The following is a 95763-nucleotide window of genomic DNA, read 5'->3' as shown; positions in this document are numbered from 1 at the left end:
CATGTGTTAAGCCTGCCGCCAGCGTTCGTTCTGAGCCAGGATCAAACTCTCATGTTGAGAATTCAATCATTGGCAATTACGTCACGTTCTGAATCGACGAGAACTCACACCCATCATTCAGCGCATCACTGCGCTCATAATGAGGTGTATTCTCTTGATAAACGTGACCGCCAAAGTCTCTTTCAAAGAACCGAAATCTCTCCCGGTCCCGCGAAGCTCCGCCGCCCACGTTTCTCTTTCTTCCAATCTTCAATTGTCAAAGAACCGACGACCCTAAGCCGTCACCAAAACCCGTTCCAAACTCGCGCCCAGAACACAAACCAGCAATCCGCCAATCCGCTTGAGTTTCTTTAGAACGAGAGACTTCGTCGCCAGCAGCGCCGCCGCCCTCGTCAGTGAGTGGGCTTATAGAACCAACCCCTTTTCCAAGTCAACAGCCATACCAAAAGTTTTTTGACATTTTTGTAACGGGTTGAAAATGAAGGGCTTTTATCGCTTGCTTCCGAACGAGCAAATCCTCCGCCCGATGGGGCGGTTTTGAGATTCGTTTTTGCCGAATCCTCAAGGAAGGAACTTCGGCAAGGGAGACAAGATCATATATGGGGAGCCTGACGCGAGATTCCAGAGCTCTTGCCTATAGCGCGGCACGCTCGCTAATTTGGCGGCGAAGACGATCCAGCGGAGAGAAGAATGCTTGTCCTCGATGAACAACAGACGCGCGCGGCCTTGCCCTGGCCGGAACTGATCGCGGCGATCGCCGACATGTTCGGCAGCGACTGCGTCATGCCGGTGCGCCATCACCATGAGATGGAAGTGCCGAACGAGGAGGTTGCCACGTTGCTTCTGATGCCGGCCTGGGTCCCCGGCCGCTATGCCGGGGTGAAGACGGTCTCCGTCTTTCCCGGCAATATGCGACGCGGTCTGCCGGCCATCTCAGGAACCTATCTTCTTTCCTCCGGCACCACCGGCGAGATGCTGGCCGCGATCGACGGCGGTGAGCTGACGGCACGACGAACGGCGGCGGCATCGGCGCTGGCAGCACGTTATCTTGCCCGCGCCGACGCCGAGGAGATACTTGTCTGCGGAACCGGCCGGCTGTCGCTTAATCTGATGCTCGCGCATGGCACGATCCGGCCGATCAAGAGATACCGGGTCTGGGGTCGCAACGCACAGGCTGCGGATAAGATCGCCGCCGAGGCCCGCGCCCTCGGACTGAATGCCGAGGCGGTGGCCAATGCGGAAGCCGCGGCGCGAAAGGCCGATATCATCTGCTGCGCCACGCTTTCCAGCGAGCCGTTGATCTCAGGCGAATGGCTGAAACCCGGCGCCCATCTCGATCTTGTCGGCGCCTTCAAGCCAAGCATGCGCGAGAGCGATGACGAGGCGATCCGCCGCGCCAGCGTCTATGTCGATACCCGTGCCGGCGCCATCAGCGAGGCTGGCGATATCGTCCAGCCGCTGAAAAGCGGCGTGCTGAGGGAAAGCGACATCAGAGCAGAGCTTGCCGAACTCGTCAGCGGCGCCGATGGCGGGCGAGGCAATGAGACCGAAATCACGCTGTTCAAATCCGTTGGCGCGGCACTGGAAGATCTCGCCGGAGCGATTCTTGCCTATGAAACGGTGACGGCCCGAAAGTGACCATCAGTCCTTCATTGCCGGAACTTCCGGTTTCCCATGTCCTGCCGGCTATCGGCGTGGCGTTGGCCGAGCAGAAGCGCGCGGTTCTTTCGGCACCGCCCGGCGCCGGCAAAACGACGTTGGTGCCGCTTTACCTGCTCGAAGAAGCCTGGCGCGGCGATGGCAGGATCATCCTGCTGGAGCCGCGGCGGCTGGCGGCCCGGGCGGCGGCAAGCCGGATGGCGTCGCTGATCGGTCAACAGGTCGGCGGCACGGTCGGCTACCGCATGCGCCTCGACAACAGGGTCTCGGCGGCAACACGGATCGAGGTGGTGACGGAAGGGGTTTTTGCCCGGATGGTCCTCGATGATCCCGAACTCTCCGGCGTCTCGACCGTGATCTTCGACGAATTCCACGAGCGTTCGCTCGATGCCGATTTCGGGCTGGCGCTGGCGCTCGATGTCCAGTCGGCCCTGCGCGAGGATCTGCGCATCCTTGTGATGTCGGCGACGCTCGACATCGAACGTGTGGCTGCCCTGCTGGACTATCCGCCTGTCATCGAAAGCCTGGGACGCAGCTTTCCCATCGATATCCGTTACCAGGATCGGCCGGGCGGCGAACGCATCGAAGATGCCGTGACGGGGGCGATTGTGGCCGCGCATACCAGCGAAACCGGCTCAATCCTTGCGTTCCTGCCCGGCCAGGCAGAAATCACGCGGACCGCGGAGCGGCTGCAGGGACGATTCGGGCCCGAAACGCTGATTGCGCCGCTTTACGGCAACCTCAGCCAGAAGGAGCAGGACGCCGCGATCCGGCCCGCAGCCGCCGGTATGCGCAAGATCGTGCTCGCGACATCGATTGCCGAAACCTCGATCACCATCGACGGCGTGAGGATCGTCATCGACAGCGGGTTGCAGCGTCTGCCGGTGTTCGAGGCATCGACCGGGATCACCCGTCTCGAGACGGTGCGCGTATCGAGGGCTTCGGCCGATCAACGCGCGGGCCGCGCCGGGCGAACGGAACCCGGCATCGCCGTCAGGCTGTGGCACCCGGGACAGACGGCGGCGCTGCCGGCCTTCACGCCGCCGCAGATCCTGTCCAGCGACCTTTCCGGACTGGTGCTCGATCTCGCGCACTGGGGCGTTCAGGACCCGGCATCGCTCGCCTTTGTCGATCAGCCGCCGGAAACCACGCTTAAGGAAGCGCGGATGCTGCTTGGCCAGCTCGGCGCGCTCGACAAGGATGGAATGCTGACCGCGCGCGGCAGGGTGATGCGCGACCTTGCTCTGCCGCCACGGCTTGCCGCGATGGTCGTGTCGGCGGGCGAATCGGGGCATGCCCGGGATGCGGCATCGATCGCCGTGCTGCTGACCGAACAGGGGCTCGGCGGCACGAGCGTCGATATCGAGGAGCGGCTGCGGCGCTTCAAGGCCGAGCGCGGCGAAAGGGCGGAGGCCTCGCGGCGGCTGGCCGGACGGCTGGCGAGTGGCCTCGACAGGGTCGAGGCAGCGGCGCCGGCTCTGGCGGGGCAGCTGCTGTTGCATGCCTTCCCCGACAGAATAGCGCTTCAGCGCGGCGGGCGCGGGCGGTATGTGATGGCCAACGGGCGGGGAGCGGAGCTGCCGGAAACCGAACGGCTGGCCGGCAGCCGGATGCTTGTCATCGCCGATCTCACCGGCCGGGCGGCGCAGGCACGTGTTTTGGCGGCCGCCGAGGTGACGCGTGGCGATATCGAAGCCGAGCTGCCCGGTGAAATCAGAACCGACGACCAGATATTCTTCGATCGGCAGAGCCGGCAGGTCAGGGCGCGGCGCGCCACCCGGCTCGGCGCGATCATCTTCGACGAGACGCCCCTGCCGCGCCCTTCCGGGGCAGCCGTGACCCAGGCGCTGGTGGAAGGCGTGCGCGAGCTCGGGCTCGACCAGCTTGCTTTCTCGAAGGAAGCCATTCAGCTTCGCGAGCGGATCGGTTTCCTCCACAGGACGATCGGCGATCCCTGGCCTGATGTCGGCGACGCCGCGCTGCTTTCCCGACTGGACGAATGGTTCGCGCCGTTTCAGAGCGAGGCCCGCGGCCTCTCGGACATATCGGCGGGCGGGCTCTCCGCTGGGCTGATGTCGCTGGTTCCGCACGAATTGCAGCGTGATCTTAGCCGGCTTGCCCCGACGCATTTCGAGGCGCCGACCGGCCAACGGCATCCGATACAATACGAGGGTGAGGAGCCCGTGCTGACGATCCGCGTGCAGGAGCTGTTCGGGCTCAAGCAGCACCCGGCGATTGCCGGAGGCCGCCTGCCGCTGCTGCTCGAACTGACGTCGCCGGCGCACCGGCCGATCCAGACCACACGCGACCTGCCGGGCTTCTGGGCCGGCTCATGGAGGGACGTGCGCGCCGAGATGCGCGGACGCTACCCACGCCATCCGTGGCCGGAGCGGCCGGAAGAGGCATTGCCGACGACACGGGCAAAGCCGCGTGGTACATGAGGGCGACGACGCAAGGAGCCGCTCGGAATGATCGACAAGGCAGAGAGCCATACGATGGAGGACCGGCATAGCAGCCGCAGACTGCGCCTGCAGACGCTGGTGCGGCTGCGCTGGCTTGCCGTCGGCGGGCAGGCGCTGACGGTTTTCATCGTGGCCTTCTGGCTGAAATTTCCCCTGCCGCTGATTGCCAGCTCTTCGCTGATTGCCGCTCTTGCCTGGGTGAATTTCTATCTGACGATTCGCTATCCGCCGACGCATCGTCTGGAACCGCCGGCCGCCTTTGCGCTGCTCGGTTTCGATCTTTTGCAGCTCTGCGCGCTGCTCTTCATCACCGGCGGTCTTGCCAATCCCTTCGCTGCCCTTGTCTGCGTGCCTGTTATCATTTCCTTTGCCTCGCAGCCGATCCGCTACAGCACCGCGCTGATCGGCATTGCGATGGTCTGCATCACGGTGCTTGCCTTTTCGCCCTTTCCGCTGCCCTGGTTCGACGGCGTCGAGATCAACGTCCACAATGTCATGCAGTTCGGCGTCTGGTGCTCGATCGCCTCGACAATGGCCTTTGCCGCTTTCTATGCCTATCGCGTTTCGATGGAAGCGAGCCAGCTTGCCGATGCGCTGGCCGCGACCGAACTGGTGCTGCAGCGGGAAAAACACCTTTCGCAGCTCGACGGATTGGCGGCCGCCGCCGCCCACGAACTCGGCACGCCGCTTGCGACGATCAGCGTCGTCGCCAAGGAAATGGAGCGGGAACTGAAGGACGACGATCGTTTCCGCGAGGACGTCATGCTGCTGCGCAGCCAGAGCGAACGCTGCCGTGACATTCTGCGGCGGCTGACGACGCTGTCTTCCGAAGACGAGGCGCATATGCGCCGGCTGCCGCTTTCCTCGATGATCGAGGAGATCGTTGCGCCGCACCGGGAATTCGGCATCACGCTCGAGCTGATCGAAAAGAGCCCGCGTAAGGGCGAGCCGGTCACCGATCGCAATGCCGGGATCATGTACGGGCTCGGCAACCTCATCGAAAATGCCGTCGATTACGCCAGGGAGAAAGTAACGATCACCGTCGAGCACGATCACGACAAAGTGCTGATCGTCATCGAGGACGACGGCAACGGTTATTCGCCTGAAATCCTGACGCGGATCGGCGAGCCCTATGTGACCAAAAGGCAGAAGGAAGATACGGCCGGTGGTCTCGGACTCGGGCTATTCATCGCCAAGACGCTGCTCGAGCGCTCGGGTGCATCTCTGGTTTTCGAAAATCGCGAACCTGAAAGAGCTGGTGCGCGCATCCGCATCGAATGGCCGCGGATGCTGATCGACGCAAATTCGACAAAATGACTTTGTCGGCATAAGTAGAATGAAAGACGGTTGACCAAGATCGGGCGTTCAAGCGCCGGGACCCGAGACGATGACAGAACAGAATCAAGATAATTTCACCGCGTCGGATGAAGACCACATCGGGCCCGACGCCAGCTTGCTGATCGTCGACGATGACGGACCGTTCCTGCGCCGTCTTGCCCGAGCCATGGAGACGCGCGGCTTTCAGGTGGAAACGGCTGAGTCCGTGGCCGAAGGCGTTGCGAAATCGAAAGGCAGGCCGCCGAAATATGCGGTGGTCGACCTGCGCCTCGGCGATGGCAATGGGCTCGACGTCATCGAGGCGATTCGCCAGCGGCGCGACGACACGCGAATCATCGTGCTCACCGGCTATGGCAATATCGCAACGGCGGTGACGGCCGTAAAACTCGGAGCGGTCGACTATCTGGCAAAGCCTGCGGACGCCGACGACATTTTTTCGGCGCTGACGCAGCGGCCGGGCGAAAAGGCCGAACTCCCCGAAAATCCGATGTCGGCCGACCGCGTGCGCTGGGAACACATTCAGCGGGTCTATGAAATGTGCGAACGCAATGTTTCGGAAACGGCGCGCCGGCTCAACATGCACCGGCGGACGCTGCAGCGCATTCTCGCCAAACGCGCGCCGAAATAGGACGGCATCCCTCAGACATCGTCGACGGTGAAGGGTTTTCCGTTCGCCCATTCGGCCATCATCAGCCTTTGCGCGGCGGCACGCGAGAAATTGAGCGTGACGGATTTGCGCGTGGCGGGTGCCATACGATGTTCCGGCGCCTCGCGAATCATATGGGCGCCATAACCATCCGAGAGGAAAAGCCCGCATTCCTCGGGAAAGATGTCGAGCGGCACGTCCTGGTGGGTGGCAAAGAACAGGCGGTCGCAATGCAGCCTGTATTCCGGCCATTTGCGATCGACCCGGAAATCTTCGATCGAGGTCTTGATCTCGATGATCCAGACCTCGCCCTTTTCCGAAAGCGTGATCAGATCGGCGCGGCGCCCGCTCGCCAGCGGCAGTTCGGGCAGCACGGCGTGGCGCATTTCGTGCAGCAATATCTGCGTGCCCCTCCGCACCATCATGGCCCTGTCCGATTGCCGGCCATCGATTAACGGATTGTTATTGTAAACACTCAAAATCGTCATGGATAACCATCGCGGGGCTAGGCGGGTTGTTGCAAAAAAACCATGCGCTTTTAATTTGCGCGGCAGACCAATTCACTGCGCCGCAGCAGTCTTGCAAAGCGCAAGTTAATCGAAAATAAACCATAATCAACGATGGTCGAAAGACCATTCTCCCTGCCGCAAAACTTCAAGAGTCATCTATGCGCTTCCGCAATGCATTCCCTGTACTTGGCCTGCTGACGACGCTCGCTCTGGCCGGTTGCTCCACGAGCTCCGACAGCGCCTCTGTCGACGACAAGGGCGCTGGCCCGACGGTCCAGACGGCCCAGATCTTCAATGACGCCTACGGCGTGACGAAGGATGCCGGATACTCCCTGCCCGCGATCCCGATCGACAGGGTCAAGCCGCAGTTCCGCCGCCAGGTCGTCAGCTACCAGACCACCGAGCGTCCCGGCACGATCATCGTCAACACGCGCGAGCGCTTCCTCTATTACATCCTCGCCAACGGCAAGGCGATGCGTTACGGCATCGGCGTCGGCAAGCAGGGCTTTGCATGGGCCGGTACCGCCTACGTCGCCTGGAAGCAGGAATGGCCGACCTGGCACCCGCCGAAGGAAATGGCCGAGCGCCGCCCCGACGTCGCCAAATATGTCGAAGACGGCATGGGGCCTGGCCTCACCAATCCGCTCGGCGCGCGCGCCATGTATCTCTTCAACGAGGACGGCAAGGATACGCTGTTCCGCCTGCACGGCACGCCGGAATGGGCTTCGATCGGCACTGCCGCTTCCTCGGGCTGCATTCGCCTGATGAACCAGGACGTCATCGACCTCTACAGCCGCGTCCGCCCCGGCAAGGACACGTCCAAGGTCATCGTCATCCAGTAAGGTAGAGACCGAATTCGGTATAAAAAAGGCCGCCGGACTGTCGTTCCGGCGGCCTTTCTTATTCTCAGCCATGAGCTCAACCGGCCTGCTTCGCCTTCAGCTCGAGGCGGCGGCGGTGAAGCACCGGCTCGGTATAGCCGTTCGGCTGCTCCCTGCCCTTCAGGACGAGATCGAGGGCGGCCTGGAAGGCGATCGACCCATCGAAATTACCTGATATCGGCTGATAGGCCGGGTCCTGCTCGTTCTGCCGGTCGACGACGGCAGCCATGCGCTTCATCGTTTCGACGATCTGAGCTTCGCTGACCACCTTGTGATGCAGCCAGTTCGCCATGTGCTGGGCCGAAATGCGCAACGTGGCGCGATCCTCCATCAGGCCGACATTGTTGATATCAGGCACCTTCGAGCAGCCGACGCCCTGATCGACCCAGCGCACGACGTAGCCGAGGATGCCCTGGGCATTGTTGTCGAGTTCGCGCTGGATTTCCTCCTGAGACCAGTTCGGCCGCACCGCGACCGGCACCGAGAGAATGTCGGACAGTTTGGCGCGGGCGCGGTCCTTCAGTCCCTGCTGAACCTTGGCGACATTGATGCGGTGATAATGGGTGGCATGCAGGGTCGCGGCCGTCGGCGACGGGACCCAGGCGGTGTTGGCGCCGGCTTTGGGATGGGCAATCTTCTGCTCCAGCATCGCCGCCATCAGATCTGGCATCGCCCACATGCCCTTGCCGATCTGGGCATGACCGGCGAGGCCGCATTCGAGGCCGATGTCCACATTCCAGTTCTCATAGGCCGATATCCAGGCGGCCTGGCGCATGTCGCCCTTGCGAATCATCGGCCCGGCTTCCATCGAGGTATGAATCTCATCACCGGTGCGATCGAGGAAGCCGGTATTGATGAAGACGACACGTTCGCGGGCGGCGCGGATGCATTCCTTGAGATTGACCGTGGTACGGCGCTCCTCGTCCATGATGCCCATCTTGATGGTATTGCGCGCCAGCCCAAGCGCATCTTCGACCCGCGAGAAGACCTCAACGGCGAAGGCGACTTCTTCCGGTCCGTGCATTTTCGGCTTGACCACATACATGGAGCCGGTGCGGGAATTCTTCCTTCTGCCGGCCGGGCCGATATCGTAAAGCGCGATCAGGCCGGTGATGACGGCATCCATGATGCCCTCCCGCACTTCGTTGCCATCGCGGTCGAGAATGGCAGGATTGGTCATGAGATGGCCGACATTGCGCACCAGCATCAGCGAGCGGCGATGCAGCTCGAAGGCGGTCCCATCGGGACCGGTATAGTCCAGATCCGGGTTGAGCTTTCGGATGAAGCTCGCGCCGCCCTTTGCCACCTCTTCCTGCAGGTCGCCCTTCATCAGGCCGAGCCAGTTGCGGTAGACGACGACCTTGTCCTCGGCGTCGACGGCGGCAATCGAATCCTCGCAATCCATGATCGTGGTGATCGCCGATTCCAGCCAGACATCGGAGATATGGGCCGGATCGGTCTTGCCGATCGCCGTTGCCGCATCGATAACGATCTCGATGTGGATGCCGTTGTTCTTCAGGAGAATATGCGTCGGAGTGGCGGCATCGCCGCGATAGCCGGCAAAATGGCCGCCATCCCGCAGCATTGCCTGCTCGCCATCGGTCGATCGGATGATGAGCGCCCCATCCCTGACCGCGAAGCTTCCCACATCCTTCCAACGGCTGTCCTGCAGCGGCACCGATGTATCGAGGAAATCGCGCACCCAGGCGATGACCTTCTCGCCGCGCTTCGGGTTGTATCCCCTGCCCTTTTCGGCGCCGTCGCTCTCGGGAATGGCGTCCGTGCCGTAGAGCGCATCATAGAGCGAACCCCAGCGGGCATTGGCGGCGTTGAGGGCATAACGCGCGTTCATGACGGGAACGACGAGCTGCGGACCGGCGATCGAGGCGATCTCGGGATCGACATTCTGGGTCGAAACCTGGAAGTCCGACCCCTCCGGCAGGAGATAGCCGATTGCGCGCAGGAACGACTGGTAGTCATCCATATCGGTCGGAGCGCCGTGCTGGCGATACCAGTCATCGATCTTGAGCTGCAACTCGTCGCGCTTCTTCAACAACGCCCGATTGATGGGGGCGAGATCATGGACGATCGCCGAAAAATCGGCGAAGAACTTGTCCGCATCGATCGCCAGACCCGGCAGAACTTCCTGGATGAGGAAATCATGAAGGACGGTTTCGACGGCAAGACCGTTCTTATCAATGCGGCTCATGCGACATTCTCCCTGGCAACGACTTTGAATGCTGCCACTTTGCCCGGCTTTCATTCACAGTCAATTCCGCAATAATTCGAAAGATTTATGCCGCACGGGAAACTGTGCGCGGCGTCACGCGCATCGGCAGCCCGTTCTGCGGCTGCGTTGTCAGCTTTTGCACCGGCCAGGGGTTGGTCTCGTCGGTGGAATCGAAGCGATAGCGATGCATCAGGACGGCAAGGGCAATCACCGCCTCCTGAAGCGCAAAGGTTGCGCCGATGCAGACACGCGGGCCGGCGCCGAAAGGCAGGAACTGGAAGCGGCCGATAGAGCCGCGATTTTCGGGCAGGAAGCGCTCGGGCATGTAGGCACGCGGCTTCTCCCAATAGAATTCGTGGCGATGCAGCGTCCAGGGCATGATGAGCACCGTGACCCCAGCCTCGATCTCGATCCGCTCGCCTTTGGGATTTGTCCAGGAATCATCCGATATCGCCGCGCGATTGATGGACGGCGCCGGCGGATAGAGACGCAAGGTCTCCTCGAAGGCAGCGCGCGTCTGCGGCATCAAATCCAGCCATTCCACGGGTTCGGCCCCGGTGGCGAGCACCGCGTCGATTTCCGTTTCCATCGCCTCGCGGATATGCGGGCTGTTCGAGACGCAATACAACGTCCAGGCCAGTGCCCGTGCCGTGGTCTCATGGCCGGCGCCGATAAAGGTCAGGATATTGTCTTCGATCTCCTCCTTCGTCAGCCCGTCGGGGCCGGCCTGCTCCAGAAGCAGGGTCAGGAAATCATCGGGCGCGGCGGCGCGATCAGCCTTCATCTTGGCCAGGCGCATATCCATCGTGTCACGCACGATGGCGCGGAATTTCTCCAGCACTTTCTGACCGCCGATGCGTGTCACACGTGGAACCCAGGACGGAGCGCGCATCAGATCCATCGGATCGATGCGACCCATGCGATGCAGGAGAGCATTGACGTCATCGGCGAAACTGCCGCTCGAAGTGACGATTTCGCCTGAAAATAACGTGTCGGCGAGGATCGCAAAGGTCAGCTCGGTCATGTCGATGCTGATATCAAAAATTGCCCCCGCCGGCTCCGCGCGCTCATATTTGCGGGCATAATCTTCCGACTGGCGCAACATCTGCCCGGCGAAACCCTGGGCATGGCGAGGCGTGAAAACAGGTGCCACTGCCTTTCGCGACCGCTTCCAGACCTGGCCTTCCGCCGTCAACAAGCCGTCCCGCAGGATCGGCCGTAGCACCAGCTGGCGTATATCGGACATGCGGTAATTATTGGCATTGTCGACCAGCACATGCTTGATCAGGCCGGGATCGTTGACGATCAGTGTGTGCTGACCGAAGAAGCTCGTTTTGATCCAGGGCAGCGTATAAGACGGCTCGCCCCAGAGTTCGAGCGGATTGCGCAGGATGATGCGGATGATATCAAGCCGGCTCGGCGGCACGGTGCGCGGCAGCGGTGCCGGCGGAACGAAGGGATCAGGACGCATGTCCATCGCAAAAAGCCTTTCGGGGAAGATCAACGCTTCCCGTCAGGCCTGAAGCTAGAGCAGGCCCTTGAGTTCGTCCAGCTTGTCGTTGATCAGCCAGCCGTAATAATTCTCTTCTGGCCAAACGGTCGCACCGGAAGAGCGGTTTTTCGCAGCGAGTGCGGCGGCGCGCTGGCGCGAATTGCCGACATTATAAAGCGTCGCCGTCAGTCCGGGATTGCCCGATATATCCATCCCCGCAATCTCCTTGTAATCGTCGATCGACCGGCGGATCGAAGCGGCGACGAAGGCCAGCGAGATATCGGGGTCCATGATCGCCTTGTAGACGGCGCCTGCATCCTTCTCGTTGAGCTTCGGATAGCCCGACACGCGGCTCACGAGATCGGAAAGCATCAGCGCCGTCAGCGGATTGACCTGGCCAAGGCCGAAGGTCTGGCCGGCATAAAAGGGCTGGAAGAAGACCGCGCTGAAGCGGTTGTTGGGGAAGCCCTCGCCGCCGACCGTCTTGCCGCGGAAATCGCTTTCCCAGACATCTTCCCGGCAGGACCAGAGCGTGTAGGAATCGCTCTTGCCCTTGCACTGAGCAAATTGCGGCCGCGCCACGAAATCATCGACGCTTTCGCCGTCATAGGCGAAGCGGAAGCTTTGTCCGGCATAGGAAGCGGCCTTGACGTAATAGGCCTGCAGCCGGTCGTAGGCGTCGACATTATAGGTATGCTCGCCAACGATGGCGCCGACGACATGGATGGGATTGATGCCATAAGCGCCGGAGACCTTGCGGATCTTGGCCATCAGCTCGCGGTCGGTCGCCAGCAGCTCATGGACCTTCTCGTATTTCAGATCGAAGCTGCTCTTGGTGCCCTTGGTGCGGCGGACGGACGCGCCCGGAATATCGGGCTGCTCGGCATGGCGGTTGCCCGCCGGCACCGTCTGCATTGCGAAGGCCGGCGCCGAATTTACCAGGGCAGCGGCAATCAAAAGGCTTGTCAAAAGGCGTCGCACGATCCGCTATCCCGTCCGTTCATCGTCCTGTTCGCGATGCGGCTGACTGGACCAGAATCTTGGCCGAATAAAGCCGGAGCGGAAAACAAAACGGGCCTTCACTAGAAAGTAAAAGGCCCGCTGTCGAGAGTGGAGTTCGTCACAAAGCGGCATTCACGCCGGTAAAGACACGAAACGGTGCGCCGACATCACAGAATGAAGCGCGAGAGATCGGTATTCTGCGCGAGATCGCCGACATGTTCGCGCACATAGGCGGCATCGATGGTGATGGCCGTGCCGCCGCGATCCGGGGCGTTGTAGGAAATATCGTCCAGGACCCGCTCCATCACCGTCTGCAGGCGGCGTGCGCCGATATTCTCGACCGAGGAATTCAAATGCACCGCGACATCGGCCAGCGCGTCGATCGCGTCTTCGGTAAAGTCGAGGCTCAGGCTTTCGGTTTCCATCAGCGCGCGATACTGGCGGATGAGGCTCGCTTCCGTCTCGGTCAGGATCCGGCGGAAATCCTCCTTGTTCAGCGGCCGCAGTTCGACACGGATCGGCAGGCGACCCTGCAGCTCGGGGAGAAGATCCGAAGGCTTGGAGACATGGAAGGCGCCGGAGGCGATGAACAGTATATGGTCGGTCTTCACAGGCCCGTATTTGGTCGAGACAGTCGTGCCTTCGACGAGCGGCAGCAGGTCGCGCTGCACGCCTTCGCGCGAAACACCGGCGCCCATGCCGCCGTCGCGGGCGGCGATCTTGTCGATTTCGTCGAGGAAGACGATGCCGTCATTCTCGGTGGAACGAACTGCCTCGCGCTGGATCACCTCATTGTCGATCAGCTTGTCGGACTCATCGCGGATCAGGTCGGTATAGGAGGCCTTGACCGTGGTGCGGACCTTCCTGGTGCGCCCGCCCATCGCCTTGCCGAACATTTCCGACAGGTTGAGCACGCCGATATTGGCGCCCGGCATGCCGGGGATCTCGAAGCCGCCCATGCCGGAGCCGGTATCGGCCACTTCGATGTCGATTTCCTTGTCGTCGAGTTCGCCGTCCCTCAGCTTCTTGCGGAAGTTTTCGCGGGTGGCGGGCGAAGCGGTGGTGCCGACCAGCGCATCGAGGACGCGCTCTTCGGCGCTCACATGCGCCTTGGCCTGGACCTCGGCCCGCTTCTTTTCGCGCACCAGGCCGATGCCGACTTCGACCAGGTCGCGGATGATCTGCTCGACATCGCGGCCGACATAGCCGACCTCGGTGAATTTGGTCGCCTCCACCTTGATGAAGGGCGCGCCGGCGAGTTTTGCCAGGCGGCGGGAAATCTCCGTCTTGCCGACGCCGGTCGGGCCGATCATCAGGATGTTCTTCGGCATGACTTCGTCGCGCAGGCTCGGGTCGAGCTGCTGGCGGCGCCAGCGGTTGCGCAGCGCAATCGCGACGGCGCGCTTGGCCTCATGCTGGCCGATAATATAGCGGTCGAGCTCGGAAACGATCTCGCGGGGGGAAAAAGTCGTCATTGCGTATCATTCTCCTGGCAGCACGGGGCCTTCAGCGGCGCCCGGCCGGAATTCGTCGTTGTTTCGCCAAGTCCCTGAAGTCTGTCTTGTCCAGGCGTAGCGGCCGAAAAGCATAAGGTTCAGCCTTCGACATCCAGCGATTCCACCACGATATTGTGGTTCGTATAAACGCAGATATCGGCGGCGATATCGAGGGCGCGGCGGGCGATCTCTTCGGCCGATTTGTCGGTGTCCATCAGCGCGCGGGCGGCGGCGAAAGCAAAATTGCCACCCGAACCGATCGCCGTCGTACCATGCTCCGGTTCCAGGACGTCGCCATTCCCGGTGATTGCCAGCGTCGTCGACTTGTCGGCAACAAGCATCATGGCTTCGAGATTACGCAGGTATTTGTCGGTGCGCCAGTCCTTGGCGAGCTCGACGGCGGCGCGCATCAGCTGGCCGGGATATTGTTCCAGCTTCTTTTCAAGCCTCTCGAGCAGCGTGAAGGCATCGGCGGTGGCGCCGGCAAAACCGGCGATCACTTCGCCCTTGCCGATCCGGCGCACCTTGCGGGCATTGCCCTTCATGACGGTCTGGCCGAGGCTCACCTGGCCGTCGCCCGCCATCACCACCTTGCCGCCTTTTCGAACAGTAATGATCGTTGTCATAAAACACCTGTCTGCCCATCACGCGGGCTTTTACCTCGACCGCACATCGGCCTTGTTGAGCCCTATGTAAGCAGGCCGGAGCCGATTGCAAATGGGCCGGCTTTTCTCTTCCTCGGCTTCTGGATATTTGCCGATGCGCCTGATAAGGAACGGCCTTATTCCGATGGAGGGCCAAATGGCCGAGACCGCAGCAAGCCGCGCGGGGAGCGTTTCCCGCAAGACCAACGAGACCTCGATTTCGGTTTCCGTCAATCTCGACGGCACCGGCAAATCGAAGATTTCGACCGGCGTCGGCTTCTTCGATCATATGCTCGACCAGCTTGCGCGGCATTCCCTCATCGACATGGAGATCGAGGCCAAGGGCGACCTGCATATCGACGACCATCACACGGTCGAGGATACCGGCATTGCGATCGGCCAGGCGATCTCCAAGGCGCTCGGCGACCGGCGCGGCATCACCCGCTATGCCTCGATCGACCTTGCCATGGACGAGACGATGACGAAGGCAGCGGTCGATCTTTCCGGCCGGCCGTTCCTCGTCTGGAACGTCGCCTTCAGCGCGCCGAAGATCGGCACCTTCGACACCGAACTCGTCCGCGAATTCTTCCAGGCGCTCGCCCAGAATGCCGGCATCACCTTGCATATCCTCAATCATTATGGCGCCAACAACCACCACATTGCCGAGACATGCTTCAAGGCCGTCGCCCGCGCATTGCGCACGGCGACAGAGATCGATCCGAGACAGGCGGGCCGCGTTCCCTCGACCAAGGGCACGCTCGTCTGAGCCTCTCAAGGGAGCGGCGACAATGACAGCCAGCTATATTTTCCTGACGCCGCCCGGCAGCGCAGGCACTCGCCTTGACGAGACGCGGGTGATCCGCGACGGCTTCACATGGCTCGGTTTGCTGTTTCCATGGGTCTGGCTGCTGGTCCATCGGCTGTGGCTATACGCGGCGGCGGCCTTCCTGATGCAGGCAATCGGCGGCGTGCTGATGGACGAACCGGGTCTCTGGTCGGCGGGAGCGGCAATCACGCTGGGCGTGAATCTGTTGGTCGGTCTCGAGGGCCAGAACCTCCGTATTCGCACCCTCGCCGGCAAGGGCTGGAACGAAGACGCGCTCATTGCGGCCGACACGATCGGCATTGCCGAAGACGTCTACTTCTCCGACAAGGCGGTCCAGCCCGATACCGACACCGCCGCCCCGGGCTGGGAGAACAAGACCCGACCGAACGGCCCGCATGGCCAGGCGACATCGCTTGGTCTCTTTGGTTTTGATGGAGGACGCTGACGATGCGCGTCGCAATTATCGACTATGGTTCCGGCAATCTGCGTTCGGCCACCAAGGCTTTTGAGCGGGCCGCGCGCGAGGCGGGCATCGACGCGCAGATCGATCTCACCGACAAGGCCGAGGATGTTGCTAGCGCCGATCGCATCGTGCTTCCTGGTGTCGGCGCCTATGCCGATTGCCGGCGCGGCCTCGATGCCGTGCCCGGCATGGCCGAGGTGCTGATCGAGGCTGTCGAAAAGAAGGGGCGGCCGTTCCTCGGCATCTGCGTCGGCATGCAGCTCATGTCCTCGCGCGGCCTCGAGAAGACGGTGACGCAGGGCTTCGGCTGGATCCCCGGTGACGTCATTGAGATGACGCCTGACGATCCCGCGCTGAAAATTCCACAGATCGGCTGGAACACGCTGGATCTGAAGCGTGAACACCCGCTCTTCGACGGCATTCCGACGGGGGCGCAAGGGCTGCACGCCTATTTCGTGCACTCCTACCATCTCGCCGCCGAAAATGCCGGCGACGTCATTGCGACGGTCGATTATGGTGGGCCGATGACGGCTCTTGTCGGGCGCGACAACATGGTGGGCGCTCAGTTTCACCCGGAAAAGAGCCAGAAGCTCGGCCTCGCCCTGATCGCCAATTTCCTGCGCTGGAACCCGTAATACCGCCGCCTTATTTTTCCTTTATGGAAACCGTGGAACAGGAGTGCGCTCGATGCCGTCTTCGCGGAAATCAGGCAAGGTGTTCTATAGGCTGAGACCTTCCAGGGAGGGCGTGCCGCCCTTCTCGGACCTCCGGCTTCCCGATGGAACGATCATCCGCCGTGTCGATGAAGCCATTCACCGGAAAGCACTGTCCAAAGCCGCCAGGGCGCTGACAGAAAGGCTGGACCGATGATCCACGAATTCCTTGCCGGCAACGAGAATTCGCAGCTGCGCGCCAACGGCATCAACGCCGCCGACATCACTGAAGCCGTGCTGGAATTTTATATCGACGGCGAGGATGATCTGATCGGCCTGCTTGCCTATGCCCTCTATGAGCGGCAGAAGCGCGACTTCGTGCTCAGCTACCGCAAGCGCAATGCCGGCCGGTCGCCCAACGAGGCCGAGCTTGCCGCCGTCTCCGGCAATTATCTCTCGACCGACCTGCGCAATACGCTGCGCGACCGCGCCTCGCAGATCCTTGCCAGTTATGCCGAGACCTATGTGGAGGCGATGGAGCCGGAAATCCGGCTCGGCGCCGTCAACAGCCAGGCGCTGCGGCAGGTGCGCGACATCGAGAAATCAATGAAGCGGCGCCTCGGCTTCTGGCGCCAGGTTAGCGCCGGTTTCACCGTCACCCTGCTGCTGCTTCTGCTTTTCGGCGCGGCCGCCATTGCCGCTGTCTTTTTCCGCTCGGATATCGTAGATGCGTGGAATGCGCTGATGGTATCGACCACTTTACGGACGTAGACGACATGATCCTTTTTCCCGCGATCGATCTGAAGGGCGGCCAATGCGTCCGCCTGAAGCTCGGCGACATGCAGCAGGCAACGGTCTACAACACCGATCCGGCCGCCCAGGCGAAATCCTTCGAAGAGCAGGGTTTCGAGTGGCTGCATGTGGTCGATCTCGACGGCGCCTTTGCGGGACATTCGGCCAATGGCGACGCCGTCGAGGCAATCCTGAAGGCGACGAAAAATCCGGTACAGCTCGGCGGCGGCATCCGCACGCTCGATCATATCGAGGCGTGGCTCGCGCGCGGGCTGCGGCGCGTCATTCTCGGTACGGTGGCGGTCAGAAATCCTGATCTGGTCATCGAGGCCTGCCGGAAATTTCCTGGTCAGGTCGCCGTCGGCATCGACGCCAAGGGCGGCAAGGTGGCGGTCGAAGGCTGGGCGGAGGCGTCCGAACTCGGCGTCATCGAGCTCGCCCAGAAATTCGAAGGCGCCGGCGTCGCCGCGATCATCTACACCGATATCGACCGTGACGGCATCCTCGCCGGCATCAATTGGGCTTCGACGCTGGAACTTGCCGGTGCCGTCTCCATTCCCGTCATCGCCTCCGGCGGTCTTGCCTCGCTCGACGACGTCAGACGCATGCTGGAACCAGATGCAGGCAAGCTCGAAGGAGCGATTTCGGGCCGGGCACTCTATGACGGCCGTATCGACCCTAAGGAAGCGCTGGCGCTGATCAAGGCCAGCAGGGCCAAGGAGACTGCGTAATGACCCTCAAGGCCCGCGTCATCCCCTGTCTCGACGTCAAGGACGGCCGTGTCGTCAAGGGCGTCAACTTCCTTAATCTCGTCGATGCCGGCGATCCCGTCGAAGCGGCGAAAGCCTATGATGCGGCCGGCGCCGACGAGCTCTGCTTCCTCGACATCACCGCGTCATCGGACAATCGCGAAACGATCTTCGATGTCGTGTCGCGCACGGCCGATCAGTGCTTCATGCCGCTGACGGTCGGCGGCGGGGTACGCGCCATCGCCGATATTCGCAAACTGCTGCTCTGCGGCGCCGACAAGGTGTCGATCAATTCGGCAGCGGTCAGTAATCCAGACTTCGTCACTGAAGCGGCCGACAAGTTCGGCGACCAGTGCATCGTCGTCTCGATCGACGCCAAGCGCAGGCTCACGCAGGCGGTCGACGGCGACAATCTCAGCGCCTGGGAAATCTACACGCATGGCGGCCGCAACGCGACGGGCATCGACGCCATCGAATTCGCCCAGAAGATGGTGGCGCGCGGCGCGGGAGAACTCTTGGTCACGTCGATGGACCGCGACGGCACCAAGGTCGGCTACGACCTGGAACTGACCCGGGCGATTGCCGACGCGGTGCGGGTGCCCGTCATCGCCTCCGGCGGTGTCGGCGACCTCGACGATCTCGTCGCCGGAGTGAAGGAAGGCCATGCCAATGCGGTGCTCGCCGCCTCGATCTTCCACTTCGGCACCTATTCCGTCAGCGAGGCGAAACACTATATGTCGAAGTGCGGCATCGACATGCGTCTCGACTGAGGCTTGAAAGCGGACATATGAGCGGATTTTCCCTTGCCGATCTCGAAAGGATCGTTGACGAGCGATCGAAGGCCTCGCCGGAGCAGTCCTGGACGGCGAAACTCGTGGCCGGCGGCCAGCCCAAAGCGGCAAAGAAGCTTGGCGAGGAGGCGATCGAAGCCGTGATGGCGGCGGTGACCGGCGACCATGACAATCTGACCTATGAAGCCGCCGACGTGCTCTATCACCTATTGGTCGTATTGAAGATTGCTGAAATACCGTTAGAGAATGTCATGGCCGAACTCGAGCGCAGAACCGCGCAGTCCGGTCTCAAGGAAAAGGCCAATCGGCAGAGTTCATGAGTATCGCGACTGAGATCATCGGGGTGCCGGAAACATTGGATCACTTCCAGTCGGAATCCTATTCGCCCTACCACTTCTTCTCTTCCGAACAATGGGCGAAATTCCGCGCCGACACGCCGCTGACGCTGACCAGCGACGAGGTCAAGCGGCTGCGTTCGATGGGCGACCCGATCGATCTCGATGAGGTCCGGCGCATCTATCTGTCGCTGTCGCGGCTGCTGTCGGCGCATGTCGAATCATCGCAGCTACTGTTCGAACAGCGCAACCGCTTCCTCAGCCTCTCCGACGTAACGAAGACACCTTTCGTCATCGGCATCGCCGGCTCGGTCGCGGTGGGAAAATCGACCACCGCCCGTATCCTCAAGGAGCTCCTGGGGCGCTGGCCCTCCAGCCCGAAGGTCGATCTCATCACCACCGACGGCTTCCTGCATCCGAACGCCGTGCTGCAGCGGGAAAAGCTGATGCAGCGCAAGGGTTTTCCTGAGAGTTACGACACGGCCGCCATCCTTCGCTTCCTATCAGCGATCAAGGCCGGCCGGCCGGACGTGCAGGCGCCCTGCTATTCACACCTCGTCTACGACGTGTTGCCGGACGAGTACAAGATCGTCGACCGGCCAGACATCCTGATCTTCGAGGGCATCAATGTGCTGCAATCACGAGACCTGCCGGCCGACGGCAAGATCGTGCCCATGGTGTCCGACTTCTTCGACTTCTCGATCTATATCGATGCGGCGGAAGACCAGATTCATAACTGGTACGTTACGCGCTTCATGCGGCTGCGGGAGACCGCCTTCCGCGATCCGAACTCTTACTTCCATCGCTATGCCTCTATCAGCGATGCGGAAGCTCTCGATATCGCAGCGGATCTGTGGACGAATATCAACCTGAAAAACCTGCGCCAGAACATCCTGCCGACGCGGCCGCGCGCCGATCTCATTCTGAAAAAAGGCAAGGATCATCTGATCGAGCAGGTGGCGCTGCGAAAACTATAGCAGGCTATTATAGTCGGCGGTTCATGGATTGACGCGGCGCAGCGTCAGATTGATGCGGCCGCCATTCTTCAGCAGTGTCGATGTTGCCGGATGGATACGGTCGACGCCGTGGAAACACAGCCTGCCCTCGCCGCCCAGCACGACCAGATCGCCGCTCGACAGTTTGAAAGATAGCGTGCGATCATTGCGGTTCAGACCGCCGACGCGAAAGAGACAGCTGCTGCCGAGCGAGATCGAGACGACGGGGGCCTGCAGGTTGCGCTCGTCCTTATCCTGATGCAGGCCCATGCGGGCCTCGTCGGAATAGAAATTGACGAGACAGGCCTCCGGTGGCGGCTCGTAACCGGCAACGTCGTTCCAGATCTCGAGCAGTTGCTGCGGCATGGCAGGCCAGGGCCTGCCGGTGACAGGATGGGTCGGCTGATAACGATAGCCGCGTTCCTTATCCGTCACCCAGCCGAGCGGCCCGCAATTGGTCATGCGCACCGACATCGGCTTGCCGGTGCCTGGCATAACGGGCACGAAGAGCGGCGCCTCGGCGACCACGGCACGGATCACCTCGACCAGCGCTTCCTGACGCGACCGGTCGAGATATTCAGGCAGATGGCGGACACCGTTCGACAGTTCGGGCATGTCAGTCGCCGCCGCCGGGGCGGCCGCGCATTTTCTTGACTTCCGAGCGGCCGGATTTTTCCTTCAGACGGCGCTCGACCGAGCCTTTGGTCGGCTTGGTCTTCTTGCGCGGCGGCGGCGGCGGCTTGGCGGCCTCCAGAATCAGTTCCTTCAGCCGTTCGCGCGCGTCCTCACGGTTGCGATCCTGGCTGCGAAAGCGGCTTGCCTCGATCATCAGCACGCCATCCTTCGACATACGCCGGCCAGCGAGCTTGATCGCATTGGCCTTGACGCGATCATTAAGCGAAGGCGAATTCGGGATATTGAAGAACAGCTGGACTGCGGTCGAGACCTTGTTGACGTTCTGCCCGCCGGGGCCGCCCGCCAGAACGAACTGTTCCGTCAGCTCCCATCCTGCGATGGTGATCCTGTCGTCGATATAGAGCGCGTCGCTGGCCATGCGGCGTTCTATCTCATATCGGCAGCCCGTTGAAAATATCAGCCGGCATCGGAAAAACCCGGCAATCCTGCGATGCCGGGTTTCACGTGAGTCAAAGACTTTGTCTTCAGACGGGTTGAGCTTATTCGGCTGCGACCTTCACGCCGGGAGCCGCGTCGCGGACGCCGCCGTCGACGTGGTTCTCGAACTTGGCGAAGTTGGCGATGAACATCGAAACCAGCTTTTCGGCCTGGGCGTCATAGGCTGCCTTGTCGGCCCAGGTCGAGCGCGGATCGAGGATGCCGCCGTCGACGCCATCGACGGAAACAGGCACGGCGAAGCCGAAATTCGTATCCGTGCGGAATTCGACCTGGCCGAGTTTGCCGCTGAAGGCGGCGGCGAGGAGCGCCCGCGTCGCCTTGATCGGCATCCGCTTGCCGGTGCCGTAGGCGCCGCCGGTCCAGCCGGTGTTGACAAGCCAGCATTCGACGCCGTGGCGGCCGATCAACTCCTTCAGCAGGTTGCCGTATTCGGCCGGATGCCGCGGCATGAAGGGCGCGCCGAAGCAGGTCGAGAAGGTCGCTTCCGGCTCGACGACACCCTTTTCGGTGCCGGCCACCTTGGCGGTGTAACCGGAGAGGAAGTGATACATGGCCTGATCCGGCGTCAGCTTAGCGATCGGCGGCATGACGCCGAAGGCATCGGCGGTCAGCATGATGATCGTCTTCGGATGCCCGGCCCAGCCGGTTGCCGAGGCGTTCGGGATGAAATGCATCGGATAGGCGCAGCGGGTGTTTTCGGTCAGCGAGCCGTCGTCGAAATTCGGCTCGCGGCGGTCGTTCAGCACCACGTTTTCGAGCACGGTGCCGAAACGCTGCGTCGTCGCATAGATTTCCGGCTCGGCCTCGGCCGAGAGGCGGATGGTCTTGGCGTAGCAGCCGCCCTCGAAATTGAAGATGCCGTTTTCGCTCCAGCCGTGCTCGTCATCGCCGATCAGCGTGCGTGCCGGATCGGCCGAAAGCGTTGTCTTGCCGGTGCCGGAAAGGCCGAAGAAGACCGCGGCGTCGCCGTCGGGACCGACATTGGCCGAGCAGTGCATCGGCATCACGCCCTTGGCCGGCAGCAGGTAATTAAGAACGGTGAAGACCGATTTCTTCATTTCGCCGGCATAGGAGGTGCCGCCGATGAGGACGAGGCCATTGGTGAGATCGCAGGCGATCACCGTTTCCGTGCGGCAGCCGTGGCGGGCCGGATCGGCCTTGAAGCTCGGCAGGTCGATGATCGTCAGCTTCGGCACGAAGGTGGCGAGTGCTGCCGTCTCCGGGCGGATCAGGAGATTGCGGATGAACAGCGAATGCCAGGCGAATTCGGTGACGACGCGGGTCGGCAGAGCATGGCCTTCCTCGGCTCCGCCGATAAGGTCCTGGACAAAAAGGTCCTTGCCGGCGGCATGCGCCAGCATGTCGTCGCGCAGCAGGGCGAAATGCTCCGGCGAGAGCGGCTTGTTGTTGTCCCACCAGATTTCGCCATCGGTATTGGCGTCGCGAACGACGAACTTGTCGCGTGGCGAGCGGCCGGTATGTTGGCCGGTGAGAGCCCTGAGCGCCCCCTGAGCGGTCAGTTCGGCTTCGCCCCGGCGGATCGCTTCCTCATACAGCGCTGCGGCGGAAAAGTTATAGCGAACGCTGGCTGCGCCGCCCAATCCAACCGTTGCCAGCTCCGTTGCCGGGTTACGAACTCCGAACTTTTCCATGGCTACTTCCCTTCGCTCAGGCGCGTTGCCGTTAAAACTGACCGCGAAAATAAGGGCAGAAATTTTAAAACACAAGGGATTAAAATCCAGAAAGATTAGTAATATCAAACAATTAATCGATTTAAATTTTGGCCTTCCGTTTTAAATCGTTTTAAGAAGCCCCGTTGCAACCATTCGACGCGCCACCTCAGATTGTCGGGAAATTTTGCGACAATCCTCCCCTTTATCTTTGCCACAATTTGTTCCACCTTTATCCTCCATAAGCGCATCCGGTCACTGAGACCGCCTGGGGACGACGAAAATCCGGGAGATTGCGCACCGATGATGGAGACCAACACCATGCCGACAATCGCGCTCGTTGACGACGACCGCAACATCCTCACCTCGGTGTCGATCGCACTGGAGGCCGAAGGATATAAGGTCGAGACCTATACGGACGGTGCTTCGGCGCTCGACGGGCTGCTGGCGCGACCGCCGCAACTGGCGATCTTCGATATCAAGATGCCGCGCATGGACGGCATGGAGCTGTTGCGCCGCCTGCGGCAGAAGTCGGATATTCCCGTCATCTTTCTCACCTCCAAGGATGAAGAGATCGATGAGCTGTTCGGCCTGAAGATGGGCGCCGACGATTTCATCACCAAACCGTTTTCGCAGCGCCTGCTGGTGGAGCGGGTGCGCGCCGTGCTGCGTCGCGCTTCGAGCCGCGAAGCCGCGGCCGCCGGCGGCACGAGCCCCAGCGGCGCGCCGAAGGCCGGCGCCGTGCAGCAGGCCCGTTCGCTGGAGCGTGGCCAGCTGGTCATGGACCAGGAGCGCCATACCTGCACCTGGAAGGGTGAGGCCGTGACGCTGACGGTGACCGAGTTCCTGATCCTGCATTCGCTGGCGCAGCGCCCGGGCGTCGTCAAGAGCCGCGATGCGCTGATGGACGCCGCCTATGACGAACAGGTTTATGTTGACGACCGGACGATCGACAGCCACATCAAGCGGCTGCGCAAGAAATTCAAGATGGTCGATACCGATTTTGATATGATTGAAACGCTCTACGGAGTGGGATACCGCTTCCGCGAAGCAGCCTGAGCCCAGCCGGCGCGGCGCGAGACATAGTTGAGGGTTGCGGGCCGGTCATCCGGCCCCGCCCTTTGAAAGGGCCTGTCATTGGCACAGTTGGTGCAGGAAAGGGATCTGGACGATGCGGAGGGCGTGAGCACCCGTCGCGTCCGAGGCCGCCGTTGGTCGCATCCCTTCACGCTGATCCGCCGGATCTTCGGCAATGCCGTGTTTTCGAGCCTGACTCGGCGCATCCTGTTTTTCAATCTGGTCGCGCTGGTGGTGCTCGTCGGCGGCATCCTCTATCTCAACCAGTTTCGCGAAGGCCTGATCGACGCCCGCGCCGAAAGCCTGTTGACGCAGGGCGAGATCATCGCCGGCGCCGTTTCGGCCTCCGCATCGGTCGATACGAATTCGATCACCATCGATCCGCAGAAGCTGCTCGAGCTACAGGCCGGCCAGAGCATCACCCCGGTGCCGAACGACGAGGACCTGGAGTTTCCGATCGATCCCGAGAAGGTCGCCCCCGTGCTGCGCCGGCTGATCTCTCCGACGCGCACGCGCGCGCGCATCTTCGATGCCGATGCCAATCTGCTGCTCGATTCGCGTCACCTTTATTCACGTGGCCAGGTGCTGCGCTTCGACCTGCCGCCGGTCGAGGAGGAGAAGCAGACCTGGAGCGATTGGTTCGCCACCCTGTTCAACAAGGCGCTGCAGCCCGGCAATCTGCCGCTCTATAAGGAAGCGCCGGGCGGCGACGGCTCGATCTATCCCGAAGTGATGAACGCCCTGACCGGTGTCCGCGGCGCAGTCGTGCGCACCACGGAGAAAGGCGAACTCATCGTTTCCGTCGCCGTGCCGATCCAGCGTTTCCGCGCCGTGCTCGGCGTGCTGCTCCTATCGACGCAGGCAGGCGACATCGACAATATCGTGCATGCCGAACGGCTTGCCATCATGCGTGTCTTCGGTGTCGCGACGCTTGTCAACGTGCTGCTTTCGCTGGTGCTGTCGTCGACGATCGCCAATCCGCTGCGCCGCCTTTCGGCCGCCGCCATCCGCGTGCGTCGCGGCGCCAAGGCGCGTGAGGAGATCCCTGATTTTTCCGCTCGCCAGGATGAAATCGGCAATCTTTCCATTGCATTGCGCGAGATGACAACAGCGCTTTACGACCGCATTGATGCAATCGAAAGCTTTGCAGCCGATGTCAGCCACGAGCTCAAGAATCCGCTGACCTCGCTGCGCAGCGCCGTCGAAACCTTGCCGCTGGCGAAGTCCGAGGATTCCAAGAAACGGCTGCTGGATGTCATCCAGCACGACGTGCGCCGTCTCGACCGCCTGATCAGCGATATTTCCGATGCCTCGCGCCTCGACGCCGAGCTCGCGCGCGTCGATGCCGCCTCCATCGACATGGAAGTGCTGCTGCGCGATCTGATCGAGGTGTCGCGCCAGATCCGGGGCAGCAAGAAGCAGGTGGAAATCGCCTATTCGATCGAACGCAAGCCCAACGTCAAGACACGCTTCCTCGTCAACGGTCACGATCTGCGCATCGGCCAGATCGTCACCAATCTGATCGAGAATGCCCGCTCCTTTGTCCCCGAAAAAGACGGCAAGATCACCGTGCGGCTGATGCGGACACGGTCGCGCTGCGTCACCACGATCGAAGACAACGGTCCCGGCATCCAGGCGGAGAATATCGACCGTATCTTCGAGCGCTTCTATACCGACCGGCCGGAATCGGAAGGCTTCGGCCAGAACTCGGGCCTCGGCCTTTCGATCAGCCGCCAGATCGCCGAGGCGCATGGCGGATCGCTCAGAGCAGAGAACATCACCGACGCCGACAGCGGCGAGGTGCTCGGCGCGCGCTTCATCCTCGCCCTGCCGCTGGATCCAGCCGCATGAGCGAGGCCGCGAACATCCATGCCACGGCGATCGTCGTCGGCAGGACCGGTCTCCTGTTCAGCGGTCCCTCGGGCTGGGGGAAATCGATGCTGGCTTTCACCTGCATGACCGAAGCCCGACGCCTCGGTCTGTTCACGGCGCTGGTTGCCGACGACCAAGTGCTGCTGTCAGAAGAGACAGGCACGGTGATCGCCACCTGCCCGCCATCGATCGCGGGGCTGATCGAACTGCGCGGCACCGGCATTGTCCGGCAGGATCATATTTCTCAGGCGGCCATGCATTATGCCGTGCTTCCCGGCAGCGCTTCCGGCGAAAACCGCGTCCCCCCCGACGGCGAATTCGTCAGCTTCGCCACCGGTATTTCGCTTCCCGCGTTGCGGTTGCTCACAGGCGTGCCTTCACCGCTGGCAGTTCTGATGGCGAAAGCGCCTGATATCGGGGATTGAGGGCTTCCGGATTGATCAGTCTGCCTTATATGTTTGCATTTTTATCTTGCACTTCGGCTTTTCATCGCCAAGATGTGCCCCCACCGGTGGACGTAATTGCTGCATTGCGATATCTCAGCCATCGTTTGCGTATATGGGAGCAGTAATATCATGATCGGACTTGTGCTTGTCACTCATGGCAAGCTGGCTGAAGAGTTTCGTCATGCTGTCGAGCACGTCGTCGGTCCTCAGAAATTCATCGAGACGGTCTGTATTGGCCCCGAAGACGACATGGACCAGAGACGGCAAGACATTCTGCAAGCCGTTTCCGGCGCCGATGATGGCCATGGCGTCGTCATCCTGACCGACATGTTCGGCGGCACGCCGTCCAATCTCGCAATATCGGTCATGAGCAGCGGCCACACCGAAGTCATCGCCGGCGTCAACCTGCCGATGCTGATCAAGCTCGCCGGCGTGCGCGGCGAGAACAACATGGAGAAGGCGCTGGTCGAGGCTTCCGAAGCCGGTCGGAAATATATCAATGTCGCGAGCCGTGTGCTCAGCGGAAAATAACGGCGCTTCATGACATCGCTTTCCCGGGAACTCCTCATCATCAACAAGCGCGGCCTTCACGCGCGCGCCTCCGCCAAATTCGTGCAGATGGTCGAGACCTTCGATGCCGCCATCACCGTCTCCAAGGACGGAATGACGGTCGGCGGCACGTCGATCATGGGCCTGATGATGCTGGCCGCAAGCCCAGGCTCCAGCGTCGTCGTCTCGGCGAGCGGCAGCGAGGCCGAGGAAGCCCTCGAGGCCCTGGACCAGCTGATCCAGAACCGGTTCGGCGAAGAGATGTGAGCGACGGCCGAGCTCATATCAACATATAAAGACTTCTTTATATCCTTATTGCCTTCCCATCGGAAGCCTGCTAAACGGCGGACATGCCGTGCGCTGAAGCGTGTCGCATCGAACCTGGTTCATGCAATGCGGTTCGGCTCTTTGGTGTTATGCATCTCGCGTTCCCGGAACCGCTGTCCATAGCCGGGCGACATGCATCGGCACGCGGCCTATCCGTCGCGCGGTCATCTTCGCGCCTGCGCCAATTTTTGAGACGTTTTTCAGCCTGGAGACCTCTATGAGCACTGAAAAAGATTATGTCGTCGCCGATATCGGGCTTGCGGATTTCGGCCGCAAGGAAATTACGATCGCCGAAACCGAAATGCCGGGGCTGATGTCCTGCCGCGCCGAATTCGGCGACGCAAAGCCGCTGAAGGGCGCGCGCATCACCGGTTCGCTGCACATGACCATCCAGACTGCCGTGCTCATCGAAACGCTGGTGGCGCTCGGGGCCGAAGTCCGCTGGGCTTCGTGCAACATCTTCTCGACGCAGGATCATGCCGCTGCCGCAATCGCTGCTGCCGGCGTTCCCGTTTTCGCCATCAAGGGCGAGTCGCTCGAGGACTACTGGGTCTACACCGACAAGATCTTCCAGTGGGCCGACGGCGGCCTTTCCAACATGATCCTCGATGACGGCGGCGACGCCACCATGTATATCCTGCTCGGCGCCCGCGCCGAAGCCGGCGAGGACGTATTGTCCCATCCGCATTCCGAGGAAGAGGAAATCCTCTTCGCACAGATCAAGAAGCGCCTTGCCGCTTCGCCCGGCTGGTTCAACAAGCAGCGCGATGCGATCAAGGGCGTGACCGAAGAAACGACGACGGGCGTCAACCGCCTGTACCAGCTCAGCCAGAAGGGCCTGCTGCCCTTCCCGGCGATCAACGTCAACGATTCGGTCACAAAGTCGAAGTTCGACAACAAGTACGGCTGCAAGGAATCGCTGGTCGACGGCATCCGCCGCGGCACCGACGTGATGATGGCCGGCAAGGTCGCCGTCGTTTGCGGTTATGGTGACGTCGGCAAGGGCTCTGCTGCTTCGCTCTCCGGCGCCGGCGCCCGCGTCAAGGTGACCGAAGCCGATCCGATCTGCGCCCTGCAGGCCGCCATGGACGGTTATGAAGTGGTGCTGCTCGAGGACGTCGTTTCCTCGGCCGATATCTTCATCACCACGACCGGCAACAAGGACGTCATCCGCATCGACCATATGCGGGAGATGAAGGACATGGCGATCGTCGGCAATATCGGCCACTTCGATAACGAAATCGAAGTTGCTGCCCTGCGGAACCTCAAGTGGACCAACGTCAAGCCGCAGGTCGACCTGATCGAGTTCCCCAAGGGCAACCGCATCATCCTGCTTTCCGAAGGCCGCCTGCTCAACCTCGGCAACGCCACCGGTCATCCGTCCTTCGTCATGTCGGCTTCCTTCACCAACCAGACGCTGGCGCAGATCGAGCTCTTTACCAAGCCCGGCCAATACGAGAACAAGGTCTACATCCTGCCGAAGCACCTCGATGAAAAGGTTGCGCGCCTGCATCTCGACAAGCTCGGTGTGAAGCTTACCCAGCTTAGCGAAGAGCAGGCTGCCTATATCGGCGTTACGCCGCAGGGCCCGTTCAAGTCCGACCACTACAGATATTGATCTCATCATCGATATCCACAAGATGTAGAAGCCGCGGCATTGACAAATGCCGCGGCTTATTTTTTGGCCGCTCCCTTTCCGCCGATTCCCTTCCGAAGTATTGTTTTAAGACTTGATTCGTGGCGCCGGACCCCGTCCGACCGCTCCGAAAATGGGATGTCTTGTCGTAATGCGGCACATTGAAGGACGGAGACATACCGCGGATGTCGGAATTGAAAAACAGCCTGCCCGGTCAGGCGGACGACGGCGCTTGCGCCCATCGCCGCTCGCGGACGGCAGGCCAAGGCTATAAATCTGCAGCGGCACACGAGGCCGCAAAGCAGGAGCATGGATCATTGGCGCGCTTCCTGAAAACCTGCGCGGCCGGTACGGCGCTTGCCGCCCTGGCGCGGCCGGTTCTGGCACAGGGCGAGCAGCAGGCGGCGGCCTCGGCTCACCTCTTCACCTCCTCGCAGGTCATCGGCGTTTCCGTCGTCATCGGCGTCATATCGGCAGCCCTGCTTTCGACGCTCTGGCTGGTGCGCCAGCGCGGCAATCTGGAAAACGAGAGCCGGGAAATCCGCTCGGCGCTGTCCGATGCCCAGCAACGCATTTCACAATATCAGGCGCTGATCGCCGACAAGAACCGGCGGATCGTCATCTGGGACGGCAATGCCCGTCCTGAATTGCTCGGCCAGCTTCCGGCGGAGACCGGCGCGCCGCAGGATGGCGAATTCCTGGCCTTTGGCCTCTGGCTGAAATCACGCTCGGCCTCCGACCTGGAAAAGGCGATCGACCGGCTGCGCGACGGGGCGCAGAGCTTCGACATGGTGGTCGAGACCATCCGTGATGAGATTCTCGAGGCGCAGGGCCGAGTTTCCGGCGGACGCGCCTTCGTCCGCTTCGTGGCGCTCAACAATCTGCGCGCCGAGCTTGCCGAACTCCGGATCGAGCGCGACCGGCTGATGACTTCGATCTCGGCCTTCCAGACCATGCTCGACGCGATCGACATGCCGGCCTGGCAGCGCGATCCGGCGGGCCGCCTCACCTGGGTCAACCAGGCCTATGGCGACGCGGTCGAGGCGCGCTCGCCGCAGCAGGCAATCAATGAAGGCCGCGAGATGCTAACGACGGTGGCGCGCGAACGCATTCGCGCGACGACGACGCCGGAATCGCCGTTCCACGACACGATCTCGACGGTCGTGCATGGCAACCGTACATTCTTCGATGTCGTCGATGTCACGCTTCCCGGCGGCTCGGCCGGCATGGCGGTCGACGTGTCCGATATCGAGGCGGTGCGCGCCGAGCTGGACCGAACGCTGAAGAGCCATGCCGAGACGCTCGACCATCTCGCCACACCCGTCGCCATCTTCGACGGCGAGCGCCGGCTGCAATTCTACAACCAGGCCTTCGTTGCCCTCTGGGAACTCGATATCGCCTTCCTCGAAGGCCGGCCGGACAATAGCGAGCTGCTCGAGCGGCTGCGGGCGGCCAAGAAGCTGCCGGACCAGCTCAACTGGAAAAGCTGGAAGGAAGCAGCACTTTCCGTCTATCGCGCCCTCGATACGCAATCGGACCTCTGGCACCTGCCGAACGGTCAGACGCTGCGCGTGTTCGCCACTGCCCATCCGCAGGGCGGCGCCACCTGGGTGTTCGAAAACCTGACCGAACAGGTCGATCTCGAAACGCGCTACAACACGCTGGTCAAGGTGCAGGGCGAAACGATCGACCATCTGTCCGAAGGTGTGGCGGTGTTCGGGCCGGATGGACGCATCCGCCTGTCGAACCCGGCCTTCCGAGCGCTCTGGGGAATCACCGAAGCCGAAGCCAAGCCCGGCACCCATATCCGTGCGCTTGGCGAGGCCTGCGCCCCCTCCTACGACCGGCCGGACGGCTGGAAGACCTTCGCGGAACTGATCACCAGCTTCGACGACGAGCGCCGCTCGGGCCAGGGGACCCTCGAACTGTTCTCCGGCCTCGTGCTCGACTACGCAGTCATCCCGCTGCCGAACGCCCAGACCATGCTGACCTTCGTCAATATGACGGACAGCGTGCGGGCCGAGCGGGCGCTGACCGAAAAGAACGAGGCGCTGCGCAAGGCCGACGAGTTGAAGAACGACTTCGTTCAGCACGTTTCCTATGAATTGCGTTCGCCGCTGACCAATATTATCGGCTTCACCGATCTGCTGCGCACGCAAGGTGTGGGGCCGCTGAACGAGCGGCAGGCGGAATATATCGACCATATCTCGACCTCGTCCTCGGTCCTGCTGACGCTCGTCAACGATATTCTCGACCTTGCGACCGTCGATGCCGGCATCATGCGCCTCAACTATGCGGAAATCGATCTCAACGACCTGCTCGACGACGTCTCGATGCAGATCGCCGATCGGCTGCAGGAAAGCGGCGTGGCGCTCGAAATCACCGCGCCCGCCTATCTCGGCTCGATCGTCGCCGATCCGCAGCGGCTGAAGCAGATTCTTCTGAAGCTTCTTTCCAACGCGGCGAATTTCTCGCCGGAGGGCAGCTCGATTTCGCTGGAATGCCAACGCGAAGGCACCGATTTCGTGTTCTCCGTGAGGGATCGCGGCCCCGGCATTTCGCCCGACATGATCGCGACCGTGTTCGACCGGTTCGCAACCGGCGCTAAAAGCGGAAAGCGCGGCGGTGCCGGCCTCGGCCTGTCGATCGTCGACAGTTTCGTCAGCCTGCATCACGGCGACGTGACGATCGACAGCGAACCGGGCAAGGGCACGACGGTCGTCTGCCGTATCCCCTCGGTCGATATCCCCCATTCCGCCGCTGCCGAATGACGACCACCGATACGATCTCGCTTTTCCTGAAGGACGAGGCGGCCACCATTCGTCTCGGCGAAGACCTGGCGCTCGCATTGAAGGCCGGCGATTGTCTTGCCCTTTCCGGCGATCTCGGCGCCGGCAAATCGTCGCTCGCCCGGGCAATCCTGCGTGCCATTGCCGATGACGAAGGGCTTGAGGTCCCGAGCCCGACCTTCACGCTGGTGCAATCCTACGACCTGCGTATCCCGGTTTCGCACTTCGACCTCTATCGGCTCGGCGACGCCAGCGAATTGACGGAGCTCGGCTTCGACGAAGCCCTGCAGAACGGCATCTGTCTCGTCGAATGGCCGGAAATGGCTGCGAGCGAATTGCCGGCCGAGCGTATCGCCCTGACGCTGGCCCATGAGGGCAGCGGCCGCCGGGCAACGATCGAAGCAGCCGGCCAGCAGGCCCGGCGCATCCGCCGGGTCTTCGCGATCCGCGAATTCCTCGACGCGGCCGGCTATCCCGAGGCCAAACGCCGCTTCCTGACCGGCGATGCATCGCTGCGCGCCTATGAAGCGATTTATCCGGACGCTGCTCCGCGAAAAATCCTGATGGACTGGCGCCCGCATCCGGAGGGGCCGCCGGTCTACGACGGCAGGCCCTATCCCAAGGTCGCGCATCTCGCCCAGGACGCCTATCCCTTCGTTGCGATCGCCGATGCGCTGCGCGAACGTGGGTTTGCAGCGCCGGAGATCTACAAGGTCGATTATGAGCAGGGCATCCTGCTAATTGAGGATCTCGGTACGCAGGGCGTGCTCGACGACGCCGGGCGGCCGATCGCCGAGCGTTACCGCCAAAGCGTCGCCTGCCTTGCCCATCTTCATTCCATGCCGTTTCCGCGGGATATCCCCGTTTCCGACACGCACACGCATCACATTCCGGATTTCGATCGCACGGCGATGAAGATGGAAGTGCAGCTTGTGCTCGATTGGCACATCGGCTGGAAGCGTGGTTCCGCACCCTCGGACGCAGAGCGCAAGGAATATCTGGCGATCTGGGACGCGCTGATCGATGAGCTCGCCGCCGCCGAAAAGAACCTGCTGCTGCGCGATTTCCATTCGCCGAATATCATCTGGCGCCCGCAGGAGGCCGGCGTCGGACGGGTCGGCCTGATCGACTTCCAGGACGCCATGATCGGCCCCACCGCCTATGACCTTGCCTCGATCGTCCAGGACGCACGCGTCACGATCGAGCCGGAACTGTTCCGGCAGCTGATGGATGATTATCTCGCACGTCGCCGTGCGCAGGACGGCTTCGACGAAGCCGGATTCATGAAGGCCTGGGCGATCATGTCGGCACAACGCAACTGCAAACTGGCCGGTCTCTGGGTGCGGCTGCTGCAGCGGGACGGCAAACCCGATTATCTCAGGCATATGCCGCGCACGCTCGCCTATCTCAACGTCGCGCTTGAGCATGAGGCGCTTGCCCCCTTGCGCGATTGGTGCGCAAGGGCTGGAATAGGCCAGAGCGAATCATAAATTCCGGATCAAGATGACCATCAGACAAGCCATGGTACTGGCCGCGGGTCTCGGAACCCGCATGCGCCCGATCACCGACACGATCCCGAAGCCGCTGGTGAAGATCGACGGCAAGCCGATGATCGATTATGCGCTGGACGCGCTGGTGGCGGCCGGCGTCGAACGGGCCGCCGTCAACGTTCACCACCATGCCGACCAGATGCTCGACCATCTCGGCAAGTATCGCGGCCTCGAGATCATCATATCCGACGAGCGGGACGGGCTGATGAATTCCGGCGGCGGGTTGGCGAAAGGACTGAGGCTGCTTGGGCGCGACAGTATCTTCGTCATGAATGCCGACCTCTTCTGGATCGGCGAGCTGCCGGGACGGCCGACGAACCTGCAGCGATTAGCCGGATTCTTCGATGCCGAGCAGATGGACATGGCGCTGCTTTGCGTGCGGATCGAAGATACCACCGGTCACAACGGCAAGAACGACTTCAGCCTCGCGGCCGACGGCCGACTGCGGCGTTACCGCGACAACCCGTCCAATCCCGTCGTCTATGCCGGCGCGATCGTCATGAACCCGTCGCTGCTCGACGACGCGCCGACGGACGCCTTCAATCTGAATATCTATTTCGACAAGGCGATCGCACGCGACCGGCTTTTCGGCCTGGTGCTCGATGGGCACTGGCTGACTGTGGGAACGCCGGAGGCGATCGGCGAGGCGGAGGAAACGATCCGCAGGTTGCGGGCGTTCGCGTGAGCCATGACGGAGCGGCACCAGCCACGCATCCTGACGATCCCGGCGGGCCTTCCCTTTTTGAAAACCCTGGCGACGACGCTGTGCGACGGCCGGTTGACGCCGCTTTTCCGGCATGATGTCGACGACCCGCTGTCGCTCGCCAGAGTAACCATCTACCTGCCGACCCGGCGCGCCGTGCGCGTGCTGCGCTCGGAATTCGTCGATCTGCTTGGCGGCCGGTCGGCGATCCTGCCGGTCATCCGCCCTCTCGGCGAAACCGACGATGACAGCGGCTATTTCGACGAGGCGCTGCCGGCGACGATCGATCTCGCCCAGCCGCTGTCGAATACCGCCCGCCTGCTGGAACTGGCGCGCCTGATCCTTGCCTGGCGAAACAAACTGCCGGAGATCGTCCGCCATATTCATTCGGACTCGCCGCTGGTTGCGCCTGCAAGCCCGGCAGACGCGATCTGGCTTGCCCGCAACCTCGCCGAGCTGATCGATTCCATCGAAACCGAGGATCTCGACTGGTCGGAACTATCGAAGCTCGACACCGGCGACTATGCCGCCTGGTGGCAGCTGACCGCCGAGTTTCTGCAGATCGCCAGCGCCTTCTGGCCGGCGCGGCTTGCCGAACTCGGCAAATCTTCGCCGGCCCGGCACAGAAACGCCATTCTCAGGGCCGAAGCGGCCCGGCTTTCGGCGACAAAGCCCGGCGGGCCGATCATCATCGCCGGGTCGACGGGTTCGGTTCCGGCGACTGCCGATCTGATTGCCGCCGTCGCCAATCTGCGCGAAGGCGTGATCGTCCTTCCGGGCCTCGATCTCGCCATGCCCGAAGAACATTGGCAGATGGTCGCGCCGGAACCGGTGCCGGGCCAGCATGCCAATCCGGCCAGCCGGAGCCATCCGCAATACGGGCTGTCGTCACTGCTGAAAAGGTTGAGGCTGACACGGGCCGATGTCAGCACCCTTGACAGACCGGAGGCCGATCTTGACCGGCGCGCCGAAATCCTGTCCCGGACGCTCGCCCCGTCGGAGGCGACCAGCGACTGGGGTATATGGAAGAGTGAGTTGCCCGGGGGAGCGCTCACTTCGGCCTTCAACGACGTTTCGCTGATCGAAGCCGCCAACGAGCGCGAGGAAGCAACCGCGATTGCCGTCGCGCTCAGACTGGCGCTGGAACGGCCCGGGCAGGACGGCGAGAGTCGGGCAGCGTTGATCACACCGGATCGCAACCTCGCCCGTCGGGTGATGGCGGAGCTTTCCCGATTCGGCATCCTCGCCGACGATTCGGCCGGCACACCGCTTTCGGCCACGCCGCAAGGCAGCTTGCTGCAATTGCTGCTGGAGGCGTCGCTGCGCCCCGGCGATCCGGTGGCGATCGTCTCGCTGCTCAAGCATCCGCTGGCCCGCTTCGGCCTCGAACGCAACACCCTGATTTTCGCCACCGAAGCGCTCGAGCTGCTGGCGCTGCGCGGCGGCGTAGCGGAAGTGGATATCGGCGCGCTGGAGCCGCTGCTCACCCATCAGCTTGCCGAACAGGCCCTGGACCGGCACGCGCCACAATGGCGCAAGGCGCTTCCCACTGAAGCCGCCGATGCCGCATTCGAGCTTGCCCGCCGGGTTAGCCGGGCGACGGAACCCCTTGCCGCCGCGCTGGTCCGGCATCGGCCGGAGGATCGCGGCAAGACGGCGCGTTTCACGCTTTCCGAATGGGCCGCGCGCACCGGCCGTGCGCTTGAAGCGGTCGCCGTCGATCCGCAGGGCAATCTTGCCGATCTCTGGTCGAACGAGGCGGGGGACGCACTTGCCTCCCTTCTCGGCGAAGTGATCGACACGGACGGGCAGATGGAGGCCGACGGGCCGCAATGGATCGACATCATGGCGGCGCTTGCCGCCGGCCATGCGGTAAAGCCTCGGGCGCTAAGCCACCCCAGGCTGTTCATTTTCGGCACGCTGGAAGCCCGGCTGCAAAGCGTCGACACGCTGATCCTCGGCGGGCTGAACGAAGGCTCATGGCCCGGACAGAGCGCCAACAATCCGTTCATTCCGCGAATGATGAAGACGGAGATCGGGCTCGAACCGCCGGAGCGGCGCATCGGCCAGCTGGCGCATGATTTCGAGATGGCGAACGGCACTCGCCACCTGATCTATTCCAGGGCGCTACGCCAGGGCTCGACGCCGACAGTCGCCTCGCGCTGGCTGCAGCGGCTGCTGGCGCTCGGCGGCGAGGCGTTCGAGGCGGAACTCAAGGGGCGCGGCGCCCGCTTCCTGCAATGGGCCGGTCTCGTCGATCGGGGAGAGACCCAGGCGCCGGCGCAGCGGCCCTCGCCGAAACCGCCGCGGGCACTGCAGCCGCAATCCTACTCCTTCAGCGAGGTCGGGCGGCTGCGCCGCGATCCCTATGCCATCTATGCCCGCCGCATCCTGCGGCTCGATCCGGTCGACGCGTTCAATCGCGATCCCGGAGCAGCTGAACGCGGTACGCTCTATCACAAGATCATCGACCGGTTCATCCGCGCGGCCCATGTGGCCGGCACGCCGGAGGCGGCAGCGGCGATGGAGCTTATCCTGACCGAGCTTTTCGACATGGAAAAGCTGCCGCCACATATCGATGCCGTCTGGCGGCCGCGCTTTCGGGAGGTGGCTCGCGCCTTCCTCGAATGGGAGGCTGGACGACGGCCGGCCATCCGCCGGACACTGACGGAAGTCCGCGGCGGCGTGGAGCTGGAGGCAATCAATATCCGGCTGAATGGCGTCGCCGACCGGATCGACATGATCGGGCCGAACGCCGCCGATATCATCGACTACAAGACCGGCTACAACCCCTCGCCGGCGCAGGCACGCGCGCTGCTCGATCCGCAGCTCGCGCTGGAGGCGGCGGCCTTGCGCGCCGGCGCCTTTCGTGATGCCGGCAGCCTCACGCCGCAGGATCTGCTCTATGTCCGCCTGCGTCCCGGAAACCGGTTCCAGGTCGATATGGTCAATAATGAAAACGCCGCCCGTAGCGACAAGGCGAAGTCGGCGATCGACCTTGCCGAGGAATCGGTCGACCAGCTGGTCAAGTTCGTCAGCCTGCTGCAATCCGGCGAAAAGGGTTTTACCTCGCGGCTCATTCCGGCGCAGCAATTTGATTTCGGCGGCGACTACGATCATCTCGCCCGCGTCTCCGAATGGTCGACGGCCGAGAATGAGGAAGGCGGCGGCGATGAGTGACGTGAGCGACCTTCCTGATAGCGACGATCCCGGAGCCTGGATCGGCTGGACGACGATCCAGCAGGCGATCGCCTCCGATCCGGTGCGCTCGGCATGGGTTTCGGCCAATGCCGGTTCCGGCAAGACGCATGTCCTGACTCAGCGCGTCATCCGGCTTCTGCTCGCCGGCGCGCGGCCTTCGGCCATTCTCTGCCTCACCTACACCAAGGCTGCGGCATCGGAAATGTCGAACCGCGTCTTCGAACGGCTGGCCGACTGGGTGGTGCTCGACGATGACGATCTCGGTCGGCGGATCATGCAGATCGAAGGGACGGCGCCCGACCGCATAAAACTGGCCGAGGCCCGGCGGCTGTTTGCCAAGGCGCTGGAGACGCCAGGTGGCTTGAAGATCCAGACGATCCACGCCTTTTGCGAGGCGCTGCTGCATCAGTTCCCGCTGGAGGCCAATGTCGCCGGGCATTTCTCGGTTCTCGACGATCGCGCCGCCGCGGCACTGCTTTCCGATGCGCGCCGGGCGCTGCTGACGGCGACCGCGCCGGAAGAAGGCAGCGCCCTGGCAGAGGCTTTCGCCTACGTGCTCAATCTCGGCGACGAATCCGGCCTGGAAAACCTGCTCGGCGACATTGTCGCCAATCGCAACGCCATCCGCCGCTTTGCCGCGGCCGCCGACCAGCAGGGCGGCGTGGACATGGTTCTGCGCAAAAGGCTCGGTCTCGCCGCCGATGACACGGAGAAAGGCATTGCGGCACAGTTTTGGCCGCTGCCGGAACTGTCGGGCGGCACGCTCGAACTTTATCTGTCGCTGGCCGATCATAAGGGCGGCGCCAAGGCGCAGGAGGTTGCCTATGGCCTCAGGCTCGCCGGCCGAGAGCGGGATGACGCCAAGCGCGCCGCAATGCTCGAGAAAATCTTCCTGACGGCGAAGGGCGAGCAGAAAACGGACTCGCAGTTCCTGGTCAAGGCCATGCTTGCCGAAGCGCCGCAACTGACCGAGGCCATCGCGGCCGCCCGCGCGCATGTCGCGGCAAGCCGCGACCGGCTGAAACTGATGCGGATGCACGGCGCCACGCTGGCCGCGCTCGTGCTCGCCGACCGGCTGAATCACGATTACGAGGAGCTGAAGAAACAGCGCAGCCAACTCGATTTCGAGGATCTGATCACCCGCACCGCCGACCTTTTGACGAAAAGCGGCGTCGGTCCCTGGATCCATTACAAGCTCGACCGGGGTATCGATCACATCCTTGTCGACGAGGCGCAGGATACCAGTCCGATCCAATGGAGCGTCATCCAGTCGCTCGCCGAGGATTTCTTTTCCGGCGAGAGCGCCCGGCCGATCGTGCGCACGCTGTTTGCCGTCGGCGACGAGAAACAGTCGATCTATTCCTTTCAAGGGGCGCGGCCCGAGCGTTTTTCGGAAGAGAGCGACCGGACGCGGCGGCGCGTCTCCGACAGCGGACAGAGCTTTTCTTCCGTGCGGCTGCCGCTCTCCTTCCGCTCGACCGCCGACGTGCTCGAGGCCGTCGACGAGATCTTCAGAACATCCGACAATGCGCGCGGCCTCAGCGCCGTCGGCGAGCCGGTCGTGCATCGTTCCAGCCGCATCGGACATCCCGGCGCCGTCGACCTCTGGGACATGGTCGCGCCGGAGGCGGTGGTGAAGGAAGAGGATTGGACGGCCCCCTTCGATGCGACGCCGGAAAGCGCGCCGGCCGCAATTCTGGCGCGGAGGATCGCTCATTCGATCGGCACGCTGGTCGGCCGAGAAACGATCGTCGACAAGGGCAAGGAGCGGCTGATCGAGGCCGGTGATATTCTGGTGCTGGTGCGCAAGCGCGACGCCTTCGTCAATGCGTTGACGCGCGCCTTGAAGCGTCGCGGCGATATTCCCGTCGCCGGCGCCGACAGGCTGGTGCTGACCAGCCATATCGCCGTGCAGGATCTGCTGGCGCTCGGCCGCTTCCTGCTTCTGCCGGAGGATGACCTGTCGCTCGCGGCCGTGCTGAAGAGCCCGCTTTTCGATCTCTCCGAAGAGGACATCTTTGCCATCGCGGCACTGCGGGGCGACAATGAGAGCGTCTGGAGCCATCTCAGGAAATTCGCCGCCGACGGTAACGAGCGTTTCCGCGCGGCAGTCGAAAAGCTGGAACTGTTCCTCCGACAATCGAAAAACCTATCGGTGCATGATTTCTATGCACGCCTGCTGGGCAGCCACGGCGGGCGGCGGCAGTTTCTTGCCCGCCTCGGCACCGAAGTCAGCGACATTCTCGACGAATTCCTGACCTTCACCCTCGACCATGAGAGCTCCGGCCTTCCCGGGCTGCAATCCTTCATCTCGACGCTCGAGCTCGAAGCGCCCGAAGTGAAGCGCGAGCAGGACAAGGGACGCAATGAGGTCAGGATCATGACCGTGCATGCCTCTAAGGGTCTTGAAGCACCGATCGTGTTCCTGGTCGACGGCGGCTCAAAAGCCTTCACGCATACGCATCTGCCGAAGCTTCGCCTGATCGAAACCGACCCGGACGAACCGCCGATGCCCGCCTGGGTTCCCGTTTCCGATCTCGCCAATTCGCTGACGCAGAACGATGCCGCGCGCATCCAGATACTGGCCGAAGAGGAGTATCGCCGGCTGCTCTATGTCGCCATGACGCGGGCCGCCGACCGGCTGGTCGTCTGCGGCTATCGCGGCATGCGCGCCAACAACGACACCTGGCATATGATGATTTCCACCGCGCTCAGCGAAGGCCACCCGCATGTGGAGGCGGCCAGCTTCTCCGACCCCGACGGGGAATGGCCCGGCATCAGATGGCGCGTGCCGCGGGTGGAGCGGAGCTTCGAGCGTATCAACCGCAGCGAGGCGCGCGACGACGAAATCAGCCTGCCGGAAGGCCTGTTGCGGCCATTGCCGCCACAGGCGGAGCTGCCCCGGCCTCTCAGCCCTTCCGGCGCCGGGACGATCATCGACGAGGACGAAGGCGGCCTGGTGGTCGCTTCGCCGCTCTTTTCCGAGAAACAACGCAGCGATCGCTCGCTGGAGAAAGGCAGGCTGCTGCATCGTATGCTGCAGGCGCTTCCCGATATTCCGTCAGACGAACGGCCCGGTGCGGCGCAGCGTTATGGCGAACGGGCAGCCCGTTTCTGGCCGGAGGCCGAACGGCGCAAGCTGGTCGATTCGGTTCTGAAGCTATTGGACGAGAAGGACTTGCAGCCCGTCCTCGGCGAGCAGGCCCGGCCTGAGGTCTCGATCATGGGGACATTGATGCTCGACGGCAGGCGCTATGCCGTCTCCGGCCGCATCGATCGGCTGGCGGTGCTTGATGATCGCGTCGTCATTCTCGATTACAAAACCAATCGGGTGCCGCCGGCGACCGAAGAGGCCATTCCCTTCGCGCACCGGGCACAGCTGGCGATCTATCGCGAGATCCTGGCGCCGCTCTATCCCGGAAAGCGCATCGATTGCATGCTCGTCTATACCGAGAATGCTACGCTCTACACGCTGAGCGAAAAGGCGCTCGGTTTGGCGCTTGCAGGACTGAAGACAAAGTGAAATACCGGACATTGAAAATTCGGCACCGCACCATCACATGTGGTTCAACACCCAATTCCTCTAAAAGGAGCAGCCCATGGCTACCGTGAAAGTCGATATCAATAACTTCCAGTCGGAAGTCCTGGAATCCGCAGAACCCGTCGTCGTCGATTTCTGGGCTGAATGGTGCGGGCCGTGCAAAATGATTGCTCCGAGCCTCGAAGAAATCTCCGTCGAGATGGAAGGCAAGGTCAAGGTCGCCAAGCTGAATATCGATGAGAATCCGGAACTCGCCGCGCAGTTCGGCGTGCGCTCCATTCCGACGCTTGCAATCTTCAAAGGCGGCGAAGTTGCCGATATCTCGGTCGGCGCCAAGCCGAAGACCGCGCTTTCGAACTGGATTTCGAACGCTGCCTGATTGATTGATATCGCATTGATGAAAAAGCCCGGTCAAAGCCGGGCTTTTTCATTTATATTCTTTATTTCGGCGGCGTGCCGTTGTCGGAAAGCACGTCGCCGACGAGGTAGAGGGAACCGCCGACGAGGATGCGCGGCGGCAACGCCTGCGGATCGGTCACTGCTTTTATGGCTTCAAGCGCCTCGCCGACCGTCGACATCGGTTCGGCAACCAAACCGGCGTCATAGGCAGCATTCGACAAGATCACCGGGTCGATCATCGCATCGCTGCCGCGGATCGGCACGCAGAAAACCTTCTCGACCAGCCCGGCGAAGGCCTTGAAATAGCCGACCGGATCCTTGGTGTTGATCATGCCGATGATTAGGAACAGCGGCCGAGACTGGCGTTCCTCGAAATTGGCCATGGCTTCGGCGATCACTTCGCCGGCACCGGGATTATGCCCGCCATCGACCCAGATTTCGGCGCCGGCGGGCGCATGCTGCAACAGCCGGCCATCGCTCAGGCGCTGTAACCGGCCCGGCCATTCGACCGAATTCATCGCCTTTTCCATCATCGTCTCAGTGACGGTGAAGCCCGCGGCCTTGACGGCGCGAATGGCGGCAGCGGCATTGGCATATTGATGGCGGCCGGGAAGGCGCGGCAGCGGCAGGTCGGCAAGGCCGTATTCGTCCTGATAGACGAGCCGGCCATATTCCTCATGCGCCATGAAATCCTGCCCGAAAACGGCGCTCGGGCAATGCAGCCGCTCGGCCGTCGACATCAACACATCGAGCGCGGCATCATATTCCTGGTGGCCGATGACCACAGGCAATCCCGGCTTCATGATGCCGGCCTTTTCGGCTGCGATCAGCTCGACCCTGTCGCCGAGATAGGGCTGGTGATCGAGCGAGATCGGCATGATCACCGAAACAGCCGGATCGGATATGACATTGGTGGCATCGAAGCGGCCGCCGAGACCAACTTCGATGATGGCCGCATCGGCCGGCTGTTCGGAAAACAGAATGAAGGTGACCGCCGTCAGGATTTCGAAGACGGTAATGTGTTGACCGGCATTGGCTTCGGCAACACGGCGCACGGCATCGGCAAACACGGCATCATCGACGAGCTGCCCGCGTCCGCCCGCCACACCGATGCGATAACGCTCGTGCCAATTGACGAGATGTGGCGAGGTGTGAACATGGGCGCTGTAGCCGCCGGCCTCGAGCAAAGCGCGGCAGAAGGCGGTGACCGAGCCCTTGCCGTTGGTGCCGGCGACATGGATCACCGGCGGCAATTTCCGGTGCGGATTGCCGAGTTGATCGAGAAGACGGGTGATGCGATCAAGCGACAAGTCGAATCCCTTGGGATGCAATCCCATGAGTTTTTCGATCTCGTGCGCTGCCTCACTCACCGCGGTTTGGCCTCTGGGTATCAATTCGGCACCCCGCCTGCTTGTCGGTTATCAGGCGCTCGCCGCCAGAGCGATGGCGCCGCCATTCATGTCATTGGCCGCCGAGACGGGCTTCTTCGTCAGGATCTTCAGCAGGCGCGCCAGGGTTTCCGGAATATCGTGCCGCTTGACGACCATGTCGACCATACCATGTTCCAGCAGATATTCGGAGGTCTGGAAGCCCTCCGGCAGCTTTTCGCGCAGCGTCTGCTCAATGACGCGCTTGCCGGCAAAGCCGATTTCGGCGCCGGGCTCGGCCAGATGGATGTCTCCGAGCATGGCGTAGGAGGCGGTCACGCCACCCGTCGTCGGGTTGGTCAGCACGACGACATAGGGCTGGCCGGATTCCTTCAGCAGGTCGACGGCAACCGTCGTGCGCGGCAGCTGCATCAGCGAAAGAATGCCTTCCTGCATGCGCGCACCGCCGGAGGCGGGGAACATCACCAGCGGGCACTTTTCCAACGTCGCACGTTCGAACGCCTTGACGATCGCCTCGCCGGCGGCAATGCCGAGCGAACCGCCGATAAAGTTGAACTCGTGCACGACGGCGACGAGCTTCAGCCCTCGCACCTTCCCGAGACCGGCAAGGATCGTGTCCTCCTGTTCGGTCTTCACGCGGCTATCGCGCAGGCGATCGCTATATTTCTTGGAATCGCGGAACTTCAGCGGGTCCTGGGCGACCTTCGGCTGCGGCAGCGATTCATATTCGCCATTGTCGAAGAGATCGGCGAGACGCGCCTTGGCCGGCATCTTCATGTGATAACCGGATGCCGGAATGACCCATTTGTTGGATTCGAGATCTTTATGAAAGACCATCTCACCCGTTTCCGGGCACTTGATCCAGAGGTTCTCCGGCACTTCGCGACGGCCCAGCATGGAATTAATCCGCGGGCGAACGTAGTTGGTGATCCAGTTCAACTCGAATACTCCTGATTGACGAGTGCCAATGTGGGAAAACTATTCGGCAGCAACAAGGCGCGCCGAACGGGTTCCCGATGAGAGGCCGCGCACCAGCGTTGCGACCGCCTGAACCGTGTCGGCGGTCGCCTTGCCGTCCTTGGTCAGGCTGGTGGCGACCTGATTGACGATGGCGGTGCCGACGACGACGCCGTCGGCCGAGCCGCCGATGACCTTGGCATGTTCCGCCGTCTTGACGCCGAAGCCGACGCAGACGGGCAGCTCGGTATGCTGCTTGATGCGTTGGACGGCGCCCGAAACCAGCGACGGATCGGGCAGCGCCGAGCCGGTGATGCCGTTCATCGAGACGTAGTAGACGAAGCCGGAGGTGTTTTTCAGCACGGCGGGCAGGCGCTTCTCGTCGGTGGTCGGCGTTGCCAGGCGGATGAAGTTGATCCCCTTGCGGATCGCCGGAATGCAGAGCTCGTCATCCATCTCGGGCGGCAGGTCGACGACGATCAGCCCGTCGATACCGGCGGTCAGCGCGTCATCGAGGAATTTTTCGACGCCGTAGATGTAGATCGGATTGTAATAGCCCATCATCACGATCGGCGTCGCATCGTCGGTTTTGCGGAAGTCGGCAGCCAGCTGCAGCGTCTTCTTCAGCGTCTGGCCACCCTTCAGCGCACGCTGACCGGCCAGCTGGATCGCCGGACCGTCGGCCATCGGATCGGAAAAGGGCATGCCGAGTTCGATGATGTCGGACCCTGCCTCCGGCAGCGCCTTCATGATGCCGAGAGAGGTGTCGTAATCAGGATCGCCGCCCATGAAATAGGTCACGAGCGCCGGACGGCCATCGGCCTTCAGCTCGGCAAAGCGTTTGTCCATGCGTGCGGTCATGTCTTACAGTCCCATTCCCAGAATCTTGCCGACGGTGAAGATGTCCTTGTCGCCACGGCCGGAGAGGTTCATCAGGATGATCTCGTCCTTGCTCATCGTCGGCGCACGCTTGATCACCTCGGCAATCGCATGCGCGGCCTCGAGCGCCGGGATGATGCCTTCGAGGCGGGTCAGGGTCTGGAAGGCCTCAAGCGCTTCGTGGTCCATGATCGGCACATAATCGACCCTGCCGATATCGCTGAGCCACGAATGTTCCGGACCGATGCCGGGATAATCGAGACCGGCCGAAATCGAATGGCCTTCCTTGATCTGGCCATCGCCATCCTGCAGCAGATAGGTGCGGTTGCCGTGCAGGACGCCCGGCGAACCAGCGGTGATCGAGGCGCAATGTTCGTCGCCCTGCAGGCCCTTGCCGCCGGCTTCGACGCCGACGATCTTCACGGAGGGATCGTCGAGGAAGGGGTGGAAGATGCCGATCGCATTCGAGCCGCCGCCGACGGCAGCGACAACGAGATCCGGCAGACGGCCTTCGGCCGCCAGCATCTGCTCTTTCGCCTCCGCGCCGATCACCGACTGGAAATCGCGGACCATCTCCGGATAGGGATGCGGGCCGGCCGCCGTGCCGATGAGATAATAGGTGTCCTCGACATTGGTGACCCAGTCGCGCAGCGCCTCGTTCATGGCGTCCTTCAGCGTGCCACTGCCTGCCGTCACCGGTTTGACTTCCGCTCCAAGCAGCTTCATGCGGAAAACGTTCGGCGCCTGACGCTCGACGTCGGTTGCGCCCATGTAGACGACGCAGGGAAGTCCGAAGCGGGCGGCAACGGTGGCCGAGGCGACGCCGTGCTGGCCGGCGCCTGTTTCGGCGATGATGCGGGTCTTGCCCATGCGCTTGGCGAGCAGGATCTGGCCGATGCAGTTGTTGATCTTGTGCGAGCCGGTGTGGTTCAGCTCCTCGCGTTTGAAGTAAATCTTCGCGCCGCCGAGTTCGGCCGTCAGCCGCTCGGCAAAATAGAGCGGGCTGGGGCGGCCGATGTAGTGCGCGCCCAGATGCTTCAGTTCCGCCTGAAAGGCCGGATCGGTCTTCGCCTTGTTCCACTCGTCCTGCAGATCGAGGATCAGCGGCATCAACGTTTCGGCAACGAAACGACCGCCATAGATGCCGAAGCGGCCGTCTTCGTCAGGCCCGGAACGGAAGGAATTCGGTTTAGGCGTTTCGTTCACTCTCAACTCCCTGAGGCCATGATGGGCGCATCCGCCCCTTCGACCGCATCGAAAAATTCATCGATCATTGCGACGCTCTTGACGCCGGGTGCGCTTTCGACTCCCGAGGAGACGTCGATACCACGCGCCGTGGTGTTCGCCAGCGCATCGGCGACATTGTCCTTGTTCAGCCCGCCGGACAGCATGTAGTCGATGCTGCCATCGAGCCAGCTCAGGAGGCTCCAGTCGAAGGAAATACCGTTACCGCCGGGCAGTTCGGAACCCTTCGGCGCTTTCGCATCGAACAGGAAACGATCGGCGATGCCGATATAGGCTTCGACCCGCTTCAAATCGTCGGCGGTGCGCACCGAAAAAACTTTCATAACGGGCAGACCATAGAGTGCCTTGATGGTCAGCACGTGTTCGGGGCTTTCGTTGCCGTGAAGCTGCAGAATATCCGGCTTCAACAGCGAAACGATCTCATCCAACTCGTCATTGGTGGGATCAACGACGACAGCGACGATCTTCGCCTTGCCGCGCGCCGGTTCGGCAAGTTTTGCCGCCAGGTCCGGGTCGATATAGCGCGGGCTCTTTTCAAAGAAGATAAAACCGATATGGGTCGCGCCGCGTTTCAGCGCGCGATCGATCGCTTCCGGCGTCTTCAAGCCACAGATTTTGATATCCGGTTTCATGGCAGCGAAGTGACACGAAATGCAGTAAGAGTCGAGCCAATTTGCATGCAAAGCTGCATTTAAGGCGAGCTTCGATCAGTCGAAATCGATGGCGTGCAGCTGACTGCCGTGCCGCTTCAGCCAGGATTTCGCTACCTCCATGCCGGGGCAGAGCTTCTTGCACAGCGCCCAGAAGCGCGGCCCGTGGTTCATCTCCTTGAGATGGGCGACCTCATGAGCGGCAAGATAATCGATCACCGAAGGCGGCGCCATGACGATGCGCCAGGAGAAGCTCAGATTTCCCTCCGACGAGCAGGAGCCCCAGCGGCTGCGGGTATCCTTCATCGAGATCGAGCGGATCGGCGCCCGGATCGCCGCGGCATGCGCTGCCGCCAGCCGCTCGAGATCGGCGCGCGCCTCCTTCTTGAGAAAGGCCGCAATGCGCCGTCCGACATGTTCCGGCATGCCGCTGACGCGCAGTACTGGACTGCCGTCCACCGAGACCACCTCCGTCAAGCCACGCAGGCTGCCAGTATGGGCAATGCGATGGGAAACCCCGCGCAGGAGGATCTTGCCGCCGTCGCGCAGCCCGGTGTCGGTCGAAAACTTGGCAAGCTTGGTGAGCAGCCATCCCTGGTGCCGATCGAGGAAAGCATTGACCTCGCGCGCCGCAAGGCCTCTCGGCACCGTCATCTTCAAGGCGCGGCCGCCGGGCTCGATGCGCAGCGTGATGCGCGTTGCCCGGTCGTGCTGCTTGATGGTGAGAGGCATGAGCCGGCCAGCGACATCGAGCGTCCGCGTTTCGGGCGGAGCCGGCTTTCGCGCCTTTGGCCGTGTCTTCATAAGCGGAAACATGGGGTGTTTCTATACGATTCGCCGAGGAATCTAAACGATCCAGCGGGCCGCCCGGCATGGAAAAACCGGCATCGTGAAGATGCCGGTCATCAATTCATCGCTCGACCATTACGGCGTCTGAAATTCTGTGACCGGGCCGCCATTGTCGTCGCGCTTGGCATTCCTGCGCTCGCGCATGAAGCGGTCGAATTCTTCCTGGTCCTTGGCGCGGCGGAGTTCCCTCAGATAAGCGTCGAATTCCTCGCGCATTTCGTCGAGCTTGCGGCGCTCTTCCTCGATCCGGTCGAGCTCGGCCTTACGCCAGTCGTCGAAGGCGACGTTGCCGGTCGAGAAATGCGGGCGATGATGACCATGCGAACGGCGGCAGGAGGCAAAGAAGCCGTCGGTCGCCTGGTTGACGTCGCGCTTGAAGCCGCGCAGACGCTCGCCGAAGATGATATAGGCAAGCATGGCCAGACCCAGAGGCCAGAAAACCATGAAGCCGAGAATCATCAGGGCAATGGTAGCCGGAGTCCAATCCGGTCGAAGCAATGCTGACTGGTTCATCGTGCGGTATCCTCGCGTTCTGCGCCCGGCAAGATGCCGAACGCTGAAATCGATGTGGTTACCGCAAGAACCGCCTTCAAGACGATTGCCCGTTAAATCGGACAAGGCCTTGAATCCGCTTTTTTAATTCAGCTAATCCTGATTTAGGCCGTCCGTCCGCCCTTGATGACGCGCTGCACCGGCCGCTTGACCGCCGCACGCGAATGCTGGCGGACGAAATTGACGATGCGCGGCGCGATCTCACGGCGGAATCGCGAGCCGTTGAAAACGCCGTAATGGCCGACATCCGGCTGGAGATAGTGCATGCGCATATCTTCAGGAATGTTCACACAGATGGTCTGCGCCGCCTTGGTCTGGCCGACGCCCGAAATGTCGTCATTCTCACCTTCAACGGTCAGAAGCGCGACGTTGCGGACCGCCGCGGCATCGACGCGCTTGCCACGATGCATCAATTCGCCCTTCGGCAGCGAGTGCTTCATGAAGACCTGCTCGACCGTCTGCAGGTAGAATTCGGCCGTCAAATCCATCACCGCCAGATATTCGTCGTAGAAATCGCGATGTTTTTCCGGTTCGCCGTCGTTCTTCACGAGGTGCATGAAGAATTCCTTGTGAGCGACAAGGTGCCGGTCGAGGTTCATCGACATGAAGCCGGAAAGCTGGAGGAATCCGGGATAGACAGGCCGCATGAAACCCGGCTGCGGCCAGGGCACATTCATGATGACGTTATCGGAAAACCACTGCAGCGACCGTTCCTGGGCGAGCTTGTTGACCGCCGTCGGATTGATGCGCGTATCGATCGGGCCGCCCATCAGCGTCATCGAGGATGGCGAGAGCGGATCGTTGGCTTCCTCCATCACCGCGGCTGCGACCAGCACAGGGACGGAGGGCTGACAGACGGCGATCACATGCGTGTCGTGACCGAGGAAATGCAGCATCTCGATGACGTAGTCGACATAATCGTCGAAATCGAACGTGCCTTCCGTCATCGGCACCATGCGGGCGTCGATCCAGTCGGTGATGTAGACATCGGCGCTCGGCAGCAGCGCCTCGACGGTGCCGCGCAGCAGTGTGGCATAGTGGCCGGACATCGGCGCCACGATCAGGATGCGGGGATCGCTGGCGCGGCCGGGGGGAACGTTCCGGGCGAAATGCAGCAGATTGCAGAAGGAGCGCGACCAGACGACCTCTTCACGAACAGAAACCGTTCGATCATCGATCGTCGTCTGCTTCAAGCCGAATTCCGGCTTTCCGTAGCGGCGTGTCGTGCGTTCGAACATTTCTAGGCTTGCCGCCATCGTTCGGCCGAACGGAGTGTGCGAGAAGGGATTCAACGGATTGGCATAGGCAAATCGCATAATATCCGCCGCGGCGCGAAACGGCGCCATGGCGGCATGATTCAATTCATAAAGCTGATAAAACATAGAAGGCGCCACCTTTCTCTATCGAAAAGATGACGTCGACTGATAGACACCCATTCTTTCCGCACGCTGGCCCTAACGCAGACTAACAGGTTTTTGTTGCACAGCAACATGGACGTGCCGAACCTGCACAGGAAATGCCAGGGTGTTGATCCTTGGCATCACCATGGAACTGAAAGCTTAAGCTTCAGCGCAATTAGTGTCGTTAACGATCGGCGACGAAGCTCTGCTTCTGGCTGCCGAGACCTTCGATGCCGAGTTCGACAACGTCGCCGTCCCGGAGATAGCGCGGCGGCTTCATGCCCATGCCGACACCGGGCGGCGTGCCTGTCGAAATCACGTCGCCCGGATGCAGCGACATGAACTGGCTGAGATAGGAAACAATGTGGGCGACACCGTAGACCATCGTCTTCGAGGAGCCGTTCTGCATTGTCTGGCCGTTGACCTTCAACCACATGCCGAGGTTCTGCGGGTCGGCAATCTCGTCCTTGGTCACAAGCCAGGGGCCAATCGGTCCGAAGGTGTCGCAGGACTTGCCCTTGGTCCACTGGCCGGCGCGTTCCGTCTGGAAAGCACGTTCGGAAACGTCGTGCGACACGCAGTAACCGGCGACGTAGTCGAGCGCGTCGGCTTCGCTGACATATTTGGCCGTCTTGCCGATGACGACGCCAAGCTCGACTTCCCAATCGGTCTTTTCCGAGCCGCGCGGGATGAGAACGGTGTCGTTCGGGCCTGATATGGCCGACGTCGCCTTCATGAAAATCACCGGCTCCGGCGGCACGGTGGCGCCGGTTTCGGCAGCGTGGTCGGAGAAGTTGAGGCCGATGCAGATGAATTTGCCGGTGCCGGCAACGCAGGCGCCGATGCGGCCGGCAGCCAGTTCGGGAAGGCTCTTCGGGTCGATCGCCGCGATCTTTGCGAGGCCCGCCGGGGAGATTGCCTCGCCGCCGATATCGGCGACATGATCGGACAGATCGCGGATTTTACCATCGGCATCGAGAAGTGCCGGTTTTTCTCGACCTGCTTCGCCAACACGCATCAGCTTCATGGAATTCCTCCTCATCAAAACGAAAGTTACGATCACCTATGAACGAATTATTCATCGGTGTCATTACGGCTTCGCCGCGAAGCGGTACGGCTTCTAGAAAATTTCAGAAAAATCAGGACCGGCGGGAACGATCTTTGTCGGATTGAGGCTTTCCACCGAGTAATAGCCGCGCTTGATATGATCCAGATTGACGGTTTCGGCGATGCCCGGCCAATCGAGCATGCGACGGCAGAATGCGCGCAGATTGGCATAATCCGACAGTCGGCGCAGATTGCATTTGAAGATACCGTGATAGGCGGCATCGAAGCGCACCAGCGTCACGAAAAGACGGATATCGCTTTCCGTCGGATGATCGGCAAAGAGGAAAGGCCGGCCCTCGACCTGCGGTTCGACCCAGTCGAGGCAGGAGAAGACATCGGCGAAAGCTTCCTCGTAAGCGATTTGGGTGGTGGCGAAACCGGCGCGGTAGACGCCGTTGTTAAGCGCAGGATAGATGCGATCGTTGAAAGCATCGATCTCGGCGCGCCTCTCCGCGGGATAAAGATCGATCGAATGTTTTACCAGATTGCCGAAACCGCTGTTCAGCATGCGCAGAATATCGGCGGATTCATTGTTGACGATAGTCTGCGCCTGTTTGTCCCAAAGTACCGGGACGGTGGCCCGGCCGGTGAACTCCGGCGCCGCCCGCGTATAGATTTCATGCATATAAGTTGTGCCGTTGACGTGATCCTGCGTTGCACCGGGATAGTCTCCGAAGCGCCAGCCCTGCTTCGTCAGCACCGGTTCGACGACGGATACCGAGATGACCTCCTCCAGGCCCTTGAGCTTGCGGCCGATCAGGGTGCGTGAGGCCCAAGGGCAGATATAGGCGACATAGAGATGGTAACGGTCCGGCTCGGCTTTGAAGCCGCCCTCGCCCGTCGGTCCCGCGCTGCCATCCGGCGTCACCCAGTTTCGGAAGCTGGAGACCTGTCTGACGAAGCCGCCTTTTTCGTCTTTTGCCTGAACGGGCTGCCAGTCTTCCGTCCATTTTCCATTTACCAGCATGCGCGCCCTCCGTTCGATGTCAGCGAAGCAGTTCCTTATCCTGCTTCAGCGACGGCGTAAGGCCAGCTTTATGAAGACAGTCCGTCCACCCGACTGCGACGACGACACGCTTGCCAAGCTGGCGAGGCAGGAAATATGACTTTGCTGCAGTCCAAGATGAGACGGAGTTCGACATGCACCTCTCCAAGGCAACCGTGCGCACCGAGCATGCAAGCCGCTACCTGCAGCAGCTCTGCAAGCACTGGAGCCACAAGTTCAGCGTCGATTTCGATCCGCATAAGGGTCGGGTGCCGTTCAACGATAGCGCCGAAGTGACGTTCACTGCCGATGATGCGGGCCTGACCATGGTGCTTTCCGTTGCCGATCCAGCCCAGCAGGTAAGGATGCAGGGCGTTATCGACGATCACCTGAAGCGCTTCGCCTTCCGCGAGCAGCTCGACATCGTCTGGACGGACTGACCTCAACCCGATCCGAATTTATGTCCCCAACCCCGGAACAAGCATGACGAAGAGCAATAGCCGCGAATCCCAATATCCGATCGATCCGATGTTTCTCGATCGCTGGTCGCCGCGCGCCTTCACCGGCGAGGTCATCGAGGAGGCACAGCTTCTCAGCCTGCTCGACGCCGCCCACTGGGCGCCGTCTTCTTCCAACCAGCAGCCCTGGCGCTTCATCTATGCCCTGAAAGGTTCGGAACATTGGGAGAAATTCGTCGCATTGCTCGTCGATGCCAATCAGGAATGGGCGAAGAATGCGTCAGCGCTAATCTTCGTGGTGTCGCGCAGCTTCACCGGAGTTGCCGGTTCCGGCGAGGAAAAGCCAAGCTACACGCATTCCTTCGATGCCGGCGCTGCCTGGGGCCACCTGGCGCTGCAGGCGCGCCTTTCCGGTTTCTACGCCCATGGCATGGGCGGCATCAAACATGACGACATCATGAAGACCTTCGGCATTCCCGCGGGATACAGGGTCGAGGCGGGTGTTGCCGTCGGCCGCCTGGCCGATAAGAGCGTCCTTTCCGAACGCAATCAGGCGCGCGAATTCCCCAGCCAGCGCAAGCCGCTCTCCGAAGTTGCCTTCAACGGCGGTTTCGTCGCGAACTGAGTAAAACCGAAAAAAAAGGCCCCGCGGTTCGAGAACAGCGGGGCCTTATGCTGAGAACATCTGGATCAGATATCGAGGTTTGCGACGCTCAGCGCGTTGTCCTGGATGAATTCGCGCCGCGGCTCGACCTCGTCACCCATCAGGCGGGCGAACAAGCCGTCGGCATCGGTGGCGTCCGCGACCTTGACCTGCAGCAGCGAGCGGACGTTCGGATCGAGCGTCGTTTCCCAGAGCTGTTCGGCATTCATCTCGCCCAGCCCCTTGTAGCGCTGCATGGTAAGGCCCTTGCGGCCGCTGGCGAAAATGGCGTCAAGCAGGGCACGCGGCCCCGAAATCTCGATGTCGCCTTCGCGCCGATGCAGCGACGGCGGCGTCTGATAGATTTCCTTGAGTCGTGACGTCAGCTGATCGATGTGCCGGGCATCGGAAGAGCCGATCAGCGCCATGTCGAGCACGACGATTTCCTTGACGCCGCGGACCATGCGTTCAAGACGGAGGCCGCCATCGCTGGTCAGATCGCCCTGCCAGCCGCGTTCGGTTTCCTCGGCGATGATATCGAGACGGCTTGCGACTTCGCTTGCCAATGCCCGCGCCCTTGCAGCGTCGCTGACGAGTTCGGCGTTGAGCGCACCGGCAATCGCCGCCTGTTCGACAACAGCGCGATTGTAACGCGAATGCAGATTGTCGAGCAGAGCGCGCATGCGCAACGCGTCGAGAATGACCTCCCGCAGATCCTGGCCGGTGCGGACCTCGCCGCTGCCGAGCCTCAGGGCGGCATCCTCCAGACCCTGGCCAATCAGATATTCCTCGAGCGCCTTTTCGTCCTTCAGATACTGCACCGACTTGCCGCGCGCCACCTTATAGAGCGGCGGCTGGGCGATATAGAGATGGCCGCGCTCGATCAGCTCCGGCATCTGGCGGAAGAAGAAGGTGAGCAGCAGCGTGCGGATATGAGCGCCGTCGACATCGGCGTCCGTCATGATGATGATCTTGTGATAACGCAGCTTTTCGGCGTTGAACTCGTCCTTGCCGATGCCGGTGCCGAGCGCCGTGATCAAGGTACCGATTTCCTGGCTCGACAGCATCTTGTCGAAACGGGCGCGTTCGACGTTGAGGATCTTGCCGCGCAGCGGCAGGATCGCCTGGTTTTCGCGCGAACGGCCCTGCTTGGCCGAGCCGCCGGCGGAATCGCCCTCGACCAGGAAAACTTCGGATTTTGCCGGATCGCGCTCGGAGCAGTCGGCCAGCTTGCCCGGCAGCGAAGCAATATCGAGCGCGCCTTTGCGGCGGGTCAATTCGCGGGCCTTGCGGGCTGCCTCGCGTGCGGCTGCCGCCTCGACGACCTTGCCGACGAGGATCTTGGCTTCACTCGGATGCTCCTCGAACCAGGTGCTCAGTGCCTCGTTGACGAGACTTTCGACAACAGGACGGACTTCCGAGGAAACGAGCTTGTCCTTGGTCTGCGAGGAGAATTTCGGGTCGGGCACCTTGACCGACAGAACAGCCGTCAGACCTTCGCGGCAATCTTCGCCCTGCAGCGTCACCTTTTCCTTTTTGGTGATGCCGGAATTGTCGGCATAGGACACGACTTGGCGCGTCAAGGCCGCGCGGAAACCGGCCATATGCGTGCCGCCGTCGCGCTGGGGAATGTTGTTGGTGAAGCAGAGCACGTTCTCGTGGTAGCTGTCGTTCCACCACATCGCCACTTCGACGGTGATGCCGTCCTTTTCGCCGCGGATGGCGACCGGCTTGTCGACGAGGGGCTTCTTGGCACGGTCGAGATAGGCGACGAAGGCCTCTAGGCCGCCGTCATAGCGCATCTCTTCCTGCTTGATATCGGAATGACGCTTGTCGCTCAGCAGGATGCGTACGCCGGAATTCAGGAAGGCCAGTTCGCGCAGGCGATGCTCCAGCGTGCCGTAGTCGAATTCGGTCATGGTGAAGGTTTCGCTGCTCGGCATGAAGCTCACCTCCGTGCCGGTCGCATCCGGGGCGTCGCCGGTGACCTTCAGCGGCGCGTCGGCCACGCCATGGGTGAAGCTCATCTCATGGATCTTGCCATGGCGGCGGATCTTCAGCTTCAGCCAGACGGAAAGCGCGTTGACCACGGAAACGCCGACCCCGTGCAAACCGCCGGAAACCTTGTAGGAATTCTGGTCGAATTTGCCGCCGGCATGCAGCTGCGTCATGATCACTTCGGCCGCCGACACGCCTTCGCCGCTATGGATGTCGGTCGGGATGCCGCGGCCGTTATCGGTGACCGTCACCGAGCCATCCGGATTGAGGCTGACGGTGACGATGTCGGCGTGACCGGCCAACGCTTCGTCGATCGCGTTGTCGACGACTTCATAGACCATGTGGTGAAGGCCGGAGCCGTCGTCGGTATCGCCGATATACATGCCGGGGCGTTTGCGCACAGCATCGAGGCCCTTCAGGACCTTGATGGAATCTGCGCCATATTCGGTGCTTACGCCGTTTTCCGTCGCGGATGTATCGCTCATTCTGTCGAGATTTTCCCTGTTGTCGTAAAGCGGCGGCAGGCTTTGCGAATCACCGGCTTTCTTCACTCTCGTATATAGGTTTTTTGAGCCCGGTTCCCAATGGCAAGTCCCCTGAACAAGCCATAAAACAGGGGATTATGACGCTTTTCCGTCGCCTTTGGCGCCATTTTCGAGAAGAGCGGATAACCGGGCGATCTCGGCGCTGTCAAGCTTGCGGATCCGCCGGGCCAGCCGGTTGGCGAATTCGGTGTATTCCGGCGGCAGCCCGGAGGTGTCGACGACGACCCGCGGGTCGGAGGAACGGGCGAGCAGGAACAGTTCCTCCGCCTCGTCCCAAATGATGTTGAAATAGCCGGCGATGCGCTGCAGCAGATCGAATGTCGGCAGACCGCGCTTGCCATGTTCGAGCGCCGAGAGATAGGCGGGCGAGACGTTCAGGGCTGCCGCCATTTCCTTCTGCGAGACGCCCTTGCGCGCCCTCAGCCGGCGAACCGCTTCTCCGAAGGGGGTCATGGCCTTTCCCCCTGCCGTCGCGACAGGCGGATATAGAGCGCTCCCTCGCCGCCATGATGCTGCGCGGCCGGCTCATAGGAAGAGATCAGGTAGCGGAATTCCGGCTTCGAGAACCAGAGCGGCACGGCCCGCTTCAGCGCGCCGTCGCTGCCCATCGAACTGCCCTTGCCGGTTATGACGAGCACGTGGCGCATGCCGCGCTCATGGGCGCGGATCAGAAAATCGAGAAGGATGACATGGGCTTCGCTTTGCACCAGGCCGTGCAGGTCGATGCGTGCTTCCAGCGCCAGGCGGCCCTTGGCGATCTTGCGCTTGACCGGCCTTTCCAGCGGCTGATGCACCCCGGCAGGCCGTTTCGACACCGATGGCGTTGCCGGCTGTTCCGCTGTAAACGACGCAGGCGTATGCTTTTCGGCCTTCTCCCGCTCCACCGCCGCTTGCGTCTCGGCGAGGAAGGCATCGAGTTCACTCAGCTCACCCGTCTTGCCGGGCATCGGCCGGGTGCTGCGGGCCACCTTGCCCCAGAGGATTCTCTCATCGGCGCTGAGCTTGCGATCCTTGGCCATCAGTCGAACCGTCCGGCGGCGGCATTGGGAATGAGGATGGCGAAATCGGCAGCGTTGCGGACAGTGCCGGCTCGTTCTCCCGCCAGATCCCCCGAGCCGGTGAAAATGTCGCCGCGGGCCGGCCCGACGATCGCCGAGCCGGTATCGAGCGCCAGCATCAGCCGGGCGAAGGCGCGGCCATCATCGAGATGGGTGAGGCTTTCGGCGCGGATGAAAAAGGGAAAGCCGAAGGTATGGATCAAGCGGTCGACCGCCAGCGAGCGGCCGGCAAGAAGCGGCACCTTGGCAGCTGCGATCGGACCGGCCGAGGGATCGGCGACCGCCGCTTCCCGGAAGAAAATATAGGAGCGGTTGTGCCATAGCACTTCGTCCACCCGCTCGGGATTGTGCGCCAGCCAGCTGCGGATCGACTGCATCGAAATCTCGGCTCGGTCGATTTCTCCGCGCTCGATCAGCAGCTTGCCGATCGCCGAAAAGGCATGACCGGCCTTCGCTGCGTAGGTGATGCGACCGATGTGGCCATCCCTATAACGCAGCCGGGCGGCGCCCTGCACATGAACAAAGAAGACATCGACCTTCGATTTCGCCCAGGCGATCTCGAGCCCCCGGCCCTCGAGAAAACCCTGGTCGATCGCCTGGCGATCCGGATACGCACTGACGCGGCCGTCATGCAGGCGGCCGAAAGCATAGGCTTGATCGAGTTCGGCGGGTCGATTGGACTCATCGAGATCGATCAGATCGTCCGGGCGGCGGTAGAAGGGAAACCGGAACACGTCGTCCGGCTGGTCCGACACCTCGATCTCGGGTTCGTAAAAGGCGGTGACGAAACCGGAACTGCCGTCGTTGCGGCAAATCAAAAATGGCCGGCAGTGTGTTTCGAAAAAGCCGCGCGCCGATGCCCGAGAGGACGGTGTGAAATCTTCGGCGGCGATCAGAAGCGGAAGCAAATCTTCCGAACTCAGGCCGAGCGATCCGGTGCGGTAAGGTTTGACCTCGGTGATCTGGCGGCGACAGGATCGCATGACTTCAAAAAGGCCGGAGGGATCATCATCCTTCCAGCCTTCCAAAGTGTCGAAGCTTATGGCCTGCAGGACAAAGTCCGATGCGTGGTCACTCATGTTCCGATTCGGTCGCCACAAGTTTCCAGTTCGGATCGCGCGAGCGGGTATCGCGGGCGAAAGTCCAGAGGTCATTGACCTCGGCGACGTTCTCGGCATCGCCTTCAATCAGCACATCCGCCTTGTCGTAAGTGGCCGATATCAGCTGGCTGACGATGCGCACGGTGATCTGCGCTTCGCTGCCCTTCGTCTCGGCATGGGTGATCTCGGCCTTGTCGATGCCGACGAAGGTGGACTTCACCTTCTCGCCGCGGGCTTCGCGCTCGCCGATCGCCGCATCGAAGCCGTCATAGACTTCGCGCGACAGCAGGTTCTTCAGCGTTTTCCGGTCGCCGTCGGCATAGGCCATGACGATCATCTCGTAAGCCATGCGGGCACCGTTCAGAAACTCCTTCGGGGTGAAGGAGGGATCGGCCTTGTTCAGCGCGCGCAGCGATTCGTTGAGCGGCGTTCCGGGTGCGGCGACAGCATCGATGGCGGAGAAGCGATCCTCATCCTCGGCCGTCGCATCACGCCGCGGCAGCGTCACGACCTTGCCGGCATCGGCGGCTTCGGCAGGTGCCGCGTCTCGCGGCTGATAGAGATCGCGCGGCGGCTTCTCGTTCCCCGTGCGGCGACCGAGAACGGAGCGGAGCTGAAAGAAAATCAGCACCGCCGCCACCAGGAAGAATAATGTGATGAAGTCGTTCGAACTCATATCGTATCGCAACCGCCGTTAACATCTCTGATTTGTACTCCCATATAGTCCGCCTATACAGATGATTCAAATGATGGCTGGCATCTTCGCCGCGCCAAGAGGAGACCGGCCAGTCCGGGACATGACGACCATGCGTTTTTCAATCCTGCCGGCCTTCATTCTGCTGCTGCCGCTTGGCGAAATTGCCGGTTTCGTCGTCGTCGGCCGGGCGCTCGGCTTGGCGCTGACACTGGCGCTCGTCATGGCTAGCTTTGTTTTCGGCGCGGTCCTGCTGCGCCGGCAGGGCATCGGTATCCTGCGCCGCATGTCGAGCGAAGGACGAAACGGCGTGATGCCCGGCCACGATCTGCTGAAGCCGGCGATGAACGTCATCGCCGCGCTGCTGCTGATCATCCCCGGCTTCCTCACCGATATCATCGCAATCCTCATTCTTATTCCGCCGGTGCGCGATCTCGTCTGGCGCTCGATTGCCAAGCGCTTTGTCGTCGTCAACGCCGAGCGTGGCTTTTCCGCCGGCCCGAAACCGGATTTCTGCGACGGCAACCGGAATTCGAAGGTGGTGGATCTCGACGAGGAGGATTATCATAGGGAGCCGGATCGCAACTCGCCGTGGTCCGGCAAACATCTCGGTGATTGAGGTGGTTCGAGCGAGCAACTGCGCCTAGCGCCCAGGGTTGTAAGCCCCTCCCCGAAATGTTAGATGGCGGCACCATTCCCATGCCCTTCGAGGAAAAGCCAATGGCAGACGACAACAACAGCAACGGTGCGACCAACCCCACCCTCTCGATCCTTGCGCAATATACGAAGGATCTTTCCTTCGAAAATCCGGGTGCGCCGCGTTCGCTGCAGGCGCGCGACAAGGCACCGACGATCAACATCAATGTGAACGTCAACGCCAATCCGCTTTCCGACACGGATTTCGATGTCGTGCTGTCGCTGAATGCCGAAGCCAAGGACGATGACAAGACGGTGTTCCACACCGAACTCGTCTATGGCGGCGTCTTCCGCGTTGCCGGTTTCCCGCAGGAGCACATGCTGCCGGTTCTCTTCATCGAGTGCCCGCGCATGCTCTTCCCCTTCGCCCGTCAGATCATCGCCGACGTGACCCGCAACGGCGGCTTCCCGCCGCTGATGATCGATCCGATCGACTTCACGCAGATGTTCGCCCAGCGCGTTGCCGAAGAGCAGGCCCGCGCCAAGGTTCAGGCCGTTCCGAACTGATCGAATTCCTTCGGTTCTGACATGCGGATGCCCGGGCAAGTCCCGGGCATTTTCAATTCGCCGCCGTGCGTCTGAAAGACGCGCAAGGGGCGCGGCGGCCCCGATTTAAGGAATCACGCCGGCGGGCTGGCGAGTTTCGACCAGATGCCCTTTTCGCCGAGCTTGGAAACAAGCGCCGCATGCGCCTGCGCTTCGGCTTGGCTGAGACGGGGCGCAAGCGGACGGGGCCGCTCGAGCACCGCTGATATCACCCCATCATCTTCCATCGCCATGTCGCCGCGCGCCGTCTGGCCGGATTGGCCCGATAGGCCGAGGCCAAGGGCCGCCTGCCTGCCGCCGATCATTTCGATGTAGACTTCGGCCAGCAGTTCGGAGTCGAGAAGCGCGCCGTGTTTGGCGCGGTGCGAATTGTCGACGCCGTAACGCCGGCAAAGTGCGTCGAGCGAATTCGGTCCCATCGGATGTTTGCGCCGCGCCATAGACAGCGTATCGACCACCCGCTCCGGCAGGATCGGCGGCAAACCGATCCGCGCGAATTCGGCGTTGATGAAGCCCATGTCGAAGGTGGCGTTGTGGGCGATCCATTTGGCATCGCCGAAGAAGGCAAGGATTTCCTCGGCGACCTCGGCGAAGGCTTTCTTGTCCTTCAGGAACTCGTCGGTAATGCCGTGCACGGCGAGCGCATCCGGATGGACCTTCTGATCTCCCGGATTGATGTAGATATGAAGCGTGTTGCCGGTCGGAAAGTGATTGAAGAGTTCGATGCCGCCGATTTCGATGATGCGGTCCATCCGGTTGTCGAGGCCGGTGGTTTCCGTATCGAAAATGATCTCACGCATTCCGGAAATCTCCCTTGGCAATTCGCATTTTCAGATCGGTGACGATCTCCAGCACCCGTTCCCTCGTCTGCTCAATGCTATGGCTTGTATCGATCAGGTAGTCGGCACGGCGCCGTTTTTCTGCATCCGGCGTCTGGCGAGAGAGAATCATGTCGAATTTTTCCTCCGTCATGTCTTCGCGCGCAAGCACCCTCTGGCGCTGAATCTGTGGATCGGTGCTGACGACGACGATGACATCCACCCTTTCCCAGGCGCCGGTTTCAAAAAGCAGCGGGATATCGAGCAGAACCATCTCGGCACCCGCGGCGCGGTGGCGCGCCAGAAATTCCGTCTCGCGCTTGCGGACCAGCGGGTGAACGATCGCCTCCAGCCGTTTGAAGCCGGCGGGATCGTGCGCCAGCTGGCGGCCGAGTTCATGGCGGTCGACGGCGCCGTCCTTCATCGTGCCTGGGAAGGCGGCCTCGACCAGCGGCGCAGCTTCGCCGGCGTACAGATCGTGGACCACGGCGTCCGAGTCGTTGAGCGGAATTCCGGCCTCGGCAAAGAGCTTACCGGCCGTCGACTTTCCCATTCCGATCGAGCCGGTCAATCCGATCGTCAGCATCAATGAGCTTCCATATCCGCAATGATGAGCGCGCGCAGTGCGGCGTCGACGACGGGGCGCTTGCCGAACCATTTCTCGAAGCCCGGCACGGCCTGATGCAGCAGCATGCCGAGACCATCGACGATCGGAAAGCCCTGCTCTTGCGCCTGCGCCAGCAGCGGCGTCTTCAGCGGCACATAGACGATATCGGTGACGACGGCGTCGGCCACAAGAGGGGTGAAATCGAGCTGCGGTGCCGCTTCGCCGTCCATGCCGAGCGATGTGGTGTTGATGAACAGACCGGCGCCTTTCATGACCTCGGCAAGCGCACCGGCCGGATGGGCCTGAACCCTCGGGCCAAAACGGTCGGCCAGTTCGCGGGCCCGTTCGACGGTCCGGTTGACGACGTGGATCGTCTTGAAGCCGCGGTCGCGAACCGCCTGGATGATGGCCCGGCTGGCGCCGCCGGCGCCAAAGATCACGGCCGTGTCGCGGCGGTCCCAGCCCGGATGGCGTTCGTCAAGATTGGCCGTAAAGCCGCGGCCATCGGTATTGGTCGCGTGGAGAAGGCCATCCTCCAGCCAGAGCGTGTTCGACGCCCCGAGTTCCTGCGACAGCGCGTCCGGTTTGTCGGCGAGGCGGAAGGCCAATTCCTTATGGGGAATGGTGACGTTGCCACCGGTAAAGCCGGAACTGCCATCCTTCAGCGAAGCGATGAAATGGGCAAAGGCTTCCGGTGCGACTTCATGGGCGCGGTAGCTGCCCGGCAGGCCGAGGGTCTTCAACCAATAGCCGTGGATCAAGGGCGAGCGCGAATGCTTGATCGGAAAGCCCGTGACAAACGCTTTCGGCCCGAATGTTTCACGTGAATCACCCATCGATCGCTCCGAGTTCGCGCAAGTTTTTCAGGAGCGGCAACATCGGCAGGCCGAGAATGGTGAAATAATCACCTTCGATTTTCTCGAAGAGCTGAATGCCCTGCCCCTCCAATTGATAGGCGCCGACGCTCGAAAGCGCTCTGTCGCCGACCCGCGCCAGATGCCTGGCAATGAAATCCGCCGTCAGCGGCCGCATCGTCAGTTGGGCATGGGCGAGATGTTCCCACAGGACCACGCCATCGTTGACGATGGCAACGGCGCTGTTCAATCGATGCGTTTTTCCCGACAGGGCGTGAAGATGGCTCGCTGCGTCGGCCATATCCCTCGGCTTATGGAAGACGCGGTCGCCGAGCGACATCGTCTGATCCGAACCGATAACCAGGCTGTTCGAAAAACGGCGGCTGACATCCTCGGCCTTGGCCCTGGCGAGCGCGAGGGCAACGGCATCCGGCGTCGCGCCGGCTTTTTCCAGCGGGGCTTCCAGCGCCCTTTCATCGATCGTTGCGGCATGCGCCTCGAAGGACAGGCCGGCATTTTCCATCAGCATCCGCCGAAACGGGCTCGACGATGCAAGGATGATTGTTGTTGTCATAGGCTCCTCGGAGTGCCGGCTTTCGGTCAGCGCTTAGCGCAGCTTCGGGCGCAGGGCAACGATTGCCGCGGCGGTTTCCTCGATCGAGCGGCGGGTCACGTCGATCAGCGGCCAATTGTGACGGGCGCAAAGCGAGCGCGCATATTTCAGCTCCTCGGAGATCGCGGCGCGATCGGTGTAGTGTTCGCGATCGAAACCCTGGGTCGCTCCGAGGATGCGGTTTTCCCGCACCTGGGAGATGCGGTCGGTGGTGGCGATCAGGCACACGATCAAGGGTTTGGTCGCGACAAGAAGGCTCTCGGGCAATGGCACGCCGTAGACGATCGGAATGTTGGCCGTCTTGATGCCGCGGTTGGCGAGATAGATGCTTGTCGGTGTCTTCGACGTCCGGCTGATGCCGATGATGACGACATCGGCATCATTGTAATCGTCCGGCATCTGGCCGTCGTCGTGATCCATGGTGAAATTCAGCGCTTCGATGCGGGCGAAGTAACCGGCATTCATCACATGCTGGGCGCCGACCCGGCGACGTGACGGCGCGCCGAGATAGATCTGGAACGCATTCATGACCGGCTCCAGCACATTGACCGAGGCAACGCCCATTTCGGTGCAGCGCTCGTCGATCAGGCTCGCCAGCTCCCGGTCGACAATGGTGTAGAGCACGATGCCGGGGGCATCGTCGATTGCCTGCAGAACCGGCAGCAGCTGTTTGCGGTTGCGGATCAGCGGATAGACATGCTCGATCGGCTGAGCGGATCGGAACTGGGCCGAAGCTGCACGGCCGGCGGAGATCAGAGTCTCTCCCGTCGAGTCAGAAATCAGATGTAGATGAAAGAAGTTCGTTCTGTTCTCCACGCTATTTTCCGCTGCCTGTTGAAAACACTGGATGATGGAGAGCTAAGGCGGCGAGGCTGCCTCCGGCAAGGGAAAACATGCCGCCTTATCCACATTTCGAATTTGGCGGACCGGTTTTGCCAGGTCCTGTGGAGGATGGGGACGAAATCGGTTTGTCGAATACGCCTCCACAAGCTATCCACAGGAAGCAGAAAATTGGTGTGGGAGCAAGGTTTTGGAATCATTTCCGGATTCGCCTTCTCCCCGAAATTTTGAAGAATCGGAAAATTCTCTTCGAGTTTGGTTGCGGGCGCGCGACAAATGGCATCGGCAGTGGATGGATTTTAATCCTTGATAGACACCGACTCTAAGAAATAGAAACCTTTTAAAATATCTTTGATTTTTTATAGGGAAGAAGCGCTTGAGCGACACGCGCCGAAAGATCATGAGGGTTCTCGATGGCGAAAGCCTCAGCCCCCCGCCTCTCTGGCTGATGAGGCAGGCGGGACGTTATCTGCCGGAATATAGAGAGACACGGGCGAAGGCCGGAAGTTTTCTCGATCTCTGCTATACGCCCGATTACGCCGTTGAAGTGACGCTGCAGCCGATCCGCCGCTATGGCTTTGATGCGGCCATCCTGTTTTCCGATATTCTGGTCATCCCCGATGCAATGAAACGGAATGTCCGGTTCACCGAAGGGCATGGACCGGAGATGGATCCGATCGATGAAGCCGGGATCGCAAGACTGAACGGGGAAGAGGTCATCGCTTATCTCAGACCGGTTCTGGAAACGGTGCGACGGTTGCGCGAGGCGTTGCCTGATGAGACGACCCTGCTCGGCTTCTGCGGTGCGCCCTGGACGGTTGCGACCTATATGATCGCCGGGCACGGCACGCCGGACCAGGCCCCTGCCCGCCTCTTCGCCTACAAATATCCCCGCGCCTTCGAGCGTCTGCTGATGCTGCTGGCCGACGTGTCGGCCGACTATCTTGTCGCCCAGATCGACGCCGGCGCCGACGCCGTGCAGATTTTCGATTCCTGGGCTGGGGTTCTCGGGGAGAAGGAGTTCCAAGCCTTCGCGATCAGGCCGGTTGCGCGGATGATCGCTTCGATCAGATCGCAGCGGCCGCATGCGCGCATCATCGCCTTCGCCAAGGGCGCCGGCTATCAGCTGAAAGCCTATCGTCAGAAGACCGGCGCCGATGCGATCGGCCTCGACTGGTCGGTTCCACTGGCCTTTGCCGCCGAACTTCAGAAGGATGGACCGGTGCAGGGCAACCTCGATCCGATGCGCGTCGTTGCCGGCGGTCGGGCGCTGGAAGAAGGTATCGACGATATTCTGCAGCATCTCGGCCATGGACCGCTGATCTTCAATCTCGGTCACGGCATCACGCCGCAGGCCGACCCTGACCATGTGCGGCAGCTGGTCGAACGCGTGCGGGGCGCGCCGTGACTAGGGAAAGGCAGACGGATCGGAAACCTGGCGCTTATGCCCGGCGCCGTGCCCATTTTGCGCTGGCCTTCTTCGCGCTGATGGCGGTCGGGCTTTTCGCCTGGAACCCCGACAACCTCTACCTCTGGATCAAGGCGCTCCACATCATCGCGGTGATCTCCTGGATGGCCGGATTGTTCTACATCCCGCGGCTGTTCATCTATCATACCGACGCAGAACCGGGCTCAGTGCAGTCGGAGACTTTCAAGGTGATGGAGCGCCGGCTGCTGCGGATCATCATGACGCCGGCGATGATGCTGACCTGGATCCTCGGCCTTTATCTCGCCTGGTCGGTCTATGGATTCCAGGGCGGCTGGCTGCATGCCAAGATCGGTCTTGTGGTGCTGCTGACCGCCATTCATATCTTCTTCAGCCGGGCGGTCGGCGCGTTCGAGCGTGACGAAAATCGCCGCTCGGCACGCTATTGGCGGTTCATGAACGAGGCGCCGACCCTGCTGATGATCCTGATCGTGATCCTCGTCGTGGTGAAGCCGTTCTGAGGGAAATCCTCCTCAGGTTAAATTTGCTTCATTTTAAGCAGCCCCCTTGCGGCGGCGATTGCGACTCGCTATTTTCCGCGCATCTCATCTACGTGGCATGTGTGAAGAGTTCAGTCGTCTGCGAGCCCCTTTCGCAGTACCGAATACGACCCAACATCGCCTTTCCCCTTCGAAATTGAAAAGAGTATTGGTCACTTCATGGCTGAAATGAAGCTTCAGGAACTTAAGAGCAAATCCCCGACGGATCTTCTGGCTTTCGCCGAATCGCTCGAGGTTGAGAATGCAAGCACGATGCGCAAACAGGAATTGATGTTTGCCATCCTCAAGATGCTGGCCAGCCAGGATGTGGAGATCATCGGCGAAGGGGTGGTCGAAGTGCTGCAGGACGGCTTCGGCTTCCTGCGCTCGGCCAACGCCAACTACCTGCCCGGCCCTGACGATATTTATATCTCGCCGTCGCAGATCCGCCGTTTCTCTTTGAAGACAGGCGACACGGTCGAGGGCCCGATTCGCGGACCGAAGGAAGGCGAGCGTTATTTCGCGCTGCTCAAGGTCAACACCATCAATTTCGACGATCCGGAAAAGATCCGTCACAAGGTTCATTTCGACAATCTGACGCCGCTCTATCCGAATGAGCGCTTCAAGATGGAACTCGATATTCCGACCTCCAAGGATCTGTCGCCCCGCGTGATCGATCTGGTCGCGCCGCTCGGCAAGGGCCAGCGTGGATTGATCGTCGCGCCGCCGCGCACCGGTAAGACCGTCCTTCTTCAGAATATCGCCCATTCGATCACGGCAAACCATCCAGAATGCTATCTCATCGTCCTGCTGATCGACGAACGTCCGGAGGAAGTGACGGACATGCAGCGTTCCGTCCGCGGCGAGGTTATTTCCTCAACCTTCGACGAACCGGCGGTGCGCCACGTCCAGGTGGCCGAGATGGTTATCGAAAAGGCCAAGCGCCTTGTCGAGCACGGCCGTGATGTCGTCATTCTGCTCGATTCGATCACGCGCCTCGGCCGCGCTTACAACACGGTCGTTCCCTCCTCCGGGAAGGTTCTGACCGGTGGTGTTGACGCCAACGCCCTGCAGCGACCGAAGCGCTTCTTCGGCGCGGCGCGCAACATCGAAGAAGGTGGTTCTCTGACCATCATCGCCACGGCGCTGATCGATACCGGCAGCCGCATGGACGAAGTGATCTTCGAAGAGTTTAAGGGTACCGGCAACTCGGAAATCGTCCTCGACCGCAAGGTCGCCGACAAGCGCATCTTCCCGGCGATGGATATCCTCAAATCCGGTACGCGTAAGGAAGATCTTCTTGTTCCGCGCCAGGATCTGCAGAAGATATTCGTCCTCCGCCGCATTCTCGCGCCGATGGGGACCACCGATGCGATCGAATTCCTGATCGACAAACTGAAGCAGACGAAGAACAATTCCGACTTCTTCGACTCGATGAACACCTGATCCTTAGCCGGATTAATCCTATCAGAGCTGGCGCATCGTCTCGATGTCGCCAGCTTTTTGTTTGAGAGGAATTGATTCGGACTCGAACTGACAATCGGATGCCATGGCCATGCTGAATGACACCATCTATGCGCTCTCAAGCGGTGCTCCGCCCTCGGGTGTTTCAGTCATTCGCGTCAGCGGCCCGCTGACGAGAGATATCCTGGTCCAGTTGGTCGGGTCCGTGCCGGTCGCTCGAATGGCTTCGTACCGAACGATTCGGAGTCGTTACGATCAGCCGATCGACAGTGGTCTAGTGCTGTTTTTTCCCGGCCCCAATTCCTTCACCGGCGAAGATGCCGCCGAGTTGCAGATCCATGGCAGCAAAGCCGTGCTGGCGGCACTGTTTCGTGAACTTGGCGATATTCCAGGCGTGCGCATGGCGATGGAAGGCGAGTTTTCGCGACGCGCCTTCGAAAACGGCAAGCTCGATCTTGTCGAAGTCGAGGGGCTCGCCGATCTCATCGGCGCCGAAACCGAAATGCAGCGCCGTCTCGCCGTCGAACAGAGCGCCGGCGGCGTCTCGGCGATTTACGATTCGTGGGCGGAACGATTAACCCGCGCGCGGGCCTTGATCGAGGCCGAGCTCGACTTTCCTGACGAAGATGATGTCCCAGGTTCCGTGTCGGATATGGTTTGGGCCGACATGGCGCGGCTGCGTCACGACATCGCGCTGCATCTGGAAGCCGCCTCGGCCGGCGAGATCATCAGGGATGGCTTCAAGGTGGTGATCGCCGGCGCCCCGAATGCCGGGAAATCAAGCCTGATGAACGCTCTGGCCAAGCGTGAGGTCGCCATCGTCACCGATATTGCCGGCACCACCCGCGATGTGCTTCACGTCGATCTCGATATTGACGGCTATATGGTCAAACTTTATGACACGGCCGGTCTGCGCGAGGCGGAGGACAGGGTGGAGATAGAGGGGGTGCGCCGCGCGCGTGTTGCACTTCGCAATGCCGATGTTGTGCTGCTGCTGGTCGATATGAGCGACCCCATCATCCCCCCCGACTTGGAGCAGGCTTTGCCGCATGTTACGGTCGGGACGAAGAAGGATTTGATCGAGACTGCTTCCGATCGATATGATCTGCAGATCTCGACGACGACCGGCGAAGGTCTGCCGGAATTGCGGGATTTGATCGGCCGTGTCGTCAAAGAGCGTTATGGTGGCCAGTCTCTGGCGATCCCGAGCCGGCAGCGACATAAGGATTCGCTGGCGAAATGTTTGGCCGCCCTCGATGCTGCAATCTCGCAGGGAAGCGCGAATTTGGAGCTGCGCACGGAACAGCTTCGCCTTGCGGCCGAGTATTTGGGTAGAATTACCGGGCGAGTGGACGTCGAGCAGCTGCTCGACGTGATTTTCTCGGAGTTTTGTATCGGCAAATGATTCACGTGAAACCTTCGTGACGCTGCGCTGCCCGGAGTTTCACCTGAAACCGCGGCCGAGTTGGAGTTTGAGATGATCGGCAATGTCTATGATGTGATTGTGATCGGCGGCGGCCATGCGGGGTCGGAGGCTGCCAGCGCGGCTGCGCGCCTTGGTGCGAGGACCGCCTTGGTCACCCACAGGCGAGACACGATTGGGGTCATGTCCTGCAATCCGGCCATTGGCGGGCTCGGCAAGGGGCATCTGGTCCGCGAGATCGACGCGATGGATGGCCTGATGGGCCGGATTGCCGATGCAGCCGGCATTCAGTTCAGAATGTTGAACCGGAAGAAAGGTGCGGCCGTCCGCGGCCCGCGAACACAGGCCGATAGAAAGCTCTATCGATTGGCGATGCTGGCTGCGATCGAGGCAACACCAGGGCTCGATATCGTCGAGGGCGATGCATTCGATCTCGACGTCGTCGACAACCGTGTTGCCGGGGTGGTCATGAAGGACGGCCGGCTGCTGAAAGCACCGGCGGTGGTATTGACGACCGGCACCTTTTTGCGTGGTCTCATCCATATTGGTTCAGACAAGACACCCGCCGGCCGCGTCGGCGAACCCCCGTCGCTCGGGTTGTCGGCGACCTTGGCCAGGTTGGGGCTGCGCCTGGGGCGATTGAAGACTGGCACGCCGGCCCGGCTGGATGGCAAGACGATCGACTGGCAATCCGTTGGACGGCAGGGCGCGGATGAGGACCTCGTGCCCTTTTCCTTCATGACGGATTCGATCACGACCAGGCAGATCGAATGCGGTGTCACCAGGACGACCGGGGCGACACATCGGATCATTATCGACAACATTAAGCGCTCGGCTATATATTCCGGGCAGATCGAAGGCGTGGGGCCGCGTTACTGCCCGTCGATCGAGGACAAGCTGTTCAAGTTCGGCGAGCGGGATGGCCATCAGGTCTTTCTCGAGCCGGAAGGCCTCGACGACGACACGGTTTATCCGAATGGCATTTCGACTTCCCTGCCCGCCGAGGTCCAAGCGGATTTCATAAAAACCATTCCCGGGCTGGAAGCGGCGCGGATCCTTCAGCCGGGTTATGCCATTGAGTATGATCATGTCGACCCGAGAGAGCTGACGCCGTCGCTGGAAGTCAAACGGTTGAGCGGCCTCTTTCTCGCCGGCCAGATTAACGGCACCACCGGCTATGAAGAGGCAGCGGCGCAGGGATTGGCTGCGGGCTTGAATGCCGCATTGCGAAGCACCGATTCGGATCCGTTCCATTTTAGCCGAACCAACTCTTATATCGGGGTAATGATCGACGATCTCACTTCGCGCGGTGTTACGGAACCGTACCGGATGTTTACGTCGCGCGCCGAATACCGGCTGACTCTGCGGGCCGATAATGCCGATGTCCGCCTGACGCCGCTCGGCATGCGGCTCGGTTGTGTAGGCAGCGCACGCGAACAGCGATTCACGGCCTATCAGGTCGAGGTTGACGCCGGTCGATCACTGCTGATGTCGCTGACGCTGACGCCCAATGAAGCGCGGCGCGCCGGCTTGCATATCAATCTCGACGGCCAGCGCCGGACGGCCTATGATTTGTTGTCCTACCCAGATTATGACTTTGCCGCCCTCCGGCAGGTTTGGCCGGACGCGCTGGCGGCGGTCCGGCCGAAGGTCGCCGAGGCGCTGGAGATCGAGGCGGGTTATTCGGTTTACCTTGACCGGCAGGCGGCGGCAATCGCCGATCAGCAGCGCGACGAGGAGCGGCGAATCCCGGCCGATTTTGACTATTCCGCGCTTTCCGGCCTGTCGAACGAGCTCAAAGCAAAACTCAGCACAGCTCGTCCGTTCAACGTCGCACAGGCGGCCATTGTCGAAGGGATGACCCCGGCCGCGATTGCCCTGCTGCTCGTCCATTTGCGTCGACAGAGCGGTTCTGAGCGCCAGACTGCCTGACACAAGATTTGAGAGTCTCTGAGAATGGAATTAAACGGTTTGCGTGTTTCACGTGAAACACAGGCACGGCTTCAGCACTTTGCGGCGCTCTTTCAGAAATGGGCAAAAACGATCAATCTGGTGGCGCCCTCAACGCTCGATGATCTCTGGCACCGTCACATTGCCGACAGCAGCCAGATTTTCCAGATTTGCCCCGAGCCGATTCGCTGGGCCGACCTCGGCAGCGGCGGCGGATTTCCCGGCGTGATCACCGCGATCTTCCTGGCGGAGCTGCAAGATGGATGGGTGCATCTTGTCGAAAGCAACAACAAAAAGGCAGCTTTTCTGCGGACCGCGTTGCGGGAGACAGAGGCACGCGGAAGCGTCCATGCCATTCGAATCGAGGATGCTCCTGCCGAGATCGGCGAGTGTGGGGCGATTTCCGCCAGAGCCCTCGCCGACCTTCACGGACTAATCGGTTATGCGGCGCCGTGGATGCTCGGCAAGGAAAATTGTCGTGGATTTTTTCATAAAGGCCGGGATTATCTGAGGGAAATCGACGAAGCGCGTGGCCGGTGGGAATTCGATCTGGTAGAACATAAGAGCGCCGTCGAGCAGGAATCTGTTATTTTGGAAATATCGAATCTCCGGCGCTTGGTTTAACAGATCGGATATTGCGGCAATGGCTGGCGAACGACATCGGATAATCACCATCGCAAATCAGAAGGGTGGCGTTGGCAAAACGACCACTGCCATCAACCTGGCAACGGCGCTGGCCGCCATTGGCGAGCGTGTCCTGATCGTGGATCTCGATCCGCAGGGCAATGCCAGCACCGGCCTCGGTATCGATCGCCGCGATCGCAAGCTTTCCTCCTATGACCTAATAGTCGGCGAACGTGGGATCAGCGAGGTCACGCTCGAGACAGCGGTTCCCAACCTCTTCATCGTCCCGTCGACCATGGATCTGCTCGGCATCGAGATGGAAATCTCGCAGCAGAGCGACCGAGTCTTTAAATTGCGGAAAGCGCTGTCCACTCCCGAGGCTATGGGCTTCTCTTATATTCTCCTGGATTGCCCGCCGTCGTTTAATCTGCTGACGATGAATGCGATGGCGGCTGCCCATTCGGTGCTGGTACCGCTGCAATGTGAATTCTTCGCGCTGGAGGGCCTGAGCCAGCTGCTCGAAACCGTCAGCCAAGTGCGTCGGACGGTTAATCCGCGGCTGGATATCCAGGGTATCGTCCTGACAATGTTCGATGCTCGCAACAATCTGGCCCAGCAGGTGGTCAATGATGTGCGGACGCATCTCGGCGAGAAGGTTTATCATACGTTAATTCCGCGCAATGTCCGGGTGTCCGAGGCGCCGTCCTACGGCAAGCCCGCTATCCTCTATGATCTGAAATGTGCGGGCAGCCAGGCCTATCTGCAGCTGGCCTCCGAGGTCATTCAACGCGAGCGCCAGAGACTGGCCGCGTAAGATCATTTCTGGAGTTAGGTGAGTTTAGACCATGAATGACGATGTTTCGAAAAGACGATTGGGTCGTGGCCTTGCGGCGCTGATCGGTGAAATGGATCAACCCGTTCCGGTGGAAGCTGAGCGAACCGTCAGCGCCGACCGGATGATCCCGATCGAGTTTGTTAGTCGCAACCCCCGCAACCCCCGTCGTTTTTTCGACGACACCGAATTGCACGATCTTGCCAGTTCCATTCGCCAGCACGGTATCGTTCAGCCGATCGTTGTGCGTACGATGGAGCGGGATCGCTATGAGATCATCGCTGGAGAACGGCGATGGCGCGCAGCGCAGCTCGCCGGCCTGATCGAAATCCCGGTGATTATCCGCGACGTCGACGACAAGACGGCACTCGAGATTGCTATTGTCGAGAACGTCCAACGCGCGGACCTCAATCCTCTGGAAGAGGCGCTGGGCTATGAGCAGCTTATTGCCGAATATGGCTATACCCAGAACGACCTCGGTGAAATCATCGGCAAGAGCCGCAGTCACGTGGCCAACTCGTTGCGCCTGTTGAAGCTCCCGGATCCGGTTCGTGATCTGCTTGCGGCCGGCAGCCTTTCGGCCGGACACGCGCGGGCGCTGGTGTCGACGCCCGATCCGGCGAGCCTCGCCCGCACGATCGTCGCCAAGGGCATGTCAGTGCGTGATGCCGAGAAACTGGCGCAGAACAATATCAAGGCGCAGTCGGAGCCGCAGCAACCGGCTTTGCGACGCGATCAAAAGGACTCGGATACGCTGGCGCTGGAGCGCACGCTTTCCGATGCCCTCGGGCTGGACGTTTCCATCAATCATAAAACCAGCGGCGGGCAGATCAAAATTTCCTATAAGTCGCTGGAGCAGCTCGAGGAAATCTGCCGTTTGCTGGAACGGCGATAATCACGCCGACTTGCGGCCGGATTGCAGGGTGGTGGAGAGAAGGGTTTGCATGGCAACGCTGTCTTCCAGCACCTGCCGACGTCGGCTCTGAAGAATCGCTGCCTGCAGGCGGTTGGATTCACGCGCGATGCTTTCCGCCGACCACTGGCGAAGCGCTTGCTCAAGGATCGGCTTGCGGCGAAAATGCAGATGCCGGCCCATCGTCTGCATCACCTGCGGCGCCTGCAGGCGTTTTTCTTCCATCTCTGCACGCATTGTGTCCAGAAGCTGGAACTGCTTCAGGCAGGCCTGCAGCACGAGAAAGATCGCGGTTTTCGAACTGCTGATCTTCTGCATGGCGTGGAGAAAGCCGTTGAGGTCTCCGCCGAGAATGGCGTCGACAGCATCGTCGACGGAGATCGCGCTGGCATCGCCAATTATTTCGGTAACGTGATGTTCTTCGACCGTATCCAGGCCACGACAGTAGAGGGCGAGCTTCCGCACTTCATTGCGTGAGGCAATGCGATCGCCGCCGATCAGTGCGACCAGGGCCTGGCGCGCCGCCGGTGTAATACCAAGTTTTTCCGCCCCGAGTTCAGCATCGATCAAGCCGTTCAAGGCGCGGCTGTCGTCGGCGTATGAGGGCACCGTCATCACGGCGCGTGCCGCTTCGGCGGTCTTGCGGAGCAGAGATCCCTTTTTCAGATCACCGGCCTCGACGATCAAATAGGCGGCCTCAAGCGGCTTTTCAGCCAGCAGCGCCAGCGAATCGACGAGGTATTTCTCGTTAGCGGCGCCGCGGATCCAAATGAGTTTTTCGCCGCCGAACAGCCCGATCGATTGGGCCTCGTCAACCAGCCGTCCGGCATCCTTCTGCAGATCGGCGATATCAAGTTTGGTCAGCGAGAAAGGATCGTCCAGCGCGACGCCGGTCTTGCCGGCGAGCTGGCCGGCACGTTCGGACACCAGACCGCGATCCGGGCCGTAAATGACGAAAATCCGGTAGTTCCGCACCGATTTTTGCAGAAAGTTCTCGAACTCGTGGGACTTGATCTCCGCCATCTGCCCGCTCTCAGCGGCTGAGGGCAGCGGCGAGATCGGCCCCTACAAATTCCGCCGTCTGATCCGCGGCGCGATTCTCGGCATCTCGGATCGCCCTTTGCTTGGCAAATTCCTGCTCGGAGAAATCCACCAGCGCGGTGGTCTGGCGGCTGCCGGCCTTGATGACCCGACCGTCGGCGACAGCGCTCAGCGTATAGGTGACGGTGACGGTGACACGACCGGCGCGCGACGTATCGCCGGATTGCCGCAGGAGCGTATCGGCGACGCTCGACGTGGCCCGCAGTTCGACGTGATATTGCGGATTTGCCGCTTCGCCGGCGCCGCGTGACGCCAGGAAGATCAGCCGATTGCGGACCTGCTGTTCGACGCGACCGGATGCGTCTGAAAAGCCGACCGAGGACAGTTTTTCGGTGACGCCCGAGCTTTCGGAATAAAGCGGCCGGACCTGGCAGGCCGACAGAGATGCCGAGGCGGCAAGGATCATGGCGATGCCGGCATGGCGAGCCAGCTTGCGGGCGATATCAGACGACAATGTTCACAATCCTTTGGGGAACCACGATGATCTTCTTCGGTGCCTGACCGTTCAGCACGTTCTTTACCGCATCCAGTTCCAGCACGGCGTTGGTGACGGCATTCTGATCCGCGTCGCGAGAAATTGTCAATTCGGCGCGCTTCTTGCCGTTGATCTGCACCGGCAGGACAACGTCATTTTCGACGACGAGCGCCTCGACGAAACGCGGCCAGTCGGTGCGAGCAAGCAGCCCCGTATTGCCAAGCGTGGCCCAGCATTCCTCTGCAAGATGTGGCGTCATCGGGGCGACGAGCTGAATCAGGATCTCGGCCGCGTCACGCACGGCGGCACGATAGGCGATATCGCCTTCACCTGCCGCAACCTTCGTCAGCGGCCCGGCGAGCGCATTGACGAGCTCATAGATGCGGGCGACGGCCTTGTTGAACCAGAGCTTGTCGTAGTCGTTCTGAACCGCCTTCAGCGTCTTGTGCGCCGCCTGCGAGATGGTCAGGGCATCGCCCGCGCTTGCCGGTGCGGCGGCAACGGTGGAGAGCACACCTGCCGCTTCGGAAATCAGCCGCCACAGGCGCTGGGTGAAACGATGTGCACCTTCGACACCCGCCTCCGACCAGATGACGTCGCGCTCCGGCGGAGAATCGGACAGCACGAAGAAGCGGGCGGTATCGGCGCCGTAGGAGGCGATGATGTCGTCAGGATCCACGACATTCTTCTTCGACTTCGACATCTTCTCGATAGAGCCGATGGCGACCTCCTCGCCTGTCGCCAAGAGCAGGGCACGGCGTTTGCCGTCGATCTCCTCGATACGGATATCGGCGGGAGCCACCCATTCGCGGCCGGCGCCGGCATTGCGGCTGTAGGTCTCGTGAACCACCATGCCCTGGGTGAACAAACCCTTGAAAGGTTCGCTCGCCGCGACGTGACCGGTCTCGCGCATGGCGCGGGTAAAGAAGCGCGAATAGAGCAGATGCAGGATCGCGTGCTCGATGCCGCCGATATATTGATCGACCGGCAGCCAACGGTTAGCCGCCTCAGGATCGGTCGGCTTTGCTTCCCACGGCGCGGTAAAGCGGGTGAAATACCAGCTCGAATCGACGAAGGTGTCCATCGTATCGGTTTCGCGGCGGGCATCCCTGCCGCAATGCGGGCAGGCCACGTGACGCCAGGTCGGATGGCGGTCGAGCGGGTTGCCCGGCTGGTCGAAGGTGACGTCTTCCGGCAGCTTCACCGGCAGGTCCGTCTTCGGCACCGGCACGACGCCGCAGGCATCGCAGTGGATGACCGGGATCGGGCAGCCCCAATAGCGCTGGCGCGAAATGCCCCAGTCGCGCAGGCGGAAATTGACCTTCCGCTCCGCCACCGGCGTATTGCCGAGGGACGCGGCCGAAAGCTGGTCGGCAACGATATTGAAGGCCTCCTCGGTCGTCTTGCCGTCGAGGAAGCGCGAATTGATCATCACGCCATCGCCGTCATAGGCGGTATCGCCGACGGAAAAGCTCGCAGCGTCGCCATCGCCGGGCATGACCACGGCCACGACCGGCAGGCCGTATTTGCGGGCGAAATCGAGGTCGCGCTGGTCACCGGAGGGGCAGCCGAAGATTGCGCCCGTGCCGTAATCCATCAGCACAAAATTGGCGATATAGACTGGCAGCTCCCAGGAGGGATCGAGCGGATGGCGGACGCGGATGCCGGTGTCCAGGCCCTTCTTCTCGGCGGTTTCCAACGCGGCGAGCGAGGTGCCGGCACGGCGGCATTCCTCGCAGAAGGCCTCGATCTCGACATTCTTTGCAGCCGCATCCTTGGCCAGCGGATGGTCGGCGGCGATCGCCAAGAAGGAGGCGCCGAACAGCGTGTCAGGCCGGGTCGTATAGACGGTAATCTCGGTCTCGCCGGCCGGCGCCGTTTCCGGCACGATTTCCCAGCGCACCGTCAGACCTTCCGAGCGGCCGATCCAGTTCTTCTGCATCAGGCGAACTTTTTCCGGCCATTGGTCGAGCGTATCCAGTGCGTCCAGCAGGTCCTGGCTGAAATCGGTGATCTTGAAGAACCATTGCGTCAGTTCACGCTGTTCGACCAGCGCCCCGGAACGCCAGCCGCGGCCGTCGATCACCTGTTCATTGGCGAGCACGGTGTTGTCGACCGGATCCCAATTGACCTTCGACTGCTTGCGGTAGACCAGTCCCTTCTCCAGGAAATCCAGGAAGAGATGCTGCTGGTGCTGGTAATATTCGACGTCGCAGGTGGCGAACTCGCGGCTCCAGTCCAGCGAAAGCCCCATGGCCTTCAGCTGCGCCTTCATCGAGGCGATGTTCTGGTAGGTCCAGGAGGCGGGGTGGACGCCGCGCTCCATGGCGGCGTTTTCCGCCGGCATACCGAAGGCGTCCCAACCCATCGGGTGCAGCACGTTATAGCCGCGGGCACGCTTGTAGCGGGCAACGACGTCGCCCATGGCGTAATTGCGGACATGGCCCATATGGATGCGCCCCGACGGATAGGGGAACATTTCGAGGACGTAATATTTTTCGCGCGGATCTGCATTGTCGGTCTCGAAGACCTTGTCTTCATTCCACTTCTGCTGCCAGCGGGGCTCGGCATCGCGCGGATTATAACGTTCGGTGGCCATTGTATTCAAAATTCCGGAAAATCAGGGGAGGTTGGTCGAGACCTTCACCATGAAACCACCGTAGCGTCAAGTTTTGCAGGCGCTGCAAGCGCCCGATCTTCGTCCCGGCCGGGCGATTTCGTGGCAGCGGGTCTTGGCAAGCACAGAATGGCTGGCTAGTTCATTGCCATCACTCTCATACGGAAATGTCGAGGCAGAACGATGGAACTTCAAGAGCGCTTGAACGACGTGCGGTCGAAGATTGCAGCCGGAGAACGCGCGGCAGGCCGTCCGGCCGGTTCCGTTCGGCTTGTCGCGGTGTCGAAGACCTTCGAGGCGGAGGCGATCCGCCCGGCCATCGACGCCGGTCAGCGGGTTTTCGGCGAGAACCGGGTGCAGGAAAGCCAAGGCAAATGGCCGGTGCTGAAGGCAGAGAATCCCGATATCGAGCTGCATCTGATCGGACCACTGCAATCGAACAAGGCGGCGGACGCAGTGGCGCTTTTCGACGTGATCGAGACCGTCGATCGGGAAAAGATTGCCCGCGCCCTTGCGGAGGAGATGAAGCGGCAAGACAGGACGCCACGGCTTTACGTCCAGGTCAATACCGGGCTCGAGCCGCAGAAGGCAGGCATTGCGCCTGACGACACGCCGGCCTTCGTTACGCTTTGCCGCGGCGAGCTCGGCCTTTCCATTGAAGGTCTGATGTGCATTCCGCCGGCCGAGGAAAATCCGGGGCCACATTTTGCCCTTCTGGCAAAGCTCGCGTCGAAATGCGGCGTTGAAAAACTCTCCATGGGCATGTCGGGCGATTACGAGACGGCGATCGCCTTCGGCGCCACCAGCGTCCGCGTCGGGTCGGCGATTTTCGGCGCGCGCTGATACGCTGCTTTGGGGGGGCTTCCCGTACCCCTCCCCTGTGCCTAGATTAATATCGAGGCTTGCATTCCTGGGGAGGAGCAGATGCAGAAGGGCTACCATCAGGCCTATGCGGCCTGGAAACGCGATCCCGAAGCCTTCTGGCGCGAAGCCGCCGCCGATATCGACTGGTTCACGCCGCCGGAGCGGGTGTTTTCGCCTGACGAAGGCATATATGGCCGCTGGTTCTCGGGAGCGCAAACCAATACCTGTCACAATTGCCTGGACCGGCATGTCACGGCCGGCCGCGGCGGCGAGACGGCCATCATCTTCGACAGCGCCATGACCGGCGAGAAGCGCCGGTTCTCCTATGACGAGGTGCTCGGCGAGGTCAAGGCCATCGCCGCGACGCTGCTGGCGCTCGGCATCGCCAGAGGCGACCGCGTCATCCTTTATATGCCGATGCTGCCGCAGGCCGTGTTCTCCATGCTTGCCTGTGCTCGTATCGGTGCGGTCCATTCCGTCGTTTTCGGCGGGTTTGCCGCCAGCGAGCTTGCGGCGCGTATCGACGACAGCGGCGCCAGGCTGGTGATCAGCGCGAGCTGCGGGCTGGAGCCCGGCCGCGTCGTCGCCTATAAGCCACTGGTCGATCAGGCGATCGAGATGGCGCGGGTGAAGCCGGAGCGCTGCCTGGTGCTGCAGCGGCCGCAGCTCCGTGCAGAACTCGTCGGCGGCCGCGATGAGGATTTCGAGGCGGCGGTGGCGCCCCACCGCGGCGCCGAGGTGGCCTGTGTTTCCGTCAAGGCGACCGATCCGCTCTATATCCTCTATACCTCGGGCACGACCGGCCAGCCGAAGGGCGTGGTGCGCGACAATGGCGGGCATATGGTCGCGCTGAACTGGTCGATGCGGAACATCTACGGGCTGAAACCGGGCGAGGTCTTCTGGACGGCGTCCGATATCGGCTGGGTTGTCGGCCATTCCTATATCGTCTACGCGCCGCTGATATCGGGCGTGACGACCTTGATCTTCGAGGGAAAGCCGGTCGGCACGCCGGATGCCGGCGCATTTTGGCGCGTCGTTGCAGAGCACGACGTGCGCGTGCTCTTCACGGCGCCGACCGCCTTTCGCGCCATCCGGCGAGAAGATGGGGACGGCGACCTGATCGCGCGCTACAAGATGCCCAATTTGCGGGCGCTGTTTCTTGCCGGCGAGCGGGCGGATCCCGAGACCTTGAAATGGGCCGAACGCATGCTTGCCATCCCCGTCATCGACCACTGGTGGCAGACGGAGACCGGCTGGCCGATCGCCGCAAATCCGCTCGGCCTCGGCGCCCTGCCCGTCAAGCATGGTTCGCCGGCGCTGCCGATGCCGGGCTACGAGGTAACGGTGCTCGACGATGCCGGCCATCCGATCGAGGCGGGGACGCTCGGCAATATCGTCATCAGGCTGCCCCTGCCGCCCGGCTGCCTGCCGACCCTCTGGCATGCGGATGACCGTTTCCGATCGGCCTATCTCGATGAGTTTCCCGGTTATTACAAGACCGCCGACGCCGGCTATGTCGATGAGGACGGCTACCTCTTCATCATGTCGCGGACCGACGACATCATCAATTGTGCCGGTCATCGCCTCTCGACCGGCGCGATGGAGGAAGTTTGCGCGCAGCATCCCGATGTCGCCGAATGCGCGGTCATCGGTGTCATCGATGCGCTGAAGGGTCAGGCGCCTTGCGGCTTTCTGGTGCTGAAGCGGCATGTTTTGCGCGAATCGACGACAATTGAATCGGAGGTGGTGGCGATGATTCGCGATCAGATCGGGCCTGTCGCCGCCTTCAAGACGGCCATCACCGTGAACCGATTGCCGAAGACGCGATCGGGCAAGATCCTGCGCGGCACCATGCAGAAAATTGCCGACGGCATACCTTGGAAAATGCCTGCGACCATTGATGATCCGGCGATTTTGGAGGAGATCGCCGAGGCCTTGCGCAAGCGCGGTTTCGGCTCGCTGCCAATGTAAAAGTTAAGTATTCGAAAAGCCCTAATTGAGGAATTGTTAACCATGTTGCGCAAGGATTTGTTAACGGCAAAGGCTTGCATAGCAGGCTTTGCATGACGCAGGCGCCGTTCCCGGCCTGCTGCATAATTCTCTTAAATCGGAATCGATTTGAGGAGAAATTATGCAGCAGTCGAAGTGCTCCAGCGTCCTTTGCGCGTCCGAAAGGGCGCGTCGCTGTAGTCCGGAATGCCCCTTTCTCCGATTGTGGAACGGATCATGACGAGCATCCTCACCAACAACGCTGCCATGGCAGCGCTGCAGACTTTGCGCGGCGTAAACGATAGCCTCAAGGACACCCAGGGTCGCGTTTCCTCCGGTTATCGTGTCGAGAAGGCTGCCGACAATGCCGCATACTGGTCGATCGCAACGACCATGCGTTCCGACAACCTGGCGCTTTCTGCCGTCTCCGACGCCCTCGGCCTCGGTGCGGCCAAGGTCGATACCGCCTATGCGGCCATGGACAGCGCGCTCGACGTCGTCAGTGAAATCAAGGCGAAGATCGTTGCCGCCACGGAAAAGGGCGTCGACAAGACGAAGATCCAGCAGGAACTCGACCAGCTGCAGGAGCAGCTGCTCAGCATCGCCCAGTCCGCATCCTTCTCCGGCGAAAACTGGGTGGCCGGCGCCTCCGGAACGAAGAGCGTCGTCTCGTCCTTCGTCCGTGACGGCAGCAATGCCGTTTCGGTGAAGATGACCGATTATGTGCTCGATTCAGGGACGCTCGGCAATGTGCTCTTCGGCATGACCAGCACGGGTGCGATCGAGACCAGCAGCGGCATCATCGGCACCGCCTTCAACGGCACCTATGGCGGCACCGTCATCGTCATGCCGTCAATCTATGATCTCGACATTACCGGTTTCACCCAGGGCCAGCTCGACGCAGCCTTGAGCGGGATCGAACTGGTTCTCGGCGCCATGACCGCCGCCGGCTCCGCTCTCGGGTCGATCTCGACGCGCATCCAGCTGCAGGAGAATTTCGTCAGCGGTCTTCACGATTCCATCGACTCGGGCATCGGTCGCCTGGTCGATGCCGATATGGAAGAGGAATCGAGCAAGCTCTCGGCGTTGCAGACGCAGCAGCAGCTCGGCATCCAGTCGCTTTCGATTGCCAATAGTTCGGCACAGAACATCCTCACCCTGTTCCGCAGCTGATCCGGGGACAGGCGATCCTCCATCAAAAAACCCCGCCGGGCGGTTCGCTCGGCGGGGTTTTCGTCATGAGATCGCTGATATCTCAGTACTGGTCGTCTTCGTCCTCGTCCTTCGGGGCCGAGCGCAGCGAGCTCAGCTTGCGGAAGACGGCGTCGGCGTCGATTTCCTTTTCCTCTTCGCGCTCGTAGCTCGGGGTCAGGCGTTCGGTTTCCTGCGCCGATTGCAGCGTCGCGCCGAGTTCGGCGGCGGTCGGCAGCGGCCGGCCCTTGGAGGCCTTTTCCACTTCCATGTCGAGATCGATCTGGCTGCAGAGGCCGAGCGTCACCGGATCCATCGGCGCGAGGTTGGCGGAGTTCCAGTGGGTGCGCTCGCGGATCTGCTCGATCGTCGATTTCGTCGTGCCGACGAGGCGGGAAATCTGCGCGTCCTTCAGTTCCGGATGATTGCGAACGAGCCAGAGGATGGCGTTCGGGCGGTCCTGACGCTTGGAAACCGGAGTGTAACGCGGGCCGCGGCGCTTGGATTCCGGCACCCGCACCTTCGGTTCGGACAGCTTGAGCTTGTGGTTCGGATTGGCTTCGGCGCGGGCGATTTCGTCGCGGGAAAGCTGACCGGTCGAGATCGGATCGAGGCCCTTGATGCCCTGCGCCGCTTCGCCATCGGCAATCGCCTTGACCTCGAGCGGGTGCAGTTTGCAGAACTGCGCGATCTGATCGAAAGACAGCGCCGTGTTGTCGACAAGCCAGATGGCGGTCGCCTTCGGCATGAGCAGTGTTTGAGCCATGGATATAGTCCTTCTATCGTCCGCGCCGGTCGCGGTCCGTGGATTGTCACCACAATGTCCGGGAAATATGCCGCTATATAACCGGACTGTCGCAGAATTGCAATTCTTCCGAAATCAAATGACCTTTGTCTAATTGCCGCGACGATGCGACCTGCTATGAATTGCCCTGATTTGAAATCCGGGCCCAATTGCTCGCGGCCCGTCGCATGTCCCATGAGGAGGAGTTACATGTCGGAGAAGATCCATCCGGTGCCGAAGCAGGTGAAGGCGCAGGCCCTCATCGATAAGGAAAAGTACCTGAAATGGTACGAGGAAAGCGTCGAGAACCCGGACAAGTTCTGGGGCAAGCACGGCAAGCGGATCGACTGGTTCAAGCCCTATACCAAGGTCAAGAACACCTCCTTTACCGGCAAGGTCTCGATCAAATGGTTCGAGGACGGCCAGACCAACGTTTCCTATAATTGCATCGACCGCCATCTGAAGACGAACGGCGACCAGGTGGCGATCATCTGGGAAGGCGACAACCCCTATATCGACAAGAAGATCACCTATAACGAGCTCTACGAGCACGTCTGCCGGATGGCGAATGTGTTGAAGAAGCACGGCGTCAAGAAGGGCGATCGGGTCACCATCTATATGCCGATGATCCCTGAGGCGGCTTACGCGATGCTCGCCTGCGCCCGCATTGGCGCCGTGCATTCGGTCGTCTTCGGCGGTTTCTCGCCGGAAGCCTTGGCCGGGCGCATCGTCGACTGCGAATCTACCTTCGTCATCACCTGTGACGAAGGTCTGCGCGGCGGCAAGCCGGTGCCGTTGAAGGACAATACCGATACGGCGATCCATATCGCCGCCCGCCAGCATGTGCATGTCAGCAAGGTGCTGGTCGTGCGCCGCACCGGCGGCAAGACCGGCTGGGCGCCGGGCCGCGATCTCTGGTATCATCAGGAAGTCGCCACGGTGAAGCCGGAATGCCCGCCGGTGAAGATGAAAGCGGAAGATCCGCTGTTCATCCTCTACACCTCAGGTTCGACCGGCAAGCCGAAGGGCGTGCTGCACACGACGGGCGGTTATCTCGTCTATGCCTCGATGACGCATGAATATGTCTTCGACTATCATCATGGTGACATCTACTGGTGCACGGCCGATGTCGGCTGGGTCACCGGCCATTCCTACATCGTCTACGGGCCGCTGGCCAACTGCGCGACGACGCTGATGTTCGAAGGCGTGCCGAATTTCCCCGATCAGGGCCGCTTCTGGGAAGTCATCGATAAGCATAAGGTCAACATCTTCTATACGGCGCCGACGGCGATCCGCTCGCTGATGGGCGCCGGCGACGACTTCGTCACGCGCTCCTCGCGCTCATCGCTGCGCCTGCTCGGCACGGTCGGCGAGCCAATCAACCCGGAAGCCTGGGAGTGGTATTACAATGTCGTCGGCGACAAGCGCTGCCCTGTCATCGATACCTGGTGGCAGACGGAGACCGGCGGCCACATGATCACGCCGCTGCCGGGTGCGATCGATCTGAAACCCGGTTCGGCGACGGTGCCGTTCTTCGGCGTCAAGCCGCAGCTGGTCGATAATGAGGGCAAGGTGCTGGAAGGGGCAGCCGATGGCAATCTCTGCATCACCGACAGCTGGCCGGGCCAGATGCGCACGGTCTATGGCGATCACGAGCGCTTCATCCAGACCTATTTCTCGACTTACAAGGGCAAGTACTTCACCGGCGACGGCTGCCGGCGCGACGAAGACGGCTATTACTGGATCACCGGCCGCGTCGACGATGTGCTTAACGTCTCCGGCCACCGGCTCGGCACCGCGGAGGTGGAATCGGCGCTCGTCTCGCACAATCTGGTTTCGGAAGCCGCGGTCGTCGGTTATCCGCATGCGATCAAGGGCCAGGGGATCTATTGCTATGTGACGCTGATGGCCGGCCACGAAGGGACGGACACGCTTCGCCAGGAACTTGTGAAGCACGTGCGCGCTGAAATCGGGCCGATCGCCTCGCCCGACAAGATCCAGTTTGCGCCTGGCCTGCCGAAGACCCGCTCGGGCAAGATCATGCGCCGCATCCTGCGCAAGATCGCTGAGGATGATTTCGGCGCTCTCGGCGATACCTCGACACTTGCCGATCCCGCGGTCGTCGATGATCTGATCGCCAACCGGCAGAACAAGGCGACGGCCTGATAAAATGAGCCGCCCCGGGTCTTGTTCCCGGAGCGGCTCATTTCACTTTCACACATCGCGTGCATTTGCGGCAGCGTCATGCTCGGACGCGCCTTCGAGCAGAAGGTCGCCGGCGAAGCGCCTCTCTTCCTAAAAATCGATCGCCCGGCCATTAATCTCGTAGTCGCCGAAGCGGGCCGGCTCGGCGCCGCCGCGGCCGCCGATCTCCGGCGCCAGCTCCAGCGGCTTCTGGTTTTTTCGCCGCTCCTCGGCCTCCGCAAGCGCACGCTGGGCCGCCGGGGACAGCATTTTGCGCGGCGGTTCCGATCCTTCGGCCCTCGGCGTTTGGCTATTGTCGTTATCGGCGTCCTGCATGGCTTCTCCTGCCGGAAAACATTGAAAATGGCTGGTGAATAACCAAATCATAATGCGCCGGCGCCGGGATTGAAAGCTTGCGGCACCGAAATCGGAGTTGGAGATTCGCAATGAACCTCGTTCGCACTGCCATGTTGCTCGCCTTCATGACGGCGCTTTTCATGTTTGTCGGCTTCCTGATCGGCGGTCGGGCCGGCATGACGATCGCATTCCTCATTGCCGCCGGCATGAACTTCTTCTCCTACTGGAATTCCGATCGCATGGTGCTGTCGGCCTATCGCGCCCAGCAGGTCGACGAGCGCAACGCGCCGGAATTCTTTGCGATCGTGCGCGACCTCGCCCGCAATGCCGGCCTGCCGATGCCGAAGGTCTATCTCTATGACAGCCCACAGCCGAATGCCTTCGCCACCGGCCGCAATCCCGAAAATGCCGCCGTCGCCGCCTCGACGGGTCTTCTCCAGGCACTGTCTCCGGAGGAGGTCGCCGGCGTGATGGCGCATGAGCTGGCCCACATTCAGAACCGCGACACGCTGACGATGACGATCACGGCAACGCTTGCCGGGGCGATCTCGATGCTCGGCAATTTCGCCTTCTTCTTCGGCGGCAATCGTGACAACAACAACAATCCTCTCGGGTTCGTCGGTGTCCTCGTCGCGATGATCGTGGCGCCACTCGCCGCCATGCTGGTGCAGATGGCGATCAGCCGCACGCGGGAATATTCGGCCGACCGCCGCGGCGCCGAAATCTGCGGCAATCCGCTCTGGCTTGCTTCGGCGCTCGGCAAGATCGCCCGGGGTGCGGCCCATGTGCCGAACGAGGATGCCGAGCGCAATCCGGCGACGGCGCATATGTTCATCATCAATCCGCTTTCCGGCGAGCGCATGGACAATCTCTTTTCCACGCATCCGGATACGGAAAACCGCATTGCTGCGCTGCAGGAGATGGCGCAAAGCGGCATGAATGTCTCGACGGGACCGGTTCGTGCTGTTAATCCGACGCGCAAATCGCGCTCTGTTCCGAATACGGGTCGCGGTGGTTCGCAACCGCCAAGAGGTCCGTGGTCTTGAATTCAGACGGCACGAAGAAGCCATTCCGTAAACAGAAACCCTCCAGCGACCGGCCGGCCGGCCGCTCGGCTCCAGTCAAGCCGGGCCTGCAGGCCCGGGCCGCGGCCGCAAAGATCCTCGCCGCCGTCGTCGACCGCAAGCTGCCGCTCGACGGTGCTCTCGATCACGAACATGGCAATCCTGCCTATAAGGCGCTCGGTGAAAGCGACCGGGCGCTTGTCCGCGCCATTCTGAACACGACGCTGCGCCATCTGCCGCGTATCGATGCGGCCATCGCCTCGCTGCTGGAATCGCCGCTGCCGGAGGGCGCGCGGGCGCTGCATCACGTGCTGTCGATCGGTGCTGCACAAATTCTCTATCTCGACGTGCCGGATCATTCGGCCGTCGATCTTGCCGTCGAGCAGGCCAATCAGGATCCGCGCAATCGCCGTTTTGCCAAGCTGGTCAATGCCGTGCTGCGCCGGCTCGGCCGCGAAAAAGACGCGGTGCTGGCAGAGATCGGCAAGGTCGCGCCGATGCCGTCCTGGTTCCTTGCACGGCTGGAAAAGGCCTATGGCCGCGACGCAGCGCTGGCGATCTCGCAATCGCAGCTCGAACCGGCGGCGATCGATCTGACCGTCAAATCCGACGCCGAAGGCTGGGCAAAGCGGCTGAACGGCGTTGCCCTGCCCACCGGCGGCGTGCGGCTCGCCGCTTTCGATGGCGGCATTCCATCGCTCGAGGGGTTCGATGAGGGCGCCTGGTGGGTGCAGGATGCAGCGGCAAGCATTCCGGCCAGGCTTTTCGGTGATCTCTCCGGCAAACGGGCGGCCGATCTCTGTGCTGCGCCCGGCGGCAAGACGGCACAGCTCATCCTTGCTGGCGGCACCGTCACCGCCCTCGATCAGTCGGAAAGCCGGCTAAGACGGCTGCGCTCCAATCTCGACCGGCTTGGCCTCAAGGCGGAAACGGTCGTAGCAGACCTGACGACGTTCAAGCCGGCCGAAGGTTTCGATGCGATCCTGCTCGACGCCCCCTGCTCCTCCACCGGCACGACGCGCCGGCACCCCGACGTGCTATGGACCAAGGGGCCGGAGGATATCGCCAGGCTGGCGGCGCTGCAGGAGCGGTTGCTGCGCCATGCGCTCACCCTGCTGAAGCCCTTGGGCACGCTGGTGTTTTCGAATTGCTCGCTCGATCCCGCCGAGGGCGAGGAGGTCGTCGCCCGGGTCCTTTCCGATACGGATGCAATCGAGCGCGTTGCGATCAGTGCAGGCGACTGGCCCGGCCTCGAAGCGGCGATCACGCCGCTTGGCGAATTCCGCACGCTTCCGACCATGCTGAAAATGCCTGAGGGCATTGCCTCCGGTCTGGACGGCTTTTACGCGGCCGTGCTGCGGCGAACGGGCTGATCAAGCTCAAACGTCGGCGCAACCATGCGGAGATTTGAAATCCTCGCATCATCGCTACGGTGCGTTGTGAACCGTCGAATGATCTCAACTGAAATGCAGTAATTTGCGTATATTCGAACTTTGTCACGAATTAATTCATTGCGGGCGATGAAATCGGCCGCTTTTCACCTATTCTTAACCACGAGGGTCAATAGACAATAGAATATGCAGTCCGGTCGGCGTTTTGCGAGCATGTATGTTCGGGAAGCTTGGCGGCGCGCCTTGCGCCGCGTCGCGTTGCTGCGCCTGAAGCTCTTTCGCCATTCGATCAAGGTGCCCGAGCGCCTGATCGTTGCGCCGACCGATCTTCGCGGTATCGATCCGCATGTGGCCGACGAAATTTTGAACGGCCGATTTCTGCTGGCCGGGCGCATGCTGGAAACGAACGGCAAATCGCCCTTCACCTTCACCCTGCCCTCGCGGCCCTTTGCGATCCGCCTGCACAGCTTCGGCTGGCTCCGGCATATGCGCGCCCACAAGACGGAACGCAGCGCCTCCGCCGCCCGCACGATCGTCGACAGCTGGCTCTCGATCCATGCCGGCCGCATGGAAGGAATTGCCTGGGACACCGACGTCACCGCCCAGCGCGTCATTGCCTGGCTGTCGCATTCGCCCGTGGTGCTGCAGAACGCCGACCGCGGCTTTTACCGGCGTTTCATGAAATCGCTGGCATTCCAGGTGCGATTCCTGCACCGCATGGCGCCTTACACGCTCGGCGGCCTGGAGCTGTTTCGCCTGCGCATCGCGCTCGCCATGGCCTCCGTCGCCATGCCGGCCCGCGCATCCACACTCAGAAAGGCGGCGCAGGCGCTCGACCGCGAATTCGATAGCCAGATTCTGCCGGATGGCGGCCATATCTCGCGCAATCCGCGCGTCGGCCTGGAACTGCTGCTCGATCTGCTGCCGCTCAGGCAGACCTATGTCAATCTCGGCCATGATCTGCCGCAGAAGCTGATCTCCGGCATCGACCGCATGTATCCGGCCTTGCGATTCTTCCGCCATCAGGATGGGGACCTGGCGCTTTTCAACGGCGCGACCTCGACGCTCGCCAACGAGCTGATGTCGGTGCTGAGATATGACGAGACCGCCGGTCAGCCGTTCAAGGCTTTGCCGCAGTCGCGCTATCAGCGGCTTGCCGGAGGCAAGACAATCATCATTGCCGATACCGGCACGCCGCCCTCGGGCGGCGCGCTGCGCACGGCACATGCCGGCAGCCTCTCCTTCGAGATGTCGTCGGGCCGCCATCGCTTCATCGTCAATTCCGGCTCGCCGAAATTCGCCGGGCACCGTTATGTGCAGATGGCGCGCACGACCGCGGCGCATTCGACCGTCATCCTCAACGACACCTCGTCCAGCCGCTTTTCCCTCTCGCCCTTCCTCAACCACGCGATCACCGAACCGGTGCGGACGGTGACCGTCGAGCGTGTGGAAACGGAGGATGGACGCGACGGCATCAAGCTCAGCCATGACGGTTATGTGAGAACATTCGGCGTGCTGCACGAGCGTGAGCTGACACTCAATGTCGCGGGCTCGATCGTGACGGGCCACGATCGGCTGGTCGTTCGCGAGGGATATGACAGCGACGAGCCCGTAAAGGCGGTCGCCCGGTTTCATATCCATCCTTCGATCGTGCTGCAGCAGAGTGACGGGGAATCGGTGCTGCTGACGGCGCCGGATGGCGAAAGCTGGCTGTTTTCCGCCCCCGGCAACGAAGTGCTGATTTCCGAGGACATTTTCTTCGCCGACAGCTCCGGCATTTGCGGCTCGGACCAGATCGAGATCGACTTCGATCTTGCCCAGAAGATGGAAATCCGCTGGTTTTTATCCCGCAAGGGGTAGCGCCTGTTTGCGCGGCGGCGAAGCTGTGCTAACGCGGCGCAAGCAGAACCGAAGCCCGAACGGAGAAAGTTCATGGCCGTCATTTCCAAGAAAATCCCCGCCCCGGACAAGGTCGAAATCAAGACCGCGCTCCTCTCCGTGTTCGACAAGACCGGCATCGTCGAGCTCGCCCAGGCCTTGTCTGAACGAGGCGTGCGCCTGCTGTCGACCGGAGGCACCTACAAGGCGATCGCTGCCGCCGGTCTCGCCGTCACCGATGTCTCCGACATCACCGGTTTTCCGGAGATCATGGATGGCCGCGTCAAGACGCTGCACCCGACCGTGCATGGCGGCCTGCTGGCGATCCGTGATGACAGCGAGCACCAGGAAGCGATGAAGAAGCACGGCATCGAGGGTATCGATCTGGCCGTCATCAACCTCTATCCCTTCGAAGAGGTGCGCGCGGCCGGCGGCGATTATCCGACGACCGTCGAGAATATCGATATTGGCGGTCCGGCGATGATCCGGGCATCGGCCAAGAACCACGCCTATGTGACCATTCTGACCGACCCCAACGATTACGCCGAGTTCAAGGAGCAGCTTTCGGCCAATGCCGGCAAGACGGGTTATGCCTTCCGCCAGCGCATGGCCGCCAAGGCCTATGCCCGCACCGCGGCCTATGACGCTGCGATTTCCAACTGGTTTGCCGAAGCGCTGTCGATCGACACGCCGCGCCACCGCGTCATCGGCGGCGTCCTCAAGGAAGAGATGCGCTACGGCGAAAACCCGCACCAGAAGGCCGCCTTCTACGTGACCGGCGAGAAACGCCCGGGTGTTTCGACGGCTGTCCTTCTCCAGGGCAAACAGCTCTCCTATAACAACATCAACGATACCGACGCCGCTTATGAGCTCGTCGCCGAGTTCTTGCCGGAAAAGGCGCCGGCCTGCGCCATCATCAAGCACGCCAATCCCTGCGGCGTCGCCACCGGTTCGAGCCTGGTCGAAGCCTATCAGCGGGCGCTTGCCTGCGATTCCGTTTCCGCTTTCGGCGGCATCATCGCGCTCAACCAGATCTTGGACGCCGAAACGGCCGAAGAGATCGTCAAGCTCTTCACCGAGGTGATCATCGCCCCCGATGTCACCGAAGAGGCAAAGGCGATCGTCGCCCGCAAACCGAACCTCAGGCTGCTGTCGGCCGGCGGCCTGCCCGACCCGCGCATTGCAGGGCTGACGGCGAAGACCGTTTCCGGCGGCCTGCTTGTCCAGAGCCGTGACAATGGCATGGTCGAGGATCTGGAGCTCAAGGTCGTTACCAAGCGTGCGCCGACGAGCCAGGAGCTCGAGGACATGAAGTTCGCCTTCAAGGTCGGCAAACATGTCAAATCGAATGCCGTCGTCTACGCCAAGGACGGCCAGACGGCCGGGATTGGCGCCGGCCAGATGAGCCGGGTCGATTCGGCCCGCATCGCCGCGCTGAAGGCCGAAGAGGCCGCCAAGGCGCTCGGCCTTGCGGTGCCGATGACCAAAGGTTCGGCCGTTGCCTCGGAAGCTTTCCTGCCGTTTGCCGACGGGCTCCTGTCGATGATTGCCGCAGGCGCGACGGCGGTCATCCAGCCGGGCGGCTCAATGCGTGATCAAGAGGTCATCGATGCCGCCAATGAACACGGCATCGCCATGGTTTTTACCGGCATGCGCCACTTCCGGCACTGAAGAAGTGTCGGAAATGACCGGGCATTCCTATGCCCGGTCGGCCGGGTAGGGCGTGCGGACCAACAGGACCAGACCGCCGGCGAGGAACAGGACCAGCGTCGCCATTCCGAGCCGCGGTGAGCCGCTGATATAGGTCACCAGCGAGAAGAGCAGCGTCGCCATGAAGCTCGTGGCGCGCCCTGACAGGGCGTAAATGCCGAAGTAGCGGCCGGCTTCCTCCAGGCTGACGCTGCGGGCGAGATAGGAGCGCGACGAGGCCTGCACCGGCCCGAAGGCGAGCCCGATCAGCAGGCCATAAAGGATATAGGCCTTTTCCGCCGCGGTGCCGAAGAGGCCGCCGGAATCGGTTGTCGGCAGCGCCATCAGGCCGAACAGCGTGTAGCCCGGCCCGGTCGAGATGATGCCGATGGTGGCGAGAAGCAGCATGGTAAGGCTGATGACGACGGTCACCTTCGAACCGACGCCCTTGTCGATCCGGCCGGCGATCAGGCAGCCGAAGATGGCGACAACGTTGAGGATGATGCCGTAAAGGCCGATCTCGATCGTCGCCCAGCCGAACATGCCGGCGGCAAAGACGCCGCCGAGGATCAGCAGGCCGTTGACGCCATCCTGATAGATCATGCGGGCAATCAAGAATTTTAGGATGCCGCGCCGCTCTTTGAGTTCGCCGAGGGTGTTCCTGAGCTCCCGCAGGCCGGCGCGGATGGCGGTGCCGAAGGGCAGGCCTCTGCCGACATCGGGCGTGAAGAAGAACATCGGCAGGATGAAGATCAGGTACCAGACGGCCGAGATCGGCCCGGTGATGCGCGCATCCTGACCGGTCCTGGGATCAAGGCCGAAGAGCGGATCGAGGCCGAGAATCGTCTTGCCGCTTTCCGGGCTTGCCGCCAGAAGCGTGACGACGGCAATCAGCACGATCATGCCGCCGAGATAACCAAGCCCCCAGGCGGTGTTGGAAAGCTTGCCGACCTCGTGCTTGGCGACCAGCCGCGGCATCATTGAATCGTTGAAAACGATTGAAAACTCGGCCGAAATCGAGGCGAGGATCATGAAGATCACGGGATAGAGGACCGGTGAGCCGGGGGCTGCGAACCACAGGCCGAAAAGACTGGCGATCTTGATGATCGCGAAGAAACCGATCCAGGGCTTGCGTGCACCGGACTGGTCGGCGATCGAGCCGAGAACGGGCGACAGCAAGGCGATGATCACCGAGGAGATCGTCGCCATGTTGCTCCACATTGCCTGAGCCGACACCGGGTCATCGGTCAGGCGCGAGACGAAATAGGGCCCGAAGATGAAGGTGGTGACCACCGTGAAGAAGGGCTGCGCCGCCCAGTCGAAGAACATCCACCCCCAGATGCCCTTCTCCGTGGCCTTTGGCGGCTGCGTCCCTGTCCAGTCAATGCGATTCAACATCCGCTCCTTTTTTGGCGGACTGTCTCACCTCGCCCGGTCGCGCGCAAGATCGGTCAGGATGCCTGCGGCCACGGTAATGCGCGCAAGATTGGGGTCGCCGCTGTCGCTGAGGCTCGAAAGTTCCTCGACGATGCGATTGATGCGGACGCGATCCTGCGCATGCCAGGCCTGGACGGGCAGCTTCTCCTTGCCGTGGTCCGAAAGGGCCGAGATGACAATGTCGCGCCGGGCGCTGGCGATCTGGTCGATGCTGCGGGCAAGGGCCAGGTTTTCGTAGTGATCGGAGGTGAGGATCCGGCCGCCGGCCGCCAGCAGCCGGGCGATCCGGAAGGTCTTCGACACTGCGAAATAATTTTCGGCCGCACGCACCAGCGGCTCGCCGGTGCGCTCGGCAATCTGCATAATCTCCGGTACCAGCGCGAAGCTCTGGAGGTTGGCGATTTCGGCCGTGAGCTTTTCCGGTACGCCCCCTTGGGCATATTCTGCCTGCCGGGCCGCGGCATCGCCGGCCGCCTGTTCGACGAAAGCCGGCCTCAGCTTCTTCAGGGCTGCCTGCAGTCGGCTAATGACCTCGGCCATGTCCGCCCTGGTCATGGCGGTTTTCAACAGCAGGCGCGTCAGCACGATAAAGCTGTGGCTGATTTCCTCGTAGATGCGGTTCTGCAGCTCGCCCGAAATTTTGCCATCGAGCGCATCCGTCTCGGCCCAGAGCCGGGTGAGGTCGAAACCGTCGCGGGCAACGATTGCGGCGCGCACCACTTCCGGCGCAGAAGCCGCCGTCGCGTCCATCATGGCGACGGTGAAGCTCGGCCCGCCGCGATTGATCGCTTCGTTGGCAAGCACGGTTGCGACGATCTCTCGCCGCAAGCGATGGCCGGCGATATCGCCGGCGTTCGACTTCTGCATCTTGACGGGGAAATAATTCGACAGCGTCGCGGCAAAATAGGGGTCGTCGGGCAGATCGCTGGCGGCGAGCGCATCGAAGAGCACGATCTTGGCGTAGGACACCAGAACGCCGATTTCCGGCCGCGTCAGCGGCTTGCCGGCGGTATAACGTTCGGCGAGGGTCTGGTCGTCGGGCAAGGTCTCAACCTTGCGGTTCAGCTGACCGGCGGCCTCGAGCACGCTCATGAAGCGGCCGAGTTCCAGGCCGTTCGCCGTGCCCTTGCGCTCCGTCAGCGAGATCGCCAGCGACTGGAGGTAGTTGTTGCGCAGCACGAGGGCTGCCACTTCGCTAGTCATCGACGAAAGCAGCTGGTCGCGCTTTGCCCGCGTCAGCCGCCCATCATGCATGGCCGCCGCCAGCGCGATCTTGATGTTGACCTCGACGTCCGAGGTGTTGACGCCGGCCGAGTTGTCGATGGCGTCGGAATTGCAGCGCCCGCCGTTGAGACCGTAGGCGATACGGCCCTTCTGGGTGACGCCGAGGTTTGCACCCTCGCCGATCACCTTGGCGCGGACCTCCGCCGCGGTAATGCGGATCGGATCGTTGGCGCGATCGCCGACTTCGGTATCGGTTTCGGACGACGCTTTCACATAGGTGCCGATGCCGCCGAACCACAGCAGATCAACCGGGCTCTTTAGGATCGCCGTCATGATCTCGAAGGGTGTCGCCACGGCTTTGTCGATGCCGATCGCAGCAACTGCTTCCGGCGTCAGCGTCACTGATTTCGCCGCGCGGGAAATGATCATCGCACCCTTGGAGAGCACGCTTTTGTCGAAATCCTGCCAGCTCGAGCGCGGCAGGTCGAAGAGCCGCTGACGTTCTGCCAGCGTCTTTTCCATGTCGGGATCAGGATCGATGATGATGTCGCGGTGGTCGAAGGCGGCGACGAGGCGGATCTTCGGCGAGAGCAGCATGCCGTTGCCGAAGACGTCGCCCGACATGTCGCCGACGCCGGCGACGGTGAAGGGGGTCGTCTGGATGTCGATGTCCATTTCGCGGAAATGGCGTTTGACGGTTTCCCAGGCGCCGCGGGCGGTGATGCCCATCTTCTTGTGGTCGTATCCGGCCGAGCCGCCGGAGGCAAAGGCGTCGTCCAGCCAGAAGCCGGCTTCCTGCGCCAGCGCATTGGCGGTGTCGGAGAAGGTTGCCGTGCCCTTGTCGGCAGCGACGACGAAATAGGGGTCGTCGCCATCAAGCCTCACCGTATCCGCCGGCGGCACGATCTCGGCCCCGGAGATATTGTCGGTGATCGACAGCAGGGTGCGGATATAGGTCTTATAGGCCTCGCGACCGGCGTTGAAGATTTCGTCGCGGCTGCCGCCGACGGGAAGTTTTTTCGGGTAGAAGCCGCCCTTGGCGCCGACCGGGACGATGACGGCGTTCTTCACCTGCTGCGCCTTGACGAGACCCAGCACCTCGGTGCGGTAATCCTCGGCGCGGTCCGACCAGCGCAGGCCACCGCGCGCCACCTTGCCGAAGCGCAGATGCACGCCTTCGACCTCGACGCCGTAGACGAACATCTCGCGGAAGGGTTTGGGCTGCGGCAGACCGTCGACCAGATGCGGATCGAGCTTGAAGGCGAGCATCGCTTTCGGCGAACCGTCGGGGTTCTTCTGGAAGTAATTGGTCCGCAGCGTCGCGTCGACGATGTTGACGTAGCGGCGCAGGATCCGGTCGTCGTCGAGGCTCGGCACCTCGGCAAGCTCGGCTTCGATCGCCTGGTGCAGCTCGGCGAGCTTCTTCACCCGGGCCTTCTCCTGAAGCTTGGGATCGAGCGTATCGTGGAACAGCCGGAAAATGGCGGCGGCGACGCCGGGATATTTGTCGAGCGTCGTTGCGATATAGTCCTGCGAATAGGCGATGCCGGCTTGGCGGAGATAGCGCGCATAGGCGCGCAGCACATTCGTCTCACGCGCCGAGAGCCCCGCCGAAAGGATCAGCCGGTTGAAGCTGTCATTGTCGATCGTGCCGGCGAAGGCGGCGACGAAGGCTTCCTCGAGGGCGGCGCCATAACGGTGCAGGTCGATGTCGCGGCCGTTGCGAGTCTCGAGCTCCATGTCATGCAGCACGACGAGTTTGGTTTGGCCGTCGGCGGGCATTCCGATATCGAAGGTGCGTTCGCTGACGACATTGAAGCCAAGATTCTCGAGAAGCGGCACGCGCCGTGACAGCGCCAGCTGGCCGCCGGCATGGAAGATCTTCAGCGAAAGAATACGGCCTTGGTCTTCCTGACGGTGATAGAACTGGATGCGCAGCGGCTCGCCGGCGGCGCAGGCGCCGATATCGGCGAGGTCCGCCACGGTTTCCTCAGGAGTGAAGGAATCCTGAAAGGCCTGGTCGACCGATATTTTCGGCGCCTTCGGCCCGGCCAGTACTTCGAAGCGGTCGTCCCAGCGGGCGGTGATTTCGCGGATCGTCTGCTCCAGCTTGGCTTGCGGAATGCGCGGCGTCTTGCCGCCGGAACGGCCGATGATGAAATGCACGCGCGCCACACCGCCTTCGGGAAAAGCCGGGTAATAGGCGGAGACACGGCCGTCATAGACGGTCTTCAGATAGGTGCCGATCCGTTCGCGCACGATCGAGTCATATTCCTCTCGCGGCACATAGACGATCACCGAGACGAAGCGGTCGAAATGGTCGATGCGCGGCAGGGCGCGCACGCGCGGCCGGTCGGCCAGGTCATTGATCTGTTCGGCAAAGTTGGCAAGCAGCGTCGTGTCGATCTGGAAAAGATCGTCGCGCGGATAAGATTCCAGCGTGTTATCCAGCATGCGGCCGGAATGGCTCATCGGGTCGAATCCGAAATGCTCCTTAACCTTCTCGATCTTGGAGCGCAGCAGCGGGATTTCCGAGGCGAGCGACGTATAGGCCGTCGAGGTGAAGAGGCCGACGATGCGCAGTTCGCCGGTGACGTTGCCCTCGGCGTCGAAACGCTTGACGCCGACATAATCCATGTAGGCACGGCGATGGACGATCGATTTCACGTTCGCTTTGGTGACGATCAGGAAGTCGGGGCCGTCGAGGAAGGCCAGAATCTCGGGCGTCGTCGTCACGGCATCCTTGCCGGTGCGCAGCACGAGAACGTCGGGATTGGACAGAATGCCGAGGCCGGCCCCCTTGTCCCGCTCGACCTTGGCGTCGGCGCCCTTGCCGGAATAGACATATTCGCGCATGCCGAGGAAGGTGAAATTCTCATCGCGCAGCCAGCTCAGGAAGGCGATCGCCTCGGCGTGTTCGGCCTTTCTGCGGCCCACGCCGTTGGCCGCAAGCTCGGCGATCACGCCGTCGAGCTTGGAAAGCATCGGCTTCCAGTCCGAGACCGACAGGCGGACCTGTTCGAGCACGGTTTGGATCCGTTTGACGAGATCGGCCGCCTGGCTGGAATTGAGCGGCGCGATATGAAGCTGGATATGGCTGACGCGTGTGGCGGGATCGCTCGGCTGGTCGGCGGAATAGAGCGTGGGCGCCTTGTCCTTTTCCATCACCAGGATGGGATGCACGGCCATGAAGAGATCGCGGTGGGTGCTCGTCACTTCGCCCATGACCGATTCATAGAGAAACGGCATATTCCGGTCGGTGACCGAAAGCACCGAGACGGCAATGCCGTCAGGCGCAACACCGCCGATGGTGTCGATACTGACGCGTGGGGTCTTGCCGTTCCAGGCGGCAAGTTCTCTTGCCGAATGCACGGCAGAAAGCGCCAGCATTTCAGGTGTGTAGCGTTCGAGATCGTCATTGCTTGCCCGGCCGAAGAGAATTTCCGGATCGAGATGGGCCTCGCCCGTGGTCTTGGCGATCTTTCGTGCGCCTTCGATCTGTTTTTCTCGCTTCGGATTGTTTCTGACAGCCATGGATCGCCTCCCGCTATGGACTGATTTTCTGCAAGCTAGCAGAAGACTCTTCGAAAAAATCTCTAAAATAGGGACCAGCGGGATGGTTTTGGTGCTTTTTTGACGCCGGAAATGGGAAATTGTCGGAGATTTTTCCGATTTCGTAGCCAAAACCAACGTAGACGGACCTGTTTTCGTTTTTTCTACCGCCGCACATTTCCATGCCCGCATGAAGAATGGTTGACAGCGTGGCGTCAAAAATATCATCAAACGCCATCATCATGCGGACCTTGATACCATGTCGGAAAATGCAGCGGGCGCAGTCATCGTCATCTCCAGCCATGTCGTGCGTGGCTCGGTCGGCAACCGGGCGGCGGTTTTTGCGCTGGAGACGCTCGGCCATCCGGTCTGGGCGCTGCCGACCATCGTTCTGCCTTGGCATCCCGGCCATGGCCGTTCGACGCGGCTGACATTTGCTGAAGCCGATTTCGACGC

At 61.7% G+C, this 95763-nt stretch carries 85 protein-coding genes (1 of these 85 only partly in view); 48 read left to right on the top strand and 37 right to left on the bottom strand.

Features of this window, described 5'->3' with window-relative positions; translation table 11 throughout:
- The 5 genes from EFD56_RS32920 to EFD56_RS07870 form a co-directional block, all read left to right on the top strand.
- Positions 1-354 (top strand): hypothetical protein (locus EFD56_RS32920; RefSeq protein ID WP_206513412.1); only part of this gene is annotated, 354 nt, incomplete at its 5' end.
- A gap of 336 nt (positions 355-690) precedes the next feature.
- Entirely contained in the window at positions 691-1638 is a 948-nt protein-coding gene (gene lhpI / locus EFD56_RS07885; protein ID WP_126905029.1) for a bifunctional Delta(1)-pyrroline-2-carboxylate/Delta(1)-piperideine-2-carboxylate reductase, read from the top strand.
- A complete protein-coding gene (gene hrpB, locus EFD56_RS07880) occupies positions 1635-4100 on the top strand; it encodes an ATP-dependent helicase HrpB (protein ID WP_126905028.1) in 2466 nt (821 codons plus the stop codon). The genes lhpI and hrpB overlap by 4 nt, the downstream gene beginning before the upstream one ends.
- A 27-nt stretch (positions 4101-4127) precedes the next feature.
- The gene (locus tag EFD56_RS07875) at positions 4128-5438 is read left to right on the top strand and encodes an ActS/PrrB/RegB family redox-sensitive histidine kinase (protein WP_004673720.1); all 1311 of its coding nucleotides are present in this window, start codon (positions 4128-4130) and stop codon (positions 5436-5438) included.
- A gap of 70 nt (positions 5439-5508) precedes the next feature.
- Positions 5509-6087 (top strand): ActR/PrrA/RegA family redox response regulator transcription factor, encoded by a 579-nt coding sequence (locus EFD56_RS07870; RefSeq protein ID WP_004673721.1) that lies wholly within the window; start codon positions 5509-5511, stop codon positions 6085-6087.
- An 11-nt stretch (positions 6088-6098) separates the two neighbouring features.
- Here EFD56_RS07870 and EFD56_RS07865 read toward each other — a convergent pair whose 3' ends face one another.
- Positions 6099-6593 carry an MmcB family DNA repair protein gene (locus EFD56_RS07865; RefSeq protein WP_010029986.1) on the bottom strand — a complete coding sequence of 165 codons (495 nt, stop codon included), beginning with the start codon at positions 6591-6593 and terminating at the stop codon, positions 6099-6101.
- 179 nt (positions 6594-6772) lie between these two features.
- Between EFD56_RS07865 and EFD56_RS07860 the strand changes: the two genes are divergently transcribed.
- Positions 6773-7456 carry a L,D-transpeptidase gene (locus EFD56_RS07860; RefSeq protein ID WP_126905027.1) on the top strand — a complete coding sequence of 228 codons (684 nt, stop codon included), beginning with the start codon at positions 6773-6775 and terminating at the stop codon, positions 7454-7456.
- Between the two features lie 76 nt (positions 7457-7532).
- On the opposite strand, the gene EFD56_RS07855 is transcribed toward EFD56_RS07860, so the two are convergent.
- The 5 genes from EFD56_RS07855 to hslV all read right to left on the bottom strand — a co-directional run bounded on the left by EFD56_RS07855 (position 7533) and on the right by hslV (position 14341).
- Complete coding sequence (locus tag EFD56_RS07855) at positions 7533-9704, bottom strand: malate synthase G (RefSeq protein ID WP_126905026.1); 2172 nt, start codon at positions 9702-9704, stop codon at positions 7533-7535.
- Positions 9705-9789: 85 nt separating this feature from the next.
- On the bottom strand, positions 9790-11202 hold the full coding sequence (locus tag EFD56_RS07850; RefSeq protein ID WP_126905025.1) for a cytochrome P450: 1413 nt from the start codon (positions 11200-11202) through the stop codon (positions 9790-9792).
- Between the two features lie 48 nt (positions 11203-11250).
- Entirely contained in the window at positions 11251-12198 is a 948-nt protein-coding gene (locus tag EFD56_RS07845) for a DUF1402 family protein (protein WP_064817165.1), read from the bottom strand.
- A 188-nt stretch (positions 12199-12386) separates the two neighbouring features.
- Entirely contained in the window at positions 12387-13694 is a 1308-nt protein-coding gene (gene hslU / locus EFD56_RS07840; protein ID WP_064817164.1) for an ATP-dependent protease ATPase subunit HslU, read from the bottom strand.
- Between the two features lie 119 nt (positions 13695-13813).
- Positions 13814-14341 carry an ATP-dependent protease subunit HslV gene (gene hslV, locus EFD56_RS07835; RefSeq protein WP_010004529.1) on the bottom strand — a complete coding sequence of 176 codons (528 nt, stop codon included), beginning with the start codon at positions 14339-14341 and terminating at the stop codon, positions 13814-13816.
- Positions 14342-14516: 175 nt separating this feature from the next.
- Here hslV and hisB point away from each other — a divergent pair, with 175 nt between their 5' ends.
- The 9 genes from hisB to coaA are packed head-to-tail and all read left to right on the top strand — an operon-like array spanning position 14517 to position 19945.
- Positions 14517-15125 carry an imidazoleglycerol-phosphate dehydratase HisB gene (gene hisB / locus EFD56_RS07830; protein ID WP_037143936.1) on the top strand — a complete coding sequence of 203 codons (609 nt, stop codon included), beginning with the start codon at positions 14517-14519 and terminating at the stop codon, positions 15123-15125.
- Between the two features lie 22 nt (positions 15126-15147).
- On the top strand, positions 15148-15630 hold the full coding sequence (locus EFD56_RS07825; protein ID WP_064826622.1) for a DUF2628 domain-containing protein: 483 nt from the start codon (positions 15148-15150) through the stop codon (positions 15628-15630).
- Between the two features lie 2 nt (positions 15631-15632).
- Positions 15633-16283, top strand: a complete 651-nt coding sequence (gene hisH / locus EFD56_RS07820; protein WP_126905024.1) for an imidazole glycerol phosphate synthase subunit HisH — start codon at positions 15633-15635, stop codon at positions 16281-16283.
- Positions 16284-16335: 52 nt separating this feature from the next.
- Positions 16336-16518 carry a hypothetical protein gene (locus EFD56_RS33130; RefSeq protein ID WP_126905023.1) on the top strand — a complete coding sequence of 61 codons (183 nt, stop codon included), beginning with the start codon at positions 16336-16338 and terminating at the stop codon, positions 16516-16518.
- Positions 16515-17072, top strand: a complete 558-nt coding sequence (locus EFD56_RS07810; RefSeq protein ID WP_126905022.1) for a hypothetical protein — start codon at positions 16515-16517, stop codon at positions 17070-17072. The genes EFD56_RS33130 and EFD56_RS07810 overlap by 4 nt, the downstream gene beginning before the upstream one ends.
- A 5-nt stretch (positions 17073-17077) precedes the next feature.
- Positions 17078-17824, top strand: a complete 747-nt coding sequence (gene hisA / locus EFD56_RS07805) for a 1-(5-phosphoribosyl)-5-[(5-phosphoribosylamino)methylideneamino]imidazole-4-carboxamide isomerase (protein WP_037142479.1) — start codon at positions 17078-17080, stop codon at positions 17822-17824.
- Complete coding sequence (gene hisF, locus EFD56_RS07800; RefSeq protein ID WP_126905021.1) at positions 17824-18612, top strand: imidazole glycerol phosphate synthase subunit HisF; 789 nt, start codon at positions 17824-17826, stop codon at positions 18610-18612. The genes hisA and hisF overlap by 1 nt, the downstream gene beginning before the upstream one ends.
- 17 nt (positions 18613-18629) lie before the next feature.
- Positions 18630-18953, top strand: a complete 324-nt coding sequence (locus EFD56_RS07795; protein WP_126905020.1) for a phosphoribosyl-ATP diphosphatase — start codon at positions 18630-18632, stop codon at positions 18951-18953.
- Positions 18950-19945 (top strand): type I pantothenate kinase, encoded by a 996-nt coding sequence (gene coaA / locus EFD56_RS07790; protein WP_004677148.1) that lies wholly within the window; start codon positions 18950-18952, stop codon positions 19943-19945. Before EFD56_RS07795 ends, coaA begins: the two co-directional genes overlap by 4 nt.
- 21 nt (positions 19946-19966) lie before the next feature.
- Here coaA and EFD56_RS07785 read toward each other — a convergent pair whose 3' ends face one another.
- From EFD56_RS07785 to EFD56_RS07775, 3 genes are all read right to left on the bottom strand, one after another.
- Complete coding sequence (locus tag EFD56_RS07785) at positions 19967-20578, bottom strand: alpha-ketoglutarate-dependent dioxygenase AlkB family protein (protein WP_004677149.1); 612 nt, start codon at positions 20576-20578, stop codon at positions 19967-19969.
- 1 nt (position 20579) lies between these two features.
- Entirely contained in the window at positions 20580-21017 is a 438-nt protein-coding gene (gene arfB / locus EFD56_RS07780; protein ID WP_126905019.1) for an alternative ribosome rescue aminoacyl-tRNA hydrolase ArfB, read from the bottom strand.
- Positions 21018-21138: 121 nt separating this feature from the next.
- Positions 21139-22749 carry a phosphoenolpyruvate carboxykinase gene (locus EFD56_RS07775; RefSeq protein ID WP_126905018.1) on the bottom strand — a complete coding sequence of 537 codons (1611 nt, stop codon included), beginning with the start codon at positions 22747-22749 and terminating at the stop codon, positions 21139-21141.
- A gap of 339 nt (positions 22750-23088) precedes the next feature.
- On the opposite strand from EFD56_RS07775, the gene EFD56_RS07770 reads away from it, so the two are divergent.
- The 12 genes from EFD56_RS07770 (at position 23089) to trxA (ending at position 40837) form a co-directional block, all read left to right on the top strand.
- Positions 23089-23826, top strand: a complete 738-nt coding sequence (locus tag EFD56_RS07770) for a response regulator transcription factor (protein WP_189636746.1) — start codon at positions 23089-23091, stop codon at positions 23824-23826.
- A 78-nt stretch (positions 23827-23904) separates the two neighbouring features.
- On the top strand, positions 23905-25695 hold the full coding sequence (locus EFD56_RS07765; RefSeq protein WP_037142452.1) for a sensor histidine kinase: 1791 nt from the start codon (positions 23905-23907) through the stop codon (positions 25693-25695).
- Complete coding sequence (locus tag EFD56_RS07760; RefSeq protein ID WP_126905017.1) at positions 25692-26141, top strand: HPr kinase/phosphorylase; 450 nt, start codon at positions 25692-25694, stop codon at positions 26139-26141. Before EFD56_RS07765 ends, EFD56_RS07760 begins: the two co-directional genes overlap by 4 nt.
- Before the next feature lie 150 nt (positions 26142-26291).
- Positions 26292-26693 (top strand): PTS sugar transporter subunit IIA, encoded by a 402-nt coding sequence (locus tag EFD56_RS07755; RefSeq protein WP_004672623.1) that lies wholly within the window; start codon positions 26292-26294, stop codon positions 26691-26693.
- Positions 26694-26702: 9 nt separating this feature from the next.
- The gene (locus tag EFD56_RS07750) at positions 26703-26978 is read left to right on the top strand and encodes an HPr family phosphocarrier protein (RefSeq protein WP_126905016.1); all 276 of its coding nucleotides are present in this window, start codon (positions 26703-26705) and stop codon (positions 26976-26978) included.
- 277 nt (positions 26979-27255) lie between these two features.
- A complete protein-coding gene (gene ahcY / locus EFD56_RS07745) occupies positions 27256-28656 on the top strand; it encodes an adenosylhomocysteinase (RefSeq protein WP_126905015.1) in 1401 nt (466 codons plus the stop codon).
- A gap of 203 nt (positions 28657-28859) precedes the next feature.
- A complete protein-coding gene (locus EFD56_RS07740; RefSeq protein ID WP_126905014.1) occupies positions 28860-31445 on the top strand; it encodes a PAS domain-containing sensor histidine kinase in 2586 nt (861 codons plus the stop codon).
- Positions 31442-32953, top strand: coding sequence for a tRNA (adenosine(37)-N6)-threonylcarbamoyltransferase complex ATPase subunit type 1 TsaE (tsaE, locus tag EFD56_RS07735; protein WP_126905013.1), 1512 nt, complete (start codon positions 31442-31444; stop codon positions 32951-32953). The genes EFD56_RS07740 and tsaE overlap by 4 nt, the downstream gene beginning before the upstream one ends.
- Positions 32954-32966: 13 nt before the next feature.
- A complete protein-coding gene (locus EFD56_RS07730; RefSeq protein WP_126905012.1) occupies positions 32967-33698 on the top strand; it encodes a nucleotidyltransferase family protein in 732 nt (243 codons plus the stop codon).
- 3 nt (positions 33699-33701) lie between these two features.
- Positions 33702-36896 (top strand): double-strand break repair protein AddB, encoded by a 3195-nt coding sequence (gene addB, locus EFD56_RS07725; protein WP_126905011.1) that lies wholly within the window; start codon positions 33702-33704, stop codon positions 36894-36896.
- On the top strand, positions 36889-40440 hold the full coding sequence (gene addA, locus EFD56_RS07720) for a double-strand break repair helicase AddA (RefSeq protein WP_126905010.1): 3552 nt from the start codon (positions 36889-36891) through the stop codon (positions 40438-40440). Before addB ends, addA begins: the two co-directional genes overlap by 8 nt.
- Before the next feature lie 76 nt (positions 40441-40516).
- Complete coding sequence (gene trxA, locus EFD56_RS07715) at positions 40517-40837, top strand: thioredoxin (protein ID WP_004672616.1); 321 nt, start codon at positions 40517-40519, stop codon at positions 40835-40837.
- Positions 40838-40898: 61 nt separating this feature from the next.
- Here trxA and EFD56_RS07710 read toward each other — a convergent pair whose 3' ends face one another.
- From EFD56_RS07710 to EFD56_RS07665, 10 genes are all read right to left on the bottom strand, one after another.
- Positions 40899-42251 carry a bifunctional folylpolyglutamate synthase/dihydrofolate synthase gene (locus EFD56_RS07710; RefSeq protein WP_170965665.1) on the bottom strand — a complete coding sequence of 451 codons (1353 nt, stop codon included), beginning with the start codon at positions 42249-42251 and terminating at the stop codon, positions 40899-40901.
- Positions 42252-42278: 27 nt separating this feature from the next.
- Positions 42279-43184 (bottom strand): acetyl-CoA carboxylase, carboxyltransferase subunit beta, encoded by a 906-nt coding sequence (gene accD, locus EFD56_RS07705; protein ID WP_010007140.1) that lies wholly within the window; start codon positions 43182-43184, stop codon positions 42279-42281.
- Between the two features lie 39 nt (positions 43185-43223).
- Entirely contained in the window at positions 43224-44063 is an 840-nt protein-coding gene (gene trpA, locus EFD56_RS07700; protein ID WP_037115875.1) for a tryptophan synthase subunit alpha, read from the bottom strand.
- Positions 44064-44066: 3 nt separating this feature from the next.
- Positions 44067-45287, bottom strand: a complete 1221-nt coding sequence (gene trpB / locus EFD56_RS07695) for a tryptophan synthase subunit beta (protein WP_064817144.1) — start codon at positions 45285-45287, stop codon at positions 44067-44069.
- A gap of 2 nt (positions 45288-45289) precedes the next feature.
- The gene (locus EFD56_RS07690) at positions 45290-45958 is read right to left on the bottom strand and encodes a phosphoribosylanthranilate isomerase (RefSeq protein WP_126905009.1); all 669 of its coding nucleotides are present in this window, start codon (positions 45956-45958) and stop codon (positions 45290-45292) included.
- 75 nt (positions 45959-46033) lie between these two features.
- Positions 46034-46792 carry a M48 family metallopeptidase gene (locus EFD56_RS07685; protein ID WP_085741457.1) on the bottom strand — a complete coding sequence of 253 codons (759 nt, stop codon included), beginning with the start codon at positions 46790-46792 and terminating at the stop codon, positions 46034-46036.
- A 108-nt stretch (positions 46793-46900) separates the two neighbouring features.
- Positions 46901-47338 carry a DUF2852 domain-containing protein gene (locus tag EFD56_RS07680; protein ID WP_010003512.1) on the bottom strand — a complete coding sequence of 146 codons (438 nt, stop codon included), beginning with the start codon at positions 47336-47338 and terminating at the stop codon, positions 46901-46903.
- A 143-nt stretch (positions 47339-47481) separates the two neighbouring features.
- Positions 47482-48759: a polyhydroxyalkanoate depolymerase gene (locus tag EFD56_RS07675; RefSeq protein WP_037142413.1), complete on the bottom strand. Its 1278-nt coding sequence runs from the start codon at positions 48757-48759 to the stop codon at positions 47482-47484.
- Between the two features lie 202 nt (positions 48760-48961).
- On the bottom strand, positions 48962-49804 hold the full coding sequence (locus EFD56_RS07670) for a fumarylacetoacetate hydrolase family protein (protein WP_085741456.1): 843 nt from the start codon (positions 49802-49804) through the stop codon (positions 48962-48964).
- Positions 49805-49897: 93 nt separating this feature from the next.
- Positions 49898-50851 carry a glutathione S-transferase family protein gene (locus EFD56_RS07665; protein WP_126905008.1) on the bottom strand — a complete coding sequence of 318 codons (954 nt, stop codon included), beginning with the start codon at positions 50849-50851 and terminating at the stop codon, positions 49898-49900.
- Positions 50852-51024: 173 nt separating this feature from the next.
- Between EFD56_RS07665 and EFD56_RS07660 the strand changes: the two genes are divergently transcribed.
- The gene (locus tag EFD56_RS07660) at positions 51025-51309 is read left to right on the top strand and encodes a DUF2218 domain-containing protein (RefSeq protein WP_009998466.1); all 285 of its coding nucleotides are present in this window, start codon (positions 51025-51027) and stop codon (positions 51307-51309) included.
- A 43-nt stretch (positions 51310-51352) separates the two neighbouring features.
- A complete protein-coding gene (locus EFD56_RS07655; RefSeq protein WP_037142386.1) occupies positions 51353-51952 on the top strand; it encodes a nitroreductase family protein in 600 nt (199 codons plus the stop codon).
- Between the two features lie 65 nt (positions 51953-52017).
- Here EFD56_RS07655 and gyrB read toward each other — a convergent pair whose 3' ends face one another.
- The 5 genes from gyrB to EFD56_RS07630 all read right to left on the bottom strand — a co-directional run bounded on the left by gyrB (position 52018) and on the right by EFD56_RS07630 (position 57347).
- Positions 52018-54453, bottom strand: coding sequence for a DNA topoisomerase (ATP-hydrolyzing) subunit B (gene gyrB, locus EFD56_RS07650; protein WP_004675176.1), 2436 nt, complete (start codon positions 54451-54453; stop codon positions 52018-52020).
- A 135-nt stretch (positions 54454-54588) separates the two neighbouring features.
- Positions 54589-54966, bottom strand: a complete 378-nt coding sequence (locus EFD56_RS07645) for a helix-turn-helix domain-containing protein (RefSeq protein WP_126905007.1) — start codon at positions 54964-54966, stop codon at positions 54589-54591.
- Positions 54963-55532: a Smr/MutS family protein gene (locus EFD56_RS07640; protein WP_126905006.1), complete on the bottom strand. Its 570-nt coding sequence runs from the start codon at positions 55530-55532 to the stop codon at positions 54963-54965. The genes EFD56_RS07645 and EFD56_RS07640 overlap by 4 nt, the downstream gene beginning before the upstream one ends.
- On the bottom strand, positions 55532-56650 hold the full coding sequence (gene mltA, locus EFD56_RS07635; RefSeq protein ID WP_085741454.1) for a murein transglycosylase A: 1119 nt from the start codon (positions 56648-56650) through the stop codon (positions 55532-55534). The genes EFD56_RS07640 and mltA overlap by 1 nt, the downstream gene beginning before the upstream one ends.
- Entirely contained in the window at positions 56643-57347 is a 705-nt protein-coding gene (locus EFD56_RS07630; RefSeq protein WP_037115886.1) for a Tim44/TimA family putative adaptor protein, read from the bottom strand. The genes mltA and EFD56_RS07630 overlap by 8 nt, the downstream gene beginning before the upstream one ends.
- A gap of 130 nt (positions 57348-57477) precedes the next feature.
- Here EFD56_RS07630 and EFD56_RS07625 point away from each other — a divergent pair, with 130 nt between their 5' ends.
- Positions 57478-57984 carry an FxsA family protein gene (locus EFD56_RS07625; protein WP_085743539.1) on the top strand — a complete coding sequence of 169 codons (507 nt, stop codon included), beginning with the start codon at positions 57478-57480 and terminating at the stop codon, positions 57982-57984.
- Positions 57985-58085: 101 nt separating this feature from the next.
- Positions 58086-58568: a protein-export chaperone SecB gene (gene secB / locus EFD56_RS07620; RefSeq protein WP_037115887.1), complete on the top strand. Its 483-nt coding sequence runs from the start codon at positions 58086-58088 to the stop codon at positions 58566-58568.
- A 113-nt stretch (positions 58569-58681) separates the two neighbouring features.
- Here secB and dnaQ read toward each other — a convergent pair whose 3' ends face one another.
- The 5 genes from dnaQ to EFD56_RS07595 are packed head-to-tail and all read right to left on the bottom strand — an operon-like array spanning position 58682 to position 62315.
- Entirely contained in the window at positions 58682-59407 is a 726-nt protein-coding gene (gene dnaQ, locus EFD56_RS07615) for a DNA polymerase III subunit epsilon (RefSeq protein WP_085741453.1), read from the bottom strand.
- Positions 59400-60011: a dephospho-CoA kinase gene (coaE, locus tag EFD56_RS07610; RefSeq protein WP_085741452.1), complete on the bottom strand. Its 612-nt coding sequence runs from the start codon at positions 60009-60011 to the stop codon at positions 59400-59402. Before coaE ends, dnaQ begins: the two co-directional genes overlap by 8 nt.
- Complete coding sequence (locus tag EFD56_RS07605; RefSeq protein WP_085741451.1) at positions 60011-60868, bottom strand: shikimate dehydrogenase; 858 nt, start codon at positions 60866-60868, stop codon at positions 60011-60013. Before EFD56_RS07605 ends, coaE begins: the two co-directional genes overlap by 1 nt.
- On the bottom strand, positions 60861-61460 hold the full coding sequence (locus EFD56_RS07600) for a Maf-like protein (protein ID WP_085741450.1): 600 nt from the start codon (positions 61458-61460) through the stop codon (positions 60861-60863). The genes EFD56_RS07605 and EFD56_RS07600 overlap by 8 nt, the downstream gene beginning before the upstream one ends.
- A 33-nt stretch (positions 61461-61493) precedes the next feature.
- A complete protein-coding gene (locus EFD56_RS07595; RefSeq protein WP_037115893.1) occupies positions 61494-62315 on the bottom strand; it encodes a pyruvate, water dikinase regulatory protein in 822 nt (273 codons plus the stop codon).
- A 400-nt stretch (positions 62316-62715) separates the two neighbouring features.
- Between EFD56_RS07595 and hemE the strand changes: the two genes are divergently transcribed.
- From hemE to EFD56_RS07555, 8 genes are all read left to right on the top strand, one after another.
- Positions 62716-63747 carry a uroporphyrinogen decarboxylase gene (gene hemE / locus EFD56_RS07590; protein WP_085743538.1) on the top strand — a complete coding sequence of 344 codons (1032 nt, stop codon included), beginning with the start codon at positions 62716-62718 and terminating at the stop codon, positions 63745-63747.
- On the top strand, positions 63744-64286 hold the full coding sequence (gene hemJ / locus EFD56_RS07585; RefSeq protein ID WP_085743537.1) for a protoporphyrinogen oxidase HemJ: 543 nt from the start codon (positions 63744-63746) through the stop codon (positions 64284-64286). The genes hemE and hemJ overlap by 4 nt, the downstream gene beginning before the upstream one ends.
- Before the next feature lie 198 nt (positions 64287-64484).
- Positions 64485-65750, top strand: a complete 1266-nt coding sequence (rho, locus tag EFD56_RS07580) for a transcription termination factor Rho (RefSeq protein WP_003571435.1) — start codon at positions 64485-64487, stop codon at positions 65748-65750.
- Between the two features lie 103 nt (positions 65751-65853).
- Positions 65854-67173, top strand: a complete 1320-nt coding sequence (gene mnmE / locus EFD56_RS07575) for a tRNA uridine-5-carboxymethylaminomethyl(34) synthesis GTPase MnmE (RefSeq protein ID WP_126905005.1) — start codon at positions 65854-65856, stop codon at positions 67171-67173.
- Between the two features lie 72 nt (positions 67174-67245).
- Positions 67246-69123, top strand: coding sequence for a tRNA uridine-5-carboxymethylaminomethyl(34) synthesis enzyme MnmG (gene mnmG, locus EFD56_RS07570; RefSeq protein WP_126905004.1), 1878 nt, complete (start codon positions 67246-67248; stop codon positions 69121-69123).
- A gap of 24 nt (positions 69124-69147) precedes the next feature.
- A complete protein-coding gene (rsmG, locus tag EFD56_RS07565) occupies positions 69148-69765 on the top strand; it encodes a 16S rRNA (guanine(527)-N(7))-methyltransferase RsmG (RefSeq protein ID WP_085743534.1) in 618 nt (205 codons plus the stop codon).
- A gap of 19 nt (positions 69766-69784) precedes the next feature.
- Positions 69785-70579: a ParA family protein gene (locus tag EFD56_RS07560; RefSeq protein ID WP_085743533.1), complete on the top strand. Its 795-nt coding sequence runs from the start codon at positions 69785-69787 to the stop codon at positions 70577-70579.
- A 31-nt stretch (positions 70580-70610) separates the two neighbouring features.
- Positions 70611-71492 carry a ParB/RepB/Spo0J family partition protein gene (locus tag EFD56_RS07555; RefSeq protein WP_064828777.1) on the top strand — a complete coding sequence of 294 codons (882 nt, stop codon included), beginning with the start codon at positions 70611-70613 and terminating at the stop codon, positions 71490-71492.
- Here EFD56_RS07555 and holA read toward each other — a convergent pair whose 3' ends face one another.
- The 3 genes from holA to leuS are packed head-to-tail and all read right to left on the bottom strand — an operon-like array spanning position 71493 to position 75685.
- Positions 71493-72533, bottom strand: coding sequence for a DNA polymerase III subunit delta (gene holA, locus EFD56_RS07550; RefSeq protein ID WP_064819298.1), 1041 nt, complete (start codon positions 72531-72533; stop codon positions 71493-71495).
- A gap of 10 nt (positions 72534-72543) precedes the next feature.
- A complete protein-coding gene (lptE, locus tag EFD56_RS07545; protein WP_010014996.1) occupies positions 72544-73065 on the bottom strand; it encodes an LPS assembly lipoprotein LptE in 522 nt (173 codons plus the stop codon).
- Complete coding sequence (gene leuS, locus EFD56_RS07540) at positions 73055-75685, bottom strand: leucine--tRNA ligase (protein ID WP_085743532.1); 2631 nt, start codon at positions 75683-75685, stop codon at positions 73055-73057. Before leuS ends, lptE begins: the two co-directional genes overlap by 11 nt.
- A gap of 201 nt (positions 75686-75886) precedes the next feature.
- On the opposite strand from leuS, the gene EFD56_RS07535 reads away from it, so the two are divergent.
- The 3 genes from EFD56_RS07535 (at position 75887) to EFD56_RS07525 (ending at position 79729) form a co-directional block, all read left to right on the top strand.
- Complete coding sequence (locus tag EFD56_RS07535; protein ID WP_010007975.1) at positions 75887-76546, top strand: YggS family pyridoxal phosphate-dependent enzyme; 660 nt, start codon at positions 75887-75889, stop codon at positions 76544-76546.
- Positions 76547-76627: 81 nt separating this feature from the next.
- Positions 76628-78538, top strand: coding sequence for a propionyl-CoA synthetase (locus EFD56_RS07530; RefSeq protein WP_085743531.1), 1911 nt, complete (start codon positions 76628-76630; stop codon positions 78536-78538).
- Between the two features lie 255 nt (positions 78539-78793).
- Positions 78794-79729 carry a flagellin N-terminal helical domain-containing protein gene (locus EFD56_RS07525; protein ID WP_085743530.1) on the top strand — a complete coding sequence of 312 codons (936 nt, stop codon included), beginning with the start codon at positions 78794-78796 and terminating at the stop codon, positions 79727-79729.
- 82 nt (positions 79730-79811) lie between these two features.
- Here the strand turns inward: EFD56_RS07525 and EFD56_RS07520 are convergent, their stop codons facing one another.
- Positions 79812-80513, bottom strand: coding sequence for a DUF1013 domain-containing protein (locus EFD56_RS07520; protein ID WP_010019544.1), 702 nt, complete (start codon positions 80511-80513; stop codon positions 79812-79814).
- A 228-nt stretch (positions 80514-80741) separates the two neighbouring features.
- On the opposite strand from EFD56_RS07520, the gene acs reads away from it, so the two are divergent.
- Positions 80742-82697 (top strand): acetate--CoA ligase, encoded by a 1956-nt coding sequence (gene acs / locus EFD56_RS07515; RefSeq protein ID WP_064819294.1) that lies wholly within the window; start codon positions 80742-80744, stop codon positions 82695-82697.
- 129 nt (positions 82698-82826) lie between these two features.
- Here acs and EFD56_RS07510 read toward each other — a convergent pair whose 3' ends face one another.
- Positions 82827-83051 (bottom strand): DUF1674 domain-containing protein, encoded by a 225-nt coding sequence (locus EFD56_RS07510; protein WP_064828771.1) that lies wholly within the window; start codon positions 83049-83051, stop codon positions 82827-82829.
- 110 nt (positions 83052-83161) lie between these two features.
- Between EFD56_RS07510 and htpX the strand changes: the two genes are divergently transcribed.
- From htpX to purH, 4 genes are all read left to right on the top strand, one after another.
- Positions 83162-84118 (top strand): zinc metalloprotease HtpX, encoded by a 957-nt coding sequence (gene htpX, locus EFD56_RS07505; RefSeq protein ID WP_064828770.1) that lies wholly within the window; start codon positions 83162-83164, stop codon positions 84116-84118.
- The gene (locus EFD56_RS07500; protein ID WP_126905003.1) at positions 84109-85509 is read left to right on the top strand and encodes an RsmB/NOP family class I SAM-dependent RNA methyltransferase; all 1401 of its coding nucleotides are present in this window, start codon (positions 84109-84111) and stop codon (positions 85507-85509) included. The genes htpX and EFD56_RS07500 overlap by 10 nt, the downstream gene beginning before the upstream one ends.
- Before the next feature lie 204 nt (positions 85510-85713).
- Positions 85714-87387, top strand: a complete 1674-nt coding sequence (locus tag EFD56_RS07495; protein WP_085743526.1) for a heparinase II/III family protein — start codon at positions 85714-85716, stop codon at positions 87385-87387.
- A gap of 72 nt (positions 87388-87459) precedes the next feature.
- Positions 87460-89076 (top strand): bifunctional phosphoribosylaminoimidazolecarboxamide formyltransferase/IMP cyclohydrolase, encoded by a 1617-nt coding sequence (gene purH, locus EFD56_RS07490; protein ID WP_085743525.1) that lies wholly within the window; start codon positions 87460-87462, stop codon positions 89074-89076.
- Positions 89077-89103: 27 nt separating this feature from the next.
- Here purH and EFD56_RS07485 read toward each other — a convergent pair whose 3' ends face one another.
- From EFD56_RS07485 to EFD56_RS07475, 3 genes are read right to left on the bottom strand one after another with little or no spacing between them, the layout of a single operon-like run.
- Positions 89104-90492 (bottom strand): MFS transporter, encoded by a 1389-nt coding sequence (locus EFD56_RS07485; RefSeq protein ID WP_085743524.1) that lies wholly within the window; start codon positions 90490-90492, stop codon positions 89104-89106.
- A 24-nt stretch (positions 90493-90516) separates the two neighbouring features.
- Entirely contained in the window at positions 90517-95289 is a 4773-nt protein-coding gene (locus tag EFD56_RS07480) for an NAD-glutamate dehydrogenase (protein WP_085743523.1), read from the bottom strand.
- Between the two features lie 13 nt (positions 95290-95302).
- Positions 95303-95551, bottom strand: a complete 249-nt coding sequence (locus EFD56_RS07475) for a hypothetical protein (protein WP_012485664.1) — start codon at positions 95549-95551, stop codon at positions 95303-95305.
- Positions 95552-95566: 15 nt separating this feature from the next.
- Between EFD56_RS07475 and pdxY the strand changes: the two genes are divergently transcribed.
- Positions 95567-95763, top strand: the 5' end (the start) of a protein-coding gene (gene pdxY / locus EFD56_RS07470) for a pyridoxal kinase PdxY (RefSeq protein ID WP_085743522.1). It continues 679 nt past the right edge of the window; 197 of the gene's 876 nt are visible here — the first part of the coding sequence; the start codon lies at positions 95567-95569; its stop codon lies beyond the right edge, outside the window.

The organism is Rhizobium phaseoli (assembly GCF_003985125.1).
Lineage (GTDB): Bacteria > Pseudomonadota > Alphaproteobacteria > Rhizobiales > Rhizobiaceae > Rhizobium > Rhizobium phaseoli.
This window is presented reverse-complemented; position numbering and strand designations above follow the sequence as displayed.

Excerpts from the sequence above, each read along its gene's own strand:
- lhpI (WP_126905029.1), top strand. The coding sequence starts at position 691 with ATGCTTGTCCTCGATGAACAACAGACGCGCGCGGCCTTGCCCTGGCCG.
- EFD56_RS07875 (WP_004673720.1), top strand. The coding sequence starts at position 4,128 with ATGATCGACAAGGCAGAGAGCCATACGATGGAGGACCGGCATAGCAGC.
- EFD56_RS07870 (WP_004673721.1), top strand. The coding sequence starts at position 5,509 with ATGACAGAACAGAATCAAGATAATTTCACCGCGTCGGATGAAGACCAC.
- EFD56_RS07865 (WP_010029986.1), bottom strand. The coding sequence starts at position 6,593 with ATGACGATTTTGAGTGTTTACAATAACAATCCGTTAATCGATGGCCGG.
- EFD56_RS07860 (WP_126905027.1), top strand. The coding sequence starts at position 6,773 with ATGCGCTTCCGCAATGCATTCCCTGTACTTGGCCTGCTGACGACGCTC.
- EFD56_RS07855 (WP_126905026.1), bottom strand. The coding sequence starts at position 9,704 with ATGAGCCGCATTGATAAGAACGGTCTTGCCGTCGAAACCGTCCTTCAT.
- EFD56_RS07850 (WP_126905025.1), bottom strand. The coding sequence starts at position 11,202 with ATGGACATGCGTCCTGATCCCTTCGTTCCGCCGGCACCGCTGCCGCGC.
- hslU (WP_064817164.1), bottom strand. The coding sequence starts at position 13,694 with ATGACGACTTTTTCCCCCCGCGAGATCGTTTCCGAGCTCGACCGCTAT.
- hslV (WP_010004529.1), bottom strand. The coding sequence starts at position 14,341 with ATGACAACGATCATTACTGTTCGAAAAGGCGGCAAGGTGGTGATGGCG.
- hisB (WP_037143936.1), top strand. The coding sequence starts at position 14,517 with ATGGCCGAGACCGCAGCAAGCCGCGCGGGGAGCGTTTCCCGCAAGACC.
- EFD56_RS07825 (WP_064826622.1), top strand. The coding sequence starts at position 15,148 with ATGACAGCCAGCTATATTTTCCTGACGCCGCCCGGCAGCGCAGGCACT.
- hisH (WP_126905024.1), top strand. The coding sequence starts at position 15,633 with ATGCGCGTCGCAATTATCGACTATGGTTCCGGCAATCTGCGTTCGGCC.
- EFD56_RS33130 (WP_126905023.1), top strand. The coding sequence starts at position 16,336 with ATGCCGTCTTCGCGGAAATCAGGCAAGGTGTTCTATAGGCTGAGACCT.
- EFD56_RS07810 (WP_126905022.1), top strand. The coding sequence starts at position 16,515 with ATGATCCACGAATTCCTTGCCGGCAACGAGAATTCGCAGCTGCGCGCC.
- hisA (WP_037142479.1), top strand. The coding sequence starts at position 17,078 with ATGATCCTTTTTCCCGCGATCGATCTGAAGGGCGGCCAATGCGTCCGC.
- hisF (WP_126905021.1), top strand. The coding sequence starts at position 17,824 with ATGACCCTCAAGGCCCGCGTCATCCCCTGTCTCGACGTCAAGGACGGC.
- EFD56_RS07795 (WP_126905020.1), top strand. The coding sequence starts at position 18,630 with ATGAGCGGATTTTCCCTTGCCGATCTCGAAAGGATCGTTGACGAGCGA.
- coaA (WP_004677148.1), top strand. The coding sequence starts at position 18,950 with ATGAGTATCGCGACTGAGATCATCGGGGTGCCGGAAACATTGGATCAC.
- EFD56_RS07785 (WP_004677149.1), bottom strand. The coding sequence starts at position 20,578 with ATGCCCGAACTGTCGAACGGTGTCCGCCATCTGCCTGAATATCTCGAC.
- arfB (WP_126905019.1), bottom strand. The coding sequence starts at position 21,017 with ATGGCCAGCGACGCGCTCTATATCGACGACAGGATCACCATCGCAGGA.
- EFD56_RS07775 (WP_126905018.1), bottom strand. The coding sequence starts at position 22,749 with ATGGAAAAGTTCGGAGTTCGTAACCCGGCAACGGAGCTGGCAACGGTT.
- EFD56_RS07770 (WP_189636746.1), top strand. The coding sequence starts at position 23,089 with ATGCCGACAATCGCGCTCGTTGACGACGACCGCAACATCCTCACCTCG.
- EFD56_RS07760 (WP_126905017.1), top strand. The coding sequence starts at position 25,692 with ATGAGCGAGGCCGCGAACATCCATGCCACGGCGATCGTCGTCGGCAGG.
- EFD56_RS07755 (WP_004672623.1), top strand. The coding sequence starts at position 26,292 with ATGATCGGACTTGTGCTTGTCACTCATGGCAAGCTGGCTGAAGAGTTT.
- EFD56_RS07750 (WP_126905016.1), top strand. The coding sequence starts at position 26,703 with ATGACATCGCTTTCCCGGGAACTCCTCATCATCAACAAGCGCGGCCTT.
- ahcY (WP_126905015.1), top strand. The coding sequence starts at position 27,256 with ATGAGCACTGAAAAAGATTATGTCGTCGCCGATATCGGGCTTGCGGAT.
- EFD56_RS07740 (WP_126905014.1), top strand. The coding sequence starts at position 28,860 with ATGTCGGAATTGAAAAACAGCCTGCCCGGTCAGGCGGACGACGGCGCT.
- tsaE (WP_126905013.1), top strand. The coding sequence starts at position 31,442 with ATGACGACCACCGATACGATCTCGCTTTTCCTGAAGGACGAGGCGGCC.
- EFD56_RS07730 (WP_126905012.1), top strand. The coding sequence starts at position 32,967 with ATGACCATCAGACAAGCCATGGTACTGGCCGCGGGTCTCGGAACCCGC.
- addB (WP_126905011.1), top strand. The coding sequence starts at position 33,702 with ATGACGGAGCGGCACCAGCCACGCATCCTGACGATCCCGGCGGGCCTT.
- addA (WP_126905010.1), top strand. The coding sequence starts at position 36,889 with ATGAGTGACGTGAGCGACCTTCCTGATAGCGACGATCCCGGAGCCTGG.
- trxA (WP_004672616.1), top strand. The coding sequence starts at position 40,517 with ATGGCTACCGTGAAAGTCGATATCAATAACTTCCAGTCGGAAGTCCTG.
- trpA (WP_037115875.1), bottom strand. The coding sequence starts at position 44,063 with ATGACCGCACGCATGGACAAACGCTTTGCCGAGCTGAAGGCCGATGGC.
- EFD56_RS07690 (WP_126905009.1), bottom strand. The coding sequence starts at position 45,958 with ATGAAACCGGATATCAAAATCTGTGGCTTGAAGACGCCGGAAGCGATC.
- EFD56_RS07685 (WP_085741457.1), bottom strand. The coding sequence starts at position 46,792 with ATGTTTCCGCTTATGAAGACACGGCCAAAGGCGCGAAAGCCGGCTCCG.
- EFD56_RS07680 (WP_010003512.1), bottom strand. The coding sequence starts at position 47,338 with ATGAACCAGTCAGCATTGCTTCGACCGGATTGGACTCCGGCTACCATT.
- EFD56_RS07675 (WP_037142413.1), bottom strand. The coding sequence starts at position 48,759 with ATGTTTTATCAGCTTTATGAATTGAATCATGCCGCCATGGCGCCGTTT.
- EFD56_RS07670 (WP_085741456.1), bottom strand. The coding sequence starts at position 49,804 with ATGAAGCTGATGCGTGTTGGCGAAGCAGGTCGAGAAAAACCGGCACTT.
- EFD56_RS07665 (WP_126905008.1), bottom strand. The coding sequence starts at position 50,851 with ATGCTGGTAAATGGAAAATGGACGGAAGACTGGCAGCCCGTTCAGGCA.
- EFD56_RS07660 (WP_009998466.1), top strand. The coding sequence starts at position 51,025 with ATGCACCTCTCCAAGGCAACCGTGCGCACCGAGCATGCAAGCCGCTAC.
- EFD56_RS07655 (WP_037142386.1), top strand. The coding sequence starts at position 51,353 with ATGACGAAGAGCAATAGCCGCGAATCCCAATATCCGATCGATCCGATG.
- gyrB (WP_004675176.1), bottom strand. The coding sequence starts at position 54,453 with ATGAGCGATACATCCGCGACGGAAAACGGCGTAAGCACCGAATATGGC.
- EFD56_RS07645 (WP_126905007.1), bottom strand. The coding sequence starts at position 54,966 with ATGACCCCCTTCGGAGAAGCGGTTCGCCGGCTGAGGGCGCGCAAGGGC.
- EFD56_RS07640 (WP_126905006.1), bottom strand. The coding sequence starts at position 55,532 with ATGGCCAAGGATCGCAAGCTCAGCGCCGATGAGAGAATCCTCTGGGGC.
- mltA (WP_085741454.1), bottom strand. The coding sequence starts at position 56,650 with ATGAGTGACCACGCATCGGACTTTGTCCTGCAGGCCATAAGCTTCGAC.
- EFD56_RS07630 (WP_037115886.1), bottom strand. The coding sequence starts at position 57,347 with ATGAGTTCGAACGACTTCATCACATTATTCTTCCTGGTGGCGGCGGTG.
- EFD56_RS07625 (WP_085743539.1), top strand. The coding sequence starts at position 57,478 with ATGCGTTTTTCAATCCTGCCGGCCTTCATTCTGCTGCTGCCGCTTGGC.
- secB (WP_037115887.1), top strand. The coding sequence starts at position 58,086 with ATGGCAGACGACAACAACAGCAACGGTGCGACCAACCCCACCCTCTCG.
- dnaQ (WP_085741453.1), bottom strand. The coding sequence starts at position 59,407 with ATGCGTGAGATCATTTTCGATACGGAAACCACCGGCCTCGACAACCGG.
- coaE (WP_085741452.1), bottom strand. The coding sequence starts at position 60,011 with ATGCTGACGATCGGATTGACCGGCTCGATCGGAATGGGAAAGTCGACG.
- EFD56_RS07605 (WP_085741451.1), bottom strand. The coding sequence starts at position 60,868 with ATGGGTGATTCACGTGAAACATTCGGGCCGAAAGCGTTTGTCACGGGC.
- EFD56_RS07600 (WP_085741450.1), bottom strand. The coding sequence starts at position 61,460 with ATGACAACAACAATCATCCTTGCATCGTCGAGCCCGTTTCGGCGGATG.
- rho (WP_003571435.1), top strand. The coding sequence starts at position 64,485 with ATGGCTGAAATGAAGCTTCAGGAACTTAAGAGCAAATCCCCGACGGAT.
- mnmE (WP_126905005.1), top strand. The coding sequence starts at position 65,854 with ATGGCCATGCTGAATGACACCATCTATGCGCTCTCAAGCGGTGCTCCG.
- mnmG (WP_126905004.1), top strand. The coding sequence starts at position 67,246 with ATGATCGGCAATGTCTATGATGTGATTGTGATCGGCGGCGGCCATGCG.
- rsmG (WP_085743534.1), top strand. The coding sequence starts at position 69,148 with ATGGAATTAAACGGTTTGCGTGTTTCACGTGAAACACAGGCACGGCTT.
- EFD56_RS07560 (WP_085743533.1), top strand. The coding sequence starts at position 69,785 with ATGGCTGGCGAACGACATCGGATAATCACCATCGCAAATCAGAAGGGT.
- EFD56_RS07555 (WP_064828777.1), top strand. The coding sequence starts at position 70,611 with ATGAATGACGATGTTTCGAAAAGACGATTGGGTCGTGGCCTTGCGGCG.
- holA (WP_064819298.1), bottom strand. The coding sequence starts at position 72,533 with ATGGCGGAGATCAAGTCCCACGAGTTCGAGAACTTTCTGCAAAAATCG.
- leuS (WP_085743532.1), bottom strand. The coding sequence starts at position 75,685 with ATGGCCACCGAACGTTATAATCCGCGCGATGCCGAGCCCCGCTGGCAG.
- EFD56_RS07535 (WP_010007975.1), top strand. The coding sequence starts at position 75,887 with ATGGAACTTCAAGAGCGCTTGAACGACGTGCGGTCGAAGATTGCAGCC.
- EFD56_RS07530 (WP_085743531.1), top strand. The coding sequence starts at position 76,628 with ATGCAGAAGGGCTACCATCAGGCCTATGCGGCCTGGAAACGCGATCCC.
- EFD56_RS07525 (WP_085743530.1), top strand. The coding sequence starts at position 78,794 with ATGACGAGCATCCTCACCAACAACGCTGCCATGGCAGCGCTGCAGACT.
- EFD56_RS07520 (WP_010019544.1), bottom strand. The coding sequence starts at position 80,513 with ATGGCTCAAACACTGCTCATGCCGAAGGCGACCGCCATCTGGCTTGTC.
- acs (WP_064819294.1), top strand. The coding sequence starts at position 80,742 with ATGTCGGAGAAGATCCATCCGGTGCCGAAGCAGGTGAAGGCGCAGGCC.
- EFD56_RS07510 (WP_064828771.1), bottom strand. The coding sequence starts at position 83,051 with ATGCAGGACGCCGATAACGACAATAGCCAAACGCCGAGGGCCGAAGGA.
- htpX (WP_064828770.1), top strand. The coding sequence starts at position 83,162 with ATGAACCTCGTTCGCACTGCCATGTTGCTCGCCTTCATGACGGCGCTT.
- EFD56_RS07495 (WP_085743526.1), top strand. The coding sequence starts at position 85,714 with ATGCAGTCCGGTCGGCGTTTTGCGAGCATGTATGTTCGGGAAGCTTGG.
- purH (WP_085743525.1), top strand. The coding sequence starts at position 87,460 with ATGGCCGTCATTTCCAAGAAAATCCCCGCCCCGGACAAGGTCGAAATC.
- EFD56_RS07485 (WP_085743524.1), bottom strand. The coding sequence starts at position 90,492 with ATGTTGAATCGCATTGACTGGACAGGGACGCAGCCGCCAAAGGCCACG.
- EFD56_RS07480 (WP_085743523.1), bottom strand. The coding sequence starts at position 95,289 with ATGGCTGTCAGAAACAATCCGAAGCGAGAAAAACAGATCGAAGGCGCA.
- EFD56_RS07475 (WP_012485664.1), bottom strand. The coding sequence starts at position 95,551 with ATGATGATGGCGTTTGATGATATTTTTGACGCCACGCTGTCAACCATT.